The organism is Arthrobacter sp. 01T428 (genome assembly GCF_056398685.1).
This window is the reverse complement of the sequence record NZ_JBFTPW010000001.1, coordinates 685,967-801,309: the sequence shown is the minus strand read 5'-3', so window position 1 is coordinate 801,309 and position 115,343 is coordinate 685,967. Positions and strand designations below refer to the sequence as shown.

The window sequence follows — 115,343 nt, the reverse complement described above, 5'->3', positions numbered from 1 at the left end:
GACGGGCCCTGGATTCATCCGGAAGGGGTGACGGCGCATGATGGCGTTGTAGTACTCCTCCGGGCTGGATACTGTCGCGAGAAGGTGCTGCGCATCTTTGAGGTAGGTACGCGTTTCTTCGATGCTTGCGGGATCATCGGATGCGCCGGGGGCCTTATGGCCCGCGACGACGAACTTGGGCTTCAGGGCTGCGATGGTGTCAAGCGCCGCAAGCCATGAGGCAAATCCTTCTTCGGAAGATTCGAGCACATACTGATGCACCCCGTTGTAGACCGAATCGCCTGCTACAACGAGCTCCAGCGACGGAACCCACAGCGCGGTTGTGTCATCGGTGTCGGTGTGCCCGAGCTCAATCGGAACCAGCCGGTTCCCCTCAATTTCAAACCCATCCGCGGGAACCGCCTCGGCGATCAGGGGTGACGGCGGGACAAGGCCCGGGAAGAGTGCATCCCAGAGCTTCTCGCGACCGACAGTCGCTTCGTGCTCCATGCGGCCGAGGGTGCCCAAAGTTGCATACACTGTCACGCCGGGGAAACTGGAAAGCAGCTCTCCAACGCCCAACCAGTGATCGCCATGAGCATGGGTAATGTAAACGTACCGAAGCGTCTTACCCGAGTCCTCGATCCAGTTCCGTACGCGCTCGATCTGCCCAAAGGTGTAAGGAGCGTCAACCAATACCGCGTCCTTCTCCCCGGAAATCAAGGTGATAGCCAATGGTGAAGAGACGATCGCTTCGCCGCTGGGAAGTCGCTGGTCTCCGGCACGCGGTGTGCCGTCGAGCACCAAAACTTCATAGGACAGCTTTGTCATGGGTTGTTGTTCCATTCCGTATCAGGGCCATTCGATGATGTAATAATCACACGCTTGATGCCTATTACACAAGCCAGCTTTCAGGTCGCTACGCTAGCTGCGGTACCAATCGGCGATCTTGCGGATAGTCTCGTCCGCTATTGCGGAACGTCCGGCCGACATGGGAAAGATATGCTGCTGTCCGTCGACAACGGAAAGGGTGACGTCCACGCCGGCTGACTTGGCCATGGCGTTCAGCCTGGTGGCATTGTCCAGGAGCATTTCGTCTGATCCAGCAGTGATGTACAGCTTGGGGAAGCCCTCGAAATCAGCGTGCAGCGGATTCGCCAACGGGTTTTTCGGGTTAACTGTGTCGCCGAGGACTCCGGCAACCATGCCTTGCAGCAGTGGGAGCGAGAACAGGGCATCAGTGGCTTCGTTGATGAAGATAGTCTCGCCGTTGTTCTCCATATCCAGCCAAGGAGAGAAAACGATGACGTGGCCAGGAAGCGGGAGCCCCTTGTCTCGAAGGGCCAACGCGGTTGCGATCGCCAGGTTTGCGCCGGCTGAATCTCCCATGCACGTGATGGCGTCGGACAGGACGCCCCGTTCCAGCAGGGCTTCGTAGACCGCGACGTTATCTTCGAGGCCCGCGGGGTGCGGGTTCTCCGGAGCCAGACGGTAGTCGGGGACGAATGCAGTGACACCGAATGCCTTAGCCACGTGGCCTGCCACTTTTCGGTGGCTGGCGGCGGAGCCAGCCGCAAATCCGCCTCCATGGGCATACAGCAGGACCCGTGAGGTGTCCGCATTTTTGGGCAGGGCCCAGATGCCTGCCACCGCTCCCACTGCCTCCTCCTTGTAGGTAACGTCTTCGGGTTCCTTTGTGGATTGGTGCAATTCGTCGAAGACGCTGCGCAGCAGTCGGGTTGTCAGGCCGGGTGTGGTCGCCATGATTTCCGACCAGTCGGTGTAGAGATCCTTGAGAAGGTCGCTATCAGGCAGGGTTTGCGGCGATGCCAATTCGCTTGTGGAGGTCATCTAAATACTCCTAAATGCTGTTCTGTTGACGGGTCGAATGTTTTTACCGAGCAATTGATCCGGATATGTGGCGCCTGTAGGACCAGTGAGGCCCTACTGGGTTTGATGGCCCACGGCTCGTCGGGAACGATATCGGCAGCATCGAGCAGTCCAGGTCGACGGCGCCCACCCATGAAATGCAGGTCAGCGTAAGTGACGGTGGCCCTGTGGATTTTGGAATTGAACACGGTGCTATTTCACAGGAAGCCGTCGCGGGCACTTGAAGATGCCATGTGTCTTCTACCAGCGGCCCTGAGACCTGCTTTCCCCGGTCGCATGCGTGGGCGAGAAGCCCTCCAAGCTCCTCGCCCACGACCGCGGGCCGTTCCGGGGGCATCGGGCGGAACCGGGAGGAAGATTGCGAGCATGTCCGGCACGGCACCGTGCGATCTTCGTCCGGTCGAGCCCCGGCCGGGGCGCCGGAGGGTGATCACCAAATGGGCCGACGGGCCCCTATGGGCTGGGCGCACGAGGTCGATCACCTGCTCAGCATGGACGACCAGGACGCGAGAGTCATACTCGATCCGGCGGCGGCGCCTGGATGGGCGCGTCGACGACCTTGAGACGTTCAATGCCCCGCTGAGCGTGTCGGAGCCGGCAACGAACGACGCTCACCTCCAGCTCCACTCGCACCTTCCTGACCGACGGTGCCAGCATCAGGAATGGGCATCTCCACCCCGAATGAGATGGACGGTCCGACTAGGCCCGCTGAACTTTTACCAGCGTCCTTGCCAGTAGTGTGCGGGGTGTGCTTTGGTGGCGCCAAGCTTTTGCGCTGCCCGGTTTGGCCACTGCGGGTCGCCCAAGGCGCCCCGTGCAATGCTGACCCCATCAGCCTGACCGGTTACGAGTATCTGTTCGGCTTGGCCCGCTTCGGTGATCTTACCCACCGCGGTCACGAAGGCATCTTCGGGCAGCGAGTGCTTGACGGCCTGGGCCAGTGGAACCTGATAGCCAAAACCGTTCGGGCCATAGTAAGGGCCGATGCCCGCACTGGACACGTCAAAGGCGCGCATGCCATAGGAGTACAGTTCTTCGGCCAATTTGATGGTGTCCGCGGTACGCCACCCATCCTCCACCCAGTCCTCACCGGAGAACCTGATGCCCAGCGCCTTGTCTTCCGGCCACACTGCTGCGACGGCCTGCACGATTTCGCGCAAATAGCGGGTGCGGTTTTCCCAGCTGCCACCATACTGATCCGTGCGTTTGTTCGACAATGGGGAAAGGAACTGATGGATCAGGTATCCATGGGCGGCGTGGATTTGAATCATGTCAAAACCGGCCTCATCGGCTCGTTTGGCGGCCTCTGCCCAGGATTGAACGGAAACAGCAATTTGCTCTTCTGTCATTTCAACGGCAGGTTCCAAACCAAAAATGTCACTGGGTGTGGAAGTGACAGCTGACCATCCTCCCATGTTTTTCGGAATGCTTCCGACTCTGCCCTCGGCTTCGAGTTGTTCCAGCCAGCCGTAAGTCGAGGCTTTCGCACCAGCATGTGCCAACTGGATAGCGATAGCCGCACCCTGCGAGTGCACGTAGTCCGTGATGCGCTTCCATGCGGTAGCCTGCTCGTCGTTATAGATACCGGCGTCCCGGTCGGAGATTCGACCTTCAGCCGTGACTGCAGCGGCTTCGGTAACGATCAGGGAAAAACCGCCGTTGGCCATCGAGCCAAGGTGTACCAGGTGCCAGTCAGTCGGCACACCGTCAGTCTTGTCGATGGCGTATTGGCACATGGGGGACAAGACGACCCGGTTACGTAGGGTCAAGCCGGAGCCGGACCGGGTCGGAATAGTCACAGGCGTAAACAGAGCCGTTGAGTCTGCGGGCACCCGGTGACCCTCGACGAGCGCTGTTCTCTCCTGCACTCGAGCCTCCAGCTTCGCATCCTCGGCAACCGTCCGGTCAGCGGATATCCCGCTCCTGGTGGTGTCGTTATCCCATTCAGCTTCAACAGCTGCGATGTCGTTATCAATCAAAGTCTGCTCAGACATTAGTTTTGGGCTCCCTTGCTCAAAATGGCTTCATCCGCACTCTTAGAAGCGGCGGACGGTTTCTTGACTACTGCTGCTTTCCAAAAACTCTGAAGATTAATTAGTGACCTTCTCTGGATCGGGGCACTAACTCCAGTTGTAATAATCACACAGGTGATGCCTATTACACAAGCCTCTGGGTTCGATTCCTTCGGATTTTTTAATGCGCGTCCCTCAGCCTCGGTCTTTCATGAGTCCGGCTGGGCCGAGGGCCTCGCAGCTTGATCCTGATCGATGTCTTGTGATGACGTCTTGGGCATGGCGGAGTGCCGGCTGGCGCCGTCGGGCTGCGGCTATCTCGGTGCGACGCTTCTGGCGCATCTCATTCATGGATTTGGCCGTTCTGCCGAACGGGCCGGGTCAGTCAGAGGGCAGAAGCCAGCGAACGGGCATGGAGAGTCCCGCCGGGCTTGAGATGTTCATCTGGCATCAGTCGATTGTGAAGACGAGTAGGGAGCCTGTGGCGGTAGCTACGAGCTTGCCCTTGGCGTCGGTGACAGTGGCGTCCGCGAAGGCAACGCGATTGCCGGGCTTCGATACAACGCCTACACAGGTCAATGGGCCGCTGTCAGCAAGCACTGAGCGAAGGTAGTTCACCTTAATCTCTATGGAGGTGTAACCCTGGCCTTTGGGAAGGGTTGTCTGCACGGCACAGCCAATGGCGGAATCGAGCAGGGTGCATAGGAGCCCGCCGTGAACCGAGCCGATCGGGTTGTAATGGGACTCGTCGGGTTGACAGGTAAAGGTGACTGTGCCCGGTGCCGCATCCACCAGGGTCATATTCACTAATTCGCCCATCGGTGGAGGTGGCAGTTTCTTGCCCATCATTGCGTGCAGGTATTCCAACCCGCTCATGCCGGGCATGGCTGCCGCGCCAATGGCCGGATCGTCCCAAGTCAGGACTCGTTCACGCTCTTTCACTATTGCTCCTCTTGTTCCTAGTTCAGTGGTGGCAGACGCCGGCATGGATCCAGTACTTCAATTACCCACGGCTATGGGAGCCCGTACTGCATTGCCCCATTCGGTCCAGGAACCGTCGTAGTTCCTCACCCTGTCCATCCCAAGGAGGAAAGTCAGGGCAAACCAGGAATGGCTGGAACGCTCGCCAATCCGGCAGTAGGTGATAACTTCATCGTCCGCTTTCAGGCCTATTTCATGGAAGTAGATCTCCTCCAGTTCCCTCCGCGGCCGGAACGTCCCGTCGTCGGAAACAGCCCGTGCCCACGGGACATTGCGTGCCCCGGGGATATGCCCGCCACGGAGGACGCCCTCCTGCGGGTAATCGGGAATTGACGTCCGCTCCCCGGTGCACTCCTCAGGGCTGCGGATGTCTATGAGGGATCGGCCGAGGTGTCCCTGGACGTCATCCTTGAACGCCCGGATGGATGTGTCGTCGCGCGTGACTACCGGATAGGACGTTGCGGTCCTTGCGGGCGGCAGCGACGTCTCAAGGGGACGCCCTTCGGAGATCCACTTTTCCCGCCCGCCGTCGAGCAAGCGGACGTCAGGATGGCCAAAGAGACGGAACACCCAGAGGGTATAGGCAGCCCACCAGTGGTGCTTGTCACCATAAATGACAACGGTGCTGTCCCGCGAAATACCCCTGGACGTCATCAGGTTGGCAAATTCCCGCCCCGTCAAATAGTCGCGTATAACAGGATCGTTCAGGTCTGTATGCCAATCAATTTTGACGGCCAACGGAATGTGGCCCAGTTCATAAAGCAGCGGGTCCTCGTCGGACTCCACGATGACCAGCCTTTCATCAGCCATGTGCCGTACAAGCCATTCGGCCGTGACCAGCCTGTCAGGATGGGCGTACTCAGTGATTCGGGCGGAATTGTCCGGAGGTAAAGCTTGCATTGAGGTCCTTAGTGGGGTTTACGGCCCGATCAGCGAAAAGACCCCTTCTGCCCATTGTTCATGAGCGAACCGAAATGGGAGTCAATTCACGAGCTTTGATTCAAGTTTTCGTGCCCGGTGTGCTCGGAGATTCGCCGGGTTTCCACAGATTTTCACGTCATGCCAAACGCCGCTGTTGTTGCGCGACCAGTCAAAGAACGCAACCCTGCATTTTTCGCTGCGGCATAGTTTGAGTCGGTGCCAGGTTCCAGCGAGCTGGGCCTGGAAAATCTCTGTCATCGCCAGGGATTCAATGTGCCCGGCTCCCGCTCCCTGCGGTTCCGCCTGGATCTCGCCATTGGATTTGAGCTTCAAGGACGTGGCGGTCGTCCAGACGGTGGGCAGGGCGTCGACGTCGGAACGGACGACGGCGTCCGGGTCCCCTTCGGCGTTAAGCGTGCCTGCAAGTTCATCACGGAAGTATCGCAGGTGTTCCAGGTCGCGTTCCGTCAGTTTGACTTCGATGTAACGCCTGCCGGTGGCCAGGGCCCACTGGTTCAGCCCGGCATCCACCCAGGCCTGGGCGAGCCCGAGGTCAAGCAATAAGTCGGACCTTCGCGGCTTTCCAGCGGATTTCGTGTTGAGCAGGTCATGCACGAAACCAAGCCCGCCGGGGGCACTTTCCATGTCATAGCGGTGCGTCGCGCTCCAGTCGCTCACTGCATCCTCTTTCGCCAACTTCTACGGCACTTCACCATCCATCATGTTAAGTGCGCTTACCGGCCTTGAAATTCCAACACTGGCCGCGGCCTTCCCTCCTTAAGGGCTTCCACTGCCGAGTTCAACCCCACCTGGGTGTCTTCGCGCTCAAACAAGGGCATGGCGATATCAAACATGGCCTGGTCCGCCGCGGCCACGCCGCCCAGCGACCAGGTCCGCAGCAGTGCCTTGTGCGCGGCGTGTGCCCGTGTGGGACCGGTAGCAATCCGCTGCGCAAACGCCAAGACTTCCTCCCGGAGTTTGTCCTCGGAAACCACGCGGTTCACTACTCCGGCGCGCCTCATTTCGGACGCCGGTACCTTGTCCGAGGTCATTGCCCATTCCGCCGCCCGCGCCTTGCCTGCCCGCTCTGCCACCCGGTAGATGCCGCCAAGGAGGGTAACGATGCCAAGGGTCTGCTCCGGATGCCCGAACTCCGCTGACTCGGCCGCGAAGATGAGGTCGGCACGGAGAGCGAGCTCAAACCCTCCTCCGAAGCAAAGACCTTGGACTTCGGCAATCACCGGCATGGGCAGCAATTCGAGCTGGTTGAAGACGGACATGTAGCGCTCAAACAAGGCACGCAGTTCCCGGGTTTCGGCGCCCGGCCACGTCATGATGTCGCCTCCGAAGCTGAAGTCCGGGCCTTCGGACCGGATGATGACCGCACGCGCGTCACTGCTGCCGATCGCGGTTACAGCTTCGGAAAGCTCGTCCGCCATCTGAAGGTCGATTCGGTTCTGCGGCGGATTGTCCAGGACGATGGTGGCAATCTGGTCCTGGACAGTGAACGTCAGGTGGGTCATTGGCTTAGGCCCTTTCGTTGAAGAGATAGTGGCGGACCGGCTGAGTGCTGCAGGATTCAGTCGGCGGAGTAGAAACGGGATTCACCCACAGCCTTCCCGATCCGCTTGCCGAGTTCAGCCGAAAAGCGCAGCGCCGCGTCAAGCGGACGGTGGTGGATGGCTGCCGAGACGATCTGACCGTTCTCGTCCTTGGTGAGGATGGTGACTCCGTAGATTTTGACGCCGCTGAACGCCGTCGCCTGCCACTCAAGATAGGTGCGCGGACCATTAATGGTTTGCTGCGTGAACTCGAGGGACTCGTAAATAGAGCTGGCAGCGCTCATCACGGCTTTGACGTTCTCCCGGCCGGTGATCGGCGACCGGATGACGGAAGCCTCAAGGACAACATCGGCGTGGAAGGCCTCGCCAAAGTCGTCCGCGGACTTGCTGGCAAAGGCGTTGATCCAGCCTTGAGCGCCGGCTCCGCCAGGCGCAGTGGCAGATCCTTCAGAAATTTCTTGGAGGAACCGGCCGATGAGTCCGGCCACGTTCCGGGGCTGCTGGACGTGGGGCCAGTGGCCCGCCCCGCTGAGTACTTCCTCCTTCACGTGCCGGAATCGTGGGGCGACCGCTGAAGAGACCAGTTCAGCGGTGGCGAAACCGTCGGCGTCACCGCGGATGATTAACACAGGTGAGCCAAATTCGCTCTTCGCAGGGGCGTCCGGGATCCCCTCGTTCCAGCAGTCAACGAGGTGGGTCACCACTTCCGGGCGGATGCGGCTGCCTATAGAGGTGAGCTTGTCCAGCCCGGATTCGTTCAGCCCGCCGCCCAGGTACATCCGGACCCCGCGCTGCGCTTCTACGTCCCCACCGAGATGCCGGAAGGAGCTGACAGCTTCCTCGGGAAGGTGCGTTCCTGCCAAGGGAACGGGCGTAACGAATACTGCCCCCAGCACCTTGTCCGGGTGGCGGACACCCACGAGCTCGGCCACGAGCGTACCCATGCTTTGCGCGACGAGTACTACGGGCTTGTCCAGCCCAGCCACGACGCGGGAGACGTCGTCGGCATACCGCTGCAGACTGTAGGGGCCCTCATCGGCGCTCCGGTCCCCCATCCCTGCCAGATCCAGCCTCAGCAGCTGGGCATCCGCGGCGGCGAGTTCGGAGACGACGTCGTCCCAGACACTCTGGTCATCCAGGAAACCGTGGATGAAGAGCACGGCCACAGCGCCGCTGCCGGTGGTTGTCAGCGAAGGGTCCTGCTTCTGCAACTGCTCCATTACAGTCGTCATCTACTGCTCCTTGGTGAGGGTCGATCCGGACGGCGACCACGCTGCCGTATTGATGGGTGACCAGTCATCGGGCTGGCCGTCCAGCCGTGCCATGCGCTGCTTGTGTTTGGACTTGAGGAGGTCCTCCTCAAGCGGTGTGGTGAACACGTTTTCAACCAAGGTGTACTCGGCGGCCAGCCGGCCGACGGCGGTGAGCGCCGCAGTGTCAATCCGCCCCCGTTCCAGGTAGAGCTCGTCTTTGATCCTGGGTGCCGTCACGGCTTGTGACGGCTCTTTTTCAAGTCCCAGCGCCTCAAACTCGTCAACGCCAGAGGGGAATTCGAAGGCTGAGGAGTGCAGGGCGTGAGCCTGGGGAAGCGTGGCCACGTTGACCACGAAGTTCCCCGTTTCGCGGATGTTGACGAAAGTGTCTTTGAGGGTCTTTTCGTCCGAACGTGGCTGGAGCGAGATGGACACCATCGGCGGCTTTCGTCCCACAGCCGTGAAGAAGGAAATGGGTGCAAGGTTGGCCACTCCCTCATCAGAGATGGTGCTCACCCAAGCAATCGCTCGGGGAATGATGCTTCCGATGAGGAGTTTGTAGGAGTGGACGGCGTCGAGATCTGCACTGTTGATGATCATGGAGGGCCTGTATCTTTCCCTGTGAATGAGTGGGGCGTTCCGGGGTGGAAACGCGACCTGGGGCTGCATCGGCGCGGCCTGCGGTGGTGGAAGTGTTTGGGCTTTGTAGAATCAGCTGAAGTAAGCGTACCTATTTTACATATGTCATTCAAGAGCGTTGATCCGGAATTCGAAAACGCCTCAAAATGGCGCTCACGCCCCGGAGCAGGGACGGCAACTAGCGCTCCAGCACAACAGCGAGGCCTTGTCCCACTCCGATGCAAATGGCGGCAACTCCGACCCCTCCTCCGCGGCGTTTCAGCTCCCGCGCCAGGTGGATCAGGATGCGGGAGCCGGACGCGCCCAGCGGGTGCCCCAGGGCCAGGGCGCCTCCGTGGATGTTCACCTTCTCCGGATCCAGGTCAGGCCACAGCCGCAGGCATGCCAGGCTTTGGGCCGCGAAGGCTTCGTTGAGCTCCACGACATCCACGTCGGCCCAGGTCTTCCCTGCTCGGGCCAGGGCCTGGTTGGCGGCCTCCACGGGGGCGATGCCGAAGATGTCTGGATCGTTGCCGGCCAGCCCGCGTGAAACGATGCGCGCCAGGGGTTCCGTTTCCAGGGCGCCCTCGCGCCCGATGAGCATGGCTGCTGCCCCGTCATTGAGCGGAGAGGAATTGCCTGCGGTGACAGAGCCGCCGTCACGGAATGCCGGATCCAGGCCGGCCAAGGCCTCCTCCGAGGTGGTGGGCCTGACCCCCTCGTCGGTGAGGAGCTGTGAATCGGGATGGGGTACCACTTCGTCGTCGTAGATGCCCTCGGACCAGGCCTTGGCAGCCAACCTGTGGCTTCTCACAGCAAATTGGTCTTGCTCCGTCCTTGAGATGTCGAACTTGTCGGCGAGGTTTTCTGCCGTTTCGCCGTTGGAGATGGTCCAGGCCTGGTTCATCCTGGGGTTGACCATGCGCCAGCCCAGCGTTGAACTATGGAGAGTTTCCGAGCCGGCGGGATAGGCCCGTTCGGGTTTTGCGAGGATCCAGGGCGCCCTGCTCATGGATTCGACGCCGCCAGCGACAATCAGATCGGCATCGCCGATTTCCACCGCTCGGCTGGCCTGGATGGCAGCCTCGAGGCCGGAACCGCACAGCCGGTTGACCGTGACGCCAGGCACCGATGTTGGAAGCCCGGCGAGCAGAGCGGCCATGCGCGCCACATTGCGGTTATCTTCTCCCGCACCGTTGGCGTTGCCCATGATCACCTCATCAATCATGTGCGTTTCCAGCCCGGGTTGCCTGTCCACCACCTCGCGGATCACATGGGCGGCCAGATCGTCGGGACGGATGCCCGCCAATGACTTCCCGAATTTTCCGAAGGGGGTACGGACCCCGTCGTAAATGAAGCTGCCTGCCATCGTTCTGCCTTTCGTGGTGCATGCGTGAAGAAAATCTGGAATGGGGGCTGGCCCGCGGCCGTGAAAGGAGCATACGCCTAAAAGTCATTGCAGGAAATAGCCTAACGCTGTACGCTTATTTCACGACCTTGCACCCGCAAAAGTCCGGCCTCCCCGTGGAAGCCAGGACGCAGGCCCCTTCACCACGCAACTGATTCAAGATTCCCCGCGGCGCGCGGCGTGGCTCCCGCGGTGTCACACCTACCCGGCCACCAGCGCCGGAGAGAAAAGAGAGACTCATGGCAGAACGACTGGATGTTGAATTCACGGCCGAGGGTGGCATCAAGCTTCGGGCTTGGCTCTACCTTCCCGATGGCCCGGGACCCCATCCTGCCATCACCATGGCCCACGGCTATGCGGGCACGCGCGCCCACGGACTCGCTGCGTATGCCTCCCGCTTTGCCGACAACGGATTTGTGGTCCTGGTCCACGACCACCGGAATTTCGGCGGCAGCGAAGGTGAACTCCGCCACGACATCAATCCCTGGCAGCAGATCAAGGACTGGCGCCGTGCGGTGACCTTTCTTGAGAGCAGGCCGGAAGTAGACGCCTCCCGCATAGGCCTGTGGGGCTCCAGCTACTCCGGCGGGCACGCCCTGGTTCTGGGAGCTACCGAACCGCGGCTCAAGGCAGTGGTCTCCCAGGTGCCCGCTATCAACGGCCATGTGGCTGGTTCCCGGAGGGCGGTAGGCGACGCCAAGACGGCGCTGGAACAGTCCTTCGTCGACGACGAACGGGACCAGGCCGCCGGTAAGGCACCCAGGATGATCGCGGTGGTGAGCAGTGACCCAAGCCAGCCTGCCGCATACCGGCTACCCTCCGCCGTGCGCTTCTACACGCAACCCGGCCCGGAACAATACGGCTGGGACAACACCGTCACCTTGCAGTCCACCCGCGCAGCCCGTCTCTACGAACCCGGGGTCTGGGCCTCAAGGGTGTCGCCGAAGCCGCTGCTTTTCATTGTTGCCGCTGACGATGAACTGACCGGCACGGACCTGGCCCTCGAAGCTTACGAACAGGCCCGGGAGCCCAAATCCCTGGTAATGCTCCCGGGCGGCCACTTCGAGCCGTACGTCGAAAACTTTGAAGACTCAAGTTCCGCCGCCCTCGACTGGTTTTTACAGCATCTCTAAGCCACCACGAACTTCAGGGAAAGTGACACATACTATGGCACCCACAACCGAACTGGCGTACGACGTCTTCGTCTCCGGCACCCTGCCTCAAACAGGACGAGGCACACTCCCGAACGGGGACCCCCGCATCTGGTCCCCTCTGTCCGCAACGCTGATCTCCGGACAGGAGAACGCAGTACTGGTTGACCCGCCCATGACCATGGAACAGACACAGCAGGTCGGGGACTGGGTCGAGGCATCGGGGAAGAAACTCAGCCACATCTACATAACCCACGGCCACGGTGACCACTGGTTCGGGGCAGGTCCGCTCGTGGAGCGGTTTCCAGGCGTCACAGTACTGGCAACCCCGGGCACGCTCCAGGAAATGGCGACGCAGGGGTCCCCCGGGTTCCGCTCCTCCTTCTGGGACTCGATCTTCCCGGACCAGATTCCGCCCACAACCACAGTGACCCAGGTAGTCGACAGTGGGACGTTTGAACTGGAGGGTCATGAACTGCAGATCATTGAAGTCGGCCATACCGACACTGACAACACCACCATGCTGTTCGTTCCATCCATCGGGCTCCTGGTAGCCGGGGACGCCGTCTATAACGGGGTCCACCCGTATCTGACCGAGTCGCAGGACGGAGGCCTCGAAGCCTGGCTGCGGGCGCTTGATATCGCGGAGAGTCTCGAGCCAAAGTTCGTGGTTGCCGGGCACAAGAACCCCGCATTGCCCGATCTGCCCGGACAGATCCAAGAGACCCGCGGGTACCTTTTGGACGCATCAAAGGTCCTGGCAGAGGAACCAACGCCGGAGGAGTTCTTCTCGGCAATGCTTGCGCTTCATCCTGATCGGATAAACCCCGGTGCGTTGTGGGGTGCGGCCCTGAAACTGCTCAGTTGACCAGTCGCCCGGCGCCCACCATGGAGCCGGTTGCGACGGCTTCGGACGCACAGGAGCCCGATCTCCTCACTGAACTTCCGCCAAAGCCTCCGACGCACCCCTTCAACCTGTTTGCCGTTCCGCTGGGCATCACCGGGTTGGGAGGCGCGTGGCAGGCAGCCCGTCTGACACTGCATGCCCCCGCGTGGCCAGCGGAGCTCTTTTACGGGATCAGCGCCGGTATCTGGTCCGTCCTGCTTGTCTTGTACCTGGCAAAAGGTTTCCGATACGGCTCCAAGGGACACTTCGACAAAGAACTGAGACACCCAGGAACTGGCCCGTCGGCGTCCTTCATTCCCCTGTTGGGCATCCTCCTGAGCAGTCACTACATCGAATACAACAAGGTGTTCTGGTCCGCGCTGTGCCTGTTCTTCATCATCGCTCTCACGCTCCTCGGAGCAAGACTTCTAGTCCACTGGGTGACCGGCGGAGTGACTCTGGAATGGGTTCACCCGGGTTACCTGCTTCCGGTTGCTGCAGGTCCCTTCATCGCCAGCATCGGCTTCTCCACCATGGGTTGGCCCCAAGCGGCTGTCGCTGCCTGGGGAACCGGTGGTTTTTTCTGGCTGATGATCGGGACTGTGGTGACGGTGCGCTTCATGGCGGGGATTGAAATGCCGAACGACCTGAAGCCCGTCTTGGCCGGATACCTGGCCGCCCCCGCAACGGCCTGCGTTGCCTGGATAGTCATCCGCCCGGAGGGTTCCGGAATCATCCAGGTAGGACTCACGGGAATCCTCCTCATGATGATTCTGATGCAGGTTGCCCTGATTCCCCAGTACGCAGGCCTGCCGTTTGCGCTGACGTTCTGGATTTTCACGTTCCCGGTGTCAACATCGGCGAACTACGGCATCAGATGGCTCGGAACCCTCGGCGTCGCCGGTTCTGACCTGATCTCTTGGGCCCTGTTAGGGGTTGCCACGGCTTTTGTCCTTGGCATCGGACTGCGGACGCTCGTCCGTGGTGCTCCGGCCAAGAGACGGCGCTGACACTTCCGGTAACCACAGCAACGGCCTTCGCGGAATGTCCCACGTCGTGGGTCGTGGTTGGGGTAACCCGTTGCGGAGTGCCTTTGGCCGACTAGCTAACGCTCCGCGACTGCGTAGGTCAGGTGTGTCAGCCGCTGCGTCGGCACTATGCGGGCCAGAGGTGGGTCCACTCAAATGGTGGCGCCGATCAGGAGCGCGGCTACTGGACCTGGCTCTCCCCCCTGGGCCCGGATCTCGTCCTGCCCTGCCAGGTTTCGGCGGAGAAAAGTTCGTGGAACTGGTCGTTATGCCGTGGCCCAGGCCTTCATGTCTTCTTCCTAACGCCACCCAGGCCGGCAGCGGCGCCTCATGCAGGTTTAGGACTGAGCCATGGGCAACCCTGTACGTGGCCAGCACCTCGCCGGAGTACAAGAGATGAAGAAACACGCACGCCTGCGCCATCGTTTGAACCGGGGAAAACAATCCGAAACCCATCCCCGCACGGGCGATCATTGCCCCCACACCGGATGGTGGTCCCCCAACGGAAAGCCTGCCGAGGCGGCACTCGTCACCGAAGGCACCATAATGCCGGCGAGTAACGGCCAAGCCGTCTCGTGGACGTGGGTTTCTGTCCAGCCCCTCAAGTCTTTACGACCCAAGTATCCCCACCCTGAACTCGGGATTCCCTTGGACAGCATCTGACTCTCAACGCTGCAACTACAAGCCACCGGAGTCTCCCGTTTCCCGCAACTCGGGAGATTCCGGTTTCCAGACTATGCACGATGAATAATGCTTTGTGCCCTGCAGGAAGCCTCCCGGAGTTCGCAAAGTTGTATCCATGAAAGTTCCGCAAGGCACGGCCCAGTGGGCCCGGTTCCCCCGGGGACACGCGCCGGCCGGGCACAGGAACGGCGTGCCCGATCCCTTGAGGTAGACCTCCAGGATGTTTCCGAACCCCTCTGCGGTATTTCCCGGGACGGAGAGCGCCGGTCACGAGCCAGCCGACGGCCTCCTCTGTTCGCTGCCGGTCCCACTGACCCCTGCGCAGTACGGTGTCACTGAAAAGACCTTCGTTGCAGCCCGGTGTGCTGCATGGGACTATTGGGTCCCGGCGACGTCGGTCAGCATCCGTGGTTGTGAGGGACGTCGCCGGTGCCGCTACTCGGAGAGCTTGGTTCCTAAATGGCTGCAGTCAGCAGATCTGTCACCTGATCAACCGGACCCGTGCCGTCCACCTGGGTGAGGATGCCGCGCTCGGCGTACTTGGCCACAACGGCTTCTGTCTGCTCGCGATACAACTCCAGGCGATGGCGGATGACAGCTTCGGTATCGTCGCTCCTGCCCGTTTCATTAGCCCGCCTAAGCAGACGAGGAACCAGCTGGTCATCGTCTGCAGTTAATTGCAAGACAACGTCAAGCTTTTCCCCTCGCTGAGCGAGAAGTCCATCAAGGTGATCAACCTGCGCGGTGGTGCGCGGGTAGCCGTCCAGCAGGAAGCCGCTCTCGATGTCAGACTCGCTGAGGCGGTCGCGCACCATCTTGTTGGTGAGGCTATCTGGAACGAAGTCGCCTGCGTCCATGTATTTCATAGCTTCCATACCAAGCTTGGTCCGGCTTTGGACGTTCGCGCGGAAGACGTCGCCGGTGGAAACGGCAACGACACCAAGGAGCCCGGAAATCAGCTCTGCTTGCGTCCCTTTTCCGGAACCGGGTGGTCCAATTATCAGCATTCTCATTTTGTTTAGATCGCCCCAACTTAGAAATTTGTCGACGTGCTTCAGTAGGCTGTGCCCTTTGAAGCGGTAGGAAAGTCCACCATCAACGGGGGCAGCCCTGCTGGCACCGGTGGATTCCCCGCTGTCATCGCTTCAACCGCGCCCCCAATGGGCGGGCCTCCCCACCGATGCGCTCCAATAGTTCGTGGCTGTAATGAAGAAGTAACTCATACCGGTAATGAAGCCCAATCCAGGGGGATGCATCGAAGGCGTCAATATCGAAGGCCGGATCCGGAACCCGATCCCTTCTGCTTCCGGCAAGCTCTAGTAAAGGTGCTCTAACCTCATTCTGATGATTGTCGCCACTAAGAGACTGATCTTTGGACATGAGGACCTCTCATCCTTGTAGTTAAGGTCTGAAGTGGATGGCGTTAGAAGGCTTTGAGGATGTCTTCGACGCGTTGTTTGGCGTCGCCGAAGAGCATTTGGGAGTTGTCGCGGAAAAACAAGGGGTTTTGAACGCCGGCGTAGCCGGCGGCCATCGATCGTTTGAAGACGATGACGTTCTCGGCTTCCCAGACCCTGAGGACGGGCATGCCGGCGATGGGGCTGGAGGGGTCTTCGGCCGCTGAGGGGTTGACGGTGTCGTTCGCGCCGATCACGAGGACCACGGAGGTGTCGCCGAGATCGTCGTTGATCTCGTCCATCTCCAGGACGATGTCATAGGGGACTTTGGCTTCGGCGAGGAGCACGTTCATGTGCCCGGGCAGGCGACCAGCGACGGGGTGGATGCCGAACTTCACGTCGACGCCGCGTTCGCGGAGCTGGTGGGCGAGTTCGGCCACGGGGTACTGGGCCTGGGCCACTGCCATGCCGTAGCCGGGGGTGATAACGACCGTGGAGGCGTTGGTCAGCATTTCCGCGGTTGCTTCGGCCGTGATTTCCCGGTGCTCACCGTGATCTGTGTCAGTTGCGGTGGGCGCGGCGATGCCGAAGCCGCCGGCGATCACGGAGATGAAGGACCGGTTCATGGCTTTGCACATGATGTAGGACAGGTAAGCGCCGGAGGAGCCGACGAGGGCGCCGGTGATGATGAGCAGGTCGTTGTTGAGCAGGAAGCCGGCGGCTGCTGCGGCCCAGCCGGAGTAGCTGTTGAGCATGGAGACGACGACGGGCATGTCGCCGCCGCCGATGGAGGCGACCAGGTGCCCGCCCAGACCCAGAGCCAAGAGGGTGACGACGATGAGGAGCCAGAGCTGGGAGTCATTGACATACCAGACGGTCAGCGCGACGAAAGCCGCGAGGGCGCCGAGGTTGATCGCGTTCTTGCCCGGCAGCATCAGGGGTGAGGATTTCATCCGGGCAGAAAGCTTCAGGAACGCCACGATCGAACCGGTGAAGGTCACCGCCCCGATGAACACGCCGATGAACACCTCGGCATGGTGTATCGCCATAAGATCCGAAGACAACGCGGGAGCTTCGAGGTGTCCGTTCCACCCCACGAGAACGGCGGCGAGGCCGACGAAGCTGTGCAGCAGGGCGATGAGCTCGGGCATCCCGGTCATTTCGACGACGCGGGCACGCCAGAGCCCGATGGCCCCGCCGACCAGAACCGCTGCAACGAGCAGGCCCAGGCCAGTCAGGACGTGGGCCGTGCCCCAGGCGTCCTGGAGGGTCAGCCAGATCGTCGCGGCGAGGGCGATGACCATCCCGGTGATGCCGTAGACTACGCCCGCTTTGGCCTTTTCGTGTTTGCTCAGCCCGGCGAGGCTGAGGATGAACAGCAGGCCCGCGACGATGTACGCGGCCCCTGCGATGGAGTCGGCGGTCAACGGACCGGAGGCGGTGTCAGACACGGTAAGGCTCCTCGATACGATTCGGGCTGCTGCTGCGGTGACGGCGCTCATGAACGTGCCTTCTCACCGCGGGAGAACATGGCGAGCATGCGCCGGGTGACGGCGAAGCCGCCGAAGATGTTGATACTGGCCAGCAGGACCGCGACGGCGGCGAGGACCTGCATCACGATGTTGTCGGAGGTGACCTGCAGCAGGGCGCCGACGACGATGATCCCGGAGATCGCATTCGTGACGGACATCAGCGGCGTGTGCAGGGCGTGGTGGACTTTCCCGATGACGTAGAACCCGACCACTATCGAGAGCATCAGCACCGTGAAGTGCTGCGGCAGAGGCGCCGGGGCAACCGCGTTGACCACAAACAATGCCGCGATGCCCGCGGCGAAAAGCCCCGCCTTGCCTGCAGGGCTGAGGCCCGTCTTCTTCTTTGCTTCCTGGTCGGCGGAGCGTTCCCCGACACGTATTGCCCCCAAATGGGCCGGGGGCGCGGCGGAGACCTGGACCGGGGGCGGCGGCCACGTCTTCTCACCCTCACGCACAACCGTCACCGAACGCTGTACGACGTCGTCGAAATCGATCCGCAGCACCCCGTCTTTGTCCGGGGTGAGGAGCTTGAGCAGGTTCACCATGTTCGTGCCGTACAGCTGGGACGCCTGGGCCGGCAACCGTGCCGGAAGATCCGTGTAGCCCAGGATCACCACCCCGTTCTCTGTGACCATCCGCTCCCCGGCAACGGAGCCTTCGACGTTTCCGCCCTGGCCCGCGGCCATGTCCACGATCACGCTTCCGGGTTTCATGCCCGCGACGTCCCCGGCAGTGAGCAGCTTCGGTGCCGGCCGGCCCGGGATCAGGGCGGTGGTGATGATGATGTCCACCTCCGCTGCCTGTTCCGTGTAGATTTCCGCAGCCCTGGCGTTGTATGCCTCGGACGTGGCCTTGGCGTACCCGTCGGAGGAGTTCATCTCTTCGGCGACCTCGACCTTGAGGTAGGCTCCGCCGATGGACTTCACCTGATCGGCCACCTCCGGCCGCGGATCGGTCGCCCGCACGATCGCGCCCAAGCTGGACGCCGCACCGATCGCCGCGAGTCCGGCAACACCGGCACCAGCGACGAGGACCTTCGCCGGCGGGACCTTTCCCGCAGCGGTCACCTGACCGGTGAAGAACCGGCCGAATTCGTGAGCCGCCTCAATCACAGCCCGGTACCCGGCAATGTTCGCCATGGAACTAAGCACGTCCATTGACTGCGCACGGGAAATACGCGGCACGGCATCCAACGCCAGCGCCGTGATCGGCCGTTCCGCCAAGGCCTCCACCAACTCCGGCCGCAGCCCCGGACTCAGCGTTCCGATCAGCGTCGCGCCCTCGGCCAGACGGCCGATCTCTTCCTCAGTGGGCGGGTTCACCCGCAGCACGACATCGGCACCCCACGCCTCATCAGCACCAACAATCAGTGCCCCTGCCTCTTCGTACGCTTCATTACGGAACGACGCGCGCTCCCCGGCGCCCTTCTCGACCACCACCTCGTAGCCCAGGCCCAACAACTGCTTCACGGTGACAGGCGTCGCCGCCACCCTCGTCTCGTGACCCAACTCGGCCACAATGCCAATACGTGTCACGTCTACTCTCTTCCATTTCTCTGACTTAACCGGCCGGCGTGGTCGGTATCTGATGAGCATCAAGTTCGCTGCACTCCACGGGCGTTCGCTTGCCGTGTCAGCCGCTTGCCCAGACGTCGACGAGCCAACGGCCTTCGTCAGCAAGGGTGCTCAGCCAGGACTGGGCGTCTTCGGGGCTGTCGCCGCGGAGTGCGCTGTGCAGTTCGAGCATGCTTGCGCGGACGCCGTCGGCCATCGCGTTGGCACCGCAGATGTAAGCTGCCCCTCCCTGGTCAATGAGATCCAGGGCTTTCGCCCCGAGCTGGGTCAGGCGGTCCTGCACGTAGATCCGCGGGAGGCCTTCCACTCGCGAATATGCATAAGCGAGGTCAGTGCCTGCGGCCGTCGCGAGCTCTTCAAGCTCGTTGTCATAGAGGAGATCGCTCTGGGGATGGCGGCAGCCGAAGACGAGCAGGGCGGGGCCAAGGACGGTTCCCGCCGCCTTTGCTGCGGCGCGTTCCTGGAGGAACCCGCGAAACGGTGCGATCCCGGTGCCCGAGGCGATCATGAGCAAGGGTGTTGATGGATCGGCTGGCAGCCGGAAGGGACTTGCGGTGTCCCGGACGAATGCATGAATTACGCGGTCGGCGCCCTGCTCGAAGAGGTAGTTCGAACAGGTCCCGGCGAACGTTCCGTGCCCGGAGCGGGCTGGCCCGGCCAGGGCACCGACGGTGATCGAGCAGGCACCTGGCTGGACCGCCGGCGATGATGCTATGGAGTAGTAGCGCGGCGCGAGCGGTCGGAGAAGTTCCAGGAAGGCCGTGAACGGTAGCCGGGATGTCGGATGCTCCTCAAGGAGGTCCATGACTGAGAGCCTTCGGTCGAGCACCTCGGCGCGGTATGTCTGAGTGTCAAGGAGTTTCTCCAGGCGTTCCCTGCTCCAGGGATACTCGGTGTGCTGAAGGAGCCGCTCTATGTCGCGCCGGCTGGCGAGGTCCTGCAGCTCAACGTAATCAGTGAGGAGCTGTCCGACTGTCAGCCGCTCCCCTACCGGGAGGAAGGACGGCCGATTCGTGGCGGTGAGCCGTATCCACGACTCGGGGTCCAGGCCGAAGCGCTTTGTCACCCGGTCCACCAGCGCCGATGAATTGTGTGGAATGACCCCGAGATGGTCCCCGGCCTGGTAGGACACATCCATGGGCAGTTCGAGATCGATGTGGCGCACGGGCCGGACGTCAATAGTGTTCTGGGCACGCGTTAGCAGACGGGTGTCCAGGACCCTCATCGGCTGGGCGCCCAGCGAACGGACGAATGGACTTGGACGATCAGCAGGAAGGAACTCAATCTGCAGGTCGGGCTCGGACAGGGCCGGCGCGTCCGCGGCGAGGTTGAGGCCGAATTCCTGGGCGAGCCGGGGCCAAAGTTCCTGCTCCCATGCCGCAAGGGCGCCGTCGAAGTCCTCGGCGGCGTCCCCCTCGCCGCGCCGGTGGAACCTTGAGGCGCCGAAGGCATGAAGGCGGTCGTCGACGAACCGGGGAAAGTCCTGGAAGGTCGCGGCCCATTCATGGTTGCCGCAACCGAAGACGGCGAACCGGACCCCGCTGAGATCCGGGGTTTTCTCGCCAATCCACTGTGCGAAGTCGACGGCGTTATCCGGGGGCGTTCCATTGTAGGTAGCGGTCGTCACGAGCACGGCACCGGCCGTGGGCAGGAGATCCACCGACTCGTCGAGCGATGCGACGCTGACCTCGAAGCCCCTCTCGCGTCCGGCCGCGGCGAGGTCCAACGCGACATCCTCCGCGGTGCCGAAGTTCGACCCGAACAGGATAAGTAGCGGCGTGCCATGGGCTTGGCCCGACACCTCGGCGGCGGCAGCCGCATCAATCACGGCGGGAGCCTCTGTCGCGGGAGTCCCTGTCGCCGGAGTTCCTGTCGCCGCGGGGCAACCCGCCGGGGGTGTGGGCCCAGGCGTCGGAGTCCCTGTCGCCGGAGTTTCTGTCGCTGCAGGGCAGCCCGGCGGGGGTGTGGGCCTAGGCGTCGGAATCGCAGCGGGCCGGGGCGCCTGCCGTCGCTCGGGGGTGAACTCGACGGGAAGATGCCTGATGCCGTTCATGAAGCTCGACTGCATGCGCGCCGGTTCCCCGCTGACTTCGATGTCGGGCAGTCTTTCGAACAGCTCGGTGAGGAGGACACGGGTCTGGAGCCGGGCGAGGTTCGCACCGAGGCAGTAATGCGTCCCGTCCCCGAAGGAGATGTGCGGGTTTGGATCACGCTTGATGTCAAAGCGATCAGGGTCGGCGAAAACAGTCTCGTCGCGGTTCGCGGAAGCGTAGTTAATGATCACCTTGTCGTCTTCGGCGATCTGTTGCCCTCCGAGGACGAGATCACGGGTCGCGGTACGCCGGAACTGGATAACCGAGGGACTGAAGCGCAGCACCTCCTCGATGGTGCTCGGCAGCAGCGAGTGGTCCTGGCGCAGGAGGCTGAACTGGTCCGGATGCCGCGACAGGGTGAGCATGGTGTTGGCGATCAGGTTCCGGGTCGTGTCGTTCCCGGCAATCACGAGCAACTGGAAGAAGCGGTCCAGATCATCTGCCGTCAGCATTTCGCCGTCGACTTCAGCATTGGCTACGGTGCTCCACAAATCGTCGGTGGGCCGGGCGCGACGCTCCCTTGTGACCTCCCGTGCATAGGCGAACATCTCCGTGAACGCCGAGAGGAAGGCCAGCGGATCACCGCCGTACTCAGGGTCATCGAGGCCGACCAGCCGGTTGGTCCAGCTATAAAGCAACGACCTGTCCTCGGCGGGTATGCCGAGCACATCAGCCAAAACGAGCAACGGCATCTCGGCCGCGACCGAGCCAAGGAAGTCAATGGAACCTGCCTCAGCTACCGAATCGACGACCCCCTTGGCGTGCCGGGTGATCGCGTCCGATAGCTGGCGCCTGATCGACTGCGGCGTAAAGGCACGGTTGACGATCTTCCGCAACGAACTGTGCTCGGGGGGATCCATGTTCAGCATCATCCGCCGCAACGCCGCGACGTCCCGGGGCCGTTGATCACGCAGGAAGCTGGTGCCCCGCGAAGAGGAGAAATCCTCGGGATGACGGGAAACGTGACTGACGTCAGCGTGGTTAAGCACGAGCCAAAAGCCCCTGCCGCCGGCGAACGTAGCGGTAGCGGGCTCCTCCACCCAGACGACGGGACTTTCACGCCGGAGCTTACCGAGCTCGAAGTGGGGTATCCCATCGGCATACATCGATGGCGACAGAAAATCGCTCGGGACCAGAGACACTGGACGACTCCTTTGACGAAGAGTGGATCGCGCACCGACCAAAAATCAGAATGCGTCTAAACAAACGCCATCCTATGACCGTACGGACGGTCAGTCAAACATCTTGCCAAATCTTCCATAGTTCTCTAGGCTGACCGTACGTACAGTCAGAGGAGGTTAGGCGTGGTCTTCCCCGCATCGAGGATTTTCGAGCTGGTGGAGCGCAGAGTTGCCGGGAATGGTGACCGGGCACCGCGGTCGCTGAGGTGCGAATCAGAGGCGCGCGACTGCTTTCTCCAGCCGTACGCGTCAAGCACGAAAACGGCTCTAGCTTTGACCGGTTGTGCGGTCACCCACCGTAGACTTGAAATGTCCCGGACCTGTGCCGGGACCCAAGTAATCGGACGACCAAGGAGCCAAACAATGCCTGGACCGGGACGCTATGACGACATCCTCGACACCTTTACCCGCCACGTCGCCGAGAAGGGGTACGACGGCGTCAACTTCGGCTCGATGGCTGCGGAACTCGGGATCTCGAAAGGGACCATTGTGCATCACTTCGGCACCAAGGACCGCCTCCTCGCGGCCCTTCACGAGAACTACATGAACAAGCGCATCGCGGAGCTGGAGTACATGATCGAGCATCTCGCAACTCCTCCCGAACAGCTCGCTGCAGCCTTGCACGCCTTCATTATCTACCACGACTACGACCGCTCCCCGACGGTCGCATTCCAGCGGGAGGCGGTGCGCTTCGCCGACCACGAGTCGATGGCCACCGGCGCGCAGCTCCGCCAGGACTACTTCGTCCTTGTACGCGAGATCGTAGAGGCGGGTCTGACTGCAGGGTTTTTCCGTCCGGTCGACGTCGGCATCGACACTTTGCTCATGTTCGGCTCGGCTCAGTGGGCCTGGACCTGGTTCCGACCTGACGGTCCGGAGCCGGTGGAGGCCGTGGCAAGCGCCTTCGTCGACCTGATTCTGGGGAGCCTGCTGACCGACCGCAGCAGCCTGGCCGAACTGAGCAACCCTGCTGGTCATCCGGCCGCGATTGTTCGTGACGCCTTAAACCACGTCGCCGAAGGACGGCATCAGGAAAGAACGGGCGCGGCAGTGCCCGCATAACGATCCTGCTGCAGCGGCCGACGACGACAATCTCCGCCTACCACAACCATGACAATGCCAGGAGACTCCATGAAGATCCGAGCCGCAGTGCTCCGCGAACGCGATGCCCCATTCACCATCGAGGAGGTGGAGCTGCGCGACCCCGGATACGGCGAAATCCTCGTCCGCATCGTGGGCGCCGGCTTCTGCCACACAGACGTCCTGCCCCGCCGGAACGGTTACCGCTCCACACTCCCCCTCGTCATGGGACATGAGGGTGCCGGCGTGGTCGAGGCCCTGGGGCCCGGCGTCACGGATGTCGAGGTCGGCGCCCACGTGGTGCTCTCTTTCGACCACTGCACCCACTGCGCCGATTGCCTCGCCGGGCACCCTGCATATTGTCGTGACTTCTGGCATCGGAACCTTTTAGGTCGCACGGATTCTGACCCCCGGCGCGCGGTGGACGCGGCAGGCGAGCCGATCGGCGCACAATGGTTCGGCCAATCGTCCTTCGCGAGCCATGCGATCACGGCCAGCTCAAACGTGGTCCCAGTCCCCGAGGACTGTCCGCTCGAACTACTCGGAGCCTTGGGCTGCGGAGCCCTGACAGGGGCGGGCGCCGTATTCAACGTTTTGCCGGTTGAACCTGGCAGTACCTTTGCCGTCTTGGGAGCAGGAGCAGTCGGACTCTCGGCGGTCATGGCCGCCGTCGCCGTCGGAGCCACAAAGATCATTGTGGTTGACCGGCACCGCTCCCGATTGGACCTCGCCCTGGAGATGGGCGCGACAGACGTCATCCAGCCCGATCCCGGGGCCGACATCCGCCGCGTCATCCGACAGAAGATCCGGTCACTAACCGGACCCGGGGTCCACGCCGCCCTTGATACAACCGGCGTCCCGTCGCTCATTTCCGGGGCGGTTGAATCGCTGCGCCCACGCGGCGTCCTGGGGCTCGTCACCGCCCCGGCGGAGGACCTGGTGCTTCCCGGCGACGTACTCGCCACCGGACGAACCGTGGTTGGTATCCTCGAAGGCGACGCCGTGCCCCGCATCGACATTCCACGGCTCATCGACCTCTGGCGGGCGGGCCGGTTCCCGATTGAGCGCATGATGAAGCCCTACCCGCTGTCCGACATCAACGCCGCCGAAGCTGACGCGGCCAGCGGTACAACCATCAAGCCCGTGCTGATTCCCGGGGAGGCGGCATGACAACCAGCGAACGCGAGCGGACACAGCTGTTTATCGGTGGATCCTGGCGCCCCTCGAGCTCATCCGAGATGACGAGCATCATCTCTCCATCGACTGAGCAGATTTTTGGCGCGGCCCCGAGCGGGACCACGGCCGACGTCGACGCAGCCGTCGATGCCGCAGGGGAAGCCCTCCGGAACTCGGCGTGGGCACGCATGGACGGTGCCCAGCGCGCGCAATGGATGCGCAGGCTGGCCGACGAGCTGGAGGCTATCGGGGACCGGACAGCCGCCTTGGTCAGCGGCTCCAACGGAATGCCGATCAGCGTTGCCAGGGTTGCGGAGGGCAAAGGGCCTGCAACTACCCTGCGCTATTACGCCGATCTCGCAGAGGCCACCGCGACCGAGGAACGACGCCCCTCAGCCAACGGCAAACGAACGACCATCGTGCGACGAGAACCAGTGGGTGTCGTGGCGGCCGTTGTCCCGTGGAACTTCCCACAATCACTCACGATGTTCAAGGTCGCTCCGGCCTTGGCCGCAGGATGCACGGTTGTGGTTAAGCCCGCACCCGAGACTGCCTTGGACGCCTTCGCGCTTGCCGACGCCGCCGATGCATGCGGATTCCCGCCAGGTGTTCTCAACGTGGTCACTGGTGGCCGGGACGTGGGCGCCTATCTCGTCGCACATCCGGGGGTCGACAAGGTGGCCTTTACCGGCTCGACTGCCGCTGGTCGGGCCATCGGTGAAGTTTGCGGGAGGTTGTTGCGGCCGGTCACTCTCGAGCTGGGAGGCAAAAGCGCCGCCATCGTCCTGGACGACGCCGACCTCGTGCAGGTCGCGCGCGGCCTCTCGTGGGCAAGCTTGCTCAACAACGGACAGACGTGCTATCTCAGCACGCGCATCCTCGCGCCGCGGCGTCGGTACGACGAGGTCGTCGATGCGGTGGCCGATCTGGCATCTTCGATGCGGCTTGGTGACCCATCCGACCCGGCCACGCAAATGGGTCCCGTGGTCACCCGTGGCCAGCGTGAGCGGGTCGAGAGTTTCATTGAGGCCGGCCGGCGGGAGGGAGCCAGAGTCGTTACCGGAGGAGGCCGCCCCGAGCGACTTCCCGTGGGATGGTACGTCGAACCGACTGTGTTGGCGGACCTAAAACCACAGGCAACCCCGGTCCGCGAGGAGATCTTCGGCCCAGTCCTCGTCGTACTCCCCTATGACGACCTCGACGAAGCCGTCCGGCTGGCAAACGACTCTGAGTACGGGCTCGGCGGCACGATTTGGACCCAGGACGTCGAACAGGGTCTCGATCTTGCCCGGCGAGTCGAAACCGGCTCGGTGGGGATCAACTTCTTCGACCTCGACATCGGCGCCCCGTTCGGCGGCGTGAAGTCCTCCGGGATTGGCCGGGAGCTCGGACCCGAGGGCCTCAGCTCCTACACCTCACTGAAGTCGATTTATCTGCCCACCTGAGCAAGTCCCCTCGACGCCAGGGCTGCCCGCACCCCGCCAGGATTCCTGCTCGCATAAGGACGGACCGCCGTCGAAATATTGAGTGACCGTTCATACGGTCATTGGTTCCAATTACCCGGGTCCGGTGACGGAGCCCATCCAAAGGAGGAAGAGATGCGTGCAACGATGCAGCGTCACCCACTGTCCATCGCGGACATCTTTGAGCATGGCGAACGCTGCCATGGCGAGGCGTCAGTCACCGATTACATCGACGGCGTCTACCGTGAGCGCACGTTCGCGGACGTCGCTGCCGAGGGCCGCCGCCTGGCTGGTGCCCTGAGGGGTCTCGGCATCGGCCAGGGCGAGGTAGTCGCTACGCTGTGCTGGAACACCTCGCACCACGTGGCGGCATACTTCGCGATCCCCTCGATGGGTGCGGTCCTGCACACCCTGAATCTGCGGCTGCACTCGTCGCAGCTCGCATACATTGCGATGCATGGCGGAGACCGCGCCATCATCGTCGACGCCGATTTGGTCCCGCTCCTTTTGGAATTTCTGCCCCAGGTGCCCAGCATCACCGATGTGGTGGTCATCGGCGAGGCACCGGCGGAGCTGGCAGTCCACGGCGTTGCCGTCCACGACTATGCCACGCTTGTCGGTGCGTCCGCTCCTGTTGAAGTATTCCCGCGGGTCCAGGAGGATGACGCCGCCGTTCTCTGTTACACAACGGGGACCACCGGAGACCCCAAAGGCGTGGCCTACAGCCACCGCTCGACCGTGCTTCATACATTGATGATCTCGACGGGCAGCGTCTACGGATTCTCCGACGCGGATCGGGCTCTCCCGGTCGTCCCGATGTTCCATGCCAATGCGTGGGGCTGGGTGCACGCTGCATGGTGGGCCGGCTCGGGCTTGGTTATGAGCGGACGGTTCCTCCAGGCTCCGCACCTGGCGGCGATGATCGACCGCACCCGGCCGACCATGCTCGCGGCTGTCCCGACTATCTGGAGCCAGCTTGGCCGCTTCGCCCACGATCACGGCGTCGACCTGACAGTTCTGCGGGTGGCAGTCTCGGGCGGCTCGCAGCTTTCACGGGCGCTGTCCCGCGAGATCCTCGAGAACAATGGCGTCAGGCTCCTGCAGGGCTGGGGAATGACGGAAACCTCCCCGCTCCTGACTTACTCCCGTCCGCCCGCTGGCTCCGCCGGCTCGGACACCTCTGTTTGGGCCACACGGACCGGGCGGCTGCTACCGGGCGTCCATGCCCGCATCGTGAGCTTCGATGGGGCCATCCAGCCATGGGATGGAGCCTCGATCGGCGAGGTCGAACTCTCGGGCAACACGATCACAGGCGCGTACATCGCATTGGAAGATGACAGCAAGTTCCGCGACGGCTGGCTCCGCACCGGAGACCTGGGTGTCATCCACCCTGGCGGTTGGGTGGAGCTCAAGGACCGGCTGAAGGATGGCATCAAGAGCGGCGGTGAGTGGATTTCGAGCGTAGAACTTGAAAGCGCCATCGCCGAGCACCCTGCGGTCCGCGAGGTCGCCGTGATCGGCGTCCCCGACCCCAAGTGGGAGGAGCGTCCGCATGCGTTCGTCGTTACGGAAGAGGGTGCATCCGTGACTCAGGAGGACCTTATCACTTTCCTGCTCGGCCGCGTCGCGAAGTGGTGGATTCCGGAACGCTGGACGTTCAGCACGCATATCCCGCGCACAAGCGTCGGGAAACTCGACAAGAACAGCCTGCGCACGGCCCAGGCGTCCGGCCGTCACGAATAAGCATCTACCCACCCGGATCGGATGGGCAGACGAAGAACGGCCCGGCTGCGAGTAACTCGCGGCCGGGCCGTTCTTGGTCTTAATCCTGCGTGCTGGCTTCAGGCCCGCAAGTGGGCAAGCCCTGCGCTGATCAGGTCCGGGACAGCCTCCGCCGCCTGCGCCGCGTTCCGGCTGGCATCAGCACCGGCATGGGCGCGGTGGGCGATGCCCTCAGAGATAACGGCTAGCTTGAAGGCGGCGAGACTGAGGTAGAACGGCCAATCGCCCAGGTCCCGCCCAGAGCGTTCGGCATAGGCCTGTGCCAGATCGTCGGCGGAAGGGATCCGGGGGCTGGCCCAGGCTGCAGGCAGTCCCAAAACCACATCCAGGGCCGGGTTCCGGTAGATGCACATCAATGCCACATCCGTCCGCGGGTCTCCCAGCGTGGAGAGCTCCCAGTCAAGGACCGCCTTAATCGTCGCGGGATTCCCGTCGTCGAGCATCAGATTGTCGATGCGGTAGTCCCCGTGCACTATGCCCGAAGCTTGAGAGTCGGGGACGCGTTCGGAAAGCAGTGCATGCAGGCGCTCGACGTCCGGAAGCTCACGGGTGCGCACCCGGTCCCATTGCCTGCGCCACAGCGCCACCTGCCGGGCCACAAAACCTTCGGGGCGCCCGAAGCCTTCCAGGCCCACGGCTGCCGGGTCGACATCGTGAAGCCCCGCGAGCACGTCCATCATGGTAGTGCACACCGCCCCAACCTGAGCCTCGCTGAGCGCATCCAATTCATCCCTGTCCCGGACTATCCGGCCCTGGACCCATCCGGTGACCGTGAATGGGACCCCAAGCACCGCCGTGTCCTCGCACAGTGCGAGGACCGGCGGCACCGGCACCACCGTGCCCGCCAGCGCGTGTCCCACCCGGGCCTCCCGGATGACGTCGTGCGCGGACGTCGTACGTCCTGCGGCAGGTGGGCGCCGTACCACCCATGAGGTCAGGCCGTCGGTCACGCGATACGTCAGGTTCGAGCGCCCACCGGAGATCAGCTCTCCTTGCAGTGCTCCGAGCCGCTGGATCCCGGACGCATCGAAGTACAAACCCAAGGCCTCCAAGTTCAAGTGCGGCGAGCTCACGCGAGATCCTCCCGCGTCGCGACCCGGACGCGTCCCTGACGCACCGCGCGCTTGGCGATGGCGAAGCGGTGTACCTCCGATGGCCCGTCGTAGATACGGAACGGCCGCACCTCCCGTGCAATCCGGGCAATCGGAAAGTCCGCGGAAACACCCATCCCTCCGCACAACTGGGCCGCCCGGTCCACAATACGGTCGATCGCCTCGGCCCCGAAGACCTTCGCGATCGACGTTTCCTGCGCCGCTGGGGACCCTGCGTCCAGCGCCGCACAGGCGACGTCCAAGAGTGCCCGCGTGGCGGCAATGTCAATTTCGTTCTCGGCGATCAGGTGCTGGGCCAGGCCCAGATCACCAAGAGCGCTGCCAAATCCGCGTCGCTCGGAGGCGTACTCGACGGCGGTCTCATGCGCCCGTACTGCAGCCCCCAGCCAGCGCATGACATGCGTCATGCGGGCCGGTCCGAGGCGTACCTGTGCGCCGGTGAATCCTTCGTCGACTTCTCCGAGCACGGCGTCCTCAGGCAGTGTGAGGCCTTCGAACGTCACTTCGCAGTGGCCGCCGACCATTGATCGGTCCGTTGTTGGCACGTGACGGCCAACCGCGATCCCCTTGGCGTCGGCAGGTGCGAGAAACATCGTCGCACCGCCCCTCGATCCGGGCTCTCCGGAGGTTCGCGCCATGATGATAAAGAAGCCTGCGCCGTCAGCACCGGTGATGTAGATCTTCTGGCCGTCGATCCGCCAGCCGCCGGGGACGCGCACGGCAGTTGTCCGAAGCGCGGATGGGTCGGCGCCGGCTCCCGGCGCCGGCTCAGTCATCGCGAACGCCGAGCGAACCTCACCGGCAACCAGTGGGCGGAGGAACTGTTCGCGCTGTTCACCGGTGGCGATTTGTTCCAGCAGATGCATGTTGCCTTCGTCCGGAGCGGCGGCATTGATCGCCAACGCCCCGAACACGGACGACCCTGCGGCTTCGAACACTCGTGCGCGTCCCGTCATCGACAGCCCCAGGCCGCCGTACTCGACACCTGCCTGCGGCGCGAGGAGCCCGCGTTCACGGGCGTCGGCCTGTAGTTCGCGCCGCAGCGCGTCCCCGCCGGCCGCTGTCACATCGCCATCGGAACGGTCCTCGTGCGGGATCACCTCCTCCAGGACGAACGCGCGGGTCCGTGCGGCGAGTTCGCCCACGTCTACCGCTACTGCCAGTTGACCATCAGCTACATCGCTCATGATTCCCCTTCTTGTTATTGCTCTTAGTGTCCCGACATGCCGCCGTCGACGGCGATCGTACTTCCGGTGATGTAAGACGATGCCGGGCTTGCGAGGAACAGCATTGCGGAGTCAAGCTCCTGCTGCGTCCCCATCCGGCCCAGGGGGCTGCGCCCCTTGATGAACTCCTCCAACATTGCCGATGGCACCTCCGCGGTCATTTCGGTCGCCACGTACCCGGGCGCCAGGGCGTTGACCCGGATTCCACGCCGTCCTGCCCACTGGGCCGAGAGGTCGCGTGTGAGACCGACAATGCCGGCCTTGCTCGCGGCGTAGGCCGCTTGGGGGGCCGGCGGCGCTATAAACGCCAGGGTGCTTGCGATATTGACGATGCTCGAGCCGGGCTGCATGTTACGGGCAGCTGCCTGTGCCATCCAATAGGCGCCCATTAGGTTGACGTCCAGGACTCGCCGGAACTCCTCCGGGGTTTCGCGCAAGGCCGGGACGGCGGTTCCGATTCCGGCATTATTGATGAGCACGTCCACCCTCCCGAAGCGGTCCATGGCCGCCCCCACGAGCGCGGCGCACTGCTCGGGATCTGCAACATCAGTGGTGACGGCGAGGGCTGATCGGCCGCGCTGTTCGACAGCCCGGCACAGCTCGTCGAGCCGGCCGCGCCGCCGGGCAGCGACAACGACATCGGCCCCGGCCTCGGCAAGGGCCTGCGCGAACCCGGCGCCGAGGCCGGAGCTTGCGCCCGTGACGATCACCACGCGGCCGTCGAGGCGGAAGCGGTCGAGGATGCCGGTCACTGGCCGCTCCAGACCGGCGTCCGCTTCTCGACGAAAGCGCTGGCACCTTCACTGGCGTCCATGCTGCCGCCCACTGCCGCAAACTCTTCGCCGTTCAGCTCCCATGCCTCGGGGCTCCAGTCGGAACTCTCGGCGCTGCGCATCATGATCCGTTTGCTGGCTCGCAGCGCCAGCGGAGCGTTGGCGGCTACTGCCTCTGCCAACTCCAGGGCGGCAGCCACAACCTGGTCCGGTGGAACGACCCGGTTCACAATCCCCCACCGCAGCGCCGTGTCCGCGCTGATCGGCTGACCGGTAAAAATGGCCTCGGCCGCTATTTTGGGCGGTATCTGGCGGTGGAGCCTTAGCAGCCCGCCAGCAGCAGCGACGAGCCCGCGCCTCACCTCGGGGAGCCCGAGGCTGGCCTCTGCACTGATCACTGCGAGGTCGCAGGCGAGGAGGATCTCGGTGCCGCCCCCGAGCGCGAAGCCGTTAATGGCCGCTATCAGAGGCTTGTCAATGAAGTGGCGGACGATCCCGCCGAAGCCGCGTTCGGGATGCTCGGAATCATGTACCGAGCGCCCGGCTGCCAGTTCCTTCAGATCCGCGCCGGCGCAGAACGCGCGTCCGGCCCCGGTGATGACTCCTACGTAGAGCGAAGCATCGCGTGCGAGCTCGTCCAGGGCGTCTCCCAGTCCGCGTGAGAGGCTGGCGTCGACCGCGTTGAGGCTGTTCGGCCGGTTCAAGGTGATGAGGAGGACGCGGCCACGTCGCTCTGTGAGGACTGCGGGTTCGGCCCCGCGGTCGCCCGTCGTAAATGCGGACGTCATGTCGCCTGCCTCTCAGTAAAGGGGTTTGCTTCGATTCCTCTACACGCTACTATTGACCGCACGTACGGTCAAGATACATAGACAAGGAAGAAGGTCACCATGCGCGACGCCGTTATTGTCCACGCGACCCGCACGCCGATTGGAAAGCGGGGCGGAAGGCTTGCTGGGATTCACCCAGTCGACCTGTCCGCTCACGTGCTGACCCAGCTTGCTGAGGGAACAGGAGTCGATCCCGCACAAGTGGACGATGTGCTGTGGGGCTGCGTGAGCCAGGTCGGTGAACAGACCTACGACATAGCGCGCACGGCTGCTCTCACGGCCGGGTGGCCGGAGTCCGTGACGGGGGTGACCATCGATCGTCAGTGTGGCTCGTCGCAGCAGTCGGTGCACTTCGCTGCGGCGGGGCTGATCGCCGGTCATTACGACGTTGTCGTCGCGGGCGGCGTGGAGTCGATGTCGCGAGTTCCGATGGGATCATCGCTGGCCGGGCAGCAGCCGTACCCGCCGTCCTTCCAGGCCGTGTTCGGGGTGCCGAACCAAGGTATAGGCGCGGAGATGATCGCCGAGCAGTGGGGGTTATCCCGCACACAGGTGGACGACTTCTCACTTCGTTCCCACGAGCGTGCTGCGATTGCCCAGGAAAGCGGGGCGTTCGCGGACGAGATTGCTCCGATCAAGACGGCCGACGGTCTGGTGTCGAGCGACGAAGGGATTCGGCGCGGAGGCACCCTGGAGACGTTGGCGGGCCTCAAGACGCCATTCAAAGACGACGGGGTGGTCAGCGCCGGGAACGCCAGCCAGATCTCCGACGGTGCGGCTGCTCTTCTCATGATGACCAGTGAGAAGGCGGCAGAGCTCGGCCTGCGGCCGATTGCCCGGATCCACTCGGTGGCCCTTGCGGGGGCGGACCCCCGGTTGATGCTCACGGCACCGATCCCGGCGACAGAAAAGGTGCTGCGGCGAAGCGGCCTGCGACTTGAGGACATCGGCGTCTTTGAGGTCAATGAGGCCTTCGCCCCCGTACCCCTGGCATGGTTGGCTGAGACTGGGGCCGACGAGTCACTCCTCAATCCGTGCGGGGGCGCGATAGCACTCGGTCACCCGCTTGGTGCGAGCGGGGCCCGCCTCATGACGACCATGTTGCACCACATGGGCCGCGAGGGAATCCGCTACGGCCTTCAAACCATGTGCGAGGCCGGCGGTCAGGCTAACGCCACGATCATCGAACTCCTCTGACCTCTAGTACGGCCACGCCCTCGGGCGAGGCGGTATGAACGATGCGGTATGAAGAGGTCCGCCAGGCAGTGGTTCGGTGCTGCCTGGCGGGCCTAAGCTCCTCCCCCGCTGCCGACCCTGGTTGGCGTGTTCAGGGTCAGCAGCGGGGGGCAGGTGCTTCATGGACATGCCAAAAGCGCGGCAGGTCAGTGGATTCGGGTCAGGGGATGCTCACCTCATGGCAGCCGGCGACGACGGGCTCGCCCGCAAGGCGGTCAGCGAGCCACTGAATCCCGGCCGGGGCCCCGAGGAGGAACCCGGAGATGTGTTCGGCGCCGGTGATGACCTCGTACTGCACCGATGCTCCCTGGGTACACCAGTCGTGGTACAGCTTGCCCCCTTCGGCGATCGGGACGATGGTGTCCGCCGTGCCATGGTAGAGGTAGGCGGGCGCGGCAGGTTTCCTCGTGCCGAGCAGGGAGGCCCGGTAGGCCTTCTGCCATGCCGGGTCAGTAAGGATGTCGGGGTTGGTGACTTGACCGATCGTGGTGGTGCCGAACCCGGCAAAGTCCTCGATGATGCACGACTGCTTGACGTGGTCGATGACCTGCCTGCCCCCGGGCGTCAGCTTGCCGTTCAGGTCCAGCTCGGGGTTGGCATGGTTCAGCCCGACCAGGGTAGCCAATGCGAAGCCAGCGCCCGCAGTCACGTTGCCATTTAAGTGATTGACCGTCATCAGCATGTCGGCCGGAACGCCACCGGCCAGCACTCCCCGGAGGTCCAGGTCATGCGCGTAGGTTGGCTGCAGCTCGGCCGCCCATGCGGCGGCCTGCCCGCCCTGGGAGTAGCCGGCGATACCCACCGGGGAGTTCGGCGAGAGTCCCGAGCCGTTGATATGCTCGGCGGCCCGCAGAGCGTCCAGCGCATTGCGACCCTCGGAGGGCCCGACCAAATACGATGAGTCCCCCGGCGTGCCTTGTCCCTCATAGTCGGTTACGACGACGGAGATGCCCTGGACCAGGAACTGCTGGTACTGGGTGATCTCGTAGTCCGGGCTGCTCGGGTTGGCCTGCAAAGGGTTGACCTGCTTTGACGGCGCGCACCCGTCGTCGAGACCCCGGGTGCCGGGAGTGCCCACGACCACAGGGTTGTCGGTGCCAGGCTTCTGCAGCAGCGGCGTCAGCAGCATGCCGGTCACTGGCACCAGCCTGTTGTGCTGGTCGGTCGAGAGGTACATGACCTGCTGGGCATGGGCGTCAGGATACAGGGACAGCGGAATGTCCCGGGTCCTGATCACGCTTCCAGGCTCGCCGTTCGTCAGGGGCGAGGGCGGGACGTAGAACGCGTCGTCGCTCAAGGGTGGTTTCGGCAACACCGGAACGGTCGGGAGCGGAAGCGACGCCGAAGCCACTCCGGCGCCTGTGCCTGCGGCCAGCATAAGTGATGCTGTCGCGAAGGCAACCGCCCCCTTGGTTACTCTGTGCACAAAAATTCGTTTCACTGCGGCTCCCTGTTTTGATGTTTCACCGAGCCGCAGCCATCCTCCGACATTGGGGAAACTTTTATGGATCTGACCGTACAGGCGGTCACTGATCCGCACACGGTATGCGAAGCTCTCGACGCTTGGCAAGTGCCATGCGCCGGAAGGTTTTGCTAGGCAGCCAGACTATTGACCGCACGTACGGTCTATGCGAGAGTGACTCGTGCAATGCCGAGAGCCACGAGAACTCGGCCCACAAGAGGAGGATCAGATGAGCTATTTCAAGGACGCTGCTGAGGTCTACAAGTACCTCGGCGGAGTATTCAAGGTCGCCGACGGCGTCGAAGGGGTCGGCGAGACACTGCGGGCCGCCGACATCGTGCTGCGGCTCGACTACAGCAACCCGACGTCGAGCGTCACCGTTATCCTCAAGGAGCCGGCAATCGAGGTCATCGAAGGCGATTCCCAACTCACTCCGGACGTCCGGATGTCGATGTCGGCAGACCACGGCAACCAGTTCTGGAGTGGCCAATACAACGTCGCCGTCGGCCTGGCCAAGGGGCAGGTCAAGGCCAAGGGACCTGTGACGCAGATCTTGAAACTGATTCCGGCAGCAAAGCCCGTCTTCCCGATCTACCGGGAGCTCGTGGCTGAAAAGGAAACGGTTTGATGACCGAGGCCGTTCTGGAGGTCCCACACTTCCGGATGTACATCGACGGTGAATGGGTCGACAGCGAGGACCGGTATCACCTCATCAACCCGGCGGACGAGGAGCTGTGGGCGACCTCTGCAAAGGGAAGCGCAGCGGATGCCGATGCCGCAGTGGCCGCGGCGGTAGCGGCGCACAAGCGGGGTGATTGGCGAAACGCTACTCCCGAGGATCGCGCCGCCACGATGACGCGGATGGTCGAGATCCTCAATGACCGCATGGACGACCTCGTCGAGATGCACGTGGCCGAGAACGGCGTGACCGTCCGGCAAGCAATGGCGTTCCACGTCGGCTACTCGATCTCCCACCTGCAGTACTTTGCTGACCTGGCCCGCACATATCCTTTTGAAACCCCCGGGCCGATGCTTGGGTATCCCACGATGGCAGCGGGCATCACCCGGCGGGAACCGATCGGTGTTGTGGCAGGCATCGTGCCGTGGAACTTCCCGATGCTGCTGGCGGTGTGGAAGCTCGGCCCGGCGCTTGCCGCGGGGAACTGCATCGTCCTCAAACCGGACGAGAAGACCCCTGGAACCCTCCTCGAGGTTGCCCGCGCTGCTCACGAGGCGGGCGTGCCTCCAGGCGTCCTCAATGTCATCACCGGCGAGGGTGAAGAGGTGGGCCGGCGGCTGTCGTCGCATCCCGACGTCCGCAAGATCGCCTTCACAGGTTCCACGGCCGTGGGACGCCTAGTCGCGCAGCAGGCTTCGGAGAACATTAAGAAAGTGACACTTGAGCTGGGAGGCAAGGGTCCGAATATCGTGTTGCCGGATGCCGATATCGACACTGCCGTCGATGGCGCCCTCTTCGCGTTCTGCCTCTATCAGGGGCAGGCCTGCGAGTCGGGCACCCGCCTGCTGCTCCCGGATGCGCTGCACGACGAGTTCGTCGCGAAGATGATCGAGCGCGCGAAGCTGATGAAGGTGGGCCCTCCGGCAGACTTTGACACTGCCATGGGGCCCATCATCTCCGCAGAGCAGAAGGCCCGCATCGAGTCCTACATCGAGCTCGCTCCGAAGGAAGGCGCCACCATTGCCTTCCAGGGCGAAGTTCCTGACGGTCCCGGACACTGGGTTCCGGTGACCATCCTGACCGACGTCACCAACGACATGCGCGTCGCCCAGGAGGAGATTTTCGGCCCCGTCCTGTGCGTGCTCCGCTACACCGACCTCCAGGAGGCCATCGACATCGCCAACGACAGCGAGTACGGCCTGTCCGCCGGCGTATGGAGTGAGGACGTCGACGCCGCGATGGACGTTGCTCGCCAGCTCGAGGCAGGGACGGTGTGGATCAACGACTGGCACATGGTCAATGTCATGTACCCGTTCGGCGGTTTCAAGCAAAGCGGCATCGGCCGTGAGCTCGGCCCCCACGCGCTCGATGAGTACACCGAGCAGAAGTTCGTGCACGTGGACCTGTCCCGTACGCTGGACCGACGCATTTACGACCTCGTCGTACCGGTTATGGAGGGCTGAACCGTGCGCGCTGCGATTTTCACCGAACCGGGAGCTACCCCGACACTCGAGGAGGTGGAGCACACCCCGCTCCAAGGCAACGAGGTCTTGGTCCGCATTGCGGGCGTCGGCATATGCCACACCGACCTCACCGGCCTGAACGGCATGGTGCCACTGCCGATGCCCGCAGTGCTCGGTCACGAAGGCGCCGGCGTCGTGGAGGAGGTGGGCTCGGAGGTGACCCACCTGGCTCCGGGCGATCACGTCGTCCTGACGTTCGACACCTGCGGCGACTGCGCCGCCTGCAACGGCGGGCACCCCGCCTACTGCGTGCTCTCCGGCCCGCTGAACTATTTCGGCACCCGGCTGGATGGCACCACGACGATGGTCCAAGGCGAGCGTGAGATCCACGGGAACTGGTTCGGTCAGTCCTCTTGGGGTACCCACGCAGTCACGAGTGCTCGCAACACCGTCCGGGTCGACAAGGACGCTCCGGTGCACCTGCTCGGACCGCTCGGTTGTGGATTGCTCACCGGGGCAGGGACGGTCATGAACGTGCTACGCCCTCAGCCCGGACAGAGCATTGGGTTCTGGGGTATGGGGACGGTCGGCCTGGCGGGACTGATGGCTGCACGGGCTGCGGAATGCGAGACAATCGTGGCCGTTGACCTCAGCGACGACCGCCTCGCCCTGGCTCGCGAACTGGGGGCCACGCACACCTTCAATCCTTCATCGACCAGGGACGTGGTGTGGGAGATCCTTGAGGCCACGGGCGGGCTCGACTTCACGATGGAGGCCGTCGGGCTCGGTAGCGTCGTGCGGGAGGCCCTCATGTCCCTGCGCTCCCCCGGCGTATGCGCCACCGTCGGTCTTCAGGCACTCGATAACGACATCACCATCGACCAGGGCCATCTCCTCATGGGCCGCACCCTGACAGGTGTGATCGAGGGGGATTCGGATCCGCACCAACTGATCCCGCACCTGATCGATATGTGGCGCGACGGTCGATTCCCATTCGACCGGCTAATCACCGAATATCCCCTCGATCGCTTGGAAGATGCCCTCAAGGACTTCCACGCGAGCAAGGTGATTAAGCCCATCCTCATTCCGTCCGATTCGTCGGACTAAATAAAGCGAAAGGCAACGAGCGCATGAACACTATTGCACCAGCCGTCATGGACCGAACCGCATGGGTCGAGGAGTTCTTTCGACACGTGGATGAGCACGACTTCGACTGGGTCGAGGCTGCCCTGACACCTGGATGTGTGATCGACGCCTCAGGATTTCGTCAAGAAGGCGCGGAAGTTGTTGTCCTGTGGATGGCCGGATTCTTCGCGGCGTTCCCCGACCTGCGACACCGTCCGCACCGCGTTGTCAGTGGCGACAACGAACTGGCCGCTCTCGTCGAGGTCACCGGAACGCACAACGGGGATCTCGCCTTCCCGGACGGCGACTCCCTGCCGCCCACCGGCGCCTCCATTCGCGTGGAACTCGCTGAATTCTGGCGATTCGAGGGTGATCGGATTGCAGAATACAAAGTGATCTACGACCAGAGCGACTTGCTTGCTCAGCTCGGAGTTCGCGTCTGACCGGCACCACACGACTGGCGGATGGGCGCTGGAGACGTCTTGAGAGACGGGTCCAGCGCCCATTTTGCGCCTAAGGGATATTCATCTGACCGGACTAGACTCAGGGCGTGGATGCGGATCGGCCTCGGGCGGGTGGGCATTACCCGCGCTCCGTTGGTGAGTTTCAGTCGTGGTTTGCGACCGATGTGGACTGCTTGGATTATCTGGACTGGCTTCGTTGGCCGGGTGGTTTTGTCTGCCCGCGATGTGGGCATGCCGGCGGGTGGACGGTGGCGGACGGGCGGTATAAGTGCGCCGGATGCGGCGCCCGGACGTCAGTGACGGCCGGGACGCTGTTCGATCGTCGTAGGACGCCGTTGACGGTTTGGTTCACCGCGTGCTGGCTGTTCTCCGCTCAGAAAGACGGCATCTCCGCCCAGAGCCTGCAGCGTTCGCTGGAGATCGGCTCCTACCCGACCGCGTGGACGATGCTGCACCGGTTGCGCACGTTACTGGTGCGGCCGGGCCGGGACAGGCTGTCTGGAAGGGTCGAGGTGGACGAGACCTACATCGGCGGTGCGGAGCCGGGCCTTCGCGGCGGGCGTGCCAGGGGCAAGAAGGCACTGGTCGCGGTGGCGGTCGAGGTCACCGACCCGCGCGGGTACGGCCGGTGCCGCATGGCAACCCTGGCCGACGGATCAGCCGGTTCGCTGCATTCCTTCTTTGCCGAACACGTCGAGCCGGGGGCGGCACCTGGTCACCGACGGCTGGACCGGTTACCGCGGTATCGAGGCGCTTGGCTACACCCACGAGCCACGCAGCCAACGCGCGGCCCGCGCCCGCGGGGAGGACTCCGGTGCGCTGCTGCCCGGGGTTCACCGCGTCGCCTCGCTCGCCAAACGGTGGCTGATGGGCACACATCAGGGCTCCGTTGACGAAGCGCACCTCCAAAGCTACCTGGACGAGTTCGTCTTTCGGTTCAACCGGCGCCGCTCCGGCAGCCGGGGACTGGTCTTCTTCCGCCTCCTCCAGCTCGCCGTCGCCCACGACCCCGTGCGCTACCGCACCCTGGTCGCCAACCCCGAACCCAAGCAAACCCCACCCATTCCGCCAAAACCACGCGGTCACCCGCCAAGCCTGGAACGCCCCAGGGCTGGTCGGCCCTGGCGGGAATGAACCACAGCAGTGAATACCCCTTAGGGCACTTACGGAGCAACCGATGCACGGCTGCTGATGGCAGACTGTCCGGTATCCGGCAACAGGAAGGCCCGCGCAATGGCATACATCGATCTGAGCGATGCGAGCGCCAAAGCCGGCGGCTCGCGCCAGCTGGGCGGGTATCTGGCTGAGCCCGAAGGCGAAGGCCCTTTTCCGGCCGTCCTGATGATCCACGAAGCCTTCGGCGTGAACGATGTGATGCGCCGCCATGCGGACAGGCTGGCCGCAGCCGGTTACCTGACGCTGGCCGTGGACCTCTACAGCGACGGCGGCGCCCGCCGCTGCCTTGTGAGCACCATGCGGTCCATGATCTCGGGCACCGGCAAGGCCTTCACCGATCTGGCCACCGCACGGACCTGGCTCAGCACTTCGGAGCGCAGCACCGGAAACCCGGGTGTGATCGGCTTCTGCATGGGCGGCGGCTTTGCCCTGCTTGTGGCCAAGGACGGTTTCGATGCTGCGTCCGTGAACTACGGGCAACTCCCCAGGCACCTTGAGGAGTCTTTGCGCGGATCATGTCCTGTGGTGGCCAACTACGGCGGCCGGGACCACACGCTGCCGGGCGCGGCCGCCAAGCTGAAGTCCGCCCTCAACGGGCTTGGAATCGAGAATGACGTCATGGAGTTTCCCATCTCCAGCCACGCCTTCATGAACGACGCCGACCTGGCACCGAAGCTGCTGCGTCCGCTGAACCGGATCATGGGCATCAAGCCAGACCCGGAGGCTTCCCCGGAAGCATGGCAGCGGATCGAAGACCACTTCAGGAAATACCTAAACCAGCCATCGACTGCTCCGTGACTGCCGTTTTGAGGCACCCGCCCGAGGCCGATCCGCATCCACGCCCTGAGTCTAGTCCGGTCAGATGAATGCCCCTTTTGCGCCTAATGAGCTCGTGGATTGACCAGAAAGCCAGAAGGACCGCATCCAGGATCAGAACCCGCCCCGGTGGAGAAATCGCGGTGGGATGGAGGCGCCGTCGTTCCTGCGCAGGCGAAGAACGAAAGGCGCCAGCTACGGGTCGAACGGCGGCAGCCCCGCAGAATGGCGGTGCGCCAATCTGCGGGGCTGTCGACTCCGCAATCCGGAGAGCAACTGAAGACCATTAGCACGGCATGCGGAGTCATCCTGACTTGGCATTAATGGCGCCGTGCCTCCTCAGAGTGCTGCAGCGACTTCGGTTCCCTGCCGAATCGCATGCTTCGCGTCGAGTTCGGCGGCAACGTTGGCGCCGCCAATAAGATGCAGGCCACTGCGACCGGCCGCGTCCAAGGTCTCGTAGAGGTCTCGGACGGACTGCTGCCCGGCGCAGATCACCACGTGATCGACGTCCAGCACTTGGCTCTCGCCATCCACTGTGATGTGCAGGCCGGCGTCGTCGATCCGGTCGTACTGAACCCCGCTTACCAAATGAACTCCGGACTGCTTAAGGTGCGCGCGATGCGCCCAGCCGGAGGTCTTACCGGGACCGTTGCCCATGCGAGTGGCCTTGCGCTGGAGCAGCCAGACCTCCCGTTGAGGCGCCCGTTGCTTCGGCTCGGTGAGACCACCGCGATTGATCCCGGGGTCGCCCACGCCCCAGTGCGCCTTCCACTCCTCCAGCGTCTCGTCCGCGTGCGTGAGGAAAATTGACATGTCAACACCTATGCCTCCTGCGCCGATGACTGCGACTTTTCGACCAGGAATGACCGAGCCGTTGAGCACATCGGGGTAGGAAACGGACTTGGGATGATTTATGCCTTCGATCGGCGGGACGCGAGGTGCGACGCCAGTCGAGATGATCACATCATCAAATTCTGTGAGGTGGGCGTCGGTCGCCTCGGTGTTCAGACGGACATTGACGTTGAGAACCTCAAGCCTGCGGGCGTAGTACTTCAGCGTGTCCCGGAAGTCCTCTTTGCCAGGGACCTGCATGGCCAGACGGAATTGTCCTCCGAGGTCACTGCTCTTCTCGAACAGCGTGACCTGGAGACCGCGCTCAGCCGCAGACACGGCGGCCGCCAGGCCTGCAGGGCCGGCGCCCACGACGGCGATTCTCTTCTTCGTGCGCGTCGGACCAAGAATCAGCTCGGTTTCGTAACCAGCGCGAGGGTTGACCAGGCACGTGGAACGCTGCTTGGTGAAGGCGTGGTCGAGGCAACCTTGGTTGCAGCCGATGCAGATGTTGATCTGATCGGCTCGCCCGGTCGCGGCCTTGTTCACGAACTCGGGATCTGCCAGGAACGGACGGGCCATCGACACCATGTCGGCTTGACCTCTGGCGATGATCTGATTGGCGAGCTCAGGGGTATTAATCCGGTTTGAAGCAATTATGGGCACTCCAACCTCTGGGCGCAGCCGTGCGGTGTTGTCCACCCAGGCACCGCGGGGGACCTGGGTGATGATCGTCGGCACACGTGCCTCGTGCCAACCTATCGCTGTGTTGAACACATCGACGCCGGCTTCCTCCAGGCGCTTGGCCAGCTCGACGGTCTCCTCCCAATTCTGCCCGTTCTCGACCAAATCCAGCAGGGAAATCCGGTATTGCAAGATGAAATCGTTGCCGACGTACTCCCGGATCCGCCGGATGATCTCGACTGGGAACCGCATCCGTTGCTGTGGGCTGCCGCCCCATTTGTCCATACGTTGATTGGTCCGGGGAGCCAGGAACTGATTAATGAGGTAGCCCTCAGCTCCCATGATTTCCACGCCGTCGTAGCCCGCCTTTTGGGCAAGGCGGGCGGCCTTGGCGAAGTCCGTGACCGTCCGGTCCACCGCCTTGGTGGACAGTGCGCGTGGGGTGAACGGGTTGATCGGTGATTTGATTGCCGAGGCGGAAACGTTGTTCGGGGTGTAGCCGTAGCGGCCCGAATGCAGGAGCTGGAGAAGGATCCGGCCGTCGTGTTTGTGCACGGCCTCGGTGATCGTACGGTGGCGCAAGGCCTGGAGTCCGTTGGTCATGCTGGACCCGAACGGCCAGAGGGCCCCGCGCAGGATGCCGTTCATCCGATCGGTCTTGGTGGACCCGAACGGCCACATTGCCCCAGCCAGGTTCGGAGCGTGGGCGCCAGTGACGATCAGGCCTACGCCGCCCTTGGCGCGCTCGGCAAAGTAGGCGGACAGTTTCGTCAGATCCCAAAAATGGTCCTCCAGACCAGTGTGCATCGAGCCCATGACCACCCGGTTGCGCAACACGGTCGATCCGATGGTGATAGGCGAGAGCAGGTGGCTGTAGTCAGTCATGAAATTCTCCATTGGTCGAACACTTTGGTGCCTCTAGATTCTTGGTGGGTCGGTCGATAAGGGTCTACGGGGATCCCGCCTCTGCGGATGAGGTGACGGTCGCACCCTGGCGACCAGAATCATCAAACATGCGGGACTAATCCTCCGTAGTCTTCACGCAATTTGCGCTTGAGCAGCTTTCCCGTGGGGTTTCTGGGCAGTGCAGAAGTGAAGCTGATGCCCGTGGGGCACTTGTAGTGCGCCAGGCGTTCGCGGCAATAGTCGATCAGTTCGCGTTCACTGGTGCTTTGGCCGTCTTTTGTCGTGACTACCGCGTGGACCGTTTCCCCCCATTTCTGATGCGGGACGCCGATGATGGCCACTTCCTCAACGGCCGGATGTTCGACCAACACGCGTTCAACCTCTGCCGGATAGATGTTTTCCCCTCCGGAGATCACCATGTCCTTTACTCGATCCTCGATGAACAGGTAGCCGTCGTCGTCGAGTCTTCCAGCGTCCCCCGTGCGCAACCAGCCGTCTACAAATGCGGCCTCGCTTGCCTCGGGCTGATGCCAGTACCCAGACATTGCCTGCTCGGAGCGTAACCAGAATTCCCCGACGCCGCCGGTCGGCACGTCCTCGCCAGTCGACGGATCCACGACGCGGACCTCGATGCCGGGGACTGCACGGCCAGCCGAGGCGTGCAGGTACTTGCGCTTCGGGTCGCGATGCTGGTCGGGGCCAAGGACGCAGAACACCCCGGACATTTCCGTCATCCCGTAGACGGAGTACAGGGGAGTGCTGAGTGTTTTCAGGATGCGTTCCATCAACGGCGCAGGCATCGGTGAACCGCCGTAGCCGATAACCCTCAGGGAGGCCGTCGCGTCCACAACATTTTCCTCTGCCAGCAGCATTTGGATGACAGCGGGCACGAGGAATACATGAGTGGCCTGCTCATGGGAAATGAGGTCAAGAAGGTGGGCGGGGTTAACCTCCCTGACCAGGACGGTGCGGGCTCCTGCCGCCATGCCGGCCAACGCCCAACTGGTGCCGCCAACGTGGAAGAGCGGCATGGCTACGAGATTGACCGCGGAATCATCCATGTCGTAGGCGTTCCGGACGGTTTCGTTGTGCGCAGACATGCTCTTCTGCGTCAAGAGAGCACCCTTGGGCCAACCCGTAGTCCCGGAGGTATACAACTGCAGGAAACAGTCGTCCGGCTCAGCACGGTGCCGCTTTGCCAGAGGTGGGGCGCCCTCCACGAGCGCCTCATACTCGTCGTTCTCGCCACCAAGGACGAGCACGCGGCTCAGCGCGGGGAGTTGCTTTTGAATGCCACGGATTTGTGGCACGAATTCATGGCCTGTGATCAGCAGTTTGGCGTCCGAATCACCAAGGACATATCCGAGCTCCCCGGGGGAAAGTCGGAAGTTGACGACGACTTGCGCCGCTCCGATTAACGATGCGGCGAGCGTTAACTCGAGACAAGCAGCGTGGTTCTTGTCGATGAACGCAATACGGTCGCCCGCCTTGACGCCCATGGCCTCAAGTGCGCTGGCGGCTTTCAATATTCTGGTCCTCATCTGCCCCCAGCTCCATGCGCGGTCCTGGAAGGACAAGCATGTTGCATCAGGGTGTTGTTCGGCTCTGCGCTCAAACTGGTCAAACATGCTCGTGAAGGTCGAAGCCACACCAATCTCCTTTGACTGTACGTACGGTCACTCTAGAGAATGAAGGCCCGGGACGCAAGGGTGTGCGCAAAATTTGAAGGTCACAATAAAGAGGATGATTGACTGACCGCCTGTACGGTCATTATGCTTAGGCTGATCCGGACGGACGGAGCGCCCCATTCGGACAGCCGGATCGGATGGAAGGACAAGCCTGATGTCGCACTTGACAGTACTGCTCGAGGATCTGGAGGCCGAGACCACGGCCCTGGAAATCATACTGGCCCCACTGGCCCCCCAGGACTGGGACCGCTCCACGCCGTCCCACGGTTGGGCAGTGCGCGACCAAATTTCCCATCTGGCGTACTTCGACGACGTTGCCATGCTTGCGGCCCTTAGCGCTCAGGAGTTCAGGGCGCTACGGGCCGACTTGTTGGCCGAGGGTGGTGATGTTCCCGACCGGCTGGTCCGGCAGTACCGGGACATGGACCCCGTGGCGCTGCTTGACTGGTTCCGGAGTTCCCGCGCGCGCCTCCTGAAAGACTTCGCGGCGCTGCCCCCCAAGGCCCGGATATCTTGGTTCGGGCCGGATATGAGCATTCTTAGCGCAGTTACGGCGAGGCTGATGGAGACATGGGCTCACGGCCAGGACGTCGCGGATGGGCTCGGCGTGGAGTACCCGCAGAGTGCGCGGCTCAGACACATTGCCGATCTGGGAGTGAAGACACTCGGCTTCTCCTTTACCAATCGAGGCCTCAAGGCGCCTGACGTACCGGTCCGCGTTAGGCTGACCGCCCCAGATGGCAGCGAATTGTCTTGGGGACCGGAGGACGCAGTGAACTCCGTCAGCGGGCCAGTCGTGGATTTCTGCCTCGTCGTGACACAGCGGCGGCACAGAGACAACTCAGCCTTGCTCACGGAAGGGCCTGTGGCCGATGAATGGATGTCAATCGCCCAGGCTTATGCCGGCAAACCAGGCCCGGGCCGCACGCCTAGGGGTTTGTAGGTACCAACTACGCCCGTTCGGGTCCGGCTTACACGGCAATCAGCAGTCGAAGGGCTCGGAGCTTCACCGCCTACCTATCCATCCATTAGATCAATGTTCCACTTTCATGGAACGGATACGAGAAGCCCATGGATCTTCATTCGCAGCCGGATTGGCAGCGCACGTTGGGGCAGTTTGTCGAGATTCGACGTCACGGAAAGGCTGTTCGTTCGGGAACAGTTGAAGCCGTAATGCCGGACAATTCCATACTCTGGATCTCCGCCGAGGGTCCTTTCTCCCGCGAAATGATCGAACGAGCCGAGGACTTTGAAGTTTTTACCCGCTACCCATGGGATTCTCCCCCGACCCTGACGTAGAAAAGTTCGAGACGATTACCGGTTATCGGCTCAGCCGACGGCAGCGGGCAATCCGGTTCGCCGGGACGGTCAGCCGACCGTAGCGGCCGATCGGTGAGTGGAAAACGCCGGGGTGCAGGAAAGGACGAGAGCCTCACCCTCCTCTGGACCAGGAACTACGTAAATCTGAATCCCGCTGCCAAAGGTCAGCTCCTCCTCCGGCGCGGCAAGCAATCTGGTGAGCAACCAAGGCCCCTCCTCAACCTCGACGAGCCCAGCTATGTAAGGCGCAGGCAGCGATGGCAGGGGCGAACGATGGACCACACACCAGCTAACCAAGGTGGCCTCCCCCGAAGCCAGAACACGCTCGTGGTCGGCCGTGAAGCACGACGGGCACAGCGGCTCCTGCGGTCCGCGGAACGTACCGCAGCCTGTGCAGCACCGAAGCAGGAGACGACCGGCGGAGGCCGCGTCGAAAAAGTCAGCGCTGTCCGCAGTGCGGCGGACGACGGGAACTGGCACGCTCATGTGTTTCGCTCCTGTTTTCCCAAGATCAGTGTCGAGTGGAATTCGAGGATCCCCCCGTTGCCGCTGACCAGCGCGATATCGCTGCGCGGCGCCTGGCGCGCACCGCCGTGTCCACGGACCTGGATGATCGCCTCGCTGAGGGGCGTAAATCCCCACATGTAGTAGCTCGACAGCTGGCCACCGCCCGTGTTCACGGCGAGAGATCCTCCGGGAGCAAGTCTGCCGTCTGCGACGAAAGCACCGCCCTCCCCCTTGGCACAGAAACCGTAATCCTCCAAGGACACCAGGACGGTATAGGTGTAGCAGTCGTAAAGCTCGACTACATCGACATCGGCAGTTGTGATCGAGGCCCGGGCCATCGCCTGGCGGCCGGAGGCGCTCGCCCCAGTCTCCAAACCCCAGCTCGAGCCCCGCCCAAGCCGACGCGGTCGGTGCCCTTCCCCATACCCCAGGACGTGAACCGGTGGCTGCGGGAGGTCAGCCGCACGCTCGGTGGAAGTGACGACCACTGCGATCGCACCATTTGATACGAGGCAGCAGTCCAGGCGCCGCAAAGGGTCGGCGATCCAAGGAGATGCCTGATGGTCTTCCACTGTTATCGGATCCCGATATTGCGCCAAGGGGTTGCCGGCAGCCCAGGCACGCTGGGCGACTGCTATCTCGGCAAATTGTTCCGTCGTTGTGCCATAGGTCTCCATGTGGCGCCGAGCGGCCATGGCATAAAGCACATTGGGCGTTGCAGCGCCGGTTGCCATGCTCCAGCCCCTGTACCCCTCAAGCCCGGCGACCGGAGATCCCCAGGCAGAAGATTTGCCGTCCTTGAGCGGGGTATCGGCAAAGACGCACGCGACGACGGTTGCTGTCCCATCGGAGATAGCTCGAGCTGCGGCGGCCACCATAGCCCCCGCGCTCGCGCCGTACGTCGAAGTTACCGCCAGCAGGTTCAATTCGGTCAGGCCGAGATCGATTGCCAAATGCGGCGTGACATCGTTGGCCATGCCCCCACTGAGGAGGAGCCCATCGAGATCACCTACCGTCAGGCCCGCATCCGTTACGGCACGCAGGACCGCCTCCCCCGCCAGGTCCATGGAGGTTCGTCCAAACACCTTGCCTAACGGGCTCATGCCGAGCCCGACAATCGCCGCAGTCAAAGAACATCACCAACGAGTGGAAACGCACGGTGGTTGACAGCAGTCTTCATCAACATGGGTCCATCATTCTTTCGTTTGGATAGAGTACAAGTCCCGCGCCGGCAGGGGCTGGATTAAGACGGAGCCATGCGAAGGGCACCATCCATGCGGATGGTCTCCCCATTCAGGTAGTCATGTTCCGCGATCATTGTTACAAGCTGCGCGTATTCCTCGGGTCGGCAGAGACGCTGAGGGAAAGGCACGCTCGCGGCAAGTGCGGCGCGGTACTCCTCGCCCACCGTAGCCAGCATGGGGGTGTCCACGATGCCCGGTGCTATGGTGCACACTCGAATGCCGTTCCGAGCCAGATCACGGGCGGCAGGCAGAGTGAGACCGACGACTCCGCCTTTGGAGGAGGCGTAAGCTGCTTGCCCGATCTGCCCGTCGAAGGCAGCCACCGAGGCTGTATTCACGATCACCCCGCGCTGACCGAATGCGTCTGCCTCTGTGGCCGCAATCGCCTCTGCCGCGGTCGCCAGGACCGTGAAGGTACCGACCAGATTGATTGTCACCACCCGGGCGAACAGCTCGATATCGTGGACGCCTTGGCGCCCGAGGATCCGCTTCGAAGGCCCTATGCCAGCGCAATTCACAACCGTACGAAGAGGCGCGCCGGTGCTCGCGGCCGCATTTACGGCAACGCGGACCTGATCGGCGTTTGTTACGTCAGTGGCTACGTAGGTGATCCGACTGTCCTCGGGGGCTGCCTCCAGGGCTCCCGGGAGGTCGAGCCCGAAGACGTGGACACCGCTATCTGCAAGGGCCGCCGCGGTGGCAGCCCCTAAGCCCGACGCACTTCCAGTTACTATCGCTGTCGTGTTGGCAAGCTGCATGGGGATTGGTTCTCCTAAATCAGATCGCGTCTAAGGGTGTTCCCCATCTTATGACCGTACGGACGGTCAGTCAACCTCTGGCGGTCCGCGAAACAGCGCGGGGCGTCCTGGGCCTGGGCAGCAGCGTCCCGCAGACCTGCTCAGCCTCATAGGAAAACCTTGGCTTCTGGCCCAAAGAAAGCCTCGTCGCGTCACCGCGGACAACAACAAAGTCGGCGCTACCCTCTGCGTCGGCCCCCTCCGTCAACCAGGAACAGAACTCCCCTACGCCCGGACCGTCGCCAGCTACCTCACCAGCGACACCAAAGCGTCAAGCATGATCTTCGCCGTCTACACCTCAACCCACTGGGAGTCGGGCCGAGCCTGGTAGGCCCGGGCGGGCTGCTGAACCAGCCCACGAGGAACGTGCTGGAGACTGCGCTGGAAGCGGAACTGACCGCCCCCGACAAGCAAGAGGAGTATAAGACCAGGACGCCGGTGATGCGTCTTTCGCTAGCAGGCTTCCCGCTGTCCGCATCTCGCCCCATTGCTCCGAATTGTATACATAAAGGGAAGTTTCTGAACCTGTTCTTGCGTAGACTCGCTTGAATGTATACATTGACTTCATGCGCGCCAGTGAACGGGCTTACCAAACTCTCCGAGAAGAAATCCTAGATTGGAGTCTCCTCCCGGGAACGGTTCTGGCCGAAGTCGAACAGTCGGAACGACTAGGAGTGTCCCGAACTCCACTTCGGGAGGCTCTGGGAAGACTGGGCGCCGAAGGTCTGACCCGGACTGCCGGGGGTCGCGGAGTCGTCGTCAGTGACATCTCGCTTGAAGACGTTGACGAATTGTTCGAGCTCCGCGAGACACTCGAAGGCAAGGCGGCCGCCCTGGCTGCGGAACGGGGAGACTCAACAGTTTTCCGGGAGCTGCAGGAAGAGCTGCTGGCCGCGCCTGGGCTTATCAGTGACGCCGATCCTGCCCGTCATGATTACTACGGGCTGGTTGGCCGGTTGGATGAGGCCATTGACGCCGCTATCTCCAACTCTTACTTGGCCCAGGCCATGCACAGCCTTCGGGTACACCTTGTCCGGGTCCGACGGCTGGCAGCCGACGACGCCACCCGGCTCACAGCCGCAGCCGCAGAACACGCAGCCATCGCCGAAGCCATCGCCGCAGGCAATCCCCGGCTTGCCGAGGCGGCCACCTCGCTTCACCTGCACCGCAGTCTCACCCATCTCAAGGCGACCCACACGCCTCAATAAGGAGCACCATGGTCAAGAACAACCACGTCCGCGTTTACAAAAGCGAAGAGAACCTCCCCCGCGAGGAACAGCTGGCGCACAAAATCGCGTTGGTCGCGGCGGACCCCGTTGAAGTGACTACTGAAGTCACGGAGATGGTGATCAACCGCATCATCGACAACGCCTCCGTGGCTATCGCGTCGCTGAACCGGGCCCCGATCGTGGCCGCCCGCGCCCAGGCCCTCACCCACGGACCGTCGACCGGGGGCCAGGGCGCCAAGGTCTTCGGTATCGGAGAGCGAGTGTCCCCGGAATGGGCGGCCTGGGCCAACGGCGTCGCGGTCCGCGAACTGGACTACCACGACACCTTCCTCGCAGCCGATTACTCCCACCCGGGCGACAACATCCCGCCGATCCTCGCCGTCGCCCAGCACGTCGGCTCCAACGGCCACGACCTGATCCGCGGCATCGCCACCGGGTACGAGATCCAGGTCAACCTGGTCAAGGCGATCTGCCTGCACAAGCACAAGATCGACCACGTGGCCCACCTCGGCCCGTCCGCCGCAGCCGGCATCGGCACCCTCCTGGGGCTCGACGTCGAAACGATCTTCCAGTCCGTCGGCCAGGCCCTGCACACCACCACCGCCACCCGGCAGTCCCGCAAGGGAGAAATCTCCACCTGGAAAGCCCACGCCCCCGCGTTCGCCGGCAAGATGGCCGTCGAGGCGGCGGACCGTTCGATGCGGGGCCAGACCTCCCCCGTGCCGATCTACGAAGGCGAAGACGGCTTCATCGCCTGGCTGCTGGACGGCCCGGACGCCTCCTACCAGGTCCCGCTGCCGACCCCGGGCGAGGCCAAGCGCGCCATCCTGGACACCTACACCAAGGAACACTCCGCCGAATACCAGGCCCAGGCCTGGATCGACCTGGCCCGCAAACTCCACAAAGAGCACCCCGAGGCCACCGACCCGGCCAACGTACAGTCCGTGCTGATCAAGACCAGCCACCACACGCACTACGTGATCGGCTCCGGCGCGAACGATCCGCAGAAATACAGCCCCACCGCATCCAGGGAGACCCTGGACCACTCCATCCCCTACATCTTCACCGTGGCCCTGCAGGACGGCGCCTGGCACCACGTGGACTCCTACTCCCCCGAACGCGCCGCCCGCCCCGACACCGTGGAACTGTGGCAGAAGGTCACCACGGTCGAGGACCCGGAATGGACCCGCCGCTACCACTCCCTGGACATCAACGAGAAGGCGTTCGGCGGTTCCGTGGAAATCACCCTGACCAACGGAAACGTCATCACCGACGAAATCGCCGTCGCCGACGCCCACCCGCTCGGCGCCCGGCCCTTCGCGCGCGAGCAGTACGTCAACAAGTTCCGCACCCTGGCCGGCGGCCTGGTGGAAGAGGACGAAATCGAGCGCTTCCTCGACGCCGCAGCCCGGCTCCCCCAGCTGGCCGCAGGCGAGCTGGACCAGCTGAACATCACCGCCGCGCCCGGAGTCATCGACTTCGCGGCCGCACCGAAGGGACTGTTCTAATGCTGTACTCAAAAACCACCCCGGAACAAAAACGCCTCAAGCTGCGGGAGATCCTGGCCTCGGGGACTATCCAGCAGTTCCCCGGCGCGTTCAACCCGCTCTCGGCCCGGCTGATCGAGGAGAAGGGGTTCGCCGGCGTGTACATCTCCGGCGCAGTGCTCGCCAACGACCTCGGTCTGCCGGACATCGGCCTCACTACGCTCACCGAGGTGGCCACCCGCGCCGGGCAGATCGCCCGGATGACGGACCTGCCGTCCCTCGTGGACGCGGATACCGGGTTTGGGGAACCCATGAACGTGGCCCGCAGTGTCCATGAACTCGAGAACGCGGGCCTGGCCGGACTCCATATCGAGGACCAGTTCAACCCCAAACGCTGCGGCCACCTGGACGGCAAGAACGTCGTCGACCTGGACACCGCCACCAAACGGATCCGTGCCGCCGCGGACGCCCGCCGCGATCCGAACTTCCTGATCATGGCCCGGACCGACATCCGCGCAGTGGACGGACTCCAGGCAGCAAAGGAGCGTGCCAAGGCGCTGGTGGAGGCAGGAGCAGATGCCATCTTCCCCGAGGCCATGCGGGACCTGCACGAGTTCCGTGCCATCCGGGACGCCGTGGATGTGCCGATCCTGGCCAACATGACCGAATTCGGCAAAAGCGAACTATTCACCACCGAACAGCTCCAGGCCGTAGGCGTCAACATGGTGATCTACCCGGTGACCCTGCTCCGCAGCGCCATGGGTGCCGCTGAACGGGTTTTGGACACGCTCAAGAGCCTGGGAACCCAGCAGGTACGCGTGCCTGAAATGCTCACCCGAGCCCGGCTCTATGACCTCGTGGACTACGAGGCCTACAACAAATTCGATTCCGGCGTCTTCAACTTCCAGATCCCCGATTTCCACTAAAGCAAGAACTGCAACGAAGGAGTTCAGCATGGCTGACACAGAGATTAAGAAGGGCCTTGCCGGCGTCGTGGTGGACTACACCGCCGTCTCAAAGGTCAACGCAGAAACCAACTCCCTGCTGTACCGCGGGTACCCGGTCCAGGAGCTCGCCGCCAAATGCACCTTCGAAGAGGTCGCCTACCTGCTCTGGAACGGCGAACTGCCCAACGCCGATGAGCTGGCCGCCTTTACAACGAAGGAACGGGCCGGCCGTGCCCTGGACCCCGCGGTGAAACAAGTGATGGACGCCCTGCCACTCACGGCACACCCGATGGATGTCTGCCGCACAGCCGCTTCGGTCATGGGAGCCCGCCATCCACTGGCTGAGGACGCCACCCCCGAAGCCAACATGGCCAAGGCTATCGACCTGTTCGCCGCGATGCCCGCCGTCGTGGCTTACGACCAGCGCCGCAGGCGCGGCCAGAATCTGGTGGAGCCCCGCTGCGACCTGGGCTACTCCGCCAACTTCCTGTGGATGGCCTTCGGTGAGGACGCTGCGGATGAGGTCGTAGATGCGTTCAACGTCTCGATGATTCTCTACGCGGAGCACTCCTTCAACGCCTCTACGTTCACGGCTCGAGTGGTGACGTCTACCTTGTCCGACCTCCATTCAGCCGTGACGGCGGCCATTGGGGCGCTCAAGGGTCCCTTGCACGGGGGCGCTAACGAAGCGGTCATGCACACCTTCGATGAGATCGGCATACGGCCTGAGGAATCCCTGGAAGAGGCAGCAGCCCGGGCGAAGGCCTGGATGGAACACGCGCTTGCCAACAAGAAGAAGGTGATGGGCTTCGGGCACCGGGTCTACAAGCACGGCGACTCCCGGGTCCCCACGATGAAGGCTGCCCTGGACAAAATGATCGCCCACTACGGCCGTCCCGAACTGCTGGGACTCTACAACGGACTTGAAACCGCGATGGACGAGGCCAAAGCCATCAAACCCAACCTCGACTACCCCGCTGGCCCCACCTACCACCTCATGGGCTTCGACACCCAGATGTTCACCCCCATCTTCGTCGCCAGCCGCATCACCGGCTGGACAGCCCACATCATGGAACAGTCGGCATCTAACGCCCTCATCCGCCCTTTGAGCGCCTACAACGGCGTCGAACAGCGGTCCCTCTAGCCGACAGCACCAAGCCGGCCCCCGATCTGCGGTGAGGCGCCAGATGATCACCCGGATCATCCACTATCGCAACGTTCTAGGCGCCTCACCGCTTCACCAACCCAGTACTTTTCATCAACACCGGAACCGACAGGAATGTTGTGGATCTTCACTTGCAGCCAGACTGGCAGCGCGCTTTGGGGCAGTATGTGGAAGTACGACGTCACGGTGAGATCGTTCGAACAGGGACGGTCGAAGACGTTATGCCAGACAACTCCATACTTTGGCTCTCAGCTGCCGGACCATTCCACCGCGAAATGCTGGAAAGGGCCGAAGGATATGAGGTCTACGCTCGCTACCCGTGGGACCCGGCACCGATCCCCGGCCGCACGCTGCCAAAGTCGAATAGCAACAAAAACCTTAACGGCTTGCCGCCTGCGTCTGCGGCCCAGCACGTTTAGCCATGCTCGTCCCGTGATCACTTTAAGCGGTGAAGGCCTGTCCGGAAGTCCGTGGGACTATGGCTGCCATCGCGGCAAACCCGCTGGCGCGGCAACCGGGGACACTCGGCCGTCTCATGATCACCTCACTTTCCTGAGCAGCGTGGGCGTTGGCCGGGAAACTCCAAGCAAAAATTGTTGCCAGCCACAACAACGTAACTAGGAAGGGTTATTGCGATGACCAGAATGTTGATAATCGGACCTCCGGGTTCAGGCAAGGGAACGCAGGCGGAACGCATTTCAGAGCGCCTCGGCGTCGTTGCGATCTCCACCGGCGACATCTTCCGCTCCAACGTCAAGGGTGAGACGCCGCTGGGCGTCGAGGCCCAGAAGTACATGGACGCCGGGGACTTTGTTCCGGACCGCGTGACGAACAAGATGGTCCGCGACCGCCTCAGGGAGACCGACGTCGAAGACGGCTTCCTGCTGGACGGCTACCCCCGCACCCCCGCACAGGTGGACTACCTCGATGAGATCCTCGCCACCGCTGAGCAAAAGCTGAACGTCGTCCTGCAGCTAACCGCCGATGATGAGGAACTGGTGCGCCGCCTCCTGGGCCGTGCCACGGAAACCGGGCGCAGCGACGATAACGAGCCCGTCATCCGCCACCGCCTGGACCTGTACCACGAGCAGACCGCAGCCGTTGTGGCCAAGTACGCCGAGCGCGGCATCCTGACCGAGGTTGACGGCATCGGCAAGATCGACGAGGTCACCGACCGCGTCATGCAGGCCATGAAAGCGGCTCAGGCAGCCTAAGCCAGGCAAGAGGAAGGAGGCCCCTCCCGCACGAGAGAGGAGCCTCCTAGCTTACCGGGAGGGCTCAGGAACCGGAGCGAAGGCCTTCGCCATATCTGTCTCCCCGCCCATTTCGCGGCGCAGGCCATAGCGACGAGTTGTAGAACGAGGTTCCAAGAGCCGTAAGCGGCGAATGCCTCGACCGTGAACCTGTCCTATCCAGAGTCCTCCGACCCTCGGCTTTCGAGATGGCGTTGGGGGAATTCAGTGACCACTCAACTGGGCAAAATCCGACGTATGTCTCAAGCTTGCTCCGGGCCAGCGTCGACGTTTGCGTCGGGTGGGGCCCATTCCAACGCTGCAAGACCTGTCCTTCGTTGGGTTAGCGGGCGCACCAACTTTCAGATCGAGGTTGCAGGCTGTGTTCGTCGCTTCGCCTGGCCAACGACACCGAATGGGGCCTCGTGGGCTATGTCTTTACTGAGAACAAGGACAAGGCACTTCGCTTCTCCGCAGAACTGGAACTGTTCACGCATTTCCTTCCTCCGCATGTATCCGCGGGCAACCACTGAGAATGTCGTGGCAAGATCCGGTCTGAAAGGCTCAGATCCTCTCATCAAATTTGGGGACGGTGTAGCGTTCATGGCGGATCCGCTATTGACCGGCCGCGGCACAAGCCGCCAACTCCTGGAGATTCCTATGAATCGCACAATGTTCAAGTCTAAAATCCACCGCGCCACCGTTACGCATGCGGACCTGCACTACGTGGGTTCGGTCACCGTCGACCTGGACCTGCTGGATGCTGCCGATATTCTGCCCGGCGAGCTCGTAGCCATTGTGGATGTCACAAACGGGGCCCGCCTTGAGACGTACACCATCGCCGGTGAACGTGGCTCGGGCGTGATCGGGATCAATGGCCCGGCCGCACACCTGATGCACGAAAACGACGTCGTCATCCTCATCACGTACGCAGAGATGACCACCGAGGAAGCCAACGCCTACGAGCCCAAGGTAGTCCACGTGGACAAGGTCAACCGGATCATCCAACTGGGAAATGACCCCGCCGAGGGCCTCACCCCCGGACTCATGCGCCCGCCATTCGCTTTGAACAACGCCGGACTATAAATCGGAATGTGGGCGGCGGTCGCCGCTAAGACGGCGCCCCGACTCACTAAGCGGGGCTGGGCCACAGAGCCCTGTCGGCGGAAGACCAGAGACCGCGGTGAGATAGCTTAGCTCGCTGGCCTTGGTCGGCCCGTCGAGGTCCGCGCTCACCGCTCGTACGTCGCCTACACCAAGCCCGGGAAGTAGCCCGCCGGGCCGGGCAGGCGCTGCTTCCGCGCGCATGTTTGGCGGCAAGCCAGCCACAGTTCGTATGCCTTCACGCATACATGGTTAAGGACATAGACCCGGCGGACCGCAAAGCAGCACATGATGTGCCCCGGCTGCCGCAACCTCCAAGGCGCGGCGGGCATCGCCCTGCCCCGAGACATCACAAAGATCCGGAACAACAGCGGCAGCGGCGTCCTGATCCCCTGCGACCTCGCCGTCGGCCGGGTCGTAATCGAGGGCCAGGTCCTGCGGGTTGGCCCCGAAATCAAACGCAAGACGAGCCAGGGTCTTGTAGCCACGGACCACCGCCCCGGGTACCAACTCGGCCTCGGCGACGTTGGCGTGGGCCACAACAATCTTGGGGTGGCCTGCTTGAACAGCCGCCATGACCGCCGGCAAGATGCCGCGAACGGGCCTCAACCTGCCATCCAGTCCCAACTCGGAGATGAAGACTGTGTCTTCTGTGGAACGGATATCGCCCGCGGCGCGCAATACTGCCATGGTGATCGCGAGGTCGAAACCCGAGCCACGCTTCGGCAGGGAGGCCGGAATCAGGTTTGCGGTGATCTTTCGACGACTCAGCGGGATGCCTGAGTTCTGTGCCGCGGAGCGGATGCGTTCCTTGGCTTCGTTCAGGGAGGCATCCGGCAGCCCCAGGATCACGAAATTGGGGAGGGTTTGGCCGATATCTGCCTCGACCTCCACGATGTAGCCGTTCAGGCCCAACAGCGCCACGGAGTAGCTTCGGCCGACTCCCATCTAGCCCACGCCCCTGAGGTGTTCGAGCTGGGGCTCGCCCACCCCGTCGTCGATGATTCCCACGACGTCCACCCGGCGGAGCACGGCGCGCACCTCGTGGTCACGGCACCATGACCCGGCCAGGCGGTGGAGCCGGGCGAGTTTGGCGGCGCCGACCGCTTCGAAAGGATGCCCATAGGCCAGGTTCTTCCGGGTTTTGACCTCTGCGATCACCAAGGTGTCGCCGTCGAGCGCCACGATGTCGATCTCGCCGTCGGAGCATCTCCAATTGCGGTCCACAATCCGCATTCCCTGGGTTTCAAGGAAAGCTACGGCCAGCGTTTCACCGCGCTGTCCCAACACGTCTTTGGCTTTCATGACCACCTCCGCTTCCAGCCTGGAGGCGCGGAGAATTCAAAGACAGGGGGCAGTGCCGCTATGTGGGAAACTCCGCCAGCCGGACGGTGTGGAGGAGCAGTTGCCGGGCTTGGCTAATTGCCCAGGTTGCCGAGATCCCCCAGATCGCCGTCCTTCGGCAGGGAGAGTTCCTCGCTGCGCGGAAGTTCTTCGACGTTGACGTCCTTGAACGTAATGACCCGGACATTCTTCACGAATCGGGCCGAACGGTAGACGTCCCACACCCAGGCGTCCTGGAGCGTCAGGTCGAAATAGACCTCGCCATCGGCGCTGCGGGCCTGCAGGTCGACGTGGTTCGCCAAATAGAACCGCCGTTCGGTCTCGACAACGTAGCTGAACAAACCAACGACGTCGCGGTATTCGCGGTAGAGCTGCAGCTCCATGTCGGTTTCGTAGTTCTCAAGATCCTCGGCACTCATAGATCCATCTTGCACCATAGAGCGGGCAGGCGGCGCCACGGCCGGGCCGGCGGCGTCCAGGGCAAGGAAAAGCGAAGGCTAGACCAGGTTCCAGCTGGTCCGGTGGTACGGCGTGGGACCCAACGATCTGATGGCGTCGCGGTGGAAGGACGTGGCGTAGCCCTTGTTCTCGTTCCAGCCGAAGGCCGGATATTCCTCGTGCAGCCCGACCATGATGCGGTCCCTGGCCACTTTGGCCAGCACACTGGCCGCCGCCACGCTGAGGCAGCTCATGTCCGCTTTGACCCGGGTGTGCACCGGGGCCTCACAAGCAGGACCGGCCACCTCGGCGTCGAACAAGGAGCCCTGGGTCTGGGGCGAGAGCCAGTTGTGGCTCCCATCCAGCAGGACGAGGTCCGGATGCACGCCCGAGGCGAGAATCTCGAACCAGGCGCGTGTGCCGGCAAGGCGCAGGGCACCCACGATGCCCAGCGCATCAATCTCCACCGAACTTGCGTGGCCCACTGCGGCGCCAACCGCCCATTCGCGTACCAGCGGTTCCAACCGCTCGCGGTCCTCGGGCTTGAGAAGCTTGCTGTCGCGGACATCGGCGAGCAGGCCGTGGTCCCTGAGGTCGACGACGGCGATCCCCACCGACACCGGTCCGGCGAGGGCTCCGCGGCCTACTTCATCGACACCGGCCAGAAGCGTGACCCCTGGAGCCAGGAATCCCCGTTCGACGTCCAGGGTGGGAAAATCAGGAGCGTGTTTGGTCCGCGCGGCGGGTTTCCGCTGCGTTCGAACCGGCGTTGCCGCTCGCGCTCCCGCCGGAACCATCACTTGCTCGCTGGAGCCGTGGGTGAAGCCGTGTTCTGGGGCGACGGCGAAGGAACGTTGCGGAAGACCTCGGAGTGGTTGTCAAGGATCTGCCACCGGTTGATGGGCCACGCAATAACCGTTGCTTTGCCTTCGACGTCGGCGATGTCGATGAAACCACCATTGACCGATTGGTGTTCGCGGGAGTCGGCCGAGTTGTTGCGGTTGTCGCCCATAACCCAAATTTTGCCCGCAGGGACCACTACATCGAAAGACTTGGCCATGGGAACCTGGGCAGGATTGATGTAGCTCTCGTTGAGGACCGTGCCATTGACGCTGACCCGCGCTGAACTGTCGCAGCAGGAGACCCTGTCCCCCGGCAGGCCGATCACGCGCTTGACGAGGTGCTGATTGGTCTCGTCCGGAAGCAGTCCGACGAAGACGAGACCGTCCTGGAACCATTTGAAGGGTCCGGGAGTCGTCTTCTGCGTGGGCGGCAGCCAACCTTGTGCGTCCTTGAAGACCACGATGTCGCCCCGCTCCAGCGCGAAAGGTTGCGGGACCAGCAGATTAACGAAGATCCGGTCGTCAACGTCAAGGGTGTTGACCATTGACTCCGAAGGAATGAAGAAGGCACGGAACAGGAAAGTCTTGATGAGGAAGGACAACACGATGGCGATGACCACCACCGTGCCGATTTCCCTGAGCCAGCCGAGGAACGGACTGCCGTGGGTTTTAGCGGGAGTTTCGGAGCGATCGCTTTCGCCCGATTCCGGCCGTGAGCTCCGCCGTGCGGCGCGGCGCGGCGACTCGTGCTCTTCAGGCCGGACCGCCGTCGAGCCGGTCGCGCCCACGGGGGACGGATCGCCGTCGCCCGCTGCAAGATCCATGGCGGGAGCGGACGGTCCGTCCAGGGGCCGGGCGTCGCCGTCGTGCCGTTCCGGCTTCCCGGGAGTTGTCTCGGGCATCTATTGTCCGTTCTTCGAGGTTGTACCGGCCTGCGCAGGGCGAGGCAGTTCTGCAAATCTATCAAGCGGCCAGATAATCCGGACTGGACGCCCGATGACACGCTCCAGCGGCACCATCCCTCCGCCGGGTGCGCCCAGAAGGCCGCGCGAATCGGCCGACCGCGAACGGTGGTCCCCCATGAGCCACAATCTGTCACTCGGAACGATGACGTCGAACCTCTGTTCGCTCGGCGTGTCGCCGGGATAAAGATAGGGTTCCTCAAGCTGCTGACCGTTGACTGTGAGTTTTCCGTTGCTGCCACAACAAGCCACGTGGTCTCCGGGAAGGCCGATGACACGTTTGACGTATGTCGTGTCGCTTCCCGTCAGGCCCAGCCAATGGCCAGCGGCGGCGACGGCATCGGCAAACGGTCCTTTGCCGCTGTTCAGCGGAGCGAACGTTCCCCTTCCGTCGAAGACCACGATGTCTCCACGGCGAATAGGGTCCCCGGCGAAATCGGTCCGGGACACCAGGATGCGGTCTCCGGTGCCCAGGATCGGCTCCATGGACTCGGACGGGATGAAGTAGACATCGAGCCACATGGACCGGACAAGCCCGCTGATGGCCACGGCCAGGAAAAGTGCGAGCAAAACAAAACGCCAGCCCTGTTTCCGGGGCTGGCGTTTTGCGTGGTCCATGATTCGTTTCCTGTTGCGTTGCGGATTTCTCCGGCGCAGGCCGGACACGAATCCAGGACCCGCTGTTGGTCGAAAGACCTACTTGCCGGTGGCGAAGTCGCGCTTTTCCTTGATCTTCGCAGCCTTACCGCGCAGTGCGCGCATGTAGTAGAGCTTGGCGCGGCGGACGTCACCCTTGGTGACGACCTCGATCTTCTCGATGATCGGGGAGTGAACCGGGAAGGTACGCTCTACGCCGACACCGAAGGAGACCTTGCGGACCGTGAAGGTTTCGCGAACGCCGTCACCCTGGCGACCCAGGACGAAGCCCTGGAAGACCTGGACGCGGGAGTTCTTGCCTTCAATGATGTTCACGTGAACCTTGATGGTGTCACCCGCGCGGAACTCGGGAACATCGTTACGCAGCGAAGCTGCATCTACGCTATCGAGGATATGCATTAATCCACTCCTGGTGAACGCCACAGGTCATCCACTTTGGGTCACGGCGGGCAAGCCCGGGGCGCAAGGCCGGCCGGAAATTACCGCCGAAGATTTTCAAGTCCGGTACCGCCACTGATTGGCGGTTCCGGGTTGTCAGGCTGTTGGTGACGCTCCCCCTGTGGCAGGCGCGAACCCAGTAGACACAAGGGTTAATTCTGCCACACCCCGCGGGTTCCGGCGAATCCCGCGAATGCGGCCCGGTTCCTGCGGTCGGGCGGAGCATGAAGTTGCCCGACGGCGGCAGGCTCAGTCCGGGAGGTCGCTGTCCGGGCGGCGCCGCAACCGGCCATCAACGACGTCGTACCCGAGTTCACCGAAAGCCGTGCGGTCCGCACGTGCCAGGTGGCCGGCGTCGAACTCTGTGAGGAGGTCAGGGCGGCGTTCCGCCGTGCGGCGGAACTGTTCGTGGCGGCGCCACTGGGCGATCTTCCCGTGGTTGCCGCTCAAGAGGACCGCGGGCACGTCACGATCGCGCCATGACGAGGGCTTCGTGTAGACCGGATATTCCAGCAAGCCGTCCGAATGGGATTCCTCCACCAAGGATTCGGGATTGCCGACGACGCCCGGAAGCAGGCGTCCGATGGCCTCGACCATGGCCAGGACTGCGACTTCGCCGCCGTTGAGGACATAGTCGCCCAAGCTGACCGGACGCACGGTGAAGTGCCCTGCCGCCCACTCCATGACGCGTTCGTCAATGCCTTCATAGCGGCCGCAGGCGAAAACGAGCTGCTCTTCCTCGGCGAGCTCATAGGCGAGTGCCTGGTTGAAGCGCTCCCCCGCGGGCGACGGCACAATCAGGACCGGCTTTTTCGCCGGCGCGTCCGACGAGCGCTCAGGCGCGGCAGTTCCAACTTCGGCATTTTGTGCAAAGGCAATGGATTCCAAGGCCTGGGCCCAGGGCTCGGCCTTCATGACCATCCCCGCACCGCCACCATACGGAGTGTCGTCCACGGTGCGGTGTTTGTCGGTGGTGAAGGCCCTCAAGTCATGGACATTGACCTCCAAGAGCCCATCCTGGCGGGCCTTGCCTATGAGGGAAAGCTCAAGCGGCGCCAGGTACTCGGGAAAGATGCTGACGACATCAATGCGCATTTAGGCGTCATCCTTGGTTTCAGCGTCGTCCTCTTCCGTATCGGTGCCGGAAGCATCAGTGTTCAGTTCGAAGAGCCCCGGCGGAGGCGTGAGCAACACGTAGCCGTCTTCGACGTTGACCTCGGGCACGATCTCTTCGACGAAGGGCACCAGGATTTCCTTGCCGTCAATGTCTTCTATGACCAGCAGGTCCTGGACCGGCATGGTGTTGAGCGCGGTCACCTTACCTACGGTCTGCGAGCCGACGCGGACCTCAAGGCCGACGAGCTCATGCTCGTACCAGCCTTCGTCGTCGTCCTCTTCCAGCTCTTCGGTCTCGATGAACAGCTTCGCGCCGCGGATTTCCTCCGCCTGGTTGCGCGTGGAGATCTCTTCGAAACCGAGCAATAGGATGTCCTTGTTCCACCGGGCGCTGCTGATGGTCAAGGGGCCGGCCTTCGCGGGCTCCACCACAAATTCGGTGCGCGGGACGAAACGATCGCCGGGGGCATCGGTGAGCACCTGGACGGTGACTTCGCCGCGGATTCCGTGGGGCTTGCCGATTCGGGCAACCTGGAGCTGCATGGGGTTCCTCTGATTTCTTCGCTGGGCCCGGATGAGGGACCCACGGCTGGGTTTGCTCGTAAAACAATCCGGCCCCTCCACCATAATCTGGTGAAGGGGCCGGATTTAAGACAAGTATTGCTGAGCGCGTTACCGGCGACGGTCGGTGTCGACGACGTCGACCCGCACCTGCTCGCCGCCCGCCAATGCCGCAATCACAGTGCGCAAAGCGCGTGCGGTGCGACCCTGGCGACCGATCACCCGTCCGAGGTCGTCCTGGTGAACGCGCACCTCGAGGGATTCCCCGCGGCGGTTGTTCTTGGCACTGACCTTGACGTCCTCAGGGCTGTCAACGATCCCGCGGACCAAGTGCTCGAGCGCTTCTGCCAGCAACTTACTCAGCCTCGGTGGTCTCTGCTTCAGCGTCAGCGGGAGCTTCAGTTGCTTCCGACTGCTTGGCCTTCTTGGTGATGGCTTCCGGAATGATGACGGAACCCTTCTCCGGTGCAACGAAAGCAGGCTTGGCGACCTTGGTCTTCAGCGTGCCTTCCTGGCCCGGGAGGCCCTTGAACTTCTGCCAGTCACCGGTGATCTTGAGGATCGCGGCAACCTGCTCGGTCGGCTGGGCGCCGACGGACAGCCAGTACTGTGCACGCTCGGAGACAACCTCGATGTACGAGGGCTCTTCGGTGGGGTGGTACTTGCCGATTTCTTCAATCGCACGGCCATCGCGCTTGGCGCGGGAGTCCATGACGACGATGCGGTAGTACGGTGCGCGCATCTTACCGAAGCGCTTAAGGCGAATCTTTACGGCCACTTTTGTGGTCACTCCTGTTTCTGAAACGGGGTTGAGCCCGTCGTTCTGCACCCGTGGGGCGGGCCATACTTGAGGGTTCCAAGGACAAGATGCACACACGGAGAGAGGGGCCGCGCGGATCGAGTACCTGTCCATTGTGCCAGATGGCGGACAGTATTTCGAACACGCAGCCCGTGCGGCGGGTTTTCTGCGGGGTTACTGCTCAGCGGACCAGACGTAGAGACCGCCCCGTTCGGCCTTTTCGACGTCGCTCGCGAGGGCCGCCAACTGCTGGACGTACAGGCGGGCCTGTTGGGCATCAAAGGGCATGTCCTCTTGGGCCGCCCAGCGTTCGGCGACGTCGTCGAGGACGTTCCCTTCGCCTTCGGTCTCGTAGCTAAGGAGCTCAGACAGGGCACGCACCATCGCTTCCGGGACGCCCAGCAAGGCGTCGCTGGTGACGTCCACCAAAGCAAGCTCATAGTCGGCCCCGCCTGCGTGCACGGCCGTGCCCGCGAGGTCGCCGAGTTGTTCTACTTCGAAATCGCTGATTCCCGGGATCCGTACCGCGGCGCCGGATACGTCGCTGCCCTTCTCCAGGGCAGCGGCCCTCTTGAGTGCTTCATCGTGGGTGGCAACAAAGATTTCAGCAAAGCCCATGGAAAGTACTCTCATTCAGTCGTGCCAACGGAGCTGCGGCGCAGCGGCCGAGATGCGCCACGCCGTCGGATCAAGCGTAGCGGACCGCGACCCGCAGGCGGTTGCGCCACGGGTCCTCGAAGCGGAGCTCCTGGCCTGTGTGGTGCGAGGCGATGCCCGCTACCTTGAGGCGATCGGCGAGCGCGCCGACGTCGTTTCCTGACGGCACTTCGATGACCACCTCGCCGAGGCCGAGGGTGTCCTTGCGCGGGCCTGCACCGCGGCTGTTCCACACGTTCATGGCCATGTGGTGGTGGTAGCCGCCCGCGGAGACAAACAGGGCCTGCCCGTGCCAGCCGGCGGTCTGCTCGAAGCCGAGGGTGTCGACGTAGAAATCATGGGCGGTCTTCACGTCGCCCACCTGGAGGTGGACGTGCCCGACGCCGGCGCCCGCCCCATGCTGGCCCGTCACGGCCGCTTCACTCAGGTACTGCTGGAGGTAGCGCTGCGGCGGGAGCGGCAAGCTGTCCATCACGACCGAGCTGCCGTTCCACTCCCAGCCTTCACGGGGCTTGTCGTAGTAGAGTTCGATGCCGTTGCCCTCCGGGTCGGTGAAGTAGAAGGCTTCGCTGACCAAGTGGTCGGCACTGCCGACGAAGGCGTGGGGTTCGTACTGCGCGGCGGAGGCAACAGTTGCGGCGAGCGAGGGCTGATCCTCGAAAAGCAGCGCCGTGTGGAAGAGTCCGGCCTCTCCGCGGCCCGGGATCTGGAGACCAGCGGCCGGCGCGAGGTGCACCAACGGCTTGCCTAGCCGGCCGAAGTAGAGCCCGCCGTCCTGTTCGGCGACAACGTCCAGCCCCAGCGCCCGCTGGTAGTAGTCGCCCATGAGCTTCATGTCCCCCACTTTGAGCATGACAGTGCCCATGGTGAGTTCGGCAGGAAGGAGATCCTGGCTGGATGTGATGGTCATGTGAAACTCCCGGCTTTTTGTGGCGCCGCCCTTCGGCAACCTCTATGTATCTAAATTACTTGAAGCTTCAATTTATTCCTAATGCCCGGCGCTTCCTGAAATGTGTCCCCTCAGAACGGTGCATCCGGGCTGCAGCACGATCTCTAGGGACGCTCGGGGATCCTTTGCGTAGAGCACGACGTCTGCGCTGGCGCCTTCGCTGATGCCGTCGGCACCCAACCACTCACGGGCGGACCAGCAGGCAGCATCGAGGGCGGCGGCCGCCGGAAGACCCGCCCGCTGGAGTTCCAGGATCTCCTCGCCGATCCGGCCGTGTTTGATGACGCTTCCGGCGTCGGTTCCGGCGTACACCCGCACTCCGGCGTCGAACGCCTCAAGGACCCGCTCATGCCTGCCCTCCCACAACGCGATCATGTGGGCGGCGTAGCGCGGAAATTTGGTTTCAGCCTGCTTCGCGATGTCCGGAAACGTCGCAATGTTGATGAGCGTGGGGACAATCGGCACATCCTGGTCCAGCAGCCGGGGAATGTGGTGGGGCAACAATCCGGTGGCGTGCTCGATGCAGTCGATCCCGGCGTCGAGCATGTCATCGATTGTCCCTTCGGCGAAGCAATGGGCGGTCACCCGCGCCCCCTCGTCGTGTGCGGCCGCGACGGCGTCCTTGACGACGGCGGCCGGAAAGGACGGGCCGAGATCCCCGGCGGAGCGGTCGATCCAGTCCCCCACGATCTTGACCCAGCCGTCTCCGGACCGCGCCTGCTTGCGGACTGCCTCCATCAGATCCTCCGGCTCCGCCTCTTCGGCCAGCCCGGGGATGTACCGCCGTTGCCTCGCGATGTGCCTGCCCGCGCGGATGATCCTCGGCATGTCCGCCCGGCGTTGCAGCCAGCGCGTGTCGCTTGCGGATCCGGCATCGCGGATCAAGAGGGTCCCGGCATTCCGGTCCGCAGTCGCCTGCAGGCGGGCAGTCTCCTCGTCGACAGCTCCGCCCTTGCCCAAGCCAACGTGGCAATGCGCGTCGACCAGGCCGGGAAGCACCCAACCGTCCAGGACGACGTCGGGCTTCGCAAGTGGCCGGACGAAGGTCAGCCGTCCGTCGACCGACCAGAGGCCGCGCCGTTCCTCCTCCGGCCCGGTGAGGACGGCGCCGCTGAATTCGATGATTTCCGCCATGATTCCACCCTAGTTCCCGGGAGCTTCGCCGGCGCGGTCACATCTGTCACAAGCGCTGGCAGCTGTGGTAGCTTCGTCTACGACCACACGGGGGCCCTTGCAAGGGCTGAGATCGGGCTGATGCAGCCTGCGACCGTTGAACCTGTCCGGGTAATGCCGGCGAAGGAAGTGAGTAATCCTTTGAGCACCAAAGAAACACAGCTGAGCCCTACCCAAAAGGGATCGGACCACGATGTGACCCACTCCCTCAAGTCGCATTCCCTCGCGTTCCTGGAGGATGCCGACACGGGAATCCGGGTTCCAGTGACGGAAATCGCCCTCGAACCGTCCCCCAACGGCGAGGCCAACGCCCCGTTCCAGGTGTACCGGACCGCCGGACCCGGGAGTGATCCCGTAGTGGGCCTCGAACCGTTCCGCAGCGAGTGGATCGAAGCCCGCGGCGACACTGAGGCCTACAGCGGCCGCGAACGGAACCTGCTCGACGACGGCAAGTCTGCCGTCCGCCGCGGCGCCGCCTCCGCGGAGTGGAAGGGGGCTCAGCCGGTGCCCCGCCGCGCCGTCGACGGCAAGACCGTGACACAGATGCATTACGCGAAACAGGGCATCGTCACGCCCGAAATGCAGTTCGTGGCACTTCGCGAAAACTGCGATGTGGAACTCGTCCGCAGCGAGGTCGCTGCCGGCCGGGCCATCATCCCCAACAACATCAACCACCCCGAATCCGAACCGATGATCATCGGCAAGGCGTTCCTGGTGAAGATCAACGCCAATATCGGCAACTCGGCCGTCACCAGCTCCATCGCCGAAGAGGTCGACAAGTTGCAGTGGGCAACGCAATGGGGCGCCGACACCGTCATGGACCTGTCCACGGGCGATGACATCCACACCACCCGCGAATGGATCATCCGTAACTCCCCCGTACCGATCGGCACCGTGCCCATCTACCAGGCCCTCGAGAAGGTCAACGGCGAAGCCAACAAGCTCACGTGGGAAATCTTCCGCGACACCGTCATTGAGCAGTGCGAGCAGGGCGTGGACTACATGACCATCCACGCCGGCGTGTTGCTGCGGTACGTGCCGCTCACCGCGAACCGCGTGACGGGCATCGTTTCCCGTGGCGGCTCCATCATGGCGGGCTGGTGCCTGGCCCACCACGAGGAAAACTTCCTCTACACCCACTTCGACGAGCTCTGCGAAATCTTCGCCAAGTACGACGTCGCGTTCTCGCTGGGTGATGGACTGCGCCCGGGCGCGACGGCGGACGCGAACGACGCCGCGCAGTTCGCCGAGCTGGACACCTTGGCCGAGCTGACGAAGCGCGCGTGGCAGTACGACGTGCAGGTCATGGTCGAAGGCCCCGGACACATCCCGTTCCACTTGGTGCGGGAGAACGTGGAGCGCCAGCAGGAGCTGTGTGACGGCGCGCCGTTCTACACGCTGGGCCCCCTTGTCACCGACGTCGCCCCGGGCTACGACCACATCACCTCCGCCATCGGCGCCACGGAGATCGCACGCTACGGAACCGCGATGCTCTGCTACGTCACTCCGAAGGAACATCTGGGCCTGCCCAACAAGGACGACGTCAAGACCGGCGTGATCACGTACAAAATCGCCGCCCACGCCGCTGACCTGGCCAAGGGACACCCCGGCGCCCACGAACGCGACGATGCGCTGTCCAAGGCCCGCTTCGAGTTCCGCTGGCGTGACCAGTTCGCGCTGTCGTTGGATCCGGTCACGGCCGAATCCTTCCACGACGAGACACTCCCGGCAGAACCGGCCAAGACGGCGCACTTCTGCTCCATGTGCGGACCAAAATTCTGCTCCATGCGCATTAGCCAGGACATCCGCGACGAATACGGCTCAGCCGATTCCCAAGCGGCCATCGCGGAAATGTATAGCGGCATGCGCGAAAAGAGCGAGGAGTTCCTGGCATCAGGGGGCAAGGTCTACTTGCCCGAGCTTGAGGTTCCCGCAGGAAAACGTGAGGCGGCGTCAGGAAACCTGAACTGATCAGGAAGCCTGGACTGATCCTGCGCGGCTGGCATCCGCGATGAAGGAGCGGATGATCCGGTCTCCTTCAACTGAGTCATGAGGCCGGTGTCCTCCAGCCGCAACGCGGTGGAGGGCGCCGGTTTCCTGCAAGTACCCGGCGATCTCTTCGTAGAGGGGTTCCCAACCACCGGTCAGCACAAGCGTGGGAACTCCCGGCACAATGTGCAGGGGCGCTTCCCACGGCGGAGCCTGGAGCCGCAGGCGTCGCGCGGTTCGCCGGGCCTCCGGGGTGCTGAGGACAGCCGCCTCGGAAGAAAACGCCCTGCGGACGAATTCGCGTTGGTAATCGTCATCGCTGAGTTCGTGCCGGATCCGGAACAACGGCTCCATGAGTGCCCGGTACGCCGCGGTGGCGGGTAATTCAGCTGTCAAGGAAAGACAAGCCGGTTCCACCAGCACGAGGGAGCGGACCAGGTCCGGCCGCTCCACCGCGGCCAACATGGCGGAAATCGCGCCTTGCGAGTGCGCGACCACATGGCCCCCACGCGCGGGGCCGGGGGCCGATGCGGCCTCCCGAGCTCCGAGGCACTCGAGGATAATCTCCACATCGGCTGCAACATCGGATTCCAAAGGCTCGGTCTGCGCATCAAAGCCGTGGCGTTTCAGGAACAGTGCATCGTACGCCAGCGCCATGCCATGCTGTTTCGGCCACGCCGCAGCGCCGAATGTGCCTGCTCCATGGACGAACACGACGCGCTGCTTTTGCATCCCCCCAGCCTATGGCACGGGGCTGACAACCCAACTCACTAGCAGTTGTTGTCGTTCTGAGGGGTCAAAACGACACCTACTGCTAGCCAGTTGGGTGGGATAGCTACTTACCGAGGAACTTGTCGAAGCCCTTGGGCAGGTTCAGCTGTGAGGGGTCGAAGTCGCCGGAAGGCTGGCCGAATGCCGCGCCGGTGCGGACGGCGTTCGCCCGCTTGTTCTCGGCGTCGCGCAGTTCCTGGGCAGCCTTGGCGGGGTTTCCGGAACGGGCCTTCTTCTTGGGCGCATTCTTGCTTGCCTTGCGGGACCCGCCACCGAGGCCGGGCATGCCAGGCATCCCGGGCATGCCGCCGCCCTGGGCCAGCTTCTTCATCATCTTCTGGGCCTGCGCAAAACGCTCCAGGAGGCCGTTGACCTCGGAGACGTGCACACCGGAACCACGGGCGATGCGGGCCCGACGGGAGCCGTTGATGATCTTCGGAGCCAGACGCTCGTGCGGGGTCATGGAGCGGACAATCGCCTCCACGCGATCGATTTCCCGCTCGTCGAACTGCTCCAGCTGCTGGCGGATGTTCTGCGCACCCGGCATCATCATGAGCATTTTCTTCATGGAGCCCATGTTGCGGATCTGCTGCATCTGGGCGAGGAAGTCGTCCAGGGTGAAGTCTTCCTGGTCGGCGAACTTCTTCGCCATCCGGGCCGCTTCATCCTTGTCCCAGTTCTTCTCGGCCTGTTCGATCAGGGTGAGAACGTCACCCATGTCGAGGATGCGGGAAGCCATGCGGTCCGGGTGGAACAGTTCGAAGTCGTCCAGGCCTTCGCCGGTGGATGCGAACATGACCGGCTTGCCGGTGACGGACGCGACCGAGAGCGCGGCACCACCGCGGGCGTCGCCGTCGAGCTTCGACAGCACGACGCCGGTGAAGTTGACGCCTTCGTCGAAGGCAACTGCCGTGTTGACGGCGTCCTGGCCGATCATGGAGTCGATGACGAACAGCACTTCGTTCGGGATGATCGCCTGGCGGATACGGCGCGCCTGGTCCATCATTTCGGCGTCGACGCCGAGGCGTCCCGCGGTGTCCACGATCACGACGTCGTGCAGCTTCTGCCGGGCTTCGTCGACGCCGGCGCGTGCGACGGCGACGGGGTCGCCGGTGGGAACATCCAGATCCGAGGTGGTGCCGGGGTGCGGAGCGAACACAGGTACGCCGGCCCGTTCGCCGACAATCTGGAGCTGCGTAACGGCGTTTGGACGCTGGAGGTCGGCGGCAACGAGCACAGGGCTGTGGCCTTGCGCCTTGAGCCATTTGGCAAGCTTGCCCGCGAGGGTGGTCTTACCCGCACCCTGCAAGCCGGCGAGCATGATGATGGTGGGCCCGGTCTTCGCCAAGCGGATACGGCGGGTCTCGCCGCCGAGGATCTCCTGGAGTTCCTCATTGACGATCTTGACGATCTGCTGGCTCGGGTTCAGTGCCGCGGAAACTTCGGCGCCCAAGGCGCGTTCACGGATGCGGCCGGTGAACTCGCGGACCACGGGCACGGCAACGTCGGCGTCCAAAAGGGCACGCCTGATCTCGCGGACGGTGGCGTCGACGTCGGCCTCAGTGAGGCGGCCCTTGCCACGGAGATTCTTGAAGGTTGCTGTCAACCGGTCAGAGAGTGAATTGAACACGCGCCGTGCACTTCTTTCAATGGTCTACGAATGGCGGCCGTTCCGACGCACCAATATCTTGACGATTCCTGCCCCAAACAAATCTGACTCAACTGAGGGACTCGACTATCTAGGGTACCAAGACGCGCCTGCAAGATGGCATGCTGGCACAGTGACCAGCAAAACAACAGTAAATACGTTGCTCATCCTAGGCGCCTCCGGAGATCTGACGGGCCGATTGCTGTTGCCGGGCCTCGCCAGGCTCGTGGCAAGCGGCCTCGCGGACGGCCTGAAGCTTGTCGGAGCGGGCTCCGACCCATGGACGCCCGAACAATGGGCCAAACGCGTGGGCGACGCCTTCGAGGAGGCAGCCAAGGGTGCAAGTGCCGCAGGCAAGAAAGCAATCGCGGCACTGGAGAAAAGTACCGAATACCATCAAGTGGATGTCACGGCGGACGGCCAGCTCGCGACGCTCCTGGCCGGGCTTGAAGCACCAATCGCCGTCTATTTCGCTTTGCCTCCACACATCAGCCAGAAGGCCTGCGAGGTCCTCACCGCCCAGCAGCTCCCTCCCGAAACTAGCCTGGTGATGGAGAAACCCTTCGGATCCAGCTCCGAATCCGCCCGTGAACTCAACAAGACCCTCGCCGCTTTGGTCCCGGAAGACCACATCCACCGCGTGGACCACTTCCTTGGCAAGGCCACCGTCTTCAACATCCTGGGCCTGCGCTTCGCCAACAGGTTCCTGGAGCCGGTGTGGAACCGGGACCACATCGAAAAAGTGGAGATCATCTTCGACGAAGACCTCGCACTCGAAGGGCGTGCCCGCTACTACGACGGAGCCGGCGCCCTCAAGGACATGATCCAGAGCCATTTGCTCCACATCATGGCATTGCTTGCCATCGATGCCCCCTCCACCATCGGCGAGCGCGATCTCCGCGACGCCATTTCAACGGTGCTGCGTGCGAGCAGCATCACCGCGCCCTACAAGAAGTCCACCCGACGGGCGCGCTACACCGCCGGCCGGATCGGCGACCGGGACGTGCCGGACTATGTCGCCGAAGCGGGCGTGGACCCTGCACGGGAAACGGAGACGCTAGCAGAAGTCGAAGTGGGAATCGATAACTGGCGCTGGAAAGGCGTCCCCTTCATCCTGCGCTCGGGAAAGGCTTTGGGTGCCGCGCGGAAAGAGGCGATCGTCACCTTCCGGCCCGTCCCGCACCTGCCGTCCGGATTCGAGGGTGTGGACTCCCCCAACCAGCTGCGCATCGGCTTCGGTCCTGACACCTTGCAGATCGACGTCGACGTCAACGGTCCCGGAAATATCTTTACTCTCGATCGAGTGACGCTCAACGCAGAACTGAATGCCTCCGATCTGCTGCCCTACGGAGAAGTGTTGGAAGGCGTCATTACCGGCGATCCGCTGCTCTCGGTGCGCGGCGACACCGCCGTCGACTGCTGGCGGATCATCGAGCCCGTGCTCAAGGCCTGGGCCAAGGATTCCGTGCCGCTCGAAAAGTACGACGCCGGCGGGCCGGGTCCCGTGGACTGGCCCACCGCCGTCGGGGACTAACCAGGCGGCCACGCTCCTGCGCTCCTGCGCAAGGGCACACGCAAGAGGGGCCGGGTACCTTTCCAGGTATCCGGCCCCTCCTTTGCGTTGGGCCTTAGATGGCTGCTGCGCCTCGCTCGCCCGTGCGGACACGGACTGCTTCGTAGACGTCCACGGTCCAGACCTTGCCGTCACCGGCACGGCCGGTATTGGAGGAAGCAATCAGGACATCGAGGATGTCGTCTGCCTGCTCATCCGTGGCCAGGACCTCCACGCGGATCTTGGGAAGCAGATCCACGTTGTACTCGGCCCCGCGGTACACCTCGGTGTAACCACGCTGCCGGCCGTAGCCGCTGGCCGCGCTGACCGTCAGTCCCTGTACCCCGTATGCTTCGAGCCCCTCGCGGATGGCGTCGAGCTTCTCCGGGCGGACGATCGCCGTAATGAGTTTCATGCCTGGACACTCTCCTTGCCTGATACGGATGCTTCGTCAGCTGCTTCGGACGATACCTTGCCGGTGATGAGGTCGTGAAGGGGCTGGAAGCTTCCGCCGTGGCCGCCGACACCGAACTCGTACGCCGTCTCGGCGTGCAGGCTGAGGTCTGCACCGGCGATCTCCTGGCGTTCGGAGATGCGGAAGCCCATGAGCTTGTGGATCGGGTAGGCGATGATGAACGTCATCACGCCGGTGAAGACGATCGAGCAAAGCGCTGCGAGCGACTGTGCAACCAGCTGGGTGGTCCCCCCGCCGTAGAACAGGCCTGCGGGACCCTGGGTCGGGGTGGCGAGGAAGCCGATGGCCACGGTGCCGATGATGCCGGACACCAGGTGGACGCCGACGACGTCCAGGGAGTCGTCGTAGCCGAGCTTGAACTTCAGGCCGACAGCAAGGGCCGAGGCGACGCCGGCTGCAATACCGAGTGCGATGGCGCCGAGCGGGGAAACGTTGGCGCAAGCCGGGGTGATGGCAACCAGGCCGGCGACGACGCCCGATGCCGCACCAAGCGACGTGGGGTGGCCGTCACGGATGCGCTCCACGACAAGCCAGCCGAGCATGGCCGCTGCCGGTGCGACGAGCGTGTTGATCCAGATCAGGCCAGCCTGCTGCACGTTTGCGGCGGCACCGGCGTTGAAGCCGAACCAGCCGAACCAGAGGATGGCTGCACCGAGCATGACCAGGGGCACGTTGTGCGGGCGGTGGTTCGGGTCCTTGCCGAAGCCCTTGCGGTTGCCGATGATCAGGACGAGGATGAGGCCGGCCACACCGGCGTTGATGTGCACCACGGTGCCACCGGCGAAGTCGATGACGGGAGCGAAAGTCTGGCCGAACCAGCCGGTTGCCGAGAAGAGGCCGCCGCCCCAGACCATGTAGGCCAGGGGTGCGTAGACGAGGGTGGCCCAGATCGGGGTAAACAGCGTCCAGGCCGAGAACTTGGCGCGGTCCGCGATGGCACCGGAGATGAGGGCGACGGTGATGATCGCGAAGGTTGCGGCGTATCCAACGTGGAGGAGGTCTGCCGGATCGGTGAAGTTGTGCAGACCGAAGTGGCTGAACGGATTCGCGAAGATCTGGAAGAAGTTGTCCGTGTTGCTTGTGGACATCGAGGCGCCCCACAGGACCCATACGAGGGTCACTGTGCCGATGGCGATGAAGCTCATCATCATCATGTTCAGGGCGGCCTTGGCACGGGTCATGCCGCCATAGAAGAATGCCAGGCCCGGGGTCATGAACAGCACGAAGGCTGATGCGACCAGGAGCCAAACGAGACCGGCGGTGAAGTCCATGTCTACGTCCTCTCTGCTTTTAGTTGCGGGCTGAGCCGCCTGTCCCAACGCATTTGCGTTCTACATAAGAGTTTTGCGGGGCAGTGTTTCACCTGCGAAGGTTTTAGATTGCGGGGCTGTTACAAGAACTTCTCGAACGTAAATGGTGCATATCACCCTTGTTACGGATATGTTTCGTCAGTTCCACTTTCCCCGCGCTCGTACTACCCAGAGGACCCCGACACCATGACTGCAAGCCCCGAATCCCCCGCCAATCAAGGAGCGAGGGCCGCGAAGGCTGCAATGCCACGGGACATCAAGGTGATGTTGGCGGCAGCGTTCCTGATTGCCCTGGGTTTCGGCCTCGTGGCGCCCGTACTCCCCCAGTTCGCCACGACGTTCGACGTCGGAGCAACGGCAGCCGCGGTGATCGTGAGCATTTTCGCGTTCATGCGCTTGGTGTTCGCTCCGGCCGGGGGTGCCCTGATGGGTCGGTTCGGCGAGCGTCCCGTGTACATCGCAGGGTTGCTGATTGTGGCTGCGTCGACTGCAGCCTGCGCCTTCGCCCAGAACTATTGGCAGCTGCTGGTCTTCCGGGGCCTTGGCGGAGCCGGTTCCGTGATGTTCACGGTTGCGGCGATGGGCCTCTTGATCAGGCTCGCCCCTCCGGAAAGCCGCGGACGGGTCTCCGGCGCGTATGCCTCCGCATTCCTGATCGGCAGCGTCCTGGGTCCCGTGGTTGGCGGGCTGCTGGCCGGCTTCGGCCTGCGCGTCCCCTTCCTCGCCTACGCGGCAGCCTTGGTCCTGGCGGCCTTGGTTGTTCGCACGCAGTTGACGGGACGTTCAGGGGGAGCGAAGCAAGGCGGCGCGGCGGGGCCGGCAATGCGCATGAAGGAGGCTTTGGGCGATTCTGCCTACCGGGCCGCCCTGTTCTCCAGTTTCAGCAATGGCTGGGCGACCTTCGGCGTGCGAATGGCCACTGTCCCCTTGTTCGCAGTGGTTGTGCTGGCCGGAGGCTCCGCCTCGGCGGGTTGGGCGCTGGCCGTGTTCGCGGGAGGAAACGCGCTGGCGCTGACCTTCTCCGGCCGCATGGCTGATAGTTTCGGCCGGAAGCCCATGATGCTGCTGGGCTTGATAGTCACCGGCCTGGCCACCGCGACCATCGGGTTGACCGGCAATCTTCCCGCGTTTTTCGCTGCGTCGGCTGCTGCCGGCTTCGGCTCCGGCTTGCTGAACCCGGCCCAGCAGGCCGCCGTCGGGGACATCATCGGCCGTGGCCGTTCCGGCGGCAAGGTGCTGGCGGCTTTCCAGATGGCCTCCGACGCCGGAGCTATTGTTGGCCCTGTCCTCGTCGGCCTCGTGGCTGATGGACTTGGCTACGGCTGGGCCTTCGGCGCAACCGGCGGCATCCTCCTGCTCGCCGCCGTCGGCTGGTCCGCGGCACGCGAGCCGATGCAGCGCGGCCAGGAAAGCGTCGACTCACCCAACTAGCTAGCAGTAGATGTCGTTAAGCGCCTTGAAAACGACAACAACTGCTAGTTAGTTGGGCTGGATGCGCCTAGTTGAGCAGGGCGTCGACGAAGGCTTCGGCCTCGAACGGCGCGAGGTCGTCCGGGCCTTCGCCCAGTCCAACAAGCTTGACCGGCACGCCGAGGGCCTTTTGGATCGCGACGACGATCCCGCCCTTCGCGGTACCGTCCAGCTTCGTAAGCACGATTCCCGTGATGTTGACCACCTCGGAGAAGACCTTGGCCTGGTTCAGGCCGTTCTGTCCGGTGGTCGCATCCAGTACGAGCAGGACTTCGTCCACTTCGGCCAGCTTCTCGATGACGCGCTTGACCTTGCTGAGCTCGTCCATGAGGCCAACCTTGTTTTGCAAGCGGCCGGCGGTGTCGATCATGACGACATCCACTTCCTGCTCAATGCCGGACTTGACGGCTTCATAGGCGACAGAGGCTGGGTCTGCGCCGACGACGTGCGACCTGACGGTTGCGACGCCGACACGCTGGCCCCACGTAGCGAGCTGCTCGGCAGCCGCTGCGCGGAAGGTGTCGGCGGCGCCCAGCAGGACGTCCTTGTCTTCGGCGACGAGAACGCGCGCCAGCTTGCCGACGGTGGTGGTCTTGCCCACCCCGTTGACGCCGACGACGATCATGATGGCCGGGTGGGCGCCCTTGCGTTCCACGTTCAGGCTGCGGTCCATCGTGGGATCCACGAGCTTGATGAGTTCCTCGCGCAGGAGGGCCTTGACATCCTCGGGGCTACGGGTGCCTTGGACCTTGACCCGCGCACGCAGGGCATCGACCAGCTGCATGGTGGGCTCGGTGCCGAGGTCGGCGAGCAGCAGTGTCTCTTCGACTTCGTCCCAGACGTTTTCGTCGATCTTGTCGCTCGAAAGTAGGGCCAGGAGACCCTTCCCGAGAATGCTGTTCGATTTGACCAACCGCGCGCGAAGCCGGTTGAGGCGGCCCTCGACAGGCGCAGGGGTCTCCACCTGGATAAGTTCCAGTCCCACGGCGTCGTCCGGAACGTCGGTCTCCGGTACGGCGAGGTCGGCGGGTTCGACGACGGGCCCGGGCGCCGTGCGATCCGGCGCGGTCCCGGGGGCGTCGTCGACGATCGTTCCGCCGCCTGCCGGCGCCCTGTCGGCGGGGTCGTTGGCGTCGCGCGTTCCAGCGTAAGTCGAGGAGGACTTCCGCGCCTTGAGCAGGACAGGAATCAGCCCTCCGACCACCACGATGGCAGCGACAATGGACAAAATAATGGGGAGGAGATCGTTCACTCCCCTAGCTTCTCACAAAGCTAGACCTCGGCACCGAGCCTTTGGCTGATGACGGTGGACACGCCGTCGCCCCGCATAGTCACTCCGTAGAGGGCGTCCGCGACTTCCATGGTCCGCTTCTGGTGCGTAATGACAATCAGCTGGCTGGACTCGCGCAGCTCTTCGAAAATCGTGATCAGCCTGCCCAGGTTCGTATCGTCCAACGCGGCTTCCACTTCGTCCATGACGTAGAACGGCGAAGGCCGCGCCTTGAAAATCGCCACGAGCAGCGCGACAGCCGTCAACGACCGTTCGCCACCGGAAAGCAAGGACAACCGCTTGATCTTCTTCCCGGCAGGCCGAGCCTCCACCTCGATTCCGGTGGTCAGCATGTCATCAGGGTCCGTCAGCACCAACTTGCCTTCACCGCCGGGGAAGAGCCGCGCAAAGACGTGGTCGAACTGTTTGGAGGTATCGGCGAAGGCCTCGGCAAAGACCTGCTGGACGCGGTTGTCCACCTCCTTGATGATGTCCAAAAGGTCCTTGCGACTGGACTTGAGGTCTTCCAGCTGCGTGCTCAGGAATTGGTGGCGCTCCTCGAGTGCGGCGAATTCCTCAAGCGCCAGGGGGTTCACTTTGCCAAGGGCTGCGAGGTCCCTTTCGGCCTTGCGGAGCCGTTTCTCCTGCTCGGCGCGGACGAAGGGAACACCCTCGACGATGGCGTTCCCGTCCTCGTCCACCGGCGCGCGGAGTTCGGCCCACTTGTCCACGGCAGCCGCGGGCACGGGAACGGGCTGCTCCGGACCGAAGTCGGCCACGAGTTGTTCCGCCGACAGGCCAAGCTCCTCGATGGCTCGGGTTTCCAGCGCTTCGATCCTGAGCCGTTGCTGGGCTCGCGCGAGTTCGTCGCGGTGGACGGAGTCCGTCAGTCCCGCCAGCTCCTGGGCCAACTTCTCATTGCTGCTCCGGACATCAGCGAGTTCCTTTTCGCGCTGCTCCCGGACGGCCTCGGCGACGTCCCGGGCGCGGGCGGCCAGGTCCACTGACACGTCAACGAAACGCACGGTCTGTTCGACGGCGGAAGCAACGGCGGAAGCCCGCTCGGCTTGCGCTTTGCGACGCAAGGCCCGGCGCGCAGCTTCCTCCCGTGCCCGCCGTTCGCTCGCGGCGGCCCGCTCCAAGGAGGCGGCCCGGTTGCTGGTCGCGGCGAGCTGTTCTTCAGCGCTCCGCAGGCCCAGCCTGACCTCCATCTCACGGGACCGTGCTTCGCTGGCAGCCCTGGCCAAGGCATCGCGTTGCTCCGTGGACGGCTCTTCCTCCTGGGGGGCCTCTTCTGCTGCGGCCAACCGTTCCGCCGCAAGCTCAAGGGACTCCTCTGCCACGGCGATGTTCAGTTCGGCCTTGGCGAGGGACTCCGCCATTCGATCGCGCTCCGCGACGGCGCTGCGCAACTGGGAATTCAGGTGGCCGAGCCGTTCGGCGACGGCAGCCAGGCGGGCATCCGAATCGTGGAGTTTGTCGAGCGCCGCGTTCGCCCGTTCCTGGGCATCGGCCCGGCGTGCTTCGGCTCCAGCCAGGGCGAACTTTCCCCGCTCAAGACGGGTGGCGAGCTCCAGGAGCCGGGCATCGGCGTCGTCCACTGCGGCCTGGACTTCAAGGAGCGACGGCGCCGTGGCCGATCCACCGTCCACCGTCAGTGCCCTGAAGACATCTCCTTCCCGGGTCACTGCGGTAAGCCCCGGGTTGCCGGCAATGAGGCTGGCCGCCGTTTCCAAGTCGTCGACGACGGCGGTGGACGCCAGGAGGGTCATGACGCCTCTCGCTTCGGGAGCGTCAGCCGCCACCAACTCGGCGGCCCAGCGCGCGCCGTCAGGCAGCATCGGCGACTCCGGCAGGCCAGCCTCGGGACCCGCGGTGGGTGCGGCGCCTGCCACCAAAAGCGAGGCGCGTCCGGCGTCGGCGTCCTTCAAGAGCCGCATCGCGGCGACGGCCCCCGCGCCGTCCGCCACCACGACGGCGTCGGAAGCACTGCCAAGTGCTGCGGCCACGGCAGTCTCATACCCGGGCTCCACCCTCAGGAGGGAAGCGAGCGAGCCCAAAACACCGGGGTGGTCCGAGGACAGAAGCCGCGAGGAGCCATCCTTGCGGTTGAGTCCAAGCTGCAAGGCATCACGGCGGGCGGTGAGCGCATCGCGTTCGCGGACTTCATCGCGTTCGGCAGCCTTCAACGCCTCAATCTCGGCGTTGATCTCGTCAAGAAGGGCGCTTGCGTCTTCGTATTCGGCGTCGAGGCTTTCTTCGCCGTCTTCGACGCCGGCCACTTGCGACTCGAGGGTCGTAAATTCGCTTTGCGCGTGGCGACGACGTTCCTCACCGGCTGCCAGCGATTCCCTGAGCCTGCCCCGCTCAGCCTCGGCCGCCTCGGCCCGGGAGCGTGCGGCGGCCAATTGACCGACGAGTTTCGCGAGGCCTTCACGGCGATCGGCGGCGGCCCGCAACACGGCAGTCAGGCGTTTGTCTTCGGCGGCGGCCAGGTTCTCGGCGTCCTGTTTGGCTGCGGTTGCCTCAAGCAGGCCCGCTTGCTTCGCCAGGATGTCGTGCTCGAGCTCCGATTGTTCCTGCCGGACCCGGGCGGCCTGCCGGTCCAGATGGTCCGGATCGCGGCCTGAATCCGGGGCGGCGTCGGAGGCGCCAAGGAGGCGGCGACGCTCGGTCGCGAGCGATCCCAGGGCGCGGAGCCGGTCCCTGGTTGCGGACAGCTGGTACCAATCGTCCCTGGCCGCATTGAGCCGGGGTGTCGCCTCGGCCGCGAGCTGCTCGAGGCGGATCTGGCGTTGGCGGCCTGCGGCGAGCTCCGCTTCTACTACCTCGCGGCGCTCTTTCAACGCGGCCTCGTCGGCGACATCCTTCTCCAACGCCCGGGTGTGCCGGACGAGATCATCGGCCAGCAGCCGGGACTTGGCGTCGCGGACGTCGAACTGCACGGTCTGGGCGCGGCGGGCGACTTCGGCCTGTTTGCCCAGCGGCGTGAGTTGGCGACGGATTTCCGCCGTGAGGTCACCAAGGCGTTGCAGGTTCGCCTGCATGGCTTCCAGCTTGCGGACGGTCTTTTCCTTGCGACGCCGGTGCTTGAGGATACCTGCGGCTTCTTCAATGAATCCCCTGCGGTCCTCGGGGGTGGCGTGCAGGACGCGGTCCAGCTGCCCCTGCCCCACGATCACATGCATCTCCCGGCCAAGGCCTGAATCCGAGAGCAATTCCTGGATGTCCAGGAGGCGGCAGGGCGATCCGTTGATGGCGTACTCGGATCCGCCGGTCCGGAAGAGCGTGCGGGAAATGGTGACTTCGCTGTACTCGATCGGCAGGGCGCCGTCGGCGTTGTCGATCGTCAGGGCAACGTGCGCGCGGCCCAGCGGAGGCCGCCCCGATGTGCCGGCGAAGATGACGTCTTCCATTTTGCCGCCGCGCAGGGTCTTGGCGCCCTGTTCGCCCATGACCCAGGCCAGCGCGTCAACCACATTGGACTTGCCCGAACCGTTGGGGCCAACAACGGCGGTGACGCCCGGCTCGAAGTCGAACGTCGTGGCCGACGCGAACGACTTGAATCCCCGGACAGTCAAACTTTTCAGATGCAAGGTGTTTCGGATCTCCTGAGTGGCTGAATTCCCGTTCTCAATCTACTGCCCGACGGCGGAAATCCCCGGATTTGCGGGGCAAACCGGCGAATCCGCGCTACCAGCGGCCGTTGCGCGGCTTCGGCTGGCAGATCGGGCACGTGTACGAGGAGCGGTTCATGAATTGCTCGCGTTTGATCACACCCGGAAGTCCAACGGCGGAACACCGCCTGCACGGCTCGCCCGCCCGTCCATAGGCATCCAAGGACCGGGCGAAGTATCCCGAAACTCCGTTGACATTGACGTAAAGCGAATCGAAGCTCGTCCCGCCGGCTGCGAGGGCGTCGCTCATGACTTCCTTCGCGGCATCGACGAGCCTCACGGCATCGGCCCGCTTGAGGGTGTCTGTCGGTTTGGCATAGTGCAGCTTGGCCCGCCAGAGCGATTCGTCGGCGTAGATGTTGCCTATCCCGGAGATGACTCCCTGATCCAACAGGGCCCGCTTGAGCCCGGTCTTGCGGGCTTTGACCTTGCGGTAGAAGTCGTCAAAGGAAAAGTGCGGGTCCAGCGGATCGCGGGCGATGTGCGAGGCTTCTTCGGCAATTTCCGGGAGGGGTGTCTCGCCCTGGCCGCCGGGACCGCCGTCGGAGGTCGGTACAAGCGAGGTGACAAACAGTCCGCCGAAGATCCGTTGGTCCACGAACCGCAACTGCTCCGGCATGCCATCCGACGTGCTGAGGCGGAAGCGGACTTTGAGGTGCTTCTCGTCCGGAACCCCCGGATCCTGCATGAGGAGCTGCCCGCTCATACCGAGGTGCGCCATCAGCGCGACGCCGGGGACCGCGACGCCGGGCATCGCGTCGCCGGACACGGCCTCGCCGGTGCTGCGGGGTTCCTCGGTCCTCAGCGGCATCCACAGGAACTTGCCGCGCCGGACGACATCCAAAACCGTGGAGTTCTCAAGGTTCCCGATGAAGTCTTCCGTGCCCAACGCGTGACGGCGGATGGAACGGGGATCAAGCACCTCCACGTCAGTGATGGTCCGGCCGCGCACCCAGCGTGCCAGGCCGCGGCGGACCACTTCGACTTCGGGCAGTTCCGGCATGTGAAGAATCAGGCGCTGTGCGCGGGATCAGCCGGAGAGTCGGCTTTGCCATTCAGCGCGACCTTGCTGTTAAGGGTGCGCCACGCATCTGCTGCGGCTTCCTGCTCGGCTTCCTTTTTGGAGTGGCCCGTGCCTTTGCCGTAGGCGGTGCCGCCGATCTGGAGCACTGCCTCAAAGCTGCGCGCGTGGTCCGGGCCGGAGCCTTCGACTGCATAGTAGATGGACCCGAGCTGACGGCTTGCGGCAAGCTCCTGCATGCTGGTCTTCCAGTCGGTGCCGGCGCCGAGGGCTGCCGCATCCTTGAGCAAGGGTCCAACGAGCCGCATCACGAGCTGCCGGGCGGTCTCAATGTCGTTGGAAAGATACGTGGCGCCGATGAGCGCTTCCATGGTGTCCGCAAGAATTGAAGACTTGTTCTTACCGTCGGTGAGCCTTTCGCCCTGCCCGAGGTAGATGAATTCGCCGATGCCGAGGTCCCGGCCGATACCCGCCAGCGCGCGGGTGCTGACGACGGCGGAGCGTCGCTTCGCGAGTTCGCCCTCCGGAAGCGCCGGGTTGTCGCGGTAGAGCGAATCGGTCACGGAAAAGCCCAGGATGGAGTCGCCCAGGAATTCGAGGCGCTCATTGGTGGGAATCCCACCATTTTCATACGCGTATGAACGATGTGTCAGAGCAAGACGAAGCGTCTCGGCGTCAATGGAGACACCGAGACGCTTCAGAAGCTCTTCAGTTGAAGACATCCTTGTCAGCCTTGTGGCGGATTTAGACGTCTGCGACCTTGCGGCCCTTGTATTCAAGGAACAGCGCGGTCCCGGCAGAGTCGGTGACGACCTTTGCCTGGTGCGGCAGGCTGTAAACAACCTGGCCGTTTTCGATGGTCTTGACCAAGTTGGGGGCAGTTGCCTTCCACTGGGCACGGCGGGCGCGTGTATTTGCGCGAGACATTTTCCGCTTGGGAACAGCCACGGCTATCTCATTTCTCTTTTAGTCAACACTTACTAATCAGTTTGCCGGTCGGTCTTAGCCAGTTCAGCTAGGGCAGCCCAGCGAGGATCCAGGTCCTCGTGGTGGTGCCCCGGCTCGTCTTCCAGACGCACTCCGCATATTGAGCAAAGGCCCTGGCAGTCTTCCCGGCACACCGGCTGGAACGGCAGCATGGTTACAACCGCGTCCCGCAACACCGGTTCAAGATCGATTAGATCGTGCTCGACTCGACGTTGCTCTTCATCGTCTTCTTCGTCCGAAAGCTCGACGCCTTCATAGAAGAAAAGTTCTTGCACATTGACCTCAAGGTCATACGCAAGGGGATCCAGGCATCGTCCGCATTCGCCCTTGACTTCAGCGAACACAGTTCCAGATACCAGAATTCCTTCGTGTACGGCCTCAAGCCTCAAGTCGAGCTCGATATCCGAGCCTTCCTGAACGCCAATGAGTGCCACGCCAAGGTCACTTGGCGCGGGTACATGTTCCGTGAGCGTCCGCATGCTTCCTGGACTACGTCCGAGGTCCTTGACGTCCAGCGTCAAGGGCGAACTTGCATCTCGCTTAATGAGAACTCCTGTAGAACATATGACCGACGTACCATCTTAGCCTGAACGCGCGAGCGGACTCAAACCGGGTCAATTACAACGCGTTCTGCCCGAGGTACCGATCCAGCTTACCCGTTGCGGGGCTACTCCGCTGCCGACCCGCCAGCAAGGAGCCTCCTGAGCACCGATTTAGGCACGAAATCGGAGACATCCCCGCCCAGGAGGGAGATTTCCTTGATGAGCGTGGACGACAAATGCAGGTAATGGGCCTCAGCCGGAAGAAAGACGGTCTCGACGCCGGACAACTGGCGGTTCATGGTGGCCATGGGAAGTTCGTAGTCAAAATCCGAGGACGAACGCAAGCCCTTCACGATCGCCGAAATTCCCCGGTGCCTGCAGTATTCGGCGAGCAGTCCCTCACCCATGGGCTCCACGATGATCCCCCGCAAGGAAGCCAGGGTCTCCCGGGCCATGTCCATGCGCTCTTCCAAGCTGAAGCGGTACTTCTTCGCGTAGTTGGTGGACACCGCGACGACGACTTCATCGAACAAGCCGGCGGCCCTTGCGATGACTTCCAAATGTCCGTTGTGGATAGGGTCGAAGGAGCCAGGGCACACAGCGCGTCTCATGGTTCGAACCTACCCCATCCGGGGCCGCAGGCACTATGGCGATACCATGGCTGAAACGGCGGGCCGGACGAGCCGGAAGCCAGCACCCAGGAAGGCAACCCCACAGTGACGAGCCCGGCCTCTCTCAGCCAGAACACGTCCGCCGCGCCATGGCAGCGAGCCGCCAGCGGAGCCAACCTGCTTTCGGCCGACGGCAGCCTAGGAGTGACCATCTTCGAAGAAATGACCACCCTGGCGATGTCCACCGGCGCCATCAACCTGGGCCAGGGATTCCCGGACGAGGACGGGCCGGCGGAAATCAAGGCAGCAGCCCAGGCGGCCATTACGGCGGGAGCCAACCAGTACGCTCCCGGCAAGGGCATCCCTGAACTTCGCGAGGCCATCGCCGCACACCAGGAACGCTTCTACGGACTGACCCCGGACCCGCAGACGGAGGTCGTTGTGACCACCGGAGCCACCGAGGCCATCGCCGCCGCATTGCTCGCATTCATCGAGCCCGGCGACGAGGTCCTGACTTTCGAGCCCTTCTATGACTCTTATGGCGCCATCATCGGACTTGCCGGGGCCAAGCATGTGACCGCTCCCTTGCTGGCACCGGACTTCCTTCCGGACGTGGATGCCATGGAATCGGCATTCAGCGAGCGCACCAAGGTTGTGCTGCTCAACAACCCGCACAATCCCACGGGGGCGGTCTTCCCGCGCGAGGTGCTGGTACGCGTCGTCGAACTCGCCCGGAAATACGATGCCGTGATCCTCAGCGATGAAGTCTACGAGCACCTCACCTTCGGTGTGCAGCACCTTCCGGTCGCCGGTATCCCCGGAGCGGCCGAACGAAGCGTCACGATTTCCTCGGCCGGCAAGACGTTCTCGTTCACCGGCTGGAAGATCGGCTGGCTCAGCGGACCCGCCCACCTTGTGGCGGCGATCCGCACCGTCAAACAATTCCTCAGCTACAGTTCCGGCACCCCCTTCCAAAGTGCGATCGCAGTGGGCCTTGCCCTTCCCGATGAGTTCTATAGCGGTATCGCGTCCAACCTCCAGCACAAGCGTGACATCCTGGCCGAGGGACTGCGGGCCGCCGGCTTCGGCGTCTACACGACGCAGGGAACATACTTCATCAATGTGGACACCGCGCCCCTCGGCATCAGGGACTCCGTGGACTTGGCACGAAAGCTTCCGGAGCTCGTAGGAGTGGCCGCCATCCCTGTACCCGTGTTTTGCCACCCGGAAGGCGCGGAGAGGACGCGCAGCCTGCTCCGGTTCGCGTTCTGCAAGAAGACCGAAGTATTGGAAGAAGCGGCCGCCCGGCTGGCCACCCTGCGGAACAAGCTCTGACCGTGTCAACGGGGCAAAATCACGAGGGGCGTCGATTCCTGCGGGCCACCGGCCAGCATGCCGCAATCGAAGCCGACACGCTGATCGACGGCGCCTACATCCTGCGCATCGGCGACGCCGAGCAATCCCATGTCAACCTCGCGGAACCCGCGGAAGTCTTCTACGAATACCTGCGCAGGATCGGCCATGTGGTGGATCTGGCCGCGCCGGCCGGACAAGCAATCACTGCACTTCATCTCGGCGCTGGGGCCTTGACCCTGGCCCGCTATATCCAGGCGACGAGGCCAGGTTCGGACCAACACGCCGTCGAACTCGAACGTGAATTGCTCGACTTCGTGCTGCAGAAGTTGCCCATGCCTGACGGCACCCTTTTGGAGACCCATATCGGCGACGCGCGCGAAACACTCGCCGAACTGCCCGCGGAACTCGAGTTCGACGTCGTGATCCTGGACATCTTCTCCGGTCCCGAGGCTCCGGCGCATATCGCCTGCCAGGAATTCTATGAAGAGGCCGCGGCGCGGCTCCGGCCCGATGGAGTGCTCATCGTCAACGTCGGCGACGAAGCAGCCCTGACCCTGGTACGCAGCCAGGTCGCCGCGATGCGCCGGGCGGTGCCGGACGTTGCCGCGTTCGCTGAGGCTGGCATGTTCGCCGGCCGCTATCCCGGCAACATCATCCTGGTGGGAACGCGCCGGCCGTGGCCGGCTGGCTGGACAGCGGAACTCCTGGCCCGGGGGCCGCACCCGGCGGCCGTACTGAGCGGAGTCGAACTGGACCGGTTGTCGGGCTAGCGCCGGCTTTCGGGCTAGCGCTAGACGGGCTCGGCGAACCAGAGCTTGGTTTCGCCGTACTTTTTGTCGGCAAACCGTTCCAGGGTGTCCGGCCAGTCCGGTTCCGGGGACCGTGAGGAACGCTCGACGACCACCACCGCGCCTTCATCGAGGTGGAAGGCAAGCTTGGTGAGGACAGCCTTGAGGGAAGGCTCATCCAAAGGGTACGGCGGATCCAGGAACACCAGGTCCCAGAGGACGTCATCCGCCGCGCGTTCCAGGAAGGACTCCACTTTGGAACGTAGGACCGAGACAGTCCTTCGCCCCAGCACTTGGTTGGCCATGTCTGCATTTCGCTGGCAGACCTCGGAGGCGCGTGCATCAAATTCCACGAGTTCGGCAGTGCGCGCCCCCCGGCTTGCACTTTCGATGCCGAGAGACCCCGAACCCGCATAAAGATCCAGGACCCGGGCGTCGTCGATGGCGTCGAGCGCCTCGAGCCGGGAGAACAACGCTTCCTTGACGCGGTCCGTCGTGGGCCGGGTGGCGTTTCCGGGGACGCTGACCAGCGGGTTTCCGCCGACCACGCCGGCAATGATCCGGCTCACCGGCCACCTCCCGGGGCGGCGCACCCAGATGTGCCTTCAGGCGTAGATTCCTTAGCCGCGTTCAAGGAACGCCTCCTTTTCGGGGTTCAGATACTCGTCAATTGCGGCGGCCAAGGCCTGTTGGCCCTCCAGTCCGGGATCGTTGGCAACGAGCCACTGGGCATCGGTGCGGGCGCGGGCGATCACGTCCTCATGCTCCAGGACCCGCAACAACTTCAGGGTGGAGCGCCCGCCGGATTGCGAAGCGCCCAGGATATCGCCTTCCCGGCGCAGCTTGAGGTCTTCCTGGGAAAGCTCGAAGCCGTCGGTAGTGGAAGCAACGGCATCCAGGCGCCTGCGGCTTGGGTGGCCGGGTTCGAGCGTCGTGACCAGCAGGCAAGTCCCCGGAAGACCACCGCGGCCTACCCTCCCACGCAACTGGTGGAGTTGCGAAATGCCGAAGCGGTCGGCGTCGAGGATCACCATCAGGGTGGCGTTATGGACGTCCACGCCCACCTCAATGACCGTGGTGGACACCAGTAGCTGGGTCTGGTTGGCGGTGAACGAGGCCATGGTTTCGGACTTGAGTGCCGGATCCTGCCGTCCGTGGAGGGGCTCCACCCGGACGCCGCGCAGGGCGGGCTCCTGGCTGAGCGTTTCAACGACGGCGGTCACCGAGGCGAGCTCGCGCGCGGGGCCTTCCTCCGAAAGTTCGGCGTCGCTGGGTTCCGCTTCACCCGGGCTGAAGTCGCCGTCGTCGTCGTCTCCGATCTTGGGACACACGACGTACACCTGGTGGCCGGCGTCGATCTCTTCCCGCGAGCGTTTCCAGATCCTGGCCGCCCAGCCCGGGTTTTCGGCGAGCCCGACGACATGGGTGGAGATGGGCGCCCGGCCCGCAGGAAGTTCGTCCAGCACGGAGGTTTCGAGGTCGCCGAAGACGGTCATGGCAACAGTGCGCGGAATCGGGGTAGCCGTCATCACCAGCAGGTGGGGTGGCCGGTTGGCCTTGGCCCGCAGGGCGTCGCGCTGCTCCACGCCAAAGCGGTGCTGCTCATCCACCACGATCAGGCCGAGATCCTGGAACGAGGTTTTGTCACTCAGGAGCGCATGGGTGCCGATCACAATGCCGGCGTTGCCCGAGGCCGCGTCCAGCATGGCTTGCTTGCGGGCAGCAGTCGGCATCGAGCCCGTCAGCAAGGCGACCTGGACCGTGCCGGGTCCACTCCCGGGCTCGCTGTCCAACAATCCGGCCCCGCCCAGCATCCCGGCACCTCCGAACAAACCGTCGCGGGACAGCGTGCCCAGGGTCTTCCGGATGGAATCAAAGTGCTGTGCCGCGAGGACCTCCGTCGGGGCAAGCAGCGCCGCCTGCCCGCCGGCATCCACCACTTGCAGCATGGCCCGCAAGGCGACGATCGTCTTTCCGGAACCAACTTCGCCCTGCAACAAGCGGTTCATGGGCGAGTCCTGTGCCAGCTCGTGGGAAAGCGTCTTTCCGACGGCGGCCTGGCCGGCAGTCAACGTGAACGGAAGCTGCCCGTCGAAGGCAGCGAGGAGCCCTTCGGGCACCGGCCGACGAGCGGTGGCCTCCTCTGCGGCCAACTGGGCCCGCCGCCGTGCCAGCGCAGTCTGCAGAACCAGTGCCTCCTGGTAGCGGAACCGGTCACGGGCGCGCTGCCAGTCAGCCGCCGTTTCCGGAGAATGGATCAGCCGGTACGCGTCCCCCACCCCCAGGAATTTCTCCCGGAACGCGATTTCGGCAGGCAGCGGATCCTCGATGCTGTCCACATCGATGGTGTCCAGCAGCGTGGTGATGACCTTGTGGATGGACCAACTGGTGAGCTTCGCCGTGGCCGGATACACGGGAATGGGCATGGCTGCAAGCTTTTCCGGATCGACGGAACCGGCCAGCTCCGGATCCTCGTCGAGCAGCATGAAGTCCGGATTGGTCATGCCCAGCGATCCGCCGTAGCGGCTGACCTTGCCGGAGAACATCACCCTGCGGCCCGGTTGAAGCTCATTGCGGGCGCGGAAGCCGTTGAAGAAACTGATCTTCAAGGTTCCGGGAATCTGCTCACCGCTGGCCTCGTCCGTCACCACGACGTCCGTCAAAGATCCGCGCCTTGCCCGCATTTGGCGGGTTGAATTGGACAGCACCCTGGCAATGAGGGTGGCCTCTTCATCCAACGGCAGTTTACTGATGGGCGTCAGCTCCCCGCGGCTCAGGTAACGACGGGGAAAGTAGTTCAGGAGCTCCCCGACAGTGTCCAGGCCAAGGTGCTTCTCGATGACGGACGCGGAGCGTTTACCGATCCTCCGCTCGAGGGGAAGGTGAAGCTCAGTATTCATGCCCGTGCAGGCCTGCCGGAAGGCCTGGGTCGCGCGGCATGGAGAGCTGGCTGACGGAGATATCGGTGGGCTCGCCGAGCGAGCGGATGACTGCCACGGCGGATTCAGCTTCCGGAACGTGGACGTGGACGCGCCACCGGTAGCTGGCTTCTGCGGCGTCCTCGTCGTCATCGTCGTCGTCCCCGCCATCATTCGGTCCCGATGGGCCGTTCGCGCTGCCCACTTGGCTCATGATGACGGAGTCGCCAAGTTCGTCCAGCCGCTGACGGAGCGTGGCAGCGTCCAACGGTGAAAGGCTGATGGTGCACATGACCTCGACGCCGTCGTCGTCGGGCATTCCCGCATGGATGTGCGGATCCTGCAGGTCATAGCCGTGCAGCCCGTCCAGGAGCTCATCCTGGAGTTCTTCCCCAAGCACAGCCGAACGCAGGCAGTCCAGGATCAAGAGCATGCCCACCCCACCCGCATCCACTACGTGCGCGGCGTGTAGCGGTGCGAGTTGGTCCTCGGTTTGCACCACAGCATCCAGCGCGGCATTGACGGCGGCGTCCAGGGCAAGGCCCAGCGCCTGGTTGCTGTCGTCGCCGTTGTGGGCACTATCGCATTCGCCTGCCGCCCTGGCGGCAGCTTCGAGAACGGAGAGCATGGTGCCCGGAACCGGCTCGCTCAAGGCCGACCATGCCCTGATCTGGGCCCGGTTCAGGGCTGCGGCAAGCAGGGGCGCACTGAGGCGGGTGTGCCCGACCAGCGGCTCGGCCATTGCGCACAAAAAGACAGCAAAGAGTGTTCCGGAGTTCCCCCGGGCCTGCTCCATCGCCACCCGTCCGGCCGCGGCCAGAACGGCGCCGACGTCGTTCACCGGTTCGTCGGCGATGGAACGATCTGCGAATGATGCCGCGGCGGAGCGGACAGTGAGGTAGAGGTTCGTGCCGGTGTCGCCGTCGGCCACCGGGAAGATATTGATGGCGTTGAGGCGGTCGCTGTGGTTCCCGAGCGTCGTCTCCGCTTTGCCCAGCCACCGCTTCATGGCGTGCGTATTGGCGGCAATCTTAGTCTGCAAAGTGATCCCATCCCACGGTGTCAGCGGGCATTCCCGCTATCCGGACGCCGCTGTGCTGTCCTTCGGCAACGGCCTGGATCGAGCCTATCGCAGTGAAGCCGGAAGGTAGCTGAACATCTGCTGGAAATGTCACCAGCAGGCCGTGGTCCTCTCCCCCGCCCAGGATCCAGTCCATGGGATCGCGGCCAAGGGGAGCCGAGGCAGCTTCCAAGGGTGCGGCGAGTGCCTTGAGCGCGATGGGATCGAGGTCGAGCGCGACGCCGCTGGCTTCGGCGAGGCGGGAGCCGTCGCGCAAGAGCCCGTCGGAGACGTCCATCATGGCCGTCGCTCCTGCCTTGGCAGCCTGCGGGCCTGCGGCGAGGGGCGGCTGCGGCCGGCACTGGCTGTCCATGAGTGCGCGCTGGGCGGCGTCCAGCTTGCCTACGGGTATGGTGCTTTCGAGCAGGGCCAGACCGGCTGCGGCACGTCCAACAGTTCCGGCAAGGGCCAGAATGTCTCCCGGCCGGGCCCCGGACCGCAAGACAGCAGGGAGTCCGTGCATTGTCCCGACGACGGCGACGGTCACCGCGATTTCGCGGCCGCGGCCCAGGTCTCCCCCGGCAACCGAACAATCGGCAGCCCCCAAGCCGACGATGCCGGCCGTGAGGCCATCCGCGAAGTCCACGACCCACTGCACCGGGGTGCCGGGCGGCATGGTCAAGCTGACGACGAGGGAGACGGCGGTACCACCCATTGCGTTGATGTCGCTGAGATTCTGGGCTGCCGATTTCCAGCCGACGTCATAGCCTGTAGTCCGGTATCCGTTGTTCCATTCCAGGCGGAAGTCCTGGTCCTGGGTCTGGGTGTCGATGGAAATGAGGGTCCGGCCATCCGGGGCGGCGACGACTGCGGCGTCATCCCCCGGCCCGAGCAGCACGCTGTTGCTGTGGTTCAGGCGCGGAAAGATGCGCGCGAGGAGCTCGCCTTCGGAGAGCTCACCGACAGTCTGTTGTTCTTTGGACACAGCTCTACGCTATCGCGAACCGCCGACAACAAAGAGCTGTCCGTGGCGCCCGCTTCCCCGATCCTCGGCTCGCCGCAGCCGCGATAGGCTTGATCAATGCATCAAACGAAAGCCGCTGTGTACGTCCGCGCCCTCTGTTCCTTGACAGCCGCGGCGGCTTCGGTGCTTGCCCTTGCAGCCTGCTCCCCCGTGGTCGACGTGAAGCCCGCGGCCGATGCGCCGAATGCTGCCTGCGCGCCCATGATGGTGTCGCTCCCGGACACCATCGGCGACGCCGCCCTGCGGAAGACCAATAGCCAGGCCACGGCGGCATGGGGCGACCCGTCGGTGTTGATTCTGCGTTGCGGCGTCAACGTCCCCGGCCCCACCACCGACCGCTGCGTCACCGTCAACGACGTCGACTGGGTCATCAAGGAAGGCGACCCGGTATGGACCCTGACCACGTACGGGCGCGAGCCCGCCACGGAAATCCTCATGGACCCGAACAAGATCAGCTCCGCCACGGTCCTTGCCGATCTGGCGCCTGCGGCGGCGAAAATCAAGGCCGTGCGCAAATGCGTCGGCCAGCCTGAGCTGCTGCAGAACCTGCCCACGAGCACCCCCGGCAAGTAGCAGGCTCAGCCCAGGCCGGTCGTCGGCGCCGGCCGGCTATTAGCGCAGGCCGGTTTTGCGGTTGAGCGCCAGGTAGATGAGTTCGTCGATCAACTCGGCATAGCCCAACCCGGAAGCCGCCCACATTTGCGGATACATGCTCTTCGGGGTGAATCCGGGCATGGTGTTGATCTCGTTGATGATAAGTTCGCCGTCCGGAGTGTAGAAAAAGTCCACGCGGCTGAGGCCTTCGGCACCGACCGCATCGAACGCGGCCGCCGCGAGCTCGCGGACGCGCGCAATAGCCTCGTCGGGAATGTCGGCCGGGCAGCTAAGGGCTGCTGCGCCGTCCTCCACATATTTGGCGTTGAAGTCGTAGAACTCGTGTTCTCCTGGAGCGACGGCGATTTCCCCCGGCATGGAGGTTCGCGGGGCCGCAGTGCCACGTCCTTCAAGGACTGCGCACTCGATTTCGCGGCCAACAATGCCGGCCTCGATCACCAGCTTGAGGTCGTGCCGCCGTGCTTCTTCGATGGCGGCATCCAAATCGTCCATCGAATCAACCTTGGAAATTCCCATCGAGGAACCGGCGCGGGCGGGCTTCACGAAGACGGGAAAGCCGAGACGGTCCACGCGCTTGCGCACGGCTTCGGCGTCGTTGATCCATTCGCGGTCAGTGACGGCGACATACTGTCCCACGGTAAGCCCGGCGGCCTCGAAAACGACCTTCATGTAGTGCTTGTCCATGCCGACGGCGGATGCGAGGACTCCCGCTCCAACGTAGCGGGTGTCCGAGAGCTCCAAGAGGCCCTGGATGGTGCCGTCTTCGCCCCACGGGCCGTGCAGGAGCGGAAAGACGACGTCCACGGAGCCCAGTTCCTCGGGCACCGCATTTGGCGCCGTGACGATCAATTGGTGGGCTCCGCCCACCTCGGCGAGGGTTACGGTCTTGCCGGAAGGCAGCACTTCAGGCAAGGCCGAGGCGCTCAGCGACCACTGGCTGATGTCAGCCGAGGGAATCACCCACTGGCCCGACTTGGCTATCCCTATGGGGACGACGTCGTACTTGCTCTTGTCGATGGCGCCCATAACGCCGGCCGCCGTCACGCAGCTGACCGCGTGCTCGCTGGATCGGCCACCAAAGAGCACGGCGACGCTGGGCCGCCGATGTTTGGCCGGCTTCGCGGACCCGGCAGTTCCGGCAGAAGCGGTTGTTCCGGCGGACTCAGCGGTTTCGGCAGACAGGGATTCTTCGGTCACGGTCAGTAATCGCCTTCGGACTTCAGGGAGCGGGCCAGGAGTCTGGGCCCAAGTTCATCAACGGACAGTTTGCCTTCGAGGACGGCCACAACGGCCGCGGTGATCGGCATGTCGACACCGAGTTTCCCGGCTAGTTCGTAGACAGCGTACCCGGATTTGATGCCTTCCGCCGTCTGAGTCATGTGCTCGGTGACCTGTTCAAGGGTCAAACCTTCGCCGAGCAACCGCCCGGCCGTGTGGTTTCGGGACAAGGGCGAAGAACAGGTAGCCACGAGGTCTCCCAGTCCGGCAAGTCCGGCCATCGTGCGCGCTTCGCCGCCCAGGGCAAGAGCCAGCCTCGATGTCTCCGCGAGGCCGCGAGTGATCACGGACGCCTTGGTATTGTCGCCCATTTGCTTGCCTTCGCAGATACCGACGGCAAGGGCAATGACGTTTTTCACGATTCCCCCGATTTCGACGCCGACCACGTCGTTGCTCGTGTAGGGGCGGAAGTACGGCGCGGTGCAGTAGAGCGCGAACGATGCAGCCGTGGCTTCGTCGCTGCAGGCCACCACAGAGGCTGTCGGTTCCTGGCGGGCGATCTCCATTGCCAGGTTGGGTCCCGAAACAACGGCCACGCGTTCCTGCGGAATGTCGAGTTCCTCGGAAATGACTTCGCTCATGCGGGAATCCGTACCGAGTTCAAGGCCCTTCATGAGGGAAACGACTACGGCGCCGGGTGCCACGAGCGGTTTCCATTTGCGCAGTTGAAGCCGAAGCGACTGCGCCGGCACGGCGAGGATCACGATTCCGGCGCCCGCAAGGACCTCGGCCACATCCGTTGAAGCCGTGATGGAGTCCGGCAGTGCAATGTCCTTCAGGTACTGCGTGTTGCGGTGCTCCGCGTTGATCTGGTCGACCACTTCGTCCCGCCGGCCCCAAATGCGGATACTGCGCTCCGCACCGCTCGCAAGTGCAGCATCAGCCAGGACCTTCGCGAACGTCGTACCCCAGGATCCCGCGCCAAGCACAGCCACAACGCCTTTGTCGGCGATGAGTTCTTCCCCGGAAGTCACTTCAGTCCGTCCGTGCCATCGGTGCCCGCGGTTCCCTCAGTCGCTTGGAAGCGGCCGTGCTTCGACTGATTGTGGGCAGCAGGGTCCCAGCGTTCCTTGGGCGGTTCTTCCCCGCGCAAGGTAGCAAGAAGCTCCGTGATGGCAACCATGATGATGTCCGTAGCCTCAACCAGGGTGGCCCGGTCCAGCGGCCGGCCCTGGAAAGCGCTGAGGTCCACGGGATCGCCTACCAGGATGCGGGATGTCTTCCGCGGGAACACGTGCAGGCGTTTGGCGTAACGGGGAAACACCTCATGGGCACCCCAATGGGCAATGGGAACCACAGGGGCACCCGTCTGGATTGCCAGGCGGGCAGCTCCCGTGTGGCCCTTCATCGGCCACAAATCCGGATCGCGCGTCAGGGTACCCTCCGGATAGATGATGATGGCGCCGCCGGCATCCACCACTTCCTGGGCGGCTTGCAACGAGCGGTTCGCCCCCGTCGTCGAGCGCTCCACGGGAATCTGGTTCGTGGCGCGCAACAGGCTGCCGAGGACCGGCGCCTTGAAGAGGCCCGCCTTCGCGAGGAAATGCGGCGGACGCTTCATGTTGTAGAGCATGTGCCCCACGACGATGGGGTCGATCTCGGTGCAGTGGTTCGGGGCGGCGATGAAGCCACCCGCGGGAAGCTTGTCGGTCCCCTCCCACTTCTTTGCCATGAGGACGTTCATGAGCGGTCGTGCAAGTCCCGCAAGAACAGCGAACATGGCACGGCTCTGGGCCGATTCCTTCAAGGTGTCCCCCGTTACTTGGATTCGGTGAGGTCGAAATCGGCGCCCAGGCCGGCGAGCTTTTCGGTGAAGCGCTCGTAGCCGCGGTTGATGATGTCGATCCCGGTCACCCTGGACGTGCCGGTCGCGGCGAGCGCCGCAATGAGGTGGCTGAATCCGCCACGGAGGTCGGGGATGTCGATGTCGGTTCCCCTGAGCGGAGTGGGTCCTGAGACGACGGCGGAGTGCAGGAAGTTGCGCTGGCCGAAGCGGCAGGGCACGCTTCCGAGGCATTCACGGTGGACCTGGATGGTTGCGCCCATGCGGGTCAGGGCGTCGGTGAAGCCGAAGCGGTTTTCGTACACGGTTTCGTGGACGATCGACACGCCTTCAGCCTGGGTCAGGGCGACCACCAGGGGCTGTTGCCAGTCGGTCATGAAGCCCGGGTGCACATCCGTCTCAAGGACGAGCGGGCTCAGCTTTCCGCCAGGGTGGTAGAAACGGATGCCGTCCTCGCGGATGTCCATTCCGCCGCCCACCTTGCGGTAGGTGTTGAGGAACGTCATCATGTCCCGCTGGGAAGCGCCCTCCACGAAGATGTCTCCCCGGGTCACCAAGGCAGCCGAAGCCCACGACGCCGATTCGTTGCGGTCTGCCAGTGCGCGGTGGTCGTAGCCACCCAGGTCCCGAACGCCCTCGATCCGGATGGTGCGATCGGTCTGGACGCTGATGATGGCACCCATCTTCTGCAGCACAGCGATGAGGTCGATGATTTCGGGTTCGGTGGCGGCACCGCTGAGTTCGGTGATGCCCTCGGCGCGGGTGGCACTCAGCAGGACCTGTTCCGTGGCTCCCACCGACGGGTACGGGAGTGAGATCTTGGCGCCGTGAAGTCCCTTGGGAGCGGAGATGTGGATGCCGCCCGGGCGCTTTTCGACGACGGCGCCAAACTGGCGGAGCACGTTCAGGTGGTAGTCGATGGGCCGGTCGCCGATCTTGCAGCCACCGAGATCGGGAATGAAAGCTTCTCCGATCGCATGGATCAAGGGACCGCAGAGCAGGATCGGGATACGGGAGTCCCCGGCGTGCGCGTCGATCGCGGTGCTGGACGCTGTCTTCGCATTCTTGGGATCCAGAGTGAGATCGCCGGTGACGGGATCCTTCTGCACAGTCACGCCGTGGAGCTGCAAGAGGCTGGTGACCACCTCGACGTCCTTGATTTCCGGGACGTTCCGCAGCACCGACGGTTCGTTGCCGAGGAGGGAAGCCACCATGGCCTTGGGAACAAGGTTCTTGGCACCTCTGACGGTGACGCGGCCAGTCAAAGGGACGCCGCCGCGGATTGTCAGAACACTACTCATCTATACCGGTTTCCTCACGAGTTGATGCCCCCACACTTACGAAGGCTCCAGCTAAGCATAAAAGCTGACGTTACCGATTCGAAATGCCGGGGCGCGGCGAAGGCCGGCTTTCAGCGACGCGGGGTCGCTTACGGCCCATGTTGCCGCCCGGCATGGGCCGTAAGTGACCCCGCGTTCGTGCCCGATCCATGGATAACCCCTCATTCCAACCCCAACGACAACCATGACGCTGCACAACGCCGGGATCAGGCCATGGCCACATCCCGCGAAACGCGTCACGCACACGGAAAGGACCGGCGCACCCGTTCTTTCGGGTGCACCGGTCCTTTCAAGGTACGGAAGCTGCTCGGTTCGCGCTACTGGGTGCGTGCCGGCAGGGTTTTCGGTTTGAAGGAAGGCCTTGTGGCCTCGTAGGCCGTGATGTCTTCCTCGTGCTGGAGCGTCAGTCCGATGTCATCCAGGCCCTCGAGGAGGCGCCAGCGGGTGTAGTCATCGATCTCGAAAGGTGCGACGACGTTTCCGCACTCAACGGTCTTGGACACGAGGTCCACCTTGACTTCGGTGCCGGGCGCGTTTTCAAGGACTTTCCAGATGAGCTCGATGTCGTCCTGGGCAAGCTCGGCCGCCAGGAGGCCTTGCTTTCCCGAGTTGCCGCGGAAAATATCCGCGAACCGGGACGAGAGCACGGCTTTGAAGCCGTAGTCCTTCAGCGCCCAGACTGCGTGCTCGCGGGATGAACCGGTACCGAAATCGGGTCCCGCCACCAGTACGGAGCCGGCGTTGAAGGGTTCCTGGTTGAGGATGAAGGACGGGTCCTTCCGCCACGCCGAGAACAGGGCGTCCTCGAAACCGGTACGCGTAATCCGCTTCAAGTAGACCGCGGGAATGATCTGGTCCGTGTCCACATTGCTCTGGCGCAGCGGGACACCGATGCCGGTGTGGGTGGTGAACTTTTCCATGGGGCCCTCCTAGGCGGCGTCGGTGGTGGTGGATGCGGAAACAGAGGCGGGCTCCAGGTCCGAAGGCGAGCTCAGCGTTCCGCGGACTGCCGTGGCTGCGGCGACTACCGGCGAAACCAGGTGGGTACGTCCGCCCTTGCCCTGGCGTCCTTCGAAGTTGCGGTTCGAGGTGGAGGCACAGCGCTCCCCCGGTTCCAGCTGGTCCGGATTCATGCCCAGGCACATGGAGCAACCGGCGAAGCGCCATTCAGCGCCGAATTCCTTGAACACCTTGTCCAGGCCCTCGGCTTCGGCTTCAAGGCGGACGCGTGCCGAGCCGGGGACCACGAGCATGCGGACCTTGGGGTCCTTTTCGCGCCCGCGTATGACATCGGCGGCGGCCCGGAGGTCCTCGATGCGGGAGTTCGTGCAGGATCCGAGGAAGACCGTGTCCACCCGGATGTCCTTCATGGGCGTCCCGGCTTCGAGGCCCATGTACTGCAGCGCGCGCTCGGCAGCCAGCTTGGCGTTCTCGTCACCGAAGTCCGCGGGGAACGGCACTGCCTCGTTGAGCGAAATGCCCTGGCCCGGGTTGGTCCCCCAGGTCACGAACGGCTCCAAGGTATCGGCGTCGAGGTCCACCTCGACGTCGAAAGTTGCGTCGTCGTCGGTGTGCAGCGTGTTCCAGTATTCGACGGCGGCATCCCACTCGTCGCCCTGGGGGGCGTGCGGGCGGCCGTACATGTAGTCGTACGTCGTCTGGTCCGGGGCCACCAGGCCAGCGCGGGCGCCGGCCTCGATGGACATGTTGCAGATGGTCATGCGGGCATCCATGGAGAGCGCCCGGATGGCCGAGCCGCGGTACTCCAGGACGTAGCCCTGCCCGCCGCCGGTGCCGATCTTGGCAATGACTGCAAGGATGATGTCCTTCGCCGAAACGCCCGGACGCAGGGTGCCTTCAACGTTGATGGCCATGGTCTTGAACGGCTTGAGGGACAGCGTCTGGGTGGCCATGACGTGTTCCACCTCGGAAGTGCCGATACCCATGGCGAGTGCTCCGAAGGCGCCGTGGGTCGAGGTGTGTGAATCGCCGCAGACAACCGTCATGCCGGGCTGGGTGAGGCCCAGCTGGGGTCCGACAACGTGCACAATGCCCTGCTCGGCGTCGCCGAGCGAGTGCAGGCGGACTCCGAACTCCTTGCAGTTGTTCCGCAAGGTCTGGATCTGGGTGCGGCTGGTCAGATCGGCAATCGGCTTGTCGATGTCCAGGGTCGGAGTGTTGTGGTCCTCCGTGGCGATCGTGAGGTCCGGGCGGCGCAGGGGTCGTCCAGCAAGGCGCAAGCCCTCAAAGGCCTGCGGGGAGGTCACCTCATGCACGAGGTGCAGGTCGATGAACAGAAGATCGGGCTGGGCGTTGGCTCCTTCGCCTTCGCCCTTGCGCACCACGTGCGCATCCCAAACTTTCTCGGCCAGTGTCTTTCCCACGGCCTGCTCCCTTCACTGCGGTTGGCTTGACTACTTCCACTGAACATCAGTGATCCGAACTGCGCCAGTGAAACAACTTGCATCTCAGATATTGAGACGGCAATATCATTACATGGACAATTCTAGTGGAGTCGGCGTCATCGATAAAGCGGCCCAGGTGCTCGACGCACTTGAGGCGGGGCCAACCACCTTGGCTCAACTTGTGGCGGCAACAGGGCTGGCCCGCCCCACGGTGCACCGCCTTGCGCTGGCGCTCGTCCACCACCGCCTCGTGAGCCGCGACATCCAAGGGCGTTTTGTCCTCGGCAGCCGCCTTGTCGAGCTTGCTTCGGCAGCCGGCGAAGACCGGCTCATCGCTTCCGCAGGCCCCGTCTTGATCCAGTTGCGCGACGCCACCGGAGAGAGCGCCCAGATCTTCCGACGCCAGGGCGACTGGCGCGTCTGCGTTGCCTCGGCCGAACGTCCGATCGGCCTGCGCGACACCATTCCCGTAGGCACACAGCTCTCCATGAAGGCCGGCTCCGCCGCCCAGATCCTGCTGGCATGGGAAGACCACGACCGTCTCTTGGACGGGCTTCAGAACGCCCGGTTCACGCCGACAGTGCTGGCAGGAGTACGACGCCGGGGCTGGGCCCAGAGCCTCGGCGAACGCGAGCCTGGAGTCGCCTCGGTCTCCGCACCCGTGCGGGGCCCTTCCGGCCGGGTCATTGCTGCGGTGTCCATCTCCGGCCCCATCGAGCGCCTGACCCGCCAGCCCGGACGCCTGCATGCCGAAGTCGTCTGCAACGCCGCCCGGGTACTGACCGAAGCCCTGCGCAAGAACAACGACTAAGCGCTTCCCGTTTCCCGCCAGCCTCCCCGTCTGCGCCCCTCCTGCAGACGGGCGCAGGTAGGGTAGGCGCATGAACAGCTTTGCCGTGTTCCTGCGCGGGATCAACGTGGGCGGGATCAACATCAAGATGGCCGACCTCAAAGCAGCCCTGAAGGCGTACCCCTTCACCGACGTCAAGACCTTGCTGGCCAGCGGCAACGTGGTGCTCCGGAGCGAGCTCGACGCAGCGGGAGTCAAGGACGAATTCGAAAAGTGCTTGAGGTCGGCATTTGGCTACGACGCCTGGGTGGTGGTCCTGAGCTCCGAAAGGGTTGCCGAACTAGTGGAAGCCTGCCCCTATCCGGCAGACGATAAAACCACGCACAGCTACATCACGCTCGCCTCGGACGCGGCCATGCTGGACGAACTATTCAACGCCGGCGCGGCCCTCGGCGCACCAGGGCAGGGCGGCGTCGAGCAAGTCCGGCTGGGTCCCGAGGCGACGGCGTGGCTAGCCCCGGCGGGAGGAACCTTGGACAGCCCCTTCAGCAAGCTCTCCGCGAAGACCCGCTACAAGGCGAGCACCACCACGCGGAACCTCCGCACGCTCATCAAGGTCAGGGATGCTGCAGAGGCCCTTCAGAAGACCACCTGAGCTGCCAGCCGTACTGCTCCCCCTTTATTGAGGGGAGAAATCCACACGAACTTTGGGCAAAGAAAAATCCCCCGGAACCTGATGGTTCCGGGGGATTCATTTTGTGACCCCAGCGGGATTCGAACCCGCGTTACCGCCGTGAGAGGGCGGCGTACTAGGCCGCTATACGATGGGGCCTTGCACTTTGTTTTACTGCCATATTGAATACCGCTTCCGGCATTCAAGCTGAATGAGTATTTCATACATCCAGCATTGTTTCAAATCGGCGAACCGTTTTGAAACTCCAAATTCCCGCGCAAATTCGCGGATTATTCAGAGCTGGGATACCAGGACTCGAACCTAGAATGACGGTACCAGAAACCGTAGTGTTGCCAATTACACCATATCCCATTGGCGCTTTTAGGCCGGATTCGATGGCGTAAACCTTCGCTCCGTGCCCCTCAGCACGAGTAATTACTTTACCCGAGACTTTCGATGCACACAAATCGACCGCGCACGCCCGCGCCCGCCCGATGCGCACCTCGACAATCCCCCGGCAAGGATGACGACATCGAAAAAACCCTTGCAATCGGCAGGGTCTTAGCTTTACTCTCGGTAAGTTACCAATCGGTAACCAACGCCACGCACTTGTTTCGTGGCACAGCTACAGGCCGGGTCGCCTGTTAGCTGCGTCACATGGGGGGATCCCTGGCAGCAGCGCCGCTGTCGGGAAAGTCATCGAGAGGAATTGCCCATGACACCGAACCCTGCAACTGCCACCAGAACGCGGAGCCGTGCCCAGATAATCGCCATTGCCGTGCTCGCACTCCTGTTGATCGCGCTCCTCGGCTTCTACACCCTGGTCATTGGGAAGATCGCGGCGGGGTCGGCGCAGCTGAATGACGGCGCAGGCCAGGCATCCGCCGGCGCAGGCCAGCTCAAGGACGGCGCGGCAAGGCTTGCGGGTGGAGCTGCGGAAGCCGGGACAGGTGCGGCCAAGCTGGCTGATGGCGCCTCAAAAGTCCAAAACGGAATCCAAGGCAAACTAGCCCCGGGAGCCCAGCAGTTGAAGGACGGAGCCGACAAACTCGCAACTGGGGCCGTGAAAATCCAGAATGACGTCAACGCCAAGCTTGCGCCGGGAGTCTACAAAGTGGACGACGGCGCACAGAAGCTCGCGGCGGGTGCCCTGCAGCTTTCAGCGGCACTGACTCCGACGCCGGGCGGCAATGCTGAAAACAATCTCGGAGACGGCGCCACCCAACTAAACAACGGTGCGAACCAGCTCAACAGCGGAGCCGCCCAGCTCAACTCCGGTGCCGCCCAACTCGATGCAGGTGCTTCCAGGCTCGCGGCGGGCACCGACCAGCTGAAAGGCTACCCGGGTGCCGGAGACGATCCCACCAAGGGAACCGGTTCCGCTGCGTTGGCCCAGGGGCTCCAGCAGCTCGCCGACGCCGCCAACGGTATCCAGGGCGTGGTGCCCCTGGCAACGCTGAAGGCCCAGATCAATGCGCTCAACGACGGCGCGCACCGCCTTGACGCCGGAGCCTCGCAATTGCAGGCCGGAGCTGGCCAGCTTTCGGCCGGAGCGGCGCAACTGCACGCCGGCACCGGACGGCTCGCCGACGGCACCGGGAAGCTGGCAGCAGGGAACGGCAAACTGGCGGACGGTTTCGCCATCCTCGCCCAGAAGCTCAACAGCCAGGATCCGGCGTCCCCGGGCGTGGTTCTGGGAACCCAAATGCTCGCCGATGGAACCGCGAAGATCCGCGTGGGCATGGACGGCGTACCTGGCGACCCTGAGCATCCGGGCCTCCTCAAAGCCACCGCCAGCATGACGGACGGCACGTCCCGCTTGGCTGCAGGCACGGACTCGCTGATGACAGGGATCAAGGGCAGCCCTGCTGATCCTTCCTCACCCGGTCTTCTTGACGGTTCCACTGCGTTGGCAGCGGGCGCCTCCAAGTTGTCCGATGGAAACGCCAAACTGGCAGCAGGCTCAGCCCAGTTGTCCACCGGTGCCGACAAACTCGCGGACGGAAATGCGCGGATCGCGGCGGGCACCGCGGAACTGCATCAAGGAGCTGCGGCGGTGTCGCCGTCGAGCATGGCTGAAAAGTCGGATACCGGCACGGCGCTCGGACTTGTGGGCGTCCTGGGAGCGGGTTCCATCGGAACGTTCGTGTTCCTGCGGAAGTTCCGGCTGGGGGCTTAGCTGCAGAGCTTCAGGCGAGCAGTCGGGTCAAGGAGTCTATTTCCCGGCCGGAAAAGTCGGAGGCGAGCTCACCAGTGCGATTCAACCAGATGCCCAGCAATCCGGCAGCAGTGGCGCCGTCGGCGTCGAGAAGGCGGTTGTCTCCCACAAAAAGGGTCTCGGCCGGGGTGGTGCCCAAGCGACGGACCCCTTCCAGGTAAATGGCGGGGTCCGGCTTGGGCACGCCTACGGTGTCCGTTCCGACAAGGACCGAGACCCGGGCAAGCCCCGCGCTATCGAGCTTGACCCGCTGGTAGTCGTGAACGTTGTTGCTCACGGCGCCGTAGGGGATGCCCGCGGCGTCGAGAGCGTCGAGGACGGGCAGGACGTCGCTGAACGCCCTGACATAACTGGGCTGTAGGCGCGAGTAGTCATTGAGCCACGTGTGGGAGTCCTCTCCCCCGAGCTCCACGCCGAAATGCCCAAGGGCCGCGCGGCCACGGAGGAGCCGCTGCTCGTTGAACGTCAATTCACCGGCTAGGTACCGGTCATAGAAATGCGTGGTTTCGTGCGTGAAGATCCGTCCGAACTTCTCCCACCCGGCCTGGTCCAGGCCGGGCAGGAGGTGTTCGCTCACGTCACGCAAGGCCGTGGTCATGGCGTACTCAAGGTCCACCAGGGTGTCGTCGATGTCGAACAGGACACCGCGGACCGTGCCGAATGACTCATGAAGTGCGTTGATCACGGAGTGCCTGAACTAGCCGCGGAACGCGCGCAGGCGGGTGAGCGAGGAATCCTTGCCCAGGATGACCATCGATTCGAACAGCGGCGGCGAGATGCGGCGGCCGGAGATTGCCGTGCGCACCGGGCCGAACGCGAGGCGCGGCTTGATCCCAAGACCTTCCACCAACGCTTGCTTGAGCGCTGCCTGGATGCTTTCCGCTGTCCAGTCGGCGAGGGGTTCCAGCGCAACCAACGCGGCGTCCAGCACCTCGACCAGGTTCTCGGGAAGTCCCTTGCGGGCGTCCTCGGCGATGTCGATCGCGTCGTCCTTCTTGAACAGGAAGGCGAGCATCTCGGGAGCTTCGCCCAGCAGGGTGATTCGTTCCTGGACCAGCGGCGCGGACTCGGCAAGGATCTCTTCCTGGCGCGGAGTCAGGATCTCCCCCACGAAACCTGCGGCACGCAGGTACGGCACGAGCCTCTGACGGAAGTCCTCGGGCGTGAGCATGCGCACGTGCGTACCGTTGATGGCCTCGGCCTTCTTGATATCGAAGCGCGCAGGGTTGCCCAGGACATCGTGGATATCGAAGTTGGCCACGAGCTGCTCCACGGTGAAGATATCCTCATCGGCGCTCAGCGACCAGCCCAGGAGTGACAGGTAATTGAGCAATCCTTCACGGATGAACCCACGTTCACGGTGCAGGAACAGGCTGGATTCCGGATCGCGCTTGGAAAGCTTCTTGTTGCCCTGGCCCATGACATAGGGAAGGTGGCCGAACTCGGGCATGTACTCAGCCACGCCGATGGCGTAAAGCGCGCGGTAGAGGGCGATCTGCCGGGGAGTGGAGCTGAGCAGGTCCTCGCCGCGGAGGACGTGCGTGATGCCCATGAGTGCATCGTCCACGGGGTTCACGAGCGTGTACAGCGGAGCTCCATTGGCACGCACCACAGCGAAGTCAGGCACGGATCCCGCCTTGAACGTGATCTCCCCGCGCACAAGGTCGTTGAAGGTCAGGTCTTCGTCCGGCATGCGCAGGCGCAGCACGGCATTGCGGCCCTCGGCCTTGTACTGGGCGAGCTGTTCCTCGGTGACGTGCCGGTCAAAGCCGTCGTAGCCGAGCTTCGGATCCCGCCCTGCGGCGCGGTGCCGTGCTTCGATCTCCTCGGGAGTGGAGTACGACTCATAGATGTGACCGCCGGCCTTGAGCTTGGCGATGACGTCCTGGTACATGTCGCTGCGCTGCGACTGGCGGTACGGTTCGTGCGGCCCGCCAACCTCGACGCCCTCGTCCCAGTCGATGCCGAGCCACTTCAACGCGTCAAGCAGTTGGTGGTAGCTCTCCTCGCTGTCGCGGGCCGAATCGGTGTCCTCGATCCGGAAAATCAGCTTGCCACCCGTATGCCGCGCGTAGGCCCAGTTGAAGAGGGCCGTGCGGATCAACCCAACGTGCGGAGTTCCCGTAGGTGAGGGGCAGAACCGGACGCGGACCGGGGTTTCGGCGTTCACGGCGGGAATGGCGGCAGAGTTCGGCGCAGCAACAGTAGTCATAGTGGTTCCAACTTTACCCCGTGGCGGTGGGCGGAATGCCCAGTGCCAGCGGGTCCAGAGCGACCGGCTGGGCGGAACGCCGAGCCTCTTAGCGGCGGACTACCGGGTTGGACAAGCGGCCGATGCCTTCGATCTCGATCTCGTAGCGGTCGCCCTCCTGGACCAGCCCGACGCCGGCAGGAGTCCCGGTCATGATGACATCACCCGGAAGCAGGGTGAAAGCCTGCGAAACGATCGACACCAGCTCGCGCACGCTGCGGATCATCTGGTTCGTGCTGCCGTCCTGGCGAAGTTCGCCATTGAGCCAGCCCTTGATGGCCAGGTCTTCGGGATCGAGTTCCGTCTCGATCCACGGGCCGAGCGGCGCGGAGGTGTCAAAGCCCTTGGCACGCGCCCACTGCAGGTCCGTCTTCTGGACGTCGCGGGCCGTGAGGTCGTTGCCGCAGGTGTAACCGAAAATGACGTCGTCCACGCGGTCCTCGGGCACGTCCTTGCAAATGCGGCCGATGACGACGCAGAGTTCCGCTTCGAAGGAGACTTCCTCCGAGAACTCAGGCAACACGATCGGATCGTTGGGGCCAACGACGGCGGTATTCGGTTTCAGGAACAGCAAGGGGTGCTGCGGAACTTCATTACCGAGTTCCCGGGCATGCTCGGCGAAGTTCCGTCCGACGCCGATGACCTTGCTGCGGGGAATAATCGGGGCCAGAAGGCGAACGTCCTCCAGCTTGTGGCGGACCGAGGTCCGCTCGACGCCGTTGAAGAAGGGGTCGCCGTGGATGACAGTGATCATTTCACTGCCTGGCTCACCTTCAACGACGCCGTAGACGGGATCAGAATCAACAACAAACCGGGCGATACGCATGGGTTCTAGCGTACCGTCCGCCGGCGGCCGCTATGCGCGCACTGAAGAGGTGCCTGCTAGCCGCGCAGATAGTCCAATTGCGCCGCCACCGAAGTTTCAGCTGCCCAGCGCACGGAAGGATCGACGTCGGGATACACCGCATCGGTGACAGCTTGGACTTCGGCTTGGGCGCCGAGCCGCGCGAGTGCTTCACGGATTTGGTCCAGGCGCATCTCCCTGTGGGCCCGGTACTCGCGGCACACGGCGTCGACGGCTGGCAGGACGGGGCCGTGTGCGGGCAACAGCGTCGCCGGACCGAGGCTTTCGAGCTTGTCGAGGCTGGAGAGGTAATCCCCCAGCCGTCCGTCAGGATAGTCCAGGACGGTGGTGCCCCGCCCCAGGATGGTATCGCCCGTCAGCACCGAGCCGTCCGGTCCGTCGCCCGGAAGGTGGAAGCAGACTGAGTCCGAGGTATGGCCCGGCGTGGCAAGAACCCGGATCTCAACGCCTCCGGCCTCGATGACCTCGCCACCGCGCAACGGCTCGCCGCCGTGGCAATAGGCGGGATCCGCCGCACGGACGGGCGCGCCGGTGAGTTCGTGGAACACCGCAGAGGCCTCGGTGTGGTCCTTGTGGCAATGGGTGATGAGAACGAGCTCCACAGGCCCCGCGGTGGCCAGGGCCGCGAGGTGCGATTCGTCGAGCGGCCCGGGATCCACGACGACCACTCCAGCAGCGTCCGGCGCGGCAATGACGTACGAGTTGGTGCCGTCAAGGCTCATCGGACCCGGATTAGGCGCGAGCCGCGAGCGGGTGAGGTGGCTGCTGTTCTGGAAAGTGGCGTCATTGACCGGATTCACTTCTCCATCTTGGCACACGCCAAGTGGCGGGACCTTGGACGGGAAGCCCGGTTCCGCGAGCCAGGAAGCAAGAGGCAGGCACGGCACACGACGTAACATGGTGCCAAGGAACTGGGACGGATACATGTGGACAGTTGCGGAGGAGGAGCCGAATTGGGGCGGAATCACACCCGACGAAGAGAACTTCTCCGGACGACGACGGCGATCGCCACCGCCTGCCTTTCCGTCCTCGCACTCCTCAGCGCCTGTTCCTCCGACACCGGACCACGGTCCGCCGCGGCCCAGCCCACCGTGGTGATCATCGGAGACTCCCTCAGCACGGGTCACGGCACCTCGCCTGACGAGGCCTGGCCAAAGCTGGTGGAGAACGATCCCGGCTTTCAACAGCTCCAAGCGACCATCGTCAATGCCGCACGGGATGGCAGCGGCTACGTCAGTGTCGGCGAGGACGGATCGACCTTCGGTTCCCAAGTGGACACAGCGGTAACCGACGAGACCCGCCTGGTGCTGTTCTTTGGTTCCGAAAACGATATGGGAACGGCCGCAGGAGAAACCGAGGCTGCGGCCACGCGGGCGTTCGCCTCAGTCAAGTCCCGCGCTCCCCAAGCCGACATCGTCGTGGTCGGGCCGCCGTCGTACACGAGCACGCCCGAAGCCGAAAGGCTCGACATCCGCGACCAGGACAAGGCCGCTGCCCTGAAAGCCGGCGCGCACTTCGTTGATCCGATCGACCTCGGCTGGATCATGGACGATGCCGCGGAGCTCATTGGTCCCGACGGCGACCACCCATCCGCTGCGGGCCAGCAATATCTGCAGGCCAAGATGGAAGCGCTCATCGGACCGCGGATCCAGCAAGCCAGCACCGGTAACAACCAGCTCACTGGTTAACGGCGACGGCGACCCTGCCACCAGGGTGGGAGGCCGCCGTCGGGCATTTTCCAAGACAGGGCCCACTCCGGCGAGGGACCCAAGCCACGCTTGCGAGGCTTGGGAGCCGGTGGGGACTTAAGCCAGTCGGGTGAGCCAGCCGTGCGTGTCCTCGACCGTTCCGGTCTGGATGCCGAGCAACTGCTCGCGGATGGCCATGGTGGTTTCACCTGCCTTGGCGTCCTCGGAACCGATGAACTCCGTCTTGTCCTTGAGGACGCCGATGGGGGTGATGACGGCGGCGGTTCCGCAAGCAAAGACCTCGGCGATTTCGCCGGAGGCCACGCCGTCGCGCCACTCGGCGAGGGTGATCTTCCGTTCGGAAACCTCGCGGCCCATGTCCTTCGCCACCTGGATGACGGAAGAACGGGTCACGCCTTCGAGGATGGTTCCGGTGAGTGCCGGAGTGACGAGTGAGCCGTCCTTCATGACGAAGAAGACGTTCATGCCCCCGAGTTCCTCGACGGCGTCGTCGTTGAAGTGGTCCAGGAAAAGGACCTGCTTGCAGCCGTTCTCTTCGGCTTCCATCTGGGCAATCAGGGACGCGGCGTAGTTTCCACCGCACTTGGCTGCACCGGTGCCGCCGCGGCCGGCGCGCGCGTACTCACGGGAGATCCAGATGGATACCGGCTTGAGTTCGCCGCCGAAGTAGTTGCCGGCCGGAGAAGCGATGACCCGGAAGGAGACCTCGCGGGCTGCGCGGACACCCAGGAAGGCTTCCGTCGCGATCATGAACGGACGCAAGTACAGGGCTTCGCCGTCGCCGGACGGAACCCATTCCTTGTCCGCCTGCACGAGTTCGCGGATGGCGCCGAGGAAGTACTCCTCGGGCAGTTCCGGGAGGGCCAAGCGGCGTGCCGACTTGTTCAGGCGGGCGGCGTTGGCCTCGGGACGGAATGTCCAAACGGAGCCGTCAGCGTGGCGGTATGCCTTGAGGCCTTCGAAGATCTCCTGGCCGTAGTGCAGCACTGCCGCCGAAGGGTCCAGGGAAATCGGTCCGTAGGCCTCGACGCGGGCACTGTGCCAGCCGCCCTTGCCCTCGGTGTCGACGCTGTAGTCGACAATGACGGTGTTGTCGGTGAAGTAGTCGCCAAATCCCGGGTTTGCCAGGATAGCTGCACGCTCCTCAGCAGACTTCGGGGTCTCCGAGAGCTGCTGGCTGAATTCGACGCCGTGGGCAGTCTGAGTCATGTTTCCTCCAGTCGGCTACCAGGCAGAGCAAACCATCTCTTGGAGGATATGGTTCAGCGACGGACCACGGCAGCAGTAAATAATTCAAGTAAAGCTTACGCCCGGGTACAGACCCTCAGTGCCAGTACGGGCCCTAGAGCGCGGCAGCGATGGCATCGCCGACGGCAGCGGTGCTGCGGCTGTCGCCGTTGCGGCTTTCGATGTCGGCGACGACGGCGGCTTCGATCCTGCGGGCGGCTCCCGTGTAGCCGAGGTGGTCCAGCAACAAGGCCGCGGACAGGATGGCGGCGGTTGGATCCGCCTTCTGCTGTCCGGCGATATCCGGGGCGGAGCCGTGGACGGGTTCGAACATGGAGGGCGCGGTGCGGTCCATGTTGATGTTGCCCGAGGCCGCGAGACCGATCCCGCCGGTGATGGCGGCGGCGAGGTCAGTGATGATGTCTCCGAAGAGGTTGTCGGTGACGATCACGTCGAAGCGGGAGGGGTCGGTCACCATGAAGATGGTGGCGGCGTCGATGTGCAGGTAATCGTGGGTGACCTCGGGGAATTCCTTGGCCACGGCCTCCACGGTGCGCTTCCACAAGTGGCCTGCGAAGACCAGGACGTTGTGCTTGTGGACGAGGGTGACGTGCTTTCGGGGACGCTCGCTGGCGCGGCGGAAGGCGTCACGGACAACGCGCTCGACGCCGTGGGCCGTGTTGAGCGATACCTCGGTGGCAACCTCGTGGGGGGTGCCCCCGCGGAGCGTACCGCCGTTGCCGACGTACGGACCCTCGGTGCCTTCGCGGACCACGATGAAATCGATGTCGCCGGGATTGGCCAGCGGGCTGCCCACCGTCCCGTAGAGCCGCGAAGGGCGCAGGTTCACGAAGTGGTCAAGGCTGAAGCGGAGCTTGAGCAGCATTTCGCGTTCGATGATGCCTGAAGGAATGCGGGTGTCCCCCGGTGCCGCACCGACGGCGCCGAACAAGATCGCATCGCGGGTACGCAGATCGGCCAGGACCTCGTCCGGGAGGGTCTCGCCGGTTTCAAGCCAGTGCTGGGCTCCGAGCTTGTATTCGGTCTGCTCGAGGGTGACGCCTTCTTCGGCGACAACCTTTTCCAGGACTTTGAGGGCTTCGGCAATGACTTCGGGGCCAATGCCGTCGCCGGGAATGACAGCCAGGTTGATCGTTGCGGCGGGTTGCGTTGCACTCATGTTTTCAGACTGCCAACGCATCCACATGTTGGTCAAAATCGTCTCACCATTTGAGCGATCGAAGTCCATGCGGAGCGCGCCTCGGGAGAAGCTACTGGCCTGGAACAAGTGAAGCTACCACCGCGACATTCTTGCCCCAGAGGTCCTGCGTGTAGCAGCTGATCAGGACCAGGCGGTTGGGCACCGCTGTCCAGACGGGACTGTCTTTCAAAGTCGATTTTGTGTAGGTGGTGACGGAGTCGACTTTGTATGTCATCGCTCCCGTTGCCGTGACGACTTTGAGCTCGTCCCCCGGTGCTGCTGCATAGCTGAGGTGGTTGAACGGCGCGTCGAGCCCCTCCCAACTGTGCCCGATGACGTAAGTGGTATTCGTCGATCCCGCTCCGGGGGTACCGAAGGGACTGAGCCAATATCCGTCCATCGTTTCCGGCGGCTCGATGCTCTGCCCGCCAGCAGGGTCCGGTCGCAGCGGATGAACCAGCACATCCAGGCCAACCGCCGGATAGGTAATCTGCACCGGGGCCGACGCCGCGGGCAGGTGCGTTCCCGCCGCAGTGGCAGGAGCGCCCACCGCCGCGCGGTTCGGCTCGGCTTTGCCCGCGGGAGCCGCCGTCGAAAGCGCCCGATTCCCTGAGTCGAAAGCGGCCGGGTTCTGGCCGGATACGCCATAGACCAGCCAGACACCAAGCAGCCCTCCGGCGCAGATCGCCAACACGAGAAGATCCCTGGAACAGATCAGCAGGCCACGGACGCGAAGTGCGTGAGGCTGCCGCGTGAAGCGGTGACGGGCCATGACCACTCCTGGAGATAGTGAAGCAGGTGGCGGGGTGCCGCCCATCGTAGTGCGGCACCCGGCCGGTTTTGCCTAGTGCCTGGCCTTGCGGGCCCGCACCCCGCTCCTCGCGACTACGAACACGGCCACGGCACTGAAGAGACCAGTCAGGCCGGCAAGCCACGCGGGGATACCTGTGTTTGCCTTGCCGCCAACGGCCGTCTGGACGTTGTAGCCCACGTTGGTGATGGGGGCGTCCGGAGTGGCTGCGGCACCGGCCGCAGATGGAATGACGGCTGTGGGCACAGTTGCCGACGGAGTGACGGCTGCGGGCACGGTCGCCGCAGGGGCAGCGACCGGAGGAACCGCGGGGGTGACGACCGGCTGGGTGGAGACGGGTTCCACGTGCTCCACGGGCGGGGTGGTCACCGGCGGGCTCGTCACCGGATCCGCAGGCGGGGTCGTCACCGGATCCGCAGGCGGGGTCGTCACCGGATCCGCAGGCGGGGTCGTCACCGGATCCGTCGGCGGGCTCGTCACCGGGTCCGTCGGGGTAATCACCGGCAGGCCGGCCACCTTACAACCGGCGTTGAGGATGGCGATGTTTTCCGGGGTGAGGTTTTGTCCGTTGGGCATGTAGTCGCCTGCGTTTGCAGGAACGATGTCGTTGGTGTCGGCGATATGCCCGGACAGCGCCGACAAGTTGATGGTCACCGCTACGTAGGGGTTCGACGCCGAATGCGTGGCGTGGCAAATGGTGATCTTGTCTGAGGGAGCAGCATTCGCCGACACCGTGGCACCCAGCAATCCCAGGCCCACGACCCCCAGGGTCGCAATGGTTCGTTTCATTTCGGTCCCTCCACATCAGGTCCGAGCTGACCAGACTTTGCGGAGTAACCGTCTTCGAGACCCAGGAAGGACAAGTACGGGAGACCTCAACAAGCGAGATGAATCTTGACAGTTACTCCCCAGAAAGTGTCATCAGTTCGCTTGCTCTTCAGGCTAGGTTTCGGTCTCCTGATTAACGCGAGTGGTGGGTACGCGTTTACCGGCAGGAAACAGCGTCCCTTGTCCCGGCTGCTACCTGCGCCGAGTGGATCCCCACTCGCCAGCGCGAAGAGATCACTTGGAAGTCCAGCGAGCCGCCGGATCCGCCTCGGGACGCTTACCAATCATGGGACGGGAAAGGGAACACCCCCTCACCCGGTGGGATGAGGGGGTGTCACGCGCAGCAAGAGTGAGCGGGCGTCCGCCCAAAAGGCGACTTAAGTGAGCGGGCGTCCGCCCAAAAGGCGACTTAAGTGAGCGGGCGTCCGCCCAAAAGGCGACTTAAGTGAGCGGGCGTCTAGGACTCGGCGGGCTCCTCGTAACGCGGGAAGACCGGGACCGGGGCCGGGAGCTCCGTGCCGGGGACGATCGGCGTGGCGACGGCCGCGAACTGGCGGGGCTCGCCGTCGGGCTGTCCCAGGACCTCAAGCAGCTTGGCGGCCGACGTCGGCATGACCGGCTGGGCGAGGATCGCCACGATGCGGACAACCTCCAGCGTGACGTACAGGACCGTGTTCATGCGCTCGACGTCGGTCTTGCGCAGCACCCACGGGGCCTGCTCGGCAAAATACGCGTTGGTGTCGCCCAGCACGGCCCAGATTGCCTCGAGGGCACGGCTGAATTCCTGCTTCTCGAAAGCCGCGCGGGCCACGTCCAAAAGTCCGGCGGCCTGGGCAAGCAGCGCGGAGTCCTCTGCCGAGAAGTCTCCCGGAACCGGAACCCTGCCTTCGCAGTTCTTGGCCACCATGGACAGCGAACGCTGCGCCAGGTTGCCGAAGTTGTTCGCGAGATCGGCGTTCATGCGGCCCACGATCGCCTCGTGGTTGTAACTGCCGTCGGCGCCGAACGGAACTTCGCGGAGGAAGAAGAATCGCACCTGGTCCAGGCCGTACTGCTCCACGAAGTCCTTGGGGGCCACAACGTTGCCGAGGGACTTGGACATCTTGACGCCATTGTTGGTCAGGAAGCCATGGATCATGACGCGCTTGGGCAGTTCCAGGCCCGCGCTCATCAGGAAGGCGGGCCAGAAGATCGCGTGGAACCGGGAGATGTCCTTGCCGATGATGTGGACGTCGGCGGGCCAGAACTTACGGAACGCCTCAGAATCGGCATCAGGGTAACCGACTCCCGTCAGGTAATTGGTCAGGGCATCAACCCACACGTACATGACGTGTTTGTCGTTGCCCGGCACCGGGACACCCCAGTCGAAAGTCGTCCGGCTGATGGACAAGTCCTGAAGGCCCTGCTTGACGAAGCTGATGACCTCGTTGAAGCGGTACTGGGGGGCGCCGAACTCCGGCTGCTCCTCGTACAAGGCCAGCAACTTGTCCTGGTAGGCGGACAAGCGGAAGAAGTAGCTCTCCTCCGCGGTCCACGTTACTTCGGTATCCGTACCGCGCGAGTAGCGGACGCCGTCGTCCTTCAGTACTGTCTCGTCTTCGGTGTAGTAAGCCTCGTCGCGGACCGAGTACCAGCCCTCGTATTTGGACAGGTAAATGTCCCCCTTGGCTTCCATCTTCTTCCAGATGGCCTGGGAGGCGGCATAGTGGTCGGCATCCGTAGTGCGGATGAACCGGTCGTAGGAGATGCCCAAGGCGGCGTGGGCGGCCTTGTAGATTTGGGCATTCCGGTCCACGAGTTCCTTGGGCGTGATGCCTTCCTTCTCCGCAGCCTGGGCAATCTTCATGCCGTGCTCGTCCGTGCCGGTCAGGAACATCACGTCATAGCCATCGAGGCGCTTGAACCGGGCCATCGCGTCGGTGGCGATGTACTCGTAGGCATGCCCGATATGCGGCTCGCCGTTCGGGTAGGTAATGGCGGTGGTGATGTAGAACGGGGGTTTATCTGGAGACGTCACTCTACGAAGTTACCTTCTCTTGGAGATGGAAAGACCGGACCGGCCGCATGTGACGGCCGGTCCGGAAGCAGCGGGCTACTAGTTCAACTCAGTCAGCGTATCGCTGAGCCTGACAAGCTCGTGGTCGTGGGAGGCCACCAGCACGGCGATACCGTCGCTCGTGGTGTCCTTCAGGATGCTGATGATGCGGTTTGCCGAAGTACGGTCCAGGCTGGCCGTTGGCTCGTCTACCACCAGGACCCTGGTGCCCAGGATCAGGGCGCGGGCGATCGCGACACGCTGGCGCTCACCGCCGGACAGCTGCGCCGGACGGTGGCGCATGCGCCGGCCCAGCCCCACCAGGTCCAGCAAGTCCTTGGCCATTTCGGTGCGCTGCTCCACTTCGCCGTCGGGGACGGCCGGCAACAGCACATTCTCCAAAGCGCTCATGCCGTCGATCAGGGCGCCGCCCTGGTCCACGTACCCGATGAGGGCGCGGCGGCGGTCGGCGATTTCGTCGTCGCCCATCTTCTCGAGGGAATCGCCCTCCCAGAGGACGCGGCCCGACGTCGGAAGCGTGAGTCCCGCTCCCACCGTCAGGATGCTGGTCTTGCCTGAGCCGCTTCGCCCGGCGACGCAGTGCATCTCACCGGCGTGCAGGGTGAGGTTGAAGTCCTCGACGACCGTGACCGGCTCCGCCCCACCCTTGTCACCGCCGTAGCGGATGGTGATGTTGCTCAACTGCAAGGGCATGCCGTGGTCCGCAGCCCGCACGATGGTGTTGGCGCGGGTCTGGAACGACTCGTCGGTGGATTCCGTGGTCGCGGTCAGATCGGGTTCGAGGTTGTCAGTCATTTGACCACTTTCGTTGCAATGGGAATCCAGCAAATTACGGCCACCACTCCGGCCAAAGCGGCCCAAAGTGCGGCATAAGGAGCGAGCAACAGGCCCAGGCCCAGCGCCCCCACGACGCCGAGGATCAGCGCCACTGCTCCGACCAAGGCATTTTCGAAGAAACGGACCTGTCCCAGCATGTCCGGGTTCCAGCCCATGGCCCGGAGCGTGCCGAGCTGTTCGCGCCTGGCCTGGAGTTCGAAGCGACCGGTGACCAAGGTCAGTACGAGGCCAACGAGCACCCCGCTCACCGCCAGGATGACGCTCGGCAAGGCGATGGTGGCGGAGGCGAGCCCGCTGAGGGCACTGGCTCCAGCTGCGCGCGGGATGTCAATGAGCAACGCGATCAGCGCGCCCACGGCAGCTCCGAACACGCCCACGGCAACGGCCAGGGCCACTGAGCTGAAACGGTGGGTAACCAGTTGGCGGTACGCGAACGTGAGCGGTGAATCCACCGGGATCAGGCGTTCGTCGTGTTGGGGTTCCTGGTCAACGATGTCGCGGTGCCGCAATTGCTGGGCCGCGATGTAGGCGGCGGCACAGTAAATGAGCAACACGGACGCCGAAACAATGACCGTGGCCAGGTTCCAGCTCAGAAGGCTTAGCGCAATGCCTGCCACGGCAACGATCCCCGCACCTATACCGAACTCTTCGAGGACCCAACTTCGGATCTTCCTTTGGGTCCAGCCCATGGCGCGGAGGATCCCTGCCTCGCTGCGTCGCTGGCGGATATAGCTCACGGTTGAAGCGCCGGTCAGGAGGGTGGCCCCGCACAGCGTCAGGAAGAGGAGGGTGATGTTGGTGCCGGTCAGGGAGCCGGAAACGGCATCGGCGGCATCCTGCCGGACCCACGACTGCTGGACGGTACCCAGCGCGGATTCCTTGCCGGCGTCGTCCTTGGAGTATCCCGGGACGAAGATGTTGGCGTCTTCGCGCGCGGAGCCGGCCACCACTGTGGCTTGTAGACCCATGTCGCGGATCTGGGCCGCGAGCTTGTCGACCTCCGGTTGGGCCTGCTTCCAGTTGCCTGGCGCGCTGGCGCGGACCCTGACGGCGTCGATCACGTTGGCGTTGGAATCGTAACCACGCGCTGCGGCAAGGCCGTAGTAGTCGGTGATGGCACCGGCAGACTGGCTGACCAGGCCGGTGGCGCTCAGCGAAGGCTTGAGGCCCTTGGCTGCGGTGTCATTTCCCGAAGCGTCCTTCTGGAGCGTCATCGGGGCCGGGTCGTAGCCACCCAAGGGCAGCTTGTTGACGTCGCCCGCCGCTTTCTGGATCTGGGCCGGATCAAACGTCCCGTAGACCATCGGCAGCGGCGTAGCGGGCTTCGATCCCGTGGCAAGGTTCTCCCGGTACGAGCGCTCATCGACCGGCTTGCGCTGGCTCTGGTCGACCATCGCCCCGAAAGCCGACTTCTCGGGCAGCTTGTTGACGGTCACCCAGTCTCCCGGCGTGGCGGACTTGCCGACGGCGCCGTTCGCGGAAGTCTCGCCGTCCTTGTACTTGGGTGCCGCGGCGAAGTCGGTGCTCCACTGGGCCGGCTGGTACAGGCCTTGGCCGAAGTTGCCCATATTACCGAGCAGCTGGCTGTGGTCCGTGGATCCTGGCCATGACAGGGCGAACGGCGACTTTGACACGAAGGGCAGGTAGTCCTTATCCAAAGAGCGCGAGACAGTGCCGACGTCGTTGACGACCTTGCCCGAATCATCGATTTCCTGGATTTGGACCGAGTACTTCAGATCCAGCGAGGTTCCCTGCCGGACGATCAAAGGAATGGCCTGTGAGGCATCCGTGATCTGGCCGGAGAGCTTCGCCTGCTGGTACTGGGTCATGAGGGGTGCCCAGTATTTGAGCTTGACGCCCATGAAATCCGGGCCTTGTTCGAGTTCCTGCTGCGTAGGGCTCTTGGCGAAGAGCTGTTCGAAGTAGCGGCCGATTGCGCCTGCGTTGCGGGTGTCGGCCGGCGGCGCCTTTTGCAGCGGTGCAAGGAAGTCTCCGGCGGAGCCCAAGAGCGCGCGCTCGGCGGTCGGATCGACGGCGACGACCGACTCGGTGACCTGCGGAGCCATGGGCAGCGCTACGGAAAGGTTGAAGAGGTTGTGTTCCGAGCCGCCGGCAGGAGCGGGGAACTTGATGCCGGTCTCCCCCGCGGGTCCGGCGATGCGGATGCTCTTGCCTCCGGCAGTCTGCTGCTCAACAACCTGCCCCTTGCCGAGGGTGCCTTCGGCGCTGGTCTGGAAGAGGGTTTGCTGGGACACTCCGTCGGAGCTCACGGCGGTGGCGGTCAGGCGGTACTTCTTGGGCTTCGCGGGAAGCACGGATTCCGGTGCGGGCCAGCTCTTGGAGTCCGTTCCGGTCGGATCTCCCGCGGTGGCTCCACCAGCCAGTCCCGCGTTGTAGCCAAGGTAATCCATTGCGTCGAGACGCGGGGTTTCCAGGTTCTGCGTTACCCGGGAAACGAGGCTGATGGGCGCCGCGACCGACGCGCCGCTCAGCCCACGGATCTTCTCGAGTTGCGGGAAGCTGATGCCGCCCTGGCCGTTCGCGATGTCCGGCTGGAGGAGCGCCCCGCCGTCCTTGGTATTCGCGGACTTGGCCTGGACCAGGATGTCGTACAGGCCGCGTGAGTTCTCATCCACTGTCCGGTTCAGCGCGGCCTGCGACTGGCTCTGGATGAATACGGACAAACACATGGCGACGATCAAAATGGCCGCGGTCAACAGAAGCACACGGCTTCTGATGAACCTCTGGACGGCGTTCATAGGGCTCCCTGAGTCCTGGATTGCGGGTGCGCACACTGCTGTCCCTGGAACCATGCCGAGGCAATAGGAATCCACCGGGTGTGTGCAAAAGTTATTGGCCGGCCTGCCGCCGGTTCCGAATTTCGGACCAAGCCATTG

Annotated in this window: 99 protein-coding genes, 2 tRNA genes, 4 pseudogenes and 1 riboswitch (1 of these 106 cut by a window edge); of the genes and pseudogenes, 32 read left to right on the top strand and 73 right to left on the bottom strand. The window is 63.7% G+C overall.

Features of this window, described 5'->3' with window-relative positions; translation table 11 throughout:
* From AC1DJB_RS03735 to AC1DJB_RS03685, 11 genes and pseudogenes are all read right to left on the bottom strand, one after another.
* Window positions 1–810, bottom strand: the 5' portion of a protein-coding gene (locus AC1DJB_RS03735) for an MBL fold metallo-hydrolase (protein ID WP_476909907.1). Its footprint begins 39 nt before the window's first position; only the first 810 of its 849 coding nucleotides appear in the window; its start codon is at window positions 808–810; its stop codon lies off the left edge, out of view.
* A gap of 93 nt (window positions 811–903) precedes the next feature.
* Window positions 904–1,830 (bottom strand): alpha/beta hydrolase, encoded by a 927-nt coding sequence (locus tag AC1DJB_RS03730; protein ID WP_476909906.1) that lies wholly within the window; start codon window positions 1,828–1,830, stop codon window positions 904–906.
* A gap of 116 nt (window positions 1,831–1,946) precedes the next feature.
* A pseudogene (locus AC1DJB_RS03725) lies at window positions 1,947–2,057 on the bottom strand (aspartate 1-decarboxylase); the annotation flags it as partial.
* Window positions 2,058–2,585: 528 nt separating this feature from the next.
* Entirely contained in the window at window positions 2,586–3,863 is a 1,278-nt protein-coding gene (locus AC1DJB_RS03720; RefSeq protein WP_476909905.1) for an NADH:flavin oxidoreductase/NADH oxidase, read from the bottom strand.
* A gap of 468 nt (window positions 3,864–4,331) precedes the next feature.
* Window positions 4,332–4,823, bottom strand: coding sequence for a PaaI family thioesterase (locus AC1DJB_RS03715; protein ID WP_476909904.1), 492 nt, complete (start codon window positions 4,821–4,823; stop codon window positions 4,332–4,334).
* Between the two features lie 57 nt (window positions 4,824–4,880).
* Window positions 4,881–5,762, bottom strand: a complete 882-nt coding sequence (locus tag AC1DJB_RS03710; RefSeq protein WP_476909903.1) for a sulfurtransferase — start codon at window positions 5,760–5,762, stop codon at window positions 4,881–4,883.
* Window positions 5,763–5,843: 81 nt separating this feature from the next.
* Window positions 5,844–6,461, bottom strand: a complete 618-nt coding sequence (locus AC1DJB_RS03705; RefSeq protein ID WP_476909902.1) for a CGNR zinc finger domain-containing protein — start codon at window positions 6,459–6,461, stop codon at window positions 5,844–5,846.
* 56 nt (window positions 6,462–6,517) lie between these two features.
* Window positions 6,518–7,306, bottom strand: a complete 789-nt coding sequence (locus AC1DJB_RS03700) for an enoyl-CoA hydratase/isomerase family protein (protein WP_476909901.1) — start codon at window positions 7,304–7,306, stop codon at window positions 6,518–6,520.
* 56 nt (window positions 7,307–7,362) lie between these two features.
* A complete protein-coding gene (locus tag AC1DJB_RS03695; protein ID WP_476909900.1) occupies window positions 7,363–8,577 on the bottom strand; it encodes an alpha/beta fold hydrolase in 1,215 nt (404 codons plus the stop codon).
* On the bottom strand, window positions 8,578–9,198 hold the full coding sequence (locus AC1DJB_RS03690) for a flavin reductase family protein (protein WP_476909899.1): 621 nt from the start codon (window positions 9,196–9,198) through the stop codon (window positions 8,578–8,580). It abuts the gene before it with no gap.
* A 217-nt stretch (window positions 9,199–9,415) separates the two neighbouring features.
* Window positions 9,416–10,585, bottom strand: coding sequence for a thiolase family protein (locus AC1DJB_RS03685; protein ID WP_476909898.1), 1,170 nt, complete (start codon window positions 10,583–10,585; stop codon window positions 9,416–9,418).
* 278 nt (window positions 10,586–10,863) lie between these two features.
* Here AC1DJB_RS03685 and AC1DJB_RS03680 point away from each other — a divergent pair, with 278 nt between their 5' ends.
* The 3 genes from AC1DJB_RS03680 to AC1DJB_RS03670 are packed head-to-tail and all read left to right on the top strand — an operon-like array spanning window position 10,864 to window position 13,671.
* A complete protein-coding gene (locus AC1DJB_RS03680) occupies window positions 10,864–11,757 on the top strand; it encodes an alpha/beta hydrolase (RefSeq protein ID WP_476909897.1) in 894 nt (297 codons plus the stop codon).
* A gap of 34 nt (window positions 11,758–11,791) precedes the next feature.
* Window positions 11,792–12,643, top strand: coding sequence for an MBL fold metallo-hydrolase (locus AC1DJB_RS03675; protein WP_476909896.1), 852 nt, complete (start codon window positions 11,792–11,794; stop codon window positions 12,641–12,643).
* Window positions 12,640–13,671, top strand: coding sequence for an SLAC1 family transporter (locus AC1DJB_RS03670; protein ID WP_476909895.1), 1,032 nt, complete (start codon window positions 12,640–12,642; stop codon window positions 13,669–13,671). The genes AC1DJB_RS03675 and AC1DJB_RS03670 overlap by 4 nt, the downstream gene beginning before the upstream one ends.
* 1,157 nt (window positions 13,672–14,828) lie before the next feature.
* On the opposite strand, the gene AC1DJB_RS03665 is transcribed toward AC1DJB_RS03670, so the two are convergent.
* The 4 genes from AC1DJB_RS03665 to AC1DJB_RS03650 all read right to left on the bottom strand — a co-directional run bounded on the left by AC1DJB_RS03665 (window position 14,829) and on the right by AC1DJB_RS03650 (window position 22,111).
* Window positions 14,829–15,380, bottom strand: a complete 552-nt coding sequence (locus AC1DJB_RS03665; RefSeq protein WP_476909894.1) for an adenylate kinase — start codon at window positions 15,378–15,380, stop codon at window positions 14,829–14,831.
* Between the two features lie 416 nt (window positions 15,381–15,796).
* A complete protein-coding gene (gene pntB / locus AC1DJB_RS03660) occupies window positions 15,797–17,272 on the bottom strand; it encodes a Re/Si-specific NAD(P)(+) transhydrogenase subunit beta (protein ID WP_476909893.1) in 1,476 nt (491 codons plus the stop codon).
* Window positions 17,269–18,837, bottom strand: coding sequence for a Re/Si-specific NAD(P)(+) transhydrogenase subunit alpha (locus AC1DJB_RS03655; RefSeq protein ID WP_476909892.1), 1,569 nt, complete (start codon window positions 18,835–18,837; stop codon window positions 17,269–17,271). Before AC1DJB_RS03655 ends, pntB begins: the two co-directional genes overlap by 4 nt.
* A gap of 97 nt (window positions 18,838–18,934) precedes the next feature.
* Window positions 18,935–22,111, bottom strand: a complete 3,177-nt coding sequence (locus AC1DJB_RS03650) for a cytochrome P450 (RefSeq protein ID WP_476909891.1) — start codon at window positions 22,109–22,111, stop codon at window positions 18,935–18,937.
* Window positions 22,112–22,513: 402 nt separating this feature from the next.
* Between AC1DJB_RS03650 and AC1DJB_RS03645 the strand changes: the two genes are divergently transcribed.
* From AC1DJB_RS03645 to AC1DJB_RS03630, 4 genes are all read left to right on the top strand, one after another.
* Window positions 22,514–23,212: a TetR/AcrR family transcriptional regulator gene (locus tag AC1DJB_RS03645; protein ID WP_476909890.1), complete on the top strand. Its 699-nt coding sequence runs from the start codon at window positions 22,514–22,516 to the stop codon at window positions 23,210–23,212.
* A gap of 69 nt (window positions 23,213–23,281) precedes the next feature.
* On the top strand, window positions 23,282–24,400 hold the full coding sequence (locus AC1DJB_RS03640) for an NAD(P)-dependent alcohol dehydrogenase (RefSeq protein WP_476909889.1): 1,119 nt from the start codon (window positions 23,282–23,284) through the stop codon (window positions 24,398–24,400).
* On the top strand, window positions 24,397–25,851 hold the full coding sequence (locus AC1DJB_RS03635) for an aldehyde dehydrogenase (RefSeq protein WP_476909888.1): 1,455 nt from the start codon (window positions 24,397–24,399) through the stop codon (window positions 25,849–25,851). The genes AC1DJB_RS03640 and AC1DJB_RS03635 overlap by 4 nt, the downstream gene beginning before the upstream one ends.
* Before the next feature lie 153 nt (window positions 25,852–26,004).
* On the top strand, window positions 26,005–27,612 hold the full coding sequence (locus AC1DJB_RS03630) for a long-chain-fatty-acid--CoA ligase (RefSeq protein WP_476909887.1): 1,608 nt from the start codon (window positions 26,005–26,007) through the stop codon (window positions 27,610–27,612).
* A 98-nt stretch (window positions 27,613–27,710) separates the two neighbouring features.
* Here AC1DJB_RS03630 and AC1DJB_RS03625 read toward each other — a convergent pair whose 3' ends face one another.
* The 4 genes from AC1DJB_RS03625 to AC1DJB_RS03610 are packed head-to-tail and all read right to left on the bottom strand — an operon-like array spanning window position 27,711 to window position 31,550.
* On the bottom strand, window positions 27,711–28,724 hold the full coding sequence (locus tag AC1DJB_RS03625; RefSeq protein WP_476909886.1) for a phosphotransferase family protein: 1,014 nt from the start codon (window positions 28,722–28,724) through the stop codon (window positions 27,711–27,713).
* Entirely contained in the window at window positions 28,721–29,950 is a 1,230-nt protein-coding gene (locus AC1DJB_RS03620) for an acyl-CoA dehydrogenase family protein (RefSeq protein ID WP_476909885.1), read from the bottom strand. The genes AC1DJB_RS03625 and AC1DJB_RS03620 overlap by 4 nt, the downstream gene beginning before the upstream one ends.
* Before the next feature lie 23 nt (window positions 29,951–29,973).
* Window positions 29,974–30,741: an SDR family NAD(P)-dependent oxidoreductase gene (locus tag AC1DJB_RS03615; RefSeq protein ID WP_476909884.1), complete on the bottom strand. Its 768-nt coding sequence runs from the start codon at window positions 30,739–30,741 to the stop codon at window positions 29,974–29,976.
* Complete coding sequence (locus AC1DJB_RS03610; protein WP_476909883.1) at window positions 30,738–31,550, bottom strand: crotonase/enoyl-CoA hydratase family protein; 813 nt, start codon at window positions 31,548–31,550, stop codon at window positions 30,738–30,740. The genes AC1DJB_RS03615 and AC1DJB_RS03610 overlap by 4 nt, the downstream gene beginning before the upstream one ends.
* A 99-nt stretch (window positions 31,551–31,649) precedes the next feature.
* Here AC1DJB_RS03610 and AC1DJB_RS03605 point away from each other — a divergent pair, with 99 nt between their 5' ends.
* Entirely contained in the window at window positions 31,650–32,786 is a 1,137-nt protein-coding gene (locus AC1DJB_RS03605; RefSeq protein WP_476909882.1) for a thiolase family protein, read from the top strand.
* 199 nt (window positions 32,787–32,985) lie between these two features.
* Here the strand turns inward: AC1DJB_RS03605 and AC1DJB_RS03600 are convergent, their stop codons facing one another.
* The gene (locus AC1DJB_RS03600; RefSeq protein WP_476909881.1) at window positions 32,986–34,266 is read right to left on the bottom strand and encodes a lipase family protein; all 1,281 of its coding nucleotides are present in this window, start codon (window positions 34,264–34,266) and stop codon (window positions 32,986–32,988) included.
* A 250-nt stretch (window positions 34,267–34,516) separates the two neighbouring features.
* Between AC1DJB_RS03600 and AC1DJB_RS03595 the strand changes: the two genes are divergently transcribed.
* The 6 genes and pseudogenes from AC1DJB_RS03595 to AC1DJB_RS03570 all read left to right on the top strand — a co-directional run bounded on the left by AC1DJB_RS03595 (window position 34,517) and on the right by AC1DJB_RS03570 (window position 39,992).
* A complete protein-coding gene (locus AC1DJB_RS03595; protein ID WP_476909880.1) occupies window positions 34,517–34,915 on the top strand; it encodes an SCP2 sterol-binding domain-containing protein in 399 nt (132 codons plus the stop codon).
* Window positions 34,915–36,429 (top strand): aldehyde dehydrogenase family protein, encoded by a 1,515-nt coding sequence (locus AC1DJB_RS03590; protein ID WP_476909879.1) that lies wholly within the window; start codon window positions 34,915–34,917, stop codon window positions 36,427–36,429. The genes AC1DJB_RS03595 and AC1DJB_RS03590 overlap by 1 nt, the downstream gene beginning before the upstream one ends.
* Window positions 36,430–36,432: 3 nt before the next feature.
* Window positions 36,433–37,536 (top strand): NAD(P)-dependent alcohol dehydrogenase, encoded by a 1,104-nt coding sequence (locus tag AC1DJB_RS03585; RefSeq protein WP_476909878.1) that lies wholly within the window; start codon window positions 36,433–36,435, stop codon window positions 37,534–37,536.
* Window positions 37,537–37,559: 23 nt separating this feature from the next.
* A complete protein-coding gene (locus AC1DJB_RS03580) occupies window positions 37,560–37,997 on the top strand; it encodes an ester cyclase (protein WP_476909877.1) in 438 nt (145 codons plus the stop codon).
* A gap of 107 nt (window positions 37,998–38,104) precedes the next feature.
* Window positions 38,105–39,152: pseudogene (locus AC1DJB_RS03575) on the top strand (IS1595 family transposase).
* A 99-nt stretch (window positions 39,153–39,251) separates the two neighbouring features.
* Window positions 39,252–39,992, top strand: coding sequence for a dienelactone hydrolase family protein (locus tag AC1DJB_RS03570; RefSeq protein ID WP_476909876.1), 741 nt, complete (start codon window positions 39,252–39,254; stop codon window positions 39,990–39,992).
* Window positions 39,993–40,349: 357 nt separating this feature from the next.
* On the opposite strand, the gene AC1DJB_RS03565 is transcribed toward AC1DJB_RS03570, so the two are convergent.
* A complete protein-coding gene (locus AC1DJB_RS03565) occupies window positions 40,350–42,413 on the bottom strand; it encodes an FAD-dependent oxidoreductase (protein ID WP_476909875.1) in 2,064 nt (687 codons plus the stop codon).
* A 122-nt stretch (window positions 42,414–42,535) separates the two neighbouring features.
* Entirely contained in the window at window positions 42,536–44,062 is a 1,527-nt protein-coding gene (locus tag AC1DJB_RS03560; RefSeq protein ID WP_476909955.1) for a long-chain-fatty-acid--CoA ligase, read from the bottom strand.
* A gap of 214 nt (window positions 44,063–44,276) precedes the next feature.
* Here AC1DJB_RS03560 and AC1DJB_RS03555 point away from each other — a divergent pair, with 214 nt between their 5' ends.
* The gene (locus AC1DJB_RS03555; protein ID WP_476909874.1) at window positions 44,277–45,065 is read left to right on the top strand and encodes a TIGR03084 family metal-binding protein; all 789 of its coding nucleotides are present in this window, start codon (window positions 44,277–44,279) and stop codon (window positions 45,063–45,065) included.
* 425 nt (window positions 45,066–45,490) lie between these two features.
* On the opposite strand, the gene AC1DJB_RS03550 is transcribed toward AC1DJB_RS03555, so the two are convergent.
* The 3 genes from AC1DJB_RS03550 to AC1DJB_RS03540 all read right to left on the bottom strand — a co-directional run bounded on the left by AC1DJB_RS03550 (window position 45,491) and on the right by AC1DJB_RS03540 (window position 47,951).
* The gene (locus tag AC1DJB_RS03550; protein ID WP_476909873.1) at window positions 45,491–45,928 is read right to left on the bottom strand and encodes a Zn-ribbon domain-containing OB-fold protein; all 438 of its coding nucleotides are present in this window, start codon (window positions 45,926–45,928) and stop codon (window positions 45,491–45,493) included.
* Window positions 45,925–47,079, bottom strand: a complete 1,155-nt coding sequence (locus tag AC1DJB_RS03545; RefSeq protein ID WP_476909872.1) for a thiolase C-terminal domain-containing protein — start codon at window positions 47,077–47,079, stop codon at window positions 45,925–45,927. The genes AC1DJB_RS03550 and AC1DJB_RS03545 overlap by 4 nt, the downstream gene beginning before the upstream one ends.
* Window positions 47,080–47,192: 113 nt before the next feature.
* Window positions 47,193–47,951 carry an SDR family NAD(P)-dependent oxidoreductase gene (locus tag AC1DJB_RS03540; protein ID WP_476909871.1) on the bottom strand — a complete coding sequence of 253 codons (759 nt, stop codon included), beginning with the start codon at window positions 47,949–47,951 and terminating at the stop codon, window positions 47,193–47,195.
* 605 nt (window positions 47,952–48,556) lie between these two features.
* Between AC1DJB_RS03540 and AC1DJB_RS03535 the strand changes: the two are divergent.
* The 7 genes and pseudogenes from AC1DJB_RS03535 to panD all read left to right on the top strand — a co-directional run.
* A pseudogene (locus AC1DJB_RS03535) lies at window positions 48,557–49,211 on the top strand (GntR family transcriptional regulator); the annotation flags it as partial.
* Window positions 49,207–50,727, top strand: a complete 1,521-nt coding sequence (locus AC1DJB_RS03530) for an MmgE/PrpD family protein (RefSeq protein WP_476909870.1) — start codon at window positions 49,207–49,209, stop codon at window positions 50,725–50,727. The pseudogene AC1DJB_RS03535 and the gene AC1DJB_RS03530, both read left to right, overlap by 5 nt.
* Complete coding sequence (gene prpB / locus AC1DJB_RS03525) at window positions 50,727–51,632, top strand: methylisocitrate lyase (RefSeq protein ID WP_476909869.1); 906 nt, start codon at window positions 50,727–50,729, stop codon at window positions 51,630–51,632. Before AC1DJB_RS03530 ends, prpB begins: the two co-directional genes overlap by 1 nt.
* Before the next feature lie 28 nt (window positions 51,633–51,660).
* Window positions 51,661–52,797 carry a bifunctional 2-methylcitrate synthase/citrate synthase gene (locus AC1DJB_RS03520; protein ID WP_476909868.1) on the top strand — a complete coding sequence of 379 codons (1,137 nt, stop codon included), beginning with the start codon at window positions 51,661–51,663 and terminating at the stop codon, window positions 52,795–52,797.
* 665 nt (window positions 52,798–53,462) lie between these two features.
* The gene (locus AC1DJB_RS03515) at window positions 53,463–54,032 is read left to right on the top strand and encodes an adenylate kinase (RefSeq protein WP_476909954.1); all 570 of its coding nucleotides are present in this window, start codon (window positions 53,463–53,465) and stop codon (window positions 54,030–54,032) included.
* A gap of 398 nt (window positions 54,033–54,430) precedes the next feature.
* The gene (locus AC1DJB_RS03510) at window positions 54,431–54,583 is read left to right on the top strand and encodes an aldehyde dehydrogenase family protein (RefSeq protein ID WP_476909953.1); all 153 of its coding nucleotides are present in this window, start codon (window positions 54,431–54,433) and stop codon (window positions 54,581–54,583) included.
* Window positions 54,584–54,710: 127 nt separating this feature from the next.
* Window positions 54,711–55,136, top strand: coding sequence for an aspartate 1-decarboxylase (panD, locus tag AC1DJB_RS03505; RefSeq protein ID WP_476909867.1), 426 nt, complete (start codon window positions 54,711–54,713; stop codon window positions 55,134–55,136).
* Window positions 55,137–55,418: 282 nt separating this feature from the next.
* On the opposite strand, the pseudogene AC1DJB_RS03500 reads toward panD, so the two are convergent.
* The 14 genes and pseudogenes from AC1DJB_RS03500 to AC1DJB_RS03435 form a co-directional block, all read right to left on the bottom strand.
* Window positions 55,419–56,102, bottom strand: a pseudogene (locus AC1DJB_RS03500) (magnesium chelatase domain-containing protein); the annotation flags it as partial.
* Window positions 56,103–56,459, bottom strand: coding sequence for a YraN family protein (locus AC1DJB_RS03495; RefSeq protein WP_059387679.1), 357 nt, complete (start codon window positions 56,457–56,459; stop codon window positions 56,103–56,105).
* Between the two features lie 113 nt (window positions 56,460–56,572).
* Complete coding sequence (locus AC1DJB_RS03490; protein ID WP_059387678.1) at window positions 56,573–56,917, bottom strand: DUF2469 domain-containing protein; 345 nt, start codon at window positions 56,915–56,917, stop codon at window positions 56,573–56,575.
* A 78-nt stretch (window positions 56,918–56,995) separates the two neighbouring features.
* The gene (locus tag AC1DJB_RS03485) at window positions 56,996–57,733 is read right to left on the bottom strand and encodes a ribonuclease HII (RefSeq protein WP_441437112.1); all 738 of its coding nucleotides are present in this window, start codon (window positions 57,731–57,733) and stop codon (window positions 56,996–56,998) included.
* A complete protein-coding gene (lepB, locus tag AC1DJB_RS03480) occupies window positions 57,733–58,680 on the bottom strand; it encodes a signal peptidase I (RefSeq protein ID WP_306960805.1) in 948 nt (315 codons plus the stop codon). The genes AC1DJB_RS03485 and lepB (AC1DJB_RS03480) overlap by 1 nt, the downstream gene beginning before the upstream one ends.
* The gene (gene lepB, locus AC1DJB_RS03475) at window positions 58,681–59,358 is read right to left on the bottom strand and encodes a signal peptidase I (protein WP_307055691.1); all 678 of its coding nucleotides are present in this window, start codon (window positions 59,356–59,358) and stop codon (window positions 58,681–58,683) included.
* 78 nt (window positions 59,359–59,436) lie between these two features.
* Window positions 59,437–59,796 carry a 50S ribosomal protein L19 gene (gene rplS, locus AC1DJB_RS03470; protein ID WP_059387674.1) on the bottom strand — a complete coding sequence of 120 codons (360 nt, stop codon included), beginning with the start codon at window positions 59,794–59,796 and terminating at the stop codon, window positions 59,437–59,439.
* Between the two features lie 288 nt (window positions 59,797–60,084).
* Window positions 60,085–60,930 (bottom strand): tRNA (guanosine(37)-N1)-methyltransferase TrmD, encoded by an 846-nt coding sequence (gene trmD / locus AC1DJB_RS03465; protein WP_284988331.1) that lies wholly within the window; start codon window positions 60,928–60,930, stop codon window positions 60,085–60,087.
* Complete coding sequence (gene rimM, locus AC1DJB_RS03460; protein WP_441437113.1) at window positions 60,931–61,494, bottom strand: ribosome maturation factor RimM; 564 nt, start codon at window positions 61,492–61,494, stop codon at window positions 60,931–60,933.
* Window positions 61,495–61,623: 129 nt separating this feature from the next.
* Window positions 61,624–61,866, bottom strand: coding sequence for an RNA-binding protein (locus AC1DJB_RS03455; RefSeq protein WP_028267532.1), 243 nt, complete (start codon window positions 61,864–61,866; stop codon window positions 61,624–61,626).
* Between the two features lies 1 nt (window position 61,867).
* The gene (gene rpsP / locus AC1DJB_RS03450) at window positions 61,868–62,290 is read right to left on the bottom strand and encodes a 30S ribosomal protein S16 (RefSeq protein ID WP_059387673.1); all 423 of its coding nucleotides are present in this window, start codon (window positions 62,288–62,290) and stop codon (window positions 61,868–61,870) included.
* A 195-nt stretch (window positions 62,291–62,485) separates the two neighbouring features.
* Window positions 62,486–62,929 (bottom strand): hypothetical protein, encoded by a 444-nt coding sequence (locus tag AC1DJB_RS03445; RefSeq protein WP_284988333.1) that lies wholly within the window; start codon window positions 62,927–62,929, stop codon window positions 62,486–62,488.
* 70 nt (window positions 62,930–62,999) lie between these two features.
* Window positions 63,000–63,878, bottom strand: coding sequence for a VOC family protein (locus AC1DJB_RS03440; RefSeq protein ID WP_307055687.1), 879 nt, complete (start codon window positions 63,876–63,878; stop codon window positions 63,000–63,002).
* A gap of 78 nt (window positions 63,879–63,956) precedes the next feature.
* Window positions 63,957–65,051: an amidohydrolase family protein gene (locus AC1DJB_RS03435; RefSeq protein WP_307055685.1), complete on the bottom strand. Its 1,095-nt coding sequence runs from the start codon at window positions 65,049–65,051 to the stop codon at window positions 63,957–63,959.
* Window positions 65,052–65,128: 77 nt separating this feature from the next.
* Window positions 65,129–65,236: riboswitch (TPP riboswitch) on the top strand.
* Between AC1DJB_RS03435 and thiC the strand changes: the two genes are divergently transcribed.
* The gene (gene thiC, locus AC1DJB_RS03430; RefSeq protein ID WP_441437114.1) at window positions 65,232–67,061 is read left to right on the top strand and encodes a phosphomethylpyrimidine synthase ThiC; all 1,830 of its coding nucleotides are present in this window, start codon (window positions 65,232–65,234) and stop codon (window positions 67,059–67,061) included. Its footprint overlaps the riboswitch before it by 5 nt.
* Here the strand turns inward: thiC and AC1DJB_RS03425 are convergent, their stop codons facing one another.
* Window positions 67,062–67,811 (bottom strand): alpha/beta hydrolase, encoded by a 750-nt coding sequence (locus AC1DJB_RS03425; RefSeq protein WP_441437115.1) that lies wholly within the window; start codon window positions 67,809–67,811, stop codon window positions 67,062–67,064.
* A gap of 103 nt (window positions 67,812–67,914) precedes the next feature.
* On the bottom strand, window positions 67,915–69,480 hold the full coding sequence (gene ffh / locus AC1DJB_RS03420; protein WP_284988338.1) for a signal recognition particle protein: 1,566 nt from the start codon (window positions 69,478–69,480) through the stop codon (window positions 67,915–67,917).
* A 151-nt stretch (window positions 69,481–69,631) separates the two neighbouring features.
* Here ffh and AC1DJB_RS03415 point away from each other — a divergent pair, with 151 nt between their 5' ends.
* Complete coding sequence (locus AC1DJB_RS03415; RefSeq protein ID WP_441437116.1) at window positions 69,632–71,032, top strand: glucose-6-phosphate dehydrogenase; 1,401 nt, start codon at window positions 69,632–69,634, stop codon at window positions 71,030–71,032.
* 94 nt (window positions 71,033–71,126) lie between these two features.
* Here AC1DJB_RS03415 and AC1DJB_RS03410 read toward each other — a convergent pair whose 3' ends face one another.
* Window positions 71,127–71,465 (bottom strand): P-II family nitrogen regulator, encoded by a 339-nt coding sequence (locus AC1DJB_RS03410; protein WP_028264639.1) that lies wholly within the window; start codon window positions 71,463–71,465, stop codon window positions 71,127–71,129.
* The gene (locus AC1DJB_RS03405) at window positions 71,462–72,796 is read right to left on the bottom strand and encodes an ammonium transporter (protein WP_059387668.1); all 1,335 of its coding nucleotides are present in this window, start codon (window positions 72,794–72,796) and stop codon (window positions 71,462–71,464) included. The genes AC1DJB_RS03410 and AC1DJB_RS03405 overlap by 4 nt, the downstream gene beginning before the upstream one ends.
* Before the next feature lie 225 nt (window positions 72,797–73,021).
* Between AC1DJB_RS03405 and AC1DJB_RS03400 the strand changes: the two genes are divergently transcribed.
* Window positions 73,022–74,266 carry an MFS transporter gene (locus tag AC1DJB_RS03400; protein ID WP_441437117.1) on the top strand — a complete coding sequence of 415 codons (1,245 nt, stop codon included), beginning with the start codon at window positions 73,022–73,024 and terminating at the stop codon, window positions 74,264–74,266.
* 67 nt (window positions 74,267–74,333) lie between these two features.
* Here the strand turns inward: AC1DJB_RS03400 and ftsY are convergent, their stop codons facing one another.
* The 7 genes from ftsY to coaD form a co-directional block, all read right to left on the bottom strand.
* Window positions 74,334–75,557 (bottom strand): signal recognition particle-docking protein FtsY, encoded by a 1,224-nt coding sequence (gene ftsY, locus AC1DJB_RS03395; RefSeq protein ID WP_441437118.1) that lies wholly within the window; start codon window positions 75,555–75,557, stop codon window positions 74,334–74,336.
* Window positions 75,558–75,577: 20 nt separating this feature from the next.
* Window positions 75,578–79,171, bottom strand: a complete 3,594-nt coding sequence (gene smc, locus AC1DJB_RS03390; protein ID WP_441437119.1) for a chromosome segregation protein SMC — start codon at window positions 79,169–79,171, stop codon at window positions 75,578–75,580.
* Between the two features lie 97 nt (window positions 79,172–79,268).
* Window positions 79,269–80,255 (bottom strand): bifunctional DNA-formamidopyrimidine glycosylase/DNA-(apurinic or apyrimidinic site) lyase, encoded by a 987-nt coding sequence (gene mutM / locus AC1DJB_RS03385; protein ID WP_441437120.1) that lies wholly within the window; start codon window positions 80,253–80,255, stop codon window positions 79,269–79,271.
* Between the two features lie 8 nt (window positions 80,256–80,263).
* Complete coding sequence (gene rnc, locus AC1DJB_RS03380) at window positions 80,264–80,995, bottom strand: ribonuclease III (RefSeq protein ID WP_284988344.1); 732 nt, start codon at window positions 80,993–80,995, stop codon at window positions 80,264–80,266.
* A gap of 22 nt (window positions 80,996–81,017) precedes the next feature.
* Entirely contained in the window at window positions 81,018–81,221 is a 204-nt protein-coding gene (gene rpmF / locus AC1DJB_RS03375; protein WP_028264646.1) for a 50S ribosomal protein L32, read from the bottom strand.
* 32 nt (window positions 81,222–81,253) lie between these two features.
* The gene (locus tag AC1DJB_RS03370) at window positions 81,254–81,781 is read right to left on the bottom strand and encodes a YceD family protein (RefSeq protein ID WP_059387665.1); all 528 of its coding nucleotides are present in this window, start codon (window positions 81,779–81,781) and stop codon (window positions 81,254–81,256) included.
* A gap of 146 nt (window positions 81,782–81,927) precedes the next feature.
* Window positions 81,928–82,413 (bottom strand): pantetheine-phosphate adenylyltransferase, encoded by a 486-nt coding sequence (gene coaD, locus AC1DJB_RS03365; RefSeq protein ID WP_059387664.1) that lies wholly within the window; start codon window positions 82,411–82,413, stop codon window positions 81,928–81,930.
* Window positions 82,414–82,518: 105 nt separating this feature from the next.
* On the opposite strand from coaD, the gene AC1DJB_RS03360 reads away from it, so the two are divergent.
* Window positions 82,519–83,748, top strand: a complete 1,230-nt coding sequence (locus tag AC1DJB_RS03360; protein ID WP_441437121.1) for an aminotransferase class I/II-fold pyridoxal phosphate-dependent enzyme — start codon at window positions 82,519–82,521, stop codon at window positions 83,746–83,748.
* 2 nt (window positions 83,749–83,750) lie between these two features.
* The gene (locus AC1DJB_RS03355) at window positions 83,751–84,539 is read left to right on the top strand and encodes a spermidine synthase (protein WP_441437122.1); all 789 of its coding nucleotides are present in this window, start codon (window positions 83,751–83,753) and stop codon (window positions 84,537–84,539) included.
* A 20-nt stretch (window positions 84,540–84,559) separates the two neighbouring features.
* Here the strand turns inward: AC1DJB_RS03355 and rsmD are convergent, their stop codons facing one another.
* From rsmD to thiL, 4 genes are read right to left on the bottom strand one after another with little or no spacing between them, the layout of a single operon-like run.
* The gene (rsmD, locus tag AC1DJB_RS03350) at window positions 84,560–85,126 is read right to left on the bottom strand and encodes a 16S rRNA (guanine(966)-N(2))-methyltransferase RsmD (protein ID WP_441437123.1); all 567 of its coding nucleotides are present in this window, start codon (window positions 85,124–85,126) and stop codon (window positions 84,560–84,562) included.
* Window positions 85,127–85,177: 51 nt separating this feature from the next.
* Entirely contained in the window at window positions 85,178–87,457 is a 2,280-nt protein-coding gene (locus AC1DJB_RS03345; RefSeq protein ID WP_441437124.1) for an ATP-dependent DNA helicase RecG, read from the bottom strand.
* On the bottom strand, window positions 87,447–88,484 hold the full coding sequence (locus tag AC1DJB_RS03340; RefSeq protein WP_441437180.1) for a DAK2 domain-containing protein: 1,038 nt from the start codon (window positions 88,482–88,484) through the stop codon (window positions 87,447–87,449). The genes AC1DJB_RS03345 and AC1DJB_RS03340 overlap by 11 nt, the downstream gene beginning before the upstream one ends.
* Before the next feature lie 22 nt (window positions 88,485–88,506).
* Window positions 88,507–89,520, bottom strand: a complete 1,014-nt coding sequence (gene thiL / locus AC1DJB_RS03335) for a thiamine-phosphate kinase (protein WP_284988348.1) — start codon at window positions 89,518–89,520, stop codon at window positions 88,507–88,509.
* Window positions 89,521–89,616: 96 nt separating this feature from the next.
* Between thiL and AC1DJB_RS03330 the strand changes: the two genes are divergently transcribed.
* Complete coding sequence (locus AC1DJB_RS03330; RefSeq protein WP_441437125.1) at window positions 89,617–90,132, top strand: DUF3515 family protein; 516 nt, start codon at window positions 89,617–89,619, stop codon at window positions 90,130–90,132.
* Window positions 90,133–90,171: 39 nt separating this feature from the next.
* On the opposite strand, the gene AC1DJB_RS03325 is transcribed toward AC1DJB_RS03330, so the two are convergent.
* The 6 genes from AC1DJB_RS03325 to leuC all read right to left on the bottom strand — a co-directional run bounded on the left by AC1DJB_RS03325 (window position 90,172) and on the right by leuC (window position 96,959).
* Window positions 90,172–91,371, bottom strand: coding sequence for a D-alanine--D-alanine ligase family protein (locus AC1DJB_RS03325; protein ID WP_441437126.1), 1,200 nt, complete (start codon window positions 91,369–91,371; stop codon window positions 90,172–90,174).
* A 2-nt stretch (window positions 91,372–91,373) separates the two neighbouring features.
* Entirely contained in the window at window positions 91,374–92,426 is a 1,053-nt protein-coding gene (locus AC1DJB_RS03320; RefSeq protein WP_284988351.1) for an NAD(P)H-dependent glycerol-3-phosphate dehydrogenase, read from the bottom strand.
* The gene (locus tag AC1DJB_RS03315) at window positions 92,423–93,199 is read right to left on the bottom strand and encodes a lysophospholipid acyltransferase family protein (protein WP_284988352.1); all 777 of its coding nucleotides are present in this window, start codon (window positions 93,197–93,199) and stop codon (window positions 92,423–92,425) included. Before AC1DJB_RS03315 ends, AC1DJB_RS03320 begins: the two co-directional genes overlap by 4 nt.
* A gap of 11 nt (window positions 93,200–93,210) precedes the next feature.
* On the bottom strand, window positions 93,211–94,536 hold the full coding sequence (murA, locus tag AC1DJB_RS03310) for a UDP-N-acetylglucosamine 1-carboxyvinyltransferase (protein WP_059387657.1): 1,326 nt from the start codon (window positions 94,534–94,536) through the stop codon (window positions 93,211–93,213).
* A 356-nt stretch (window positions 94,537–94,892) separates the two neighbouring features.
* Entirely contained in the window at window positions 94,893–95,495 is a 603-nt protein-coding gene (leuD, locus tag AC1DJB_RS03305; RefSeq protein ID WP_059387656.1) for a 3-isopropylmalate dehydratase small subunit, read from the bottom strand.
* A 9-nt stretch (window positions 95,496–95,504) separates the two neighbouring features.
* Window positions 95,505–96,959 carry a 3-isopropylmalate dehydratase large subunit gene (leuC, locus tag AC1DJB_RS03300; RefSeq protein ID WP_284988353.1) on the bottom strand — a complete coding sequence of 485 codons (1,455 nt, stop codon included), beginning with the start codon at window positions 96,957–96,959 and terminating at the stop codon, window positions 95,505–95,507.
* Between the two features lie 112 nt (window positions 96,960–97,071).
* Between leuC and AC1DJB_RS03295 the strand changes: the two genes are divergently transcribed.
* Window positions 97,072–97,791 carry an IclR family transcriptional regulator gene (locus AC1DJB_RS03295; RefSeq protein WP_028264661.1) on the top strand — a complete coding sequence of 240 codons (720 nt, stop codon included), beginning with the start codon at window positions 97,072–97,074 and terminating at the stop codon, window positions 97,789–97,791.
* Between the two features lie 70 nt (window positions 97,792–97,861).
* A complete protein-coding gene (locus AC1DJB_RS03290) occupies window positions 97,862–98,425 on the top strand; it encodes a DUF1697 domain-containing protein (RefSeq protein ID WP_332601864.1) in 564 nt (187 codons plus the stop codon).
* A gap of 104 nt (window positions 98,426–98,529) precedes the next feature.
* On the opposite strand, the gene AC1DJB_RS03285 is transcribed toward AC1DJB_RS03290, so the two are convergent.
* Both AC1DJB_RS03285 and AC1DJB_RS03280 read right to left on the bottom strand, forming a co-directional pair.
* Window positions 98,530–98,602: transfer RNA gene (locus AC1DJB_RS03285), tRNA-Glu, on the bottom strand.
* A gap of 141 nt (window positions 98,603–98,743) precedes the next feature.
* A tRNA-Gln gene (locus AC1DJB_RS03280) sits at window positions 98,744–98,815 on the bottom strand.
* Between the two features lie 343 nt (window positions 98,816–99,158).
* Here AC1DJB_RS03280 and AC1DJB_RS03275 point away from each other — a divergent pair.
* Window positions 99,159–100,622 carry a hypothetical protein gene (locus AC1DJB_RS03275; RefSeq protein ID WP_476909866.1) on the top strand — a complete coding sequence of 488 codons (1,464 nt, stop codon included), beginning with the start codon at window positions 99,159–99,161 and terminating at the stop codon, window positions 100,620–100,622.
* A gap of 10 nt (window positions 100,623–100,632) precedes the next feature.
* Here AC1DJB_RS03275 and AC1DJB_RS03270 read toward each other — a convergent pair whose 3' ends face one another.
* From AC1DJB_RS03270 to AC1DJB_RS03255, 4 genes are all read right to left on the bottom strand, one after another.
* The gene (locus AC1DJB_RS03270; protein WP_253257138.1) at window positions 100,633–101,346 is read right to left on the bottom strand and encodes an HAD family hydrolase; all 714 of its coding nucleotides are present in this window, start codon (window positions 101,344–101,346) and stop codon (window positions 100,633–100,635) included.
* A gap of 12 nt (window positions 101,347–101,358) precedes the next feature.
* A complete protein-coding gene (gltX, locus tag AC1DJB_RS03265) occupies window positions 101,359–102,873 on the bottom strand; it encodes a glutamate--tRNA ligase (protein WP_284988356.1) in 1,515 nt (504 codons plus the stop codon).
* An 88-nt stretch (window positions 102,874–102,961) separates the two neighbouring features.
* Window positions 102,962–103,738, bottom strand: coding sequence for a fumarylacetoacetate hydrolase family protein (locus AC1DJB_RS03260; protein WP_059387649.1), 777 nt, complete (start codon window positions 103,736–103,738; stop codon window positions 102,962–102,964).
* 56 nt (window positions 103,739–103,794) lie between these two features.
* Window positions 103,795–104,577, bottom strand: a complete 783-nt coding sequence (locus AC1DJB_RS03255) for an MBL fold metallo-hydrolase (protein ID WP_441437128.1) — start codon at window positions 104,575–104,577, stop codon at window positions 103,795–103,797.
* A gap of 153 nt (window positions 104,578–104,730) precedes the next feature.
* Between AC1DJB_RS03255 and AC1DJB_RS03250 the strand changes: the two genes are divergently transcribed.
* Window positions 104,731–105,465: an SGNH/GDSL hydrolase family protein gene (locus AC1DJB_RS03250; protein WP_284988357.1), complete on the top strand. Its 735-nt coding sequence runs from the start codon at window positions 104,731–104,733 to the stop codon at window positions 105,463–105,465.
* 117 nt (window positions 105,466–105,582) lie between these two features.
* Here the strand turns inward: AC1DJB_RS03250 and AC1DJB_RS03245 are convergent, their stop codons facing one another.
* The 7 genes from AC1DJB_RS03245 to AC1DJB_RS03215 all read right to left on the bottom strand — a co-directional run bounded on the left by AC1DJB_RS03245 (window position 105,583) and on the right by AC1DJB_RS03215 (window position 115,205).
* Window positions 105,583–106,695 carry a branched-chain amino acid aminotransferase gene (locus AC1DJB_RS03245; protein WP_306960838.1) on the bottom strand — a complete coding sequence of 371 codons (1,113 nt, stop codon included), beginning with the start codon at window positions 106,693–106,695 and terminating at the stop codon, window positions 105,583–105,585.
* Between the two features lie 133 nt (window positions 106,696–106,828).
* A complete protein-coding gene (locus tag AC1DJB_RS03240; protein ID WP_370872219.1) occupies window positions 106,829–107,893 on the bottom strand; it encodes a 3-isopropylmalate dehydrogenase in 1,065 nt (354 codons plus the stop codon).
* 91 nt (window positions 107,894–107,984) lie between these two features.
* A complete protein-coding gene (locus AC1DJB_RS03235; RefSeq protein ID WP_441437129.1) occupies window positions 107,985–108,686 on the bottom strand; it encodes a class F sortase in 702 nt (233 codons plus the stop codon).
* Between the two features lie 72 nt (window positions 108,687–108,758).
* Window positions 108,759–109,514: a hypothetical protein gene (locus AC1DJB_RS03230; RefSeq protein ID WP_441432402.1), complete on the bottom strand. Its 756-nt coding sequence runs from the start codon at window positions 109,512–109,514 to the stop codon at window positions 108,759–108,761.
* Window positions 109,515–110,010: 496 nt separating this feature from the next.
* Entirely contained in the window at window positions 110,011–111,570 is a 1,560-nt protein-coding gene (metG, locus tag AC1DJB_RS03225) for a methionine--tRNA ligase (RefSeq protein WP_441432403.1), read from the bottom strand.
* A gap of 78 nt (window positions 111,571–111,648) precedes the next feature.
* On the bottom strand, window positions 111,649–112,404 hold the full coding sequence (locus AC1DJB_RS03220; RefSeq protein WP_078108578.1) for an ABC transporter ATP-binding protein: 756 nt from the start codon (window positions 112,402–112,404) through the stop codon (window positions 111,649–111,651).
* Complete coding sequence (locus AC1DJB_RS03215; protein ID WP_441432404.1) at window positions 112,401–115,205, bottom strand: ABC transporter permease; 2,805 nt, start codon at window positions 115,203–115,205, stop codon at window positions 112,401–112,403. The genes AC1DJB_RS03220 and AC1DJB_RS03215 overlap by 4 nt, the downstream gene beginning before the upstream one ends.
* Window positions 115,206–115,343: the final 138 nt, after the last annotated feature.

Coding starts and splice junctions, on each gene's coding strand:
- AC1DJB_RS03485 (WP_441437112.1), bottom strand. CDS start 57,733: ATGGTTCCGGCGGGAGCGCGAGCGGCAACGCCGGTTCGAACGCAGCGG.
- AC1DJB_RS03550 (WP_476909873.1), bottom strand. CDS start 45,928: ATGAGCGTGCCAGTTCCCGTCGTCCGCCGCACTGCGGACAGCGCTGAC.
- AC1DJB_RS03635 (WP_476909888.1), top strand. CDS start 24,397: ATGACAACCAGCGAACGCGAGCGGACACAGCTGTTTATCGGTGGATCC.
- AC1DJB_RS03405 (WP_059387668.1), bottom strand. CDS start 72,796: ATGGACTTCACCGCCGGTCTCGTTTGGCTCCTGGTCGCATCAGCCTTC.
- AC1DJB_RS03440 (WP_307055687.1), bottom strand. CDS start 63,878: ATGACCATCACATCCAGCCAGGATCTCCTTCCTGCCGAACTCACCATG.
- AC1DJB_RS03490 (WP_059387678.1), bottom strand. CDS start 56,917: ATGAGTGCCGAGGATCTTGAGAACTACGAAACCGACATGGAGCTGCAG.
- AC1DJB_RS03665 (WP_476909894.1), bottom strand. CDS start 15,380: ATGCTGATAATTGGACCACCCGGTTCCGGAAAAGGGACGCAAGCAGAG.
- AC1DJB_RS03260 (WP_059387649.1), bottom strand. CDS start 103,738: ATGCGTATCGCCCGGTTTGTTGTTGATTCTGATCCCGTCTACGGCGTC.
- rimM (WP_441437113.1), bottom strand. CDS start 61,494: ATGCAGCTCCAGGTTGCCCGAATCGGCAAGCCCCACGGAATCCGCGGC.
- AC1DJB_RS03520 (WP_476909868.1), top strand. CDS start 51,661: ATGGCTGACACAGAGATTAAGAAGGGCCTTGCCGGCGTCGTGGTGGAC.
- AC1DJB_RS03685 (WP_476909898.1), bottom strand. CDS start 10,585: ATGGCAGGCAGCTTCATTTACGACGGGGTCCGTACCCCCTTCGGAAAA.
- AC1DJB_RS03435 (WP_307055685.1), bottom strand. CDS start 65,051: ATGGCGGAAATCATCGAATTCAGCGGCGCCGTCCTCACCGGGCCGGAG.
- AC1DJB_RS03700 (WP_476909901.1), bottom strand. CDS start 7,306: ATGACCCACCTGACGTTCACTGTCCAGGACCAGATTGCCACCATCGTC.
- AC1DJB_RS03220 (WP_078108578.1), bottom strand. CDS start 112,404: ATGACTGACAACCTCGAACCCGATCTGACCGCGACCACGGAATCCACC.
- pntB (WP_476909893.1), bottom strand. CDS start 17,272: ATGAGCGCCGTCACCGCAGCAGCAGCCCGAATCGTATCGAGGAGCCTT.
- AC1DJB_RS03690 (WP_476909899.1), bottom strand. CDS start 9,198: ATGATCATCAACAGTGCAGATCTCGACGCCGTCCACTCCTACAAACTC.
- trmD (WP_284988331.1), bottom strand. CDS start 60,930: ATGCGCATTGATGTCGTCAGCATCTTTCCCGAGTACCTGGCGCCGCTT.
- gltX (WP_284988356.1), bottom strand. CDS start 102,873: ATGACTACTGTTGCTGCGCCGAACTCTGCCGCCATTCCCGCCGTGAAC.
- AC1DJB_RS03400 (WP_441437117.1), top strand. CDS start 73,022: ATGACTGCAAGCCCCGAATCCCCCGCCAATCAAGGAGCGAGGGCCGCG.
- AC1DJB_RS03245 (WP_306960838.1), bottom strand. CDS start 106,695: ATGACTCAGACTGCCCACGGCGTCGAATTCAGCCAGCAGCTCTCGGAG.
- AC1DJB_RS03595 (WP_476909880.1), top strand. CDS start 34,517: ATGAGCTATTTCAAGGACGCTGCTGAGGTCTACAAGTACCTCGGCGGA.
- mutM (WP_441437120.1), bottom strand. CDS start 80,255: ATGCCGGAACTGCCCGAAGTCGAAGTGGTCCGCCGCGGCCTGGCACGC.
- AC1DJB_RS03240 (WP_370872219.1), bottom strand. CDS start 107,893: ATGAGTGCAACGCAACCCGCCGCAACGATCAACCTGGCTGTCATTCCC.
- AC1DJB_RS03410 (WP_028264639.1), bottom strand. CDS start 71,465: ATGAAACTCATTACGGCGATCGTCCGCCCGGAGAAGCTCGACGCCATC.
- AC1DJB_RS03565 (WP_476909875.1), bottom strand. CDS start 42,413: ATGACTGACTACAGCCACCTGCTCTCGCCTATCACCATCGGATCGACC.
- AC1DJB_RS03560 (WP_476909955.1), bottom strand. CDS start 44,062: ATGTTTGACCAGTTTGAGCGCAGAGCCGAACAACACCCTGATGCAACA.
- AC1DJB_RS03235 (WP_441437129.1), bottom strand. CDS start 108,686: ATGGCCCGTCACCGCTTCACGCGGCAGCCTCACGCACTTCGCGTCCGT.
- AC1DJB_RS03710 (WP_476909903.1), bottom strand. CDS start 5,762: ATGCAAGCTTTACCTCCGGACAATTCCGCCCGAATCACTGAGTACGCC.
- AC1DJB_RS03590 (WP_476909879.1), top strand. CDS start 34,915: ATGACCGAGGCCGTTCTGGAGGTCCCACACTTCCGGATGTACATCGAC.
- AC1DJB_RS03695 (WP_476909900.1), bottom strand. CDS start 8,577: ATGACGACTGTAATGGAGCAGTTGCAGAAGCAGGACCCTTCGCTGACA.
- AC1DJB_RS03340 (WP_441437180.1), bottom strand. CDS start 88,484: ATGAAGCGGTGGCTGGGCAAAGCGGAGACGACGCTCGGGAACCACAGC.
- AC1DJB_RS03230 (WP_441432402.1), bottom strand. CDS start 109,514: ATGAAACGAACCATTGCGACCCTGGGGGTCGTGGGCCTGGGATTGCTG.
- AC1DJB_RS03675 (WP_476909896.1), top strand. CDS start 11,792: ATGGCACCCACAACCGAACTGGCGTACGACGTCTTCGTCTCCGGCACC.
- AC1DJB_RS03540 (WP_476909871.1), bottom strand. CDS start 47,951: ATGCAGCTTGCCAACACGACAGCGATAGTAACTGGAAGTGCGTCGGGC.
- AC1DJB_RS03555 (WP_476909874.1), top strand. CDS start 44,277: ATGTCGCACTTGACAGTACTGCTCGAGGATCTGGAGGCCGAGACCACG.
- AC1DJB_RS03610 (WP_476909883.1), bottom strand. CDS start 31,550: ATGACGTCCGCATTTACGACGGGCGACCGCGGGGCCGAACCCGCAGTC.
- AC1DJB_RS03425 (WP_441437115.1), bottom strand. CDS start 67,811: ATGCAAAAGCAGCGCGTCGTGTTCGTCCATGGAGCAGGCACATTCGGC.
- AC1DJB_RS03605 (WP_476909882.1), top strand. CDS start 31,650: ATGCGCGACGCCGTTATTGTCCACGCGACCCGCACGCCGATTGGAAAG.
- AC1DJB_RS03580 (WP_476909877.1), top strand. CDS start 37,560: ATGAACACTATTGCACCAGCCGTCATGGACCGAACCGCATGGGTCGAG.
- coaD (WP_059387664.1), bottom strand. CDS start 82,413: ATGAGACGCGCTGTGTGCCCTGGCTCCTTCGACCCTATCCACAACGGA.
- AC1DJB_RS03295 (WP_028264661.1), top strand. CDS start 97,072: ATGGACAATTCTAGTGGAGTCGGCGTCATCGATAAAGCGGCCCAGGTG.
- panD (WP_476909867.1), top strand. CDS start 54,711: ATGAATCGCACAATGTTCAAGTCTAAAATCCACCGCGCCACCGTTACG.
- prpB (WP_476909869.1), top strand. CDS start 50,727: ATGCTGTACTCAAAAACCACCCCGGAACAAAAACGCCTCAAGCTGCGG.
- AC1DJB_RS03445 (WP_284988333.1), bottom strand. CDS start 62,929: ATGGGCTTTGCTGAAATCTTTGTTGCCACCCACGATGAAGCACTCAAG.
- AC1DJB_RS03720 (WP_476909905.1), bottom strand. CDS start 3,863: ATGTCTGAGCAGACTTTGATTGATAACGACATCGCAGCTGTTGAAGCT.
- AC1DJB_RS03275 (WP_476909866.1), top strand. CDS start 99,159: ATGACACCGAACCCTGCAACTGCCACCAGAACGCGGAGCCGTGCCCAG.
- AC1DJB_RS03330 (WP_441437125.1), top strand. CDS start 89,617: ATGCATCAAACGAAAGCCGCTGTGTACGTCCGCGCCCTCTGTTCCTTG.
- AC1DJB_RS03290 (WP_332601864.1), top strand. CDS start 97,862: ATGAACAGCTTTGCCGTGTTCCTGCGCGGGATCAACGTGGGCGGGATC.
- AC1DJB_RS03515 (WP_476909954.1), top strand. CDS start 53,463: ATGTTGATAATCGGACCTCCGGGTTCAGGCAAGGGAACGCAGGCGGAA.
- murA (WP_059387657.1), bottom strand. CDS start 94,536: ATGAGTAGTGTTCTGACAATCCGCGGCGGCGTCCCTTTGACTGGCCGC.
- rnc (WP_284988344.1), bottom strand. CDS start 80,995: ATGTCTTCAACTGAAGAGCTTCTGAAGCGTCTCGGTGTCTCCATTGAC.
- leuD (WP_059387656.1), bottom strand. CDS start 95,495: ATGGAAAAGTTCACCACCCACACCGGCATCGGTGTCCCGCTGCGCCAG.
- AC1DJB_RS03680 (WP_476909897.1), top strand. CDS start 10,864: ATGGCAGAACGACTGGATGTTGAATTCACGGCCGAGGGTGGCATCAAG.
- AC1DJB_RS03570 (WP_476909876.1), top strand. CDS start 39,252: ATGGCATACATCGATCTGAGCGATGCGAGCGCCAAAGCCGGCGGCTCG.
- AC1DJB_RS03640 (WP_476909889.1), top strand. CDS start 23,282: ATGAAGATCCGAGCCGCAGTGCTCCGCGAACGCGATGCCCCATTCACC.
- AC1DJB_RS03630 (WP_476909887.1), top strand. CDS start 26,005: ATGCGTGCAACGATGCAGCGTCACCCACTGTCCATCGCGGACATCTTT.
- AC1DJB_RS03730 (WP_476909906.1), bottom strand. CDS start 1,830: ATGACCTCCACAAGCGAATTGGCATCGCCGCAAACCCTGCCTGATAGC.
- rplS (WP_059387674.1), bottom strand. CDS start 59,796: ATGCATATCCTCGATAGCGTAGATGCAGCTTCGCTGCGTAACGATGTT.
- lepB (WP_307055691.1), bottom strand. CDS start 59,358: ATGGACCACGCAAAACGCCAGCCCCGGAAACAGGGCTGGCGTTTTGTT.
- AC1DJB_RS03645 (WP_476909890.1), top strand. CDS start 22,514: ATGCCTGGACCGGGACGCTATGACGACATCCTCGACACCTTTACCCGC.
- AC1DJB_RS03345 (WP_441437124.1), bottom strand. CDS start 87,457: ATGAATACTGAGCTTCACCTTCCCCTCGAGCGGAGGATCGGTAAACGC.
- AC1DJB_RS03620 (WP_476909885.1), bottom strand. CDS start 29,950: ATGAGCGATGTAGCTGATGGTCAACTGGCAGTAGCGGTAGACGTGGGC.
- AC1DJB_RS03530 (WP_476909870.1), top strand. CDS start 49,207: ATGGTCAAGAACAACCACGTCCGCGTTTACAAAAGCGAAGAGAACCTC.
- lepB (WP_306960805.1), bottom strand. CDS start 58,680: ATGCCCGAGACAACTCCCGGGAAGCCGGAACGGCACGACGGCGACGCC.
- AC1DJB_RS03495 (WP_059387679.1), bottom strand. CDS start 56,459: ATGAAAGCCAAAGACGTGTTGGGACAGCGCGGTGAAACGCTGGCCGTA.
- AC1DJB_RS03215 (WP_441432404.1), bottom strand. CDS start 115,205: ATGAACGCCGTCCAGAGGTTCATCAGAAGCCGTGTGCTTCTGTTGACC.